The sequence below is a fragment of the Sphingomonas sp. GW821-FHT12D09 genome (assembly GCF_058807215.1).
Window position 1 is genome coordinate 166,778 of record NZ_JBXAQL010000001.1, and the last position, 100,784, is coordinate 267,561.

The following is a 100,784-nucleotide window of genomic DNA, read 5'->3' on the forward strand; positions in this document are numbered from 1 at the left end:
TGTATGCCGGCGCGGATCGGATCGGCGCCGATGTGTGCGATCAATATGCATTCCGCCAGAAGGGGACGGACTGGCAGGTCTGGATCCGCCGCGCCGACCCTGCGCTCCCCTGCAAGGCGGTGATCACCAACACCGATGATCCGGCGCAGCCACAGACCATGGCGGTCTATACCTGGACGCCACGCAGCTTCACCGACGACCAGTTCGCCTTCACGCCCCCCGCCGACGCCAAGCGTATCCAGCTCGGTCAGGCCCAGAATGCCGCCAATGGAGGTGGACAATGATCATCGTGGCACTCTTCTCGCCGCTCGCCCTGATGGCGGCCGACCTGCCGCCGTCTCCCGCGATGCAAGGACGTCGTGGCGGTGGCGGTGGTGCGAGCGCGGCCGGCAGGCAGGTGCGCAACACCTCGCACCCGAGCATCAACCAGTCGGCCGGTGGCAATCGCGGTGCGAACGTCAACCGGGGCGGCAACGCCAATGTGAACCGCAATGCGAACGTCAATCGGAACGTCAACGTCAACGTCAACAACAACGTCAACGTGAATCGGAACGTCAACGGCGGCTATTATGGCGGCGGGGGCTGCTATGGCTGCGGCTGGGACGATCATGACTTCGCCCGCGGCGCCGCGGTGGGCCTCGCCACCGGCGCAGTGGTCGGTGCGGCGGTGGCCAGCAGCAACCACAGCACGACCACCGTCGTGGTCTCGCCCGGCACCGTGGTCACCACGCTGCCTTCGGGCTGCTCCGCTACCGTGGTCGGATCGGTGACCTATCAGCGTTGCGGCTCGGTTTGGTACCAGCCACAATTCTACGGTTCCAACGTCCAATATATCGTCGTCGGCCAGCCGATGTGATGCTTCGCCCCGGCCTTGTCAGCCGGGGCGAGCCCTTCACATTCCTGCAAATGCAGCCGTCACTTCACCGGCCTTGGCGTCCTTGAAGCGGGCACAGTTGCGGATCCCTTCCACCGCGCGATCCAGCGACAGGGTGCTGCCGCCCGCGGCGCGCAGCTTGGCATCCACCGCATCGGCTGCCGCAAGCGTGCACTGCGATCCGAACATCTGCGCCGAGCGCGACGAGAAGATACCGCCGCCGCCGGTGAGCTTCGCGAACTCGTCGAAATGGGCAAGCATATAGTCGAGGGCCGCATCGCGGGTATTGGCGTTGTTCATGAAGGTTGCCGCCGCGAACAGCCGCTCGCGCGGGCTGTAACGGGGGTCGTTGAACTCGCCGAAATACCATTTTGCGACATCGGAATTGCCCGAAGCGGCAATCGCGCGGAACGCCGCCTGGCGCAGGCCCGGCGTCTTGCCCGCCAGGGCCTGTTCGGCCAGCGTTTTGGCGAAGGGCACGCCGCGGTCATCGACGGTAACGGCGAGCGCGAGCGGCGCGAAGTCGGTGTCAAGCGCCTTGGTGTCGCCCGCCAGCCAGGCATCGGCGGCCTTGGTCAGCGTGGCGCGGGTCGCGGCGTCATGGCCGTTATCCGCCACGAAGCCGACCAGCTGCTCGCGCAGCTCGACATTGTCGGCATTGTCGCCTTCATGCGCCCCGGCCTTGGGATTGAAGCCGACCTTGGCGAGCATCGGGCCATAGATATCGACGAACAGCTTGCGATACGCGGGCTGCGCCGCCGGGCCGATCAGCCCGCGCGCCTCAAGCGCGGCGAGGCGGTCGCCATTGGCGAGTTGCATCTTGGTCTTGGGGTGGCCGGCCATCGCACGCGCGAGCGCGACGACCTGCGTGGTCTTCGCCTTGCCGGCATAGAAGCTGGCCCACAGGCTGTCGTCCAGCGCCAGCGCTTCGCCGGTCGGCAGGGTGGGGGCGGCCGCGATCAGCGCATCCCAGTCGGCGGGGTCCATGTCGAAGCGGTAATAGCCCCAGCCGCCGGCATTGGGGACGAGCGTGCCGGTGCCATTGGCGATGATCGGCGCGCTCGGCTTGTCGAGCAGGGTGCAGCTCTTGACGTCGCCCTGACGGGTGCAGACGGGGACAGTCCATTGCTGTGCGGGCGTGTTGGTGCCGAAATAGGCGAAGCGCTGCTGGCTGGCGGTCGTGATGCCGTTCTGGCGGTGGAAGGTGATCACCGGCACGCCCTGCTGATCGACGAAGCTCTTCAGCGATTCGAGCACCCGCTGATCGTGCGCGGCGTCGGCGAGCGAGCCGAAGAACTGCTCGGTGCTGGCATTGCCGTATTTGTGCCGCGACATGTGCAGGCGCACGCCCGCCTTGAACTTGTCGTCGCCCATATAGGCGGCGATCATCCCGACGACCTGGCCGCCCTTGCCATAGGTGATCTGGTCGAATGCCGCATCGATATCGGCATCGTTGGTGATCCGCTGGTGGATCGGCCGCCCGGCGACGAGCGCGTCGAGGTCCATCGCCTCGAAGCCCTCTGAGATCGCGTCCACGCCGATATCGAGGTCGGGGCGCCACTCATTGCCGATCCGGTAGCCCATCCAGTTGGCGAAGCTCTCGTTCAGCCAGATATCGTCCCACCAGGCCGGGGTGACGAGATCGCCGAACCATTGGTGCGATAGCTCGTGCGCCACGACCATGCCGAAGGTCTGCTTGCTCGACGTCGCGTCATTCTCGTCGACGAACAGGATGCCGTCGCCATAGATGTCGGCGCCGGCATTCTCCATCGCGCCGGGCATGATCGGCGATCCGATCTGGTCGAGCTTGGGGAAGGGGAAGGGCTGGCCGAAATATTTCTCGAGCAGCGCCACGATCGGGCCGGAATTCTCCAGGGCGAACTGCATCTCTTCCTTGTTCGGCTGGGTGCCGACGACGCGCAGCGGCAGTGGCGTCTTGCGCTGGGGCGTGGGCGCGACCTTGCCCTGCACCGAGGCGAACGGGCCGACGACGAAGGCGACCAGATAGGTCGGCAGCGGCTTGGTGGCGATGAAACGGTGCTTGACCAGCTCGCCGACCTTGCTGGGTTTGCCGGCCTCGGGGGCGTTGGTCAGCGCGACGAAACCGGGCTTGGTGGTGAGCGATACGGTGAATGGCGTGTTGTAGCCTGGCTCGTCGAAGCCCGGAAAGGCTGCGCGGGCATCGATCGATTCGAATTGGGTCCAGCTATACCAGCTACCGGCGATGTTCAGGCGGTACGGGCCCGACGCGCCGCTGCCGAAGGGCGCGTCATAATCGAACTTCAGCGTCATCTTGCCCGGCTGCACCGTCCTGCCGAAGGCAAGCTGGGCCAGGCCATAGGGGCTCTTCTGCGTGAAGGTGACGGGCACTTCCCTGCCGCCGATCACCGCCACCGCCTTGGTGACGTTCAGGCCGCGGCCGTGCATCCACACCGCTTCCGCCGACTTGTTCAGCTGGACGTCGATCTCGGCATGGCCGCCAAAGCGCGGTTTCTCCGGAACGATCGTCAGGTCGAGGCGGTAGGCAAGGGGCTTCACCGTTTCGGGCAGCTTGCCGGTCGGCTGGGCGTCCTGGGCAAAGGCAGTGGCGGGAAGCGTGAGGGCGAGAGCAAAGGCAAGCGCGCGCATGGAAGATCCTTATCGTGTGCGCGAGGACTAGGCCCGGCCCTCGGGGCGCGCAATCCGCGAACTATGTCTGTTCGGCTACTGTATGTTTCCGGATTGTGTCGATCGAAACAACCGCTATGGTCGAAAACAGGTCGGGGGTGGGCAACGCTCATTGGCCTCCGGGCGGCGTTTGGATCCCTCTTTCCGCCGTCCGGCCCAAATACCTTAAGGGCCACCAGCCTTGCGCGCGGTGGCCCGCCATTTTGCTCCCGCCAGCTTCGAACAAACGCCATTGCGCTGCGCGGCGGCTCGGATATGGTAGCGCTATCATAACGATAAGCGACAATGGGAGAGGGATATGGGGCTGATCGCGCGCGTGGCTGTGCTCGTCCTTTTGCTGGGCGCGGCAGCGCCCCCAGGCGAGCGCTGGGTGACTGGCTGGGCCACCTCGCAGATGATCCCCGGCAACAATGCGCTCCCGAATGAGGACCTGAAGGACGCGACGCTGCGCCAGGTCGTCCGCATCCAGATCGCCGGCACCAGGATGCGCGTGCGACTCACCAATGCCTATGGCACGCAATCGCTGCGGATCGGCGCGGCGACGATTGCGCGGGCGGTTGATCCCGCTTCCGCGAAGATCGATGCCGCCAGCCTGACCGCGCTCAGCTTTGGCGGCGCGAAGAGCGTCGTGATCCCCGCGGGCGCGGATTATTGGTCGGATCCGATCACGCTGACGGTCAAGGCGGGCGCGGATCTGGCGATCACGCTCCATCTTCCCGATGCGCCGGCCCAGCAGACCAGCCATCCCGGCTCGCGTGCGACCAGCTATTATGTCCACGGCGACCATAGCGGCGATGCCGACCTGGCGGGCGCCAAGACCGCCGAGCGCTGGTACCAGATCGGCGCGATCGAAGTGGCGTCACCCAAGGCATCGGCGGTGGTGATCCTCGGCGATTCGATCACCGACGGATACGGGGTCCCCGCCAACAGCAACACGCGCTGGACCGATGCGCTCCAGCTCCGCCTGCGCGCCACCCCGGCCTTGGCCGACATGGCCGTGCTCAACGCCGGCATCGGCGGCAATCGGCTGCTCAACGACGGGCTCGGCCCCAATGCGATGGCGCGGTTCGACCGCGAAGTGCTCACCTATCCCGGCGTCACCCATTTGGTAATCTTCGAGGGCGTCAACGATCTCGGCACGCTCACCCGTGACGCTCCGGCGACGCCCGAGGCGCATGCCGCGCTGGTCGAGGGCATGATCGGCGCCTATCGCCAGATGGTCGCGCGCGCTCGCGCGCACGGGATCAAGGTGATCGGCGGGACGATCACGCCCTATGGCGGCTCGGCCTATTACCACCCCGACGCGGCGAACGAGGCCGACCGCGCCGCGGTCAACGCCTGGATCCGCGCGCCCGGCAATTTCGACGGCGTGATCGATCTCGACGCGGCGATGCGCGATCCCGCCGCTCCGACGAAGCTGCGCAAGGCGTTCGACAATGACGGCCTCCACCCCTCGGTCGCCGGCTATCAGGCGATGGCCGACGCGGTGCCGCTGTCGCTCTTCTCGCCCAAGGTGGCCGACAAGGGCAGGGTGGCGGCGGCGCCCGCCGAGCCGGCGCCGGCGATCGCCTTCACCTTCGACGACCTCACTGCCCATGCCCCGCTGCCCGCGGGCTATACCCGGGTCGGCATCGCCGAGCAGATCATCGCGGCGCTCAAGGCAGGCGGCGCGCCGGCGATTGGCTTCCTCAACGGTATCCAGCTGCAGAACGAGCCGGCCTCGGCCCCGGTGCTCGACAAGTGGCGCGCGGCGGGGCTGACGCTTGGCAACCATGGCTGGAGCCACGCCAATCTCGACCAACTCAGCGACGAACAATTCCTGAGCGAGCTCGAAAAGAACGAGCCGATCCTCAAGGTCAAGATGGGCACCGCCGACTGGCGCTGGTTCCGCTATCCGTTCCTCTCCGAGGCCGCCGCCAATCCGGAGCGCCGCGCCCGCATCCGCAAGCTGTTGGCGGGCAAGGGCTACAAGGTCGCCACGGTCACGATGGATTTCTCCGACTGGGCGTACAACAACGCCTATGCCCGCTGCGTCGCCAAGGGTGATGCCGATGCGATCCTGGCGATGGAGCATGCATGGCTGGGCACGGCGTCGGTCCAGGCCGACCGTGCCCGCGCCATGGCGCATGCGCTCTATGGGCGCGACATTCCCTATGTGCTGCTGATGCACCTCGGTGCCTTCGACGCGCACATGATGCCGCAGCTCGTAGCGCTCTACCGCGAGAAGGGGTACCGGTTCGTGTCGATCGGGGAAGCGGGCAGGGACCCGTACTACGCCCCCGAAGTGAACCCCGCGCTGCCGCCCCAGCCCCAGGGCCTCAACGGCGCGATGGCGGCCAAGGGGATGAAGGAGCCGCAAGCTCCGGCGATGCTGCCGCTCGACACGATGTGCATGTAATCCAAGCTTTTCCCCTCCGGGGAGAGGGTTGAGAGAGGGGAATGACTTCGCCTCTCGATACGTCGCCATTGAATCAGGATGCACGTCCCTCGTCCCGAAAGGGGAGAGGGAGAAGAGACTAGAACAACTCACCCTGCGGCCCCGACGGCGGCCGGAACAGGTCCGTCCGCAACCGCAACACTTCCCGGTCGAGCCCATAGCGCTTCGCCGCCATCTTGAACCGGGTCCGCAGCAGCTCCGCCCAGGGGCCTTGCCCCTTGAAGCGGGTGTGGAAATTGGGGTCGTTGTCCTTTCCCCCGCGGATCGACTGGATCGTCGCCATCACCTTGCCCGCGCGGTCGGGGAAATGCGTGTCGAGCCAGGCGCGGAACAGCGGGGCGACTTCGTGGGGCAGCCGCACCGGCAGGAAGAACGCCGACCGCGCACCCGCCAGCGCCGCCCGCTCGAGGATATGCTCGATCTCGTGATCGGTGACCTGCGGGATCACCGGCGCCAGCGAGACGAACACCGGGATCCCCGCATCCGCCAGCTGCCGCACCGCCGCCAGCCTTTTCTCCGGATGCGGCGCGCGCGGCTCCACCGTCATCGCGATCTTCGGGTCGAGCGAAGTGATCGAGACCATCACCGCCGCCAGCCCCCTGGCCGCCATCGGCGCCAGGATGTCGATGTCGCGCGTCACGCGGTTCGACTTGGTGGTGATCGTCAGCGGATGATCATGCTCTGCCAGCACTTCGATGCAGCCGCGGGTGATCCGCCACTCGGCCTCGATCGGCTGATAGGGATCGGTGTTGGTGCCAAAGGCGATCGGTCGGCAGACATAGCCGCGCTTGCTCAGTTCGCTGCGCAGCAGCGTCGGCGCATCGGGCTTGGCGAACAGCTTGCTCTCGAAATCCAGCCCCGGCGACAGGTCGAGATAGGCATGCGTCGGCCGGGCGAAACAATAGATGCAGCCATGCTCGCAGCCGCGATAGGGGTTGATCGAGCGATCGAAGGCGATGTCGGGCGACTGGTTGCGCGTGATGATCGTCCGCGCCCGCTCCACCGTCACGCTGGTGCGCAGGGGCGGGGGCGCGTCGTCCAGCGCCTCGCGCATGTCGAGCCATTCCCCGTCCGGCTCGCGCGCAGGCAGGTTGAAGCGGCTGCTCGCTTCATTCAGCGTGGCGCCGCGCACGGGACGATTCTTCGCCATTGCCAAAGCCTAGTCGTGACGCTAGAACATAGCAAGAACATTGGAGGATTTATGGCACGCATCAGCTATCTCGAACTGCCGTCCAAGGATGTGGCCGGCACGCGCGATTTCTATGGCCAGGCATTCGGCTGGGCCTTCACCGATTTCGGCCCCGACTATGCGGCGACCACCACGGGCGACACCGATCTCGGCATCAACGGCAGCACCGATCAGGCGATCGGGCAACTGCTGCCAGTGATCGAAGTGCAGGACCTCGAGGCGGCGCTCGAGGCGATCAAGGCCGCCGGCGGCGAGATCGTCGTCCCGATCTTCAGCTTCCCCGGCGGACGCCGTTTCCATTTCCGCGATCCGGCGGGGAACGGGCTCGGCGTGTTCGTCAACGAGCCCGAGTGATTGCCGCGCCGCGGCGAGGTGGTAGGGTGAGCGCAAAGGAGGCAATTCCGATGCGCCTGATCGCGATCACCGCAGCCGCGGCGCTGGGCACCTGCGCGATACCCGCCGCCGCGCAGGACCGCACGCCGTGCGGTAGGGATCTGGTCTGCGCCAACGCTCTCGATAGCATCGTCCAGGCGATGCTCGCCGCAGGCTCAAGGCGAAGCTGGCCAAGGACGAGAATGGCGATCCCATGGTGGAGGTGACGGGCGAGCCCTATCGGTTCGACGTCTATTTCTATGGCTGCGAAAAACACCGGAACTGCGATTCGCTGCGCTTCGAAGTGTCCTTTACCAAGGACGAGCAGGCGGGCACCGCGCTTGCCAACAAATGGAATGCCGGCCACCGTTTCCTCACCGCGGCGGTGAAGGACAGCGGCACTTTCGTGATGTCCTACGACATCGGCATGATCGGCGGCACGACCAGGCGCAATTTCGCCGACACGCTCGACTGGTGGAGCTCGATGCTGGGGGAGTCGGCGGATTTCTTCGCCAAGGAATTGAAGTGAGCGTTTAGTTTCCCGCCACGTCGCCATGCGGAACCTGTTTCAGCATCCAACCCGCCACAGGCGGTATCGTTTGAGGCGCATTGGCCCTGAAACAACTTCCAGGGTGAGGCAGGGAGTGCGGAAGGTTTCGCGCATATACCCGCCTAGCTCCCCTCAGCGCTCCTCCAGCCGCGGCAGCAACTCGACGAAGTTGCAGGGCTTGTGCCGCACATCCAATTGCGTCGCCAATATCCCGTCCCAGGCATCGGTGACCGCGCCGGTCGAGCCGGGCAGGGCGAAGATATAGGTCCCCCGCGCCACGCCCGCGGTCGCGCGTGACTGGATCGTCGAGGTGCCGATCGACTGGTAGCTGAGCCAGCGGAACAGCTCGCCGAAACCAGGAATCTCCTTGTCCCAGACGCGAGCCAGGGCTTCGGGGGTAATGTCGCGCCCGGTCACGCCGGTGCCGCCGGTGGTGAGCACCACTTCGACCTGCGGGTCGTCGATCCAGGCATGGAGCTGCGCCACGATCGCATCCGCTTCGTCGCGCACGATCCGGCGCTCGGCCAGCACATGGCCCGCAGCGCCCAGCCGCTCGACCAGCCGGTCGCCCGAACGGTCGTCGGCCAATGTCCGTGTATCGGATACCGTCAGCACCGCGATCCGCACCGGGCGGAACGCGATACTGTTATCGATTGGCATTGCCGTCCCGGTGGAAAGCGAGCTGGCGCATGCTGAGCTTCACCGATGTCGGGCCCTGCATGCCGGGGAATTTCGGCCACAGCCCCTGCGCCAGCGCCTCGCGGCTGGTGGATTTGCGGCCTTCCTGGTTCTCGTACATCCAGTAGTTGCGCAGCACGGTCATCACGTATCCGCGCGTCTCCCAATATGGGATGCTCTCGATATAGAGCAGCGGATCGCCGCCATCCTTGATCATCGCGTTCCAGTTGGCGACCGGGGTCGGCCCGGCATTGTAGGATGCGATCACCTTGGGCAGCAGCCCGCCGGTAAAGGGCTGGTCGCGCAGCTGCTCGAGATAGGACTGGCCGATCTCCATGTTGACCGAGGGCTTGGTCAGGTCGCTCGCCGCGTAACTTACCCCGTTCCGCCGGCCGATATCGATCGCCGCACCCGTCTTCACCTGCATCAGGCCCATCGCGCCGGCGGCGCTGCGGATCTCGGAGTTGAAGCGCGATTCCTGCAGCGTGTGGGCGAACACCAGCGCCTTGTCGACGCGCCAGCCACCCGCGGGCGTCCAATTCGGCGCGGGATACCGGGCCTCGACCAAAGGCTGCGTGCCCTGTGGGCAGTTATGCGTGAGCCAGAGCTGGGTGCTCGGCAAGTTGAGGCGGCCGGCCAGGCGAGTCAGCGCGGCATGCTCGGAGGCGGTGCCGAGCTTCGCCTGGTAGCGCAGCACTTCGTCGGCCAGATCGTCCTGGTCTATCTCGACCAGGGCGGCGGCGACGCGCACGTTCGGACGGCGCTCCAGCGCGCGCCAGTCTTCGGCGACGAACTTCTCGCCGCGCGTCGGCTTCTCGTCGATGCCCAGCGCTGCCTTGGCGAGCAGGCCGTAGAAGGTCTCGCCATATTGGGTGGCTGCACGCAGCTTCACGGCAACCTTGTCGGGGCGACCGCACGCCATCTCGGCGCGCGAGCCCCAATAGAGGCCGGCGGAGCGTAGCTCGGTATCGGCGGCGCGGGTCGCGACGCGCTCGAAAGCGGCGGTGGCGCCGGCGCAATCCTGCTCGCGCCAGGCGGCGAGCCCGGCGACCCAATCGGCTTGCGGCGCCCATTCGCCGATGCCGTCCTGCGCCTTGGCGGCGACGCGGCGGGCATTGTCGTCGTCACCGGCGACATAATAGATCCAGGCGACCTTCTGCTGCCACTCGGTCCGGGCCTCGGGGGTCAGGTCGGTCTCGAACCTGGCGACCACGCCCTCGGCTTCAATGCCCTGATCCGCCTTTACATAAGGCTGGATGGCGAGCGCGATCTCGGTCGAAGCGGTGTCGCTCTTGATCGATCGGGCGCGCTGGCGGACGGGGGCACCGTCATACCAGACCAGCCGCGTAGCTGCCGGGATGGCGGGGGTGGTGAGCGCGCCGCGGGTCTTGGCCATGCGGGCAAGCTGCTCGGCCTGGGGAAGCTCGGGCGCGTCGCTGATCAGCTGGAGGATCGGCGCCAGATCGACCTTGGGCGAATTCTTGGCGGTGTAGAGTTCGGCCCGGGCGATCGAGTGGAGCGGGCCCGGCTTCATCGAATCGAGCTGAAGCTGCGCGTCCTGCCAGCGCTCGGCGCGGATCGCGGCGAATACCTTGCGGTATCCGGCCTTCTGGTCGGAATCGAGCTGATCGGGAACGCCGTCGCCTTCGCGCAGCGCAGAGGCGCCCGCAGCGGAGGAATTGTCGGCGGCCGGCACGCTGTCAGCGGCGTGGGCGGCGGTGGCAAGGGCCGTCGACGCAAGCAGCGCGGCGGCAAGCAGGATACGCATGGTCACAGGCTCCCCCGGGTCAACAGCAACATATGCTTCCAGGCTTCGCTTTTGGCGGCAGGGCGATCCAACAGAAAGCGTGGATGCAGGCTCGCCACCGCCTGCGTTTGTCCGCCAAAATGGTTAACATCGACTAAACCATTTGCGGCACCGCCGTCATTCGTCTCAGCTAATACACGGCTCGCCGTTTGCCCCAAAATCAACAGCTTAGCTGGCTGGAGCAGCTTGAGATGATGCCGCGTGATCTCGATCAGCCGGCCCTCCTGGTCGGGCGAGATCCGTCCGGCGAGCGGACGGGCCACGGCCATCGAAAGGAAATATACCGAATCGCGCGCGACTCCGGCGGCGGTCAGCATCCGGGAAAACAGCTTTCCGGCAGCGCCATCGGCCAGGAGTTCGCTCGAATCGTCGCTTTCCGGCATGTCGGTCAGCACGACGAGCGCGGCGTCCGCCGGGCCGCTCGGGCCGATCCGCGGGGTCAACCATTCGGCTTCGGGAACGGTCTCTCCGGTGCGCCAGGCCGTGAAGGCGGCCAGCGTATCGGGCAGGGTTTCAGGCTGCGGCGACGTTACGGCAGCCTGCGCCACCTGCACGGGCGCGGGCCGCGCGAGCCAGTCGCGAGCCTCGTCCTCCTGGAGTGTCTCGACACCCGCGTCACGCCACCATTCGAGTGCGCTCGCGAGGGTACGCCCCCAATCTGCTGTGTATTCGCCTCCCACGCTCCCTAAGAGTCATGCCTTGACGGGCGGGTCAATCTGCCTTCATCGACCAAGGGACAGGACGTTGCCAGCTTGCGACGAGACAGGCGTGCGGCGTGTGCCAGACCAAGATTAGAAGGATGCGATGATGAGCGAACGGGAGTCGATGCCCTATGACGTCGTGATCGTCGGCGCGGGCCCCGCGGGCCTTTCGGCGGCGATCCGGTTGAAGCAGCTGGCCGTGCAGACGGGCAGCGAGCTTTCGGTGTGCATCCTCGAAAAAGGCTCCGAAGTCGGCGCCCATATCCTTTCGGGCGCAGTGATCGACCCCAAGGCGCTCGACGAGTTGCTGCCCACCTGGCGTGACGATGGCTGCCCGCTGGCCGCCACGCCGGTGACCGAGAATCATCACTGGGTGCTGAGCGAGAAGGGCAAGTCGGGCTTCCCGGAGTTCATCACCCCGCCGTTCCTGCACAACAAGGGCACTTATACCGGCTCGCTCGGCAATCTCTGCCGCTGGCTGGCGGGCAAGGCCGAGGAACTGGGCGTCGAGATCTTTCCGGGCTTCGCGGCGGCCGAGATTCTCTATCACGACAATGGCTCCGTGAAGGGCGTCGCCACCGGCGACATGGGCGTGGCGCGCGACGGCGAGCACAAGCCCGATTACCAGCCCGGCCTCGAGCTGCACGCGAAGTACACCTTCTTCGCCGAAGGCTGCCGCGGTCATCTGACCAAGCAGCTGATCCGCACCTTCGAGCTCGACAAGGACAGCGATCCCCAGATCTACGGCATCGGCATCAAGGAGCTGTGGGACATCGACCCCGCCAACCACGTCCCGGGCCGCGTGATCCACACCCAGGGCTGGCCGCTGACCACCGGCGCCAATGGCGGTGGCTTCCTCTATCACCAGGCGGACGGGCAGGTCGCGCTCGGCTTCGTGGTGTGGCTCAACTACAAGAATCCCTATCTCTCGCCCTTCCAGGAGATGCAGCGCTGGAAGACCCACCCGGAGATCGCGGCGATCCTGAAAGGTGCCAAGCGCGTCTCCTATGGCGCCCGCGCGATCTCGGACGGCGGCCTGCAGGCGGTGCCCAAGCTGGTGGCGCCCGGCGCGGCGCTGATCGGCGATGCGGCCGGCTTCCTCAACGTGCCGCGCATCAAGGGCACGCACACCTCGATGAAGAGCGGCATGATGGCGGCCGAGGCGGCCTTCGCCGCGGTCGGTGCTGGACGCGAGGCGGACGAGCTTGCCGCCTATCCCGAGGCCTATGAGAAGAGCTGGGTCTACAAGGAGCTGCGCGGCGTCCGCAACGTGGCGCCGCTCGTCAAGAAGTTCGGCGACACCTGGGGCACTATGCTCGCCGGCGCGGCGATGTGGATGGAGCTGCTCGGCCTGCGCTGGCCCTTCACCATGAAGCACAAGCCCGACAATGAGGGCCTGTGGCATGCGTCCGAGGCGCCCAAGATCGACTACCCCAAGCCCGATGGCGTGCTGACCTTCGATCGCCTCTCCTCGGTGTTCGTCTCGAACACCAATCACGAGGAGGACCAGCCGGTCCACCTGACGCTCAAGGACCCTGAAGTCCCCATTCACTACAATCTTCCGGTGTACGCCGAGCCGGCCCAGCGCTACTGTCCGGCGGGTGTCTATGAAGTTGTCGGCGAAGGCGACGATCTGCGCTTCCAGATCAACGCGCAGAATTGCGTCCACTGCAAGACGTGCGACATCAAGGATCCTACCCAGAACATCAACTGGGTGGTCCCCGAAGGGGGCGGCGGCCCCAATTATCCGAACATGTAGCCTGGTGCTGGCGCTGCTGGCGGCATTGCCCGCCGCGGCCCAGCCGGCGGCGGCGCAAGTCGACCTGCGCGACTATGCCCGCACGCGCGCCGCCGATACGGCGGGGCAGGCGGCGCTGGCCGCTGCCGGCTATGCCCGTGCGCTCGATGCGGTGCCCGATGACCAGGTGCTCGCGATGCGCGCCTATCGCCAGGGCCTCGCCGCGGGCGATTTGGCGCTGGCCAGCCGCGCCGCCGCGATTCTCGACCGCGCCGCGGTAGCGCCGCCCGATACCAGCCTGCTCGCCTTCGCCGTCGCGCTCCATGTCGGCGACCGGGCGGGCGAGGACAGGGCGCTGATCCGGCTCTCCCAGGCCCAGCTCGATTTCCTGGTGCCCGTGCTGCGCGCCTGGATCGCGCTCGATCGCAGGCAGGATCCGCTGCCGCTGCTCGATGCCGCCCATGGCAACGCGCTCGCCGCGCCCTTTGCCGAGCGCCACCGGGCGCTGCTGCTGATCGCCGCTGGCAAGGCGGACGAGGGCCTGTTCGCGCTCGCTGCGTCGAGTGGCACCGATCAGGCGCAGGACCCGCGCATCGATGCCGCCATCGCGCTGCTCCGCGCGGGCAAGGCGGACAAGGCGCAGGAAATCCTCTCCGGCCTGTCCGGCGCGTCCAAGGCGTGGCGCAAGCGCCAGGCCAGGACCGGCAAGCCCGATGCCGCGTTCGGTGCCGCGCATTTGTTCCTCGGCCTTGCCAGCGACCTGCGCGAGGCGGACATGGCGCCGCTCTCGATCCTGCTCACCCGCGCCGCCCTGCTGCTCGATCCGCAGGAGGAGCGCGCGCGCCTGCTCCTCGCCGAAGCCCTGTCGCGCAGCGGCGCCACCGATGCCGCGCTGACCGCACTTTCGGGAATCCGTCCCGACGGTCCCTTCTCCCGCAGCGCCGAGGCCGGGCTGATCGGCGTGCTCCGCCGCGCCGGCCGGCTTCCCGAAGCGCTTGCCCGGGCGGAGGCGCTCGTCACCGCACCGGGCGCGACGCGGCAGGAATTGCGCACCTATGGCGACCTGCTGTTCCAGGGCGGCCGCTATTCCGATGCCGCCATCGTCTTCGAGCGCGCGATCGGCCATGCCGATGGCGGCGGCTGGGAGCTCAACTATCTGCGCGGCGCCGCGCTCGACCGCGCTGGCAAATGGGACGAGGCATTGCCCGCGCTCCAGCGCGCGGTGAAGCTGGCGCCGGAGGAGCCCGAGGCGCTTGCCTGGCTCGGCAATGCCCAGGTCGAGCGCGGCGTCGACCTGCCCGGTGCCCAGGCGCTGCTCGAACGCGCCCGCACCCTCAAGCCTGACGATCCTGCGATCACCGATTCGCTCGGCCGCGCTTATTATGCCGATGGCCAGCTCGCCAGGGCGCTGCCCTTGCTCGAACAGGCGGTCCGCGCCGATCCCGGCGGCGCCCGCGCCAACGAGCATCTCGGCGATGCCTATTGGAAGCTCGGCCGCCGTATCGAGGCGCGCTATGCCTGGCGCGCGGCAGAGGTGAGCGCCGATGCCGGCGACCTCGACCGCCTCAAGGCCAAGCTGCTGGACGGGCTCGCGCAGTGATCGTCGAGACCGCGAAGGCCAAGCTCAACCTGGCGCTGCACGTCCGCGCGCGGCGGAGCGACGGCTATCACGAACTGGAGACGCTGTTCGCCTTTGTGGAAGACGGCGACATCGTCAGCATCGAGCCCGCCGATAGCGACGGCTTCACGCTTACCGGCCCCTTCGCGGCGGTACTGAGCGGGGAGGGCGACAATCTCGTCACCCGCGCTGCCCGGGCATTCCGCGACGAGTTCGGCGGCGGCGCGCATGCGATCACGCTCGACAAGCACTTGCCGGTCGCCTCGGGCATCGGCGGCGGCTCGGCCGATGCGGCGGCGACCTTGCGTGCGCTCGGGCGGCTCCACGATGTGCCGCTGGATGCCATGTTCGCCATTGCCGACGCTTTGGGCTCGGACGTCCCCGCCTGCCTCTATGGCGTCACGGCGATCGGGCGGGGCAGGGGCGAGCAGCTGGAGCCCGTGCCTGGCATGCCCGGCACGCCCGTGCTGCTTGTCAATCCCGGCGTTGCGGTGTCCACCGCCGAGGTGTTCCGCCGCTGGGACGGCGTCGATCATGGGCCGCTTCCGGCCGATCCGTGCGAAAGCCGCAACGACCTGGAGTCGCCTGCGCGCGCCATCGCGCCGGTGATCGGGGAGGTGCTGGATGCGCTTGCCGCTTCGGCGGGGGCGGGGCTCACCCGCATGTCCGGCTCCGGCGCGACGTGCTTCGCGCTGTTTGACAGCGACGCGAGTCGGGATGCCGCCGCTGCGGCGCTTTCAGATCGCGGCTGGTGGGTTTTGGCCTCGAACCTCACCTGATTTGCCGGCAGGAAGGGGAAGGGCAAGCAAGTTAACCACCCTCGAAAACCGCTTCTTCGCAGATCCGCCGTAGACCATCCCCAGCGGATCGACTGCCGGGAGCAGAACGTCCGTTGGTGGCGCGGGCGTGGGCATCTGGCCTTCGGCCCGCCCCATCCTCCAAAAAGCCACCGGACCTTGACAGCGACGCCCCATTCGGGCCGATCCGCGCCATGATCCAGCTCACCCGCAACGGCCCCGTCGCCACCATCGCCCTGGCCCGCCCGGAGGCGAGGAACGCACTCCCCACTGGCGCCTGGCAGGCGCTCGCTGCCGCCGCGCGCGAAGTGGGCGATGCCCGCGCCGTGATCCTCAAGTCGGACGTGCCTGGCATCTTCTCCGCCGGCGCCGATATCCGCGAGTTCGAGCAACTCCAGGCGGACCCGGCGCTCCGCATGCAGTTCCGCCAGGCAATGCGCGAGGGGATCGAGGCGGTCGCCGCCTTGCCCGTGCCCGTGATCGCCGCAGTCGACGGTGGCTGTTTCGGAGCCGCGGTGGCGCTGATCCTCGCCGCCGATATCCGTATTGCCGGCAACCTTTCGGAATTCGCGGTCACACCCGCGCGGCTCGGCCTGGGCTATCCGCGCGAGGACGTCGCCCGGCTGGAGGCGCAGGTCGGCAAGGGCATGGCCGCGCTCCTCCTGTTTACCGGCGACAAGCTCCGCCCAGACGAAGCCGACAAGATCGGCCTGGTCGAACTCAAGACCCGCAAGGCGATCGACACCGCCACCGCCATGGCCACAGCGATCGCCGGCAATGCGCCGGAGGCCGTGCGCCTGCTCAAGCGCACGCTGCGCGGCGAGCAGACCGACCAGGGCTTCGAGGATGCGTTCGGCGGCGCGGAGCTGGCCGAGGGGCTCAACGCCTTCCGCGAACGCCGGAACCCCGTCTGGTGAGCGCAGCGGAGATTCTCGAAGGCGGCGCGCGGGATGTCCTCCTGCTGTGCGACCACGCCTCCAACGCCGTGCCCGACGATATCGACCTCGGCATCGATGCCGAACTGCTCGACAGGCATATCGCGATCGACATCGGCGCCGCCGCCGTCACCCGCGCGCTCGCCGCGAAGCTCGATTGCCCGGCGATCCTCGCCACCGTCTCGCGGCTGGTGATCGATCTTCACCGCGAGCCCGATCATGTCGGCTTGATCCCCCACCGGAGCGACGGCCATCTGATCCCCGGCAACGAGAGCGTCGACAAGCTCGCGCGCATCGCTCGTTTCCACGCTCCCTATCACCGCGAGCTGCGCACCCGCATCCGCGCCCGGCGCCCACGGCTGATCCTGTCGATCCACAGCTTCACGCCCCGCCTGGAGCATGGCGGCACCGACCGCCCCTGGCAGGTCGGTATCCTCTACAACCGCGACACCCGCGCCGCGCACCCGAGCGTGCAGTTCTTACGCGAGCGCGGCTTCGTCACCGGCGATAACGAACCCTATTCGGGCCGGCTGCTCAACGCCACGCTCAACCGGCATGCGGAGGGGCAGGGGATACCGTCGGTGGCGATCGAGATCCGCAACGACCTGATCCGCGATGCGGCGGGGGCGGGGGAATGGGCGGGCGTGCTGGCGGATCTGGCCGGTCATCTGCGCGATAACCTCTAGTTCGCCTCCCTTTAATTCGTCATCCCCGCGAAGGCGGGGATCCAGAGTCATGAAGGACATCGCTCTGGCCACCCTGGATCCCCGCCTTCGCGGGGATGACGGCGTGAGGGCTTTTCCAGAAACACAATTTCTTTGCGCAATAGTCTTGCGCAAAACCCCTTCCAGACGACATAGGCTTGCGCATCATGACCAGCCGATTCGACAAATCCAAGCTCCCCAGCCGCTACGTTTCCGTCGGCGTCGAGAGCGCTCCGCACCGCAGCTATTACTACGCCATGGGCCTCACCGAGGAGGAGATCGCCCGGCCGTTCGTCGGCATCGCATCGGCGGGCAATGACAGCGCCCCCTGCAACACCACGCTCGACCAGCAGGCCGATTGGTGCCGCACCGGCGTCAACGAAGGTGGCGGCATGCCGCGCCGCTTCAACACGATCACCGTGACCGACGGCATCGCCATGGGCCATCAGGGCATGAAGTCCTCGCTGGTCAGCCGCGAGGTCATCGCCGATTCGGTCGAACTCAGCGTCCGCGGCCATTGCTATGACGCGCTCGTCACCTTTGCTGGCTGCGACAAGTCGCTCCCCGGCATGATGATGGCGATGCTTCGCCTCAACGTGCCCTCGATCTTCGTCTATGGCGGCTCGATCCTGCCCGGCCGCTGGCACGACCGCGACCTGACCGTGATCGACGTGTTCGAGGCGGTCGGCCGTTTCTCCGCCGGCAAGTGCCCGCTCTCCGAAGTCACCGAGATCGAGAAGGCGGCCTGTCCAGGGCACGGCGCCTGCGGCGGCCAATATACCGCCAACACCATGGCCTGCGTGGCCGAGGCGATCGGTTTGTCCTTGCCGAACAGCAATATGGCGCCGGCGCCTTACAAATCGCGTGAAGAGATCGCTGTCGCCGCGGGCCGCCAGGTGATGACGCTGATCGAGAAGCAGATCCGCCCGCGCGATATCTGCACGCGCGAAGCCTTCGAGAATGCCGCCCGCATCGTCGCTGCGACCGGCGGCTCGACCAATGGCGCGCTGCACCTTCCGGCGATGGCGCATGAGGCCGGCATCGAATTCGACCTGTTCGACGTCGCCGAGATCTTCAAGACTACGCCGTACATCGCCGATCTCAAGCCCGGCGGGCGGTACGTCGCACGCGACATGTACGATGCCGGCGGCATCTACATGCTGATGAAGACGCTCGCGGCAGAGGGTTTCCTCCACCTCGATTGCACGACGGTGACCGGCAAGACGCTGGGCGAGAATATCGACCAGGTTACCTGGAACCCCGACCAGAAGGTCATCTACGACGCCAAGACGCCAATCACCCCCACCGGCGGCGTGGTCGGGCTCAAGGGCTCGCTGGCGCCCGAGGGCGCGATCGTGAAGGTCGCGGGCATGCACCGGCTCCAGTTCACCGGCACCGCCAAGGTGTTCGAGCGCGAGGAGGATGCCTTCGCCGCGGTCGAGGCCAATGCGATCAAGGAAGGCACCGTCGTCGTCATCCGCTATGAAGGGCCCAAGGGTGGTCCGGGCATGCGCGAGATGCTGTCGACCACTGCCGCGCTCTATGGCCAGGGCCTGGGAGAGAAGGTCGCGCTGATCACCGATGGCCGCTTCTCGGGCGGTACGCGCGGCTTCTGCATCGGCCATGTCGGCCCCGAGGCGGCCGAGGGCGGCCCGATCGCCTTGGTCGAGGATGGCGACGAGATCAGCATCGATGCCGAGGCCGGTACGGTGGACCTCAACGTGCCCGAGGACGTGCTCGCCGAGCGCCGGGCCAAATGGGAGCCACGGCGGAACGATTACCAGTCCGGCGCGCTCTGGCGCTTCTCGCAAAATGTCGGCCCGGCTTATAAGGGGGCTGTCACGCACCCCGGAGCCAGCGCCGAAACCCATGTATTTGCCGATATCTGATCGCGTTCGCCTTCTCTTCGTCGAGAGGGTTTGGGAGAGGGGAAGGGCGCGACAGGCATGCATGCTTGCGGCCCTTCTTTCCCTCCCCGCCTGTGACACCCAGGTCCGCGACAAGGCCACTGAGGCCCGCAATGAACTCCATGCCGAGAAGATGGAGAAGGCAGAGGGGCATATCGAATGTGCCCCGCCCGGTGCCGAGACCTTCTCCTTCGCCTGCACGATCGACCGGGTCCAGTCGCAGGACGGGCTGTTCCTGACCCTGCGCCACCCGGACGGAGGCTTTCGCCGCCTGCTCGTCACCACCGACGGGCGTGGCGTGATCGCGGCGGACGGCGCGGAGAAGGCAGTCGTCACCATCCTGGCGCCCGATCAGATCGAAGTCGCGATCGGCGGCGCGCGCTACCGCTTGCCTGCAACCGTGCGTGGGGCCAAACCGGCGAAATGATCCCGCCCGGCGCACCGATCGTCACCGCTGCCCAGATGCGTGCCGCCGAAGAGGCGGTGTTTCGGCGCGAACCCCAGTTGGACGTCATGGAACGCGCCGGTGCCGCCGTTGCGCGCGAGGCTGCGCGCTTCGCGCACGGCGACCCCATCCTCGTCCTCGCGGGCCCCGGCAACAATGGCGGGGACGCCTATGTCGCCGCCCGCCTGTTGAAGGCAGCCGGCCATGACGTCGCGGTCGCAGCCTGTGGCGAGCCCGGCACGCCCGCCGCCCGCACGATGCTGGAGCGCTGGGGCGGCGAGGTGGATTCGCTCTATCGTGCCCGCCCGCGCCCGGTGCTGATCGACGGCCTGTTCGGCACCGGCCTCACTCGCCCGCTCGAGCGCGGCATCGCGCCGGTGTTCGCCGAGCTGGTGAGTGCCGCGCGCTTCTCCCTTGCGATCGACCTGCCCTCGGGACTCGCCACCGACAGTGGCGCCGATCTCGGCGCGCCCAGGGGGATTTCGGCGACCCTTGCGCTGGGTGCCCTCAAGCCTGCCCATGTCCTCGATGCCGGCCTGGAGCGCTGCGGCCATGTCCTGCTCGCCGATATCGGTATCCCGGTGGACAGCCCCTGGCGCACCGTCGCTCGCCCGAAGCTCGCCGCTCCCGGTGCCCGTGCCCATAAATACAGCCGCGGCCTGGTCGTGGTGGTCGAAGGCGACATGCCCGGCGCCGCGCGGCTCGCCGCCCATGCCGCGATGGCCGGCGGGGCAGGGTACACGGTCCTCGCCTGCAATGACGCCAGCACCGGCGGCCCCGACGCGTTGGTCCGCCACCGCATCGCCAATGGCGACGATCTGGCGGATTTCCTCACCGAAAACCGTATCGGGGGTGTCGTGATCGGTCCCGGCCTCGGCCGCGATCGCCGCGCCGAAGGGCTGCTCAAGGCCGCGCTCAACGCCAATCTTCCGCTGGTGATCGACGGCGACGCCTGCACCCTTCTCGGCAAGTCCGCCACCGCCTGGCTCCAGCGCCGCACCGCAGCGACGTGGCTCACCCCGCATTCGGGCGAGTTCGACCGCATGTTCGAAGGAGATGGCGACAAGGTCACGCAAACCCTTGCAGCAGCATCGGAATCCCGCGCCACCGTGATCCACAAGGGCGCCGACACCGTGATCGCGACCCCGCGCGGCGAGGTGCGCGTGCTCGCCCATGCCTCGTCCTGGCTATCCACCGCGGGCACCGGCGACGTCGTTGCCGGCACGCTGGCGGCGCAGGTGGCCAGCGGCAACAAACAAGCCGCCGAAGCCGCCGTCTGGCTCCACGCCCGCGCAGCAGCACTTGCAGGACCGGCCTTCATCGCCGATGCGCTGCCGATGCATCTTCCCCAAGCGATCTCCGAATGCCTTTGAGCGAAGTCCTCCGCGTCGCGGGGCGCGGCGAGGGCGTCACTGCCGATGGCCGCTATGTGCCCTTCGCTGCTCCCGGCGACCAGGTCGATGCGCAGGGTGCGGTCACCCGCGGCCCGCACCACCAGGAGCCGCCTTGCCGGCACTTCCCGGAATGCGGAGGCTGCCAGCTGCAGCATCTCGACGACGCTGCCTGGAGCGGTTTCATTGTGGACCGGATCGCCGGTGCGCTCGCCCAGCACAAGCTGACCGCCGAGATCCGCGCGCCGCTGCTCTCGCCCCCGCGCACCCGCCGGCGCGCCACGCTCCATGCCGAGCGCCGCGGCCGCCAGGTGCTGCTCGGCTTCACCGGCCAGGGCAGCCACACTCTGATCGACCTGCAGGAATGCCATGTCCTCGCGCCGGAGCTGTTCGCGCTCCTCGCGCCGCTCCGGGGCCTGCTCGCCGCACTGTTGCCGGGCACGCGGCGGATCAACGTCCACTTGGCTTTGGCCGACCAGGGCATCGACGTGCTGCTCGACGGCCTTGAGGCCGAGGGCCTGGCCGCTGCCGAGGCGATCACCGCATTCTCCCACCGCCACCAGCTCGCCCGCTTCTCGATGGACGAGGGGCTCGGCCCGACGCAGCGCTGGGAGCCTGATCCGGTGACCATCACGCTGGGCGGCGTCCCCGTCCCGTTCCCGCCGGGTAATTTCCTCCAGGCGACGCCCGAGGGCGAGGCGGCGCTGGTCGCCACGGTCCAGGAGATCGTCGGCAACGCCGGCACGATCGCCGACCTGTTCGCCGGCCTCGGCACCTTCACCTTCGCCTTCCCCCAGGCCAAGGTCTACGCCGCCGAAGCCGCGCGCGACCCGATCATGGCATTGAAGGATGCCGCGGCCCAGGCCAAGCGCCTGGTCTTCGCGGACCACCGCGACCTGTTCCGCCGCCCGGCGACCAGTGCCGACCTCGACAAGTTCGAAGCGGTGGTGCTCGATCCGCCCCGCGCCGGCGCCCGCGAGCAGGTCGCCGAACTGGCCAAGGCACGCGCTCCTCGCGTCGCCTATGTATCTTGCAATCCCAACACGTTCGCACGCGATGCGGAGACTTTGTGCGAAGGTGGTTATGCGCTCGACTGGATCCAGCCGGTCGGCCAGTTCCGCTGGTCGACGCATGTGGAATTGGCGGCGAAGTTCAGCAAGTAAATCTCCTCTCCCATGGGAGAGGAAGGGGCCCGCGCGCGAAGCGCGTGGGAAGGTGAGGGTGGTCATCCTCGACCCTTACCCTTACGCCGACTGCGTCGGCTCCATCCCTCTCCCAACGGGAGGGATTTAGGGATAATCCGCCCGCAGGAAGAAAAGTCCGTCCGAAGGCGCATTCAGCCCCAGCGCGGAACGATCCCGCGCTTCCAACGCCGCGCTCATGTCGTCGGGAGTCCAGCGCCCCTGGCCGACCAGCACGATGCAGCCGACCATGGAGCGCACCTGGTGATGCAGGAACGAGCGCGCCGAGGCGAACACGCTGATCCGCTCGCCCTCCGCCACCACCTCGAGCCGGTCGAGCGTCCGCAAGGGGCTGTCCGCCTGGCAATGCGCCGATCGGAAGGTGGTGAAGTCGTGCCGCCCCACCAGCCGCGCCGCGCCCTGCGCCATCAGCGCGGCATCGAGCGGCGGGATCACCCGCCAGGCGAGCCCCTTTTCCCAGGTCAGCGGCGCTCGCCTTGTTGAGATTCTATATTCATAATGGCGTGCAACACACGAGAAACGCGCGTGCCAGTCGTCTGCAACCTCGACGCAATCGAGGATCGCCACCGGATTGGGCCGCACCCGCGAATTGAGCGCCTCCATCAGCCGAAAGGCGGTGATCGGCTTCGCGATGTCGATATGCGCGCGCATGCCCAGCGCATGGACCCCGGCATCGGTGCGTCCGGCCGCCTGTACCGAGGCGCGCTCGCCGGTGACTGCGAAGGCAGCCTCCTCGATCGCCTGCTGCACGCTCGGGCCATGATCCTGCCGCTGCCATCCCATGAAGGGCCGGCCGTCAAACTCCACGGTGAGCGCGAACCGCGTCAAAGCTGGGTGCCTGCGGGGACGGCGAAGCCGCGCAGCAGTTCGGATGACGTCATGACGCCACGTCCGGCCCGCTGGACCAGATCAGGGCGGATCGCGCCGTCTCCACAGGCGATGGTTAGCTGAGCGTCGAGAACAACGCCCGGCGGACCGGCGGCGTCGACCACCTCGGCAGCATGCACCCGGAACCGCTCGCCCTGGAATTCGAGGAACGCCCCCGGCGCCGGGTTGAACGCGCGCACCTGCCGCTCGACCTCCACCGCAGACCGCGAGAAATCCAGCCGCGCCTCGGCCTTGTCGATCTTGGCGGCATAGGTCACGCCTTCCTCGGGCTGTGTCACGGCCGGGTGCCGGTCCAAGTCGGCCAGCACCGTCACCATCAGCCGTGCGCCCATCTCCGCCAATTCGACAGTCAGCTCGCCCGCGGTCTTGCCGTCCACCGGCGTCCGCTCCTCGAGCCGCACCGGCCCGGTATCGAGCCCGGCCTCCATCTGCATGATCCCGACGCCGGTCTCGGCATCACCCGCAAGGATCGCCCGCTGGATCGGCGCGGCGCCGCGCCACCTTGGCAGCAGCGAGCCATGCACGTTGAGGCACCCATGCTTCGGCGCATCGAGCAGCGCCTGGGGCAGGATCAGGCCGTACGCGGCAACCACCGCCACATCGGCGTCCAGCGCGGCGAACGCTTCGATCGCGCCGGGCTCCTTGCGGAACGAGAGCGGCGTGCGCACTTCGATTCCGAGTGCCTCGGCGCGGGTATGCACCGGCGAGGGCGTCAGCGCCTTGCCCCGCCGCCCGCCGGCCCGCGGGGGCTGGCTGTAAGCCGCCACGACGTCGTGCCCGGCCTCGACCAGCGCATCGAGCACCGGCACGGCGAATTCGGGCGTTCCCATGAAGATCACTCGCATGATGGGGTCTCTAACCGCTCAACCCCAACCCGTCATCCCCGCGAAGGCGGGGATCCAGAGTCACGAAGGACGTCGCTCTGTTACCCTGATCCCCGCCTTCGCGGGGATGACGGAGTAAGTGCCGGGGCGACGGCTTGGCGAGGGTGTTTGCTTTCCGTTCCGCCTCGCTTATCTCCACCCCATGGCATCTCCCGAGATCGAAGCGCTTACCCATGCCCTGTCGCGGCTGCCCGGCCTCGGGCCGCGTTCGGCGCGCCGCGCGGTGCTCCACCTGCTCAAGAAGCGGGAGACTGCGCTCGATCCGCTGCTCGCAGCACTCGGTGCCGTCAGCCGCAACCTCGCCACCTGCTCGACCTGCGGAAACGTCGACACCGCCGATCCCTGCCAGATCTGCGCCGATCCGCGCCGCGACGCCCGCGCGCTCTGCGTAGTCGAGGAAGTGGCGGACCTCTGGGCGCTCGATCGCGCACGGCTCTTCCCAGGCCGTTTCCACGTGCTTGGCGGCCGCCTCTCGGCGCTAGAGGGCATCCGCCCCGAGGATCTCCGCATCGACCGTCTCGTAGCGCGCATCGCCGCTGGCGGGATCGACGAGGTCGTGCTGGCGATGAACGCCACGCTCGAAGGCCAGACCACCGCCCATTACATCGCCGAGCGGATCGAGACCTATCCGGTGCGCGTCACCCAGCTCGCGCACGGCCTGCCGGTGGGCGGCGAGCTCGACTATCTCGACGAAGGTACGCTCGCCCAGGCCCTGCGCGCGCGGCGGCCGGTGGCGTGATCTTTTCTCACGCGAAGGCGCTTAGGCGCTAAGAAATAAGATTTGTTCGCGCGGAGGCGCGAAGAGGGATTGCTGTCCGGCAGTGTCGGCCGGCCCTCTCCAGCTTCGGCAGCTTGGTGAACGACCGAGATAGAAGGCCGCTGGCGCGGCGAGGCCGATCTCCGCGCCTCTGCGCGAACCACTTCTTTCTTCACGCCTTCGCGCCTTCGCGTGAACCAATCTTGCGACCCGCGCGCCGCTCGCCTAAATTGCACCAATGGCTATCCTACCCATTGTCGAAGTACCCGATCCGCGTCTGCGTCTCGTCTCCGAACCCGTCGCGGAGGTGACCGACGAGCTGCGCGACCTGATCGCCGACATGTTCGACACCATGTACGACGCTCCCGGCATCGGCCTCGCCGCGATCCAGGTCGGCGTGCCCAAGCGCGTGATCGTCATGGACCTGCAGGAGCGGGAAGACGCGGAAGGCAAGCCGATCCGCGAGCCGCGCGTCTTCATCAATCCCGAGATCCTCGATCCTGCCGAAGAGCAGTCGGTCTATACCGAAGGCTGCCTGTCGATCCCCGAGCAGTTCGCCGATGTCGAGCGCCCCGCGCGCTGCCGAGTGAAGTGGCTGGACGAGCAGGGCGCCGCGCATGACGAGAATTTCGAAGGCCTGCTCGCCACCTGCATCCAGCATGAGATGGATCACCTCGAGGGCATCGTCTTCATCGACCACCTCTCGCGCCTGAAGCGCGACATGATCCTCAAGAAGCTCAACAAGGCCCGCCGCGCCGCGGCGTGACATTTGCCGCATCCCGGCGAAAGCCGGGATCTCAGGCCTTCTCGCCTCACCCGCACGAGACCCCGGCTTTCGCCGGGGTGACGGACAGAGCTGCGGCCTCGACTCGGCGCCGTGGAATTTCGCGCTGTCCTACACGTATCGTTCGGGTTATGTTCCTCGCCGGGCCGCCTTGCCGGCGCTCCCGAACGCGCAATCTTTTGTCCTTTATGCGCGAGGTTCGTGAAGTTTGGGAGGTTTGGGGTGGACGTTGTGGCTCTGGTGATCGCAGTGGCGGCGCTGATTGTTGGCCTTGGCCTCGGCATGTTCCTGGGCGGGCGCCCGGCCGCTCAGATGCGCCGCGAGCGGGACGCGCGGGAGGCGGAATTCAAGGCCGCCGCCGCCGAGCTCGGCCGCGCCCAGATCGAGTTGGCCAGTCTCAAGGCAGAGACGACTGGCATGGAATCGCGCTTCGCCGAGCTGGCCCACCGCATCCTCGGCGAATCGCAGAAGAGCTTCCTCGATCGCGCCGATCAGCGCTTCGCCCAGGCGGGTGAGAGCAACGAAGCCAAGATGAAGGCGCTGCTCACCCCGGTGCAGGAGACGCTCCAGCGCTATCAGCAGGGGCTGAGCGAAGTCGAGAAGGAGCGGGTGGGCAGCTACCAGGCGTTGCGCGAGCAGGTCGCCCAGCTCCATGCCGGCCACACCCAGGTCCGCGACGAGACCGCCAAGCTGGTCAACGCCCTGCGCGCCAGCCCCAAGGCGCGCGGCCGCTGGGGCGAGCAGAGCCTCAAGAACGTGCTCGAACAGGCCGGCCTGTCGCAATATGCCGATTTCCAGATGGAAGTGTCGGTCAACACCGATGACGGCCGCCTGCGCCCCGACGTGGTGGTGCGCATGCCGGGCGGGCGCAAGCTGATCATCGACGCCAAATGTTCGCTCAATGCGTTCCTCGACGCGAGCGAGGCGCATGACGAGGCCACGCGGACCTCGCATCTTCAACTCCATGCTGCCGCGATTCGCCGCCATGCCGAGCAGCTCGGTTCGAAGAATTACTGGGCGCAGTTCGGCGATGCCGCCGATTATGTGATCCTCTACATCCCCGGCGAGCATTTCCTCGCCGCCGCGCTCGAGCAGGACGATCGCCTGTGGGAATGGGCGTTCGAGCGCCGCGTGCTGCTTGCCACGCCGACCAACCTGGTCGCGATCGCTCGGACCGTCGCCAGCGTCTGGAAGCAGGAAAAGATGGCCGAGCGCGCCAAGGAGGTTGCTGACCTCGGCAAGGAGCTGCACGCGCGCCTCGCCACCATGGGCGGCCATGTTGCGCGGATGGGCCGCAACCTCGAACAGGCGAACAGCGCGTACAATGCGATGGTCGGCAGCCTGGAGAGCCAGGTGATGAGCCAGGCCAAGCGCTTCGAGGCGCTGGAAGTGTCGAGCGGCACCAAGGAGATCGAACCGCTGCCGATGATCGAGACTGCCCCGCGGCCGCTCACCAAGCTGATGACCGGCCCGGCGAACGAAGCGGAGGCGGCCGAGTAACCTGGGCTATGGCAGCGCGCGGTTTTGGGGTTAAGCTGCACGCAATCGAAGAAGAGGGGAATTCGATGAAGCTGGCACTTGCACTCTTGCTCGCCGCGGCGCCCGTCGGCACCGCCTTCGCCCAGGACCAGGCCTCGCGCGACTCCAGGCTCGGCGAGATCGTCCAGCTGATTCAGGGCGGTCAGCCGCAACAGGCGATCGACAAGCTCAATCCGCTGCTCGCGGAATATCAGGGCCTTTATCCCGGCGAGAAGCAGAAGCTCTGCAAGGTCGAGGAGTATGAGACCGCCGCCTATCCGGCGCTGCCGGGCGGAAGGGATGCAGTGCTGGTCGATGGCGGCTGGTGTATCGCGCTCTGGGCCAAGGGCTTCGCGATGATCGACCTGCAGCAGCTCGACGGGGCGATCCCGTTCCTCGATCGCGCGGTGACGATGGCGCCGCTGCACCCGCATTACCTGTCCGAGCTCGGCTACGCCTATCAGGCGCAGAAGCAATATCAGCGCTCCTACGACCTCTATGCCCGCGCCGCCGATGCGGCGAAGCGCGAGAGCGGCGAGCGGCAGAAGAAGTCGCTGCGCCGCGCCTGGTTCGGCATGGCCTATGACCAGATCGAACTGGGCCGGCTCGACGAGGCCGAGGCATGGCTGCGCAAGTGCCTGGAGCTGATGCCCGACGACCAGAAGGTGAAGGACGAGCTCCAGTTCATCAGCGAGGAACGGGCGAAGAAGAAATCGAGCTAGGACGCGCGGGACGCCCTAGCTTGCATCGTTTATGGGCGGGCGCGGACGAGCGTCAGCGTGCGACCGCGGGTGCCGGTGAGCACCAGCTTGCCCTGGCGGTTGCTCGACACGGTCAGCCGCTCGCCGAGCACGCCGAGAATGGCCTGTTCCTGCTGGTTGCGGATGCGATCGGTGCAAGCCATCCGGGTGCTCGCCAGCGGCCCGGCGGTCAGCCGGCCGCGGGCGAAGCTGTAGCTGCCGGTGAAGCGGTTGCAGCTGGCATTGCCCGAGATGCGGCCATTCTCGAACGCGACGCCGGGGCTGGTGCCGCGGGCGACCGGGCGGCCGTTCAGCGACTCGACGCGCCAATTGCCGTTGATGATGCTGGTCGGTGCCTCGGCACGCGGCTCGCCGCCGCAGCCCTTGAACCTGCGGCCGTCGACGGTCACGGTCACGGTGTCCGGATAGCTCCGGTCGCTCATCCCGTCGCTGCAGGGGCGGTGGTTGGTGTTCACGTTGATCCGGCGGGTCTGCCAGATCTCGCCGGCAAAGCCGTGGATCACCCGGGGCGTCGCGACGCTAACGGTCGGGCGGCCCGGCGCTTCGAAGCGCATCGTCCGCGCATCGATGCTCAGGCTCCAAAAGGGCTCGGTGCCGGTGGCACGGTAACTGGACTGGGCCTGCGCCGCGGCGGGCAGGGCGCTCAGCGCGATCAGGCTGGCACCGGTCAGGGTCGAAAGTCGCATGGTTCACTCCTCTTGTCGGAGCGAAATGCACGGAGCCGGCTGAACGCTCCATGGCCGTAACGATTAGCTGGCGTTCAGCTTCGATGTTGGCCGAGCACTTCATAGGCCATGACCGCTGTGGCGATCGCGGCGTTCAGGCTGTCCGCCTTGCCGAGCATCGGGATCTTGACCAGCAGGTCGCACGCCTCGGCCATGAAGCCCGGCATCCCCTGCGCCTCGTTGCCGGTGAGCAGGAAGATCGGCGCCTGGTACAGCGGCGCACGGTAATCATGCTCGGTATCCAGGCTCAGCCCCACCAGCTGCCCCGGCCCCTTACGCAGCCAGACGAGGAAATCGCCCCAGCTCGACCGCGCCACCGGCACGGTGAACAGCGCGCCCATGCTGGCCCGCACCGCCTCGACCGAGAAGGGATCGACGCAATCGTCGATCAGGATCAGCCCGCCGGCACCCACCGCATCGGCGGTGCGCAGGATCGTGCCCATATTGCCAGGGTCGCGCAGCCGCTCGGCGACCAGCCAGATGCCGGACGTGCTTCGGTCGAGATCGGCCAGGGTGACGGCGAAGTCCGGATAGACACCCACCACCGCGCCGGGATTGTCCTTGCCCGACAGCTTGGAGAGGATGTCGGCGTTGGTCTCGACCGCCCAGCCGCCCGCTGCCTCGGTCGCGTCTATCAGCGAGCGGACCAAGGCATGGCCCGCCATGTCCTTGGAGAAGAACAGATATTCGGGAACGCGCCCGGCCTCATGCGCCTCGGTGAGGATGCGCAGCCCCTCGGCGAGGAACAGCCCTTCATCCCGCCGGTGCTTCTTGTCGCGCAGGTTGCGGACGCGCTTGATGAGGGGATTGGAAAAGGCAGTGATTTCGCGAGGCATGGCTATATCCCTGCGCCAGGAACGCGGCGAAGTCCACGATCGGAATGGGGTGTGCCGTGGGGTGCGGGCGCCTTATGGTCCATGGGGAAAGGGAGTCAGGCGATGCGCATTCAGGCGGCGGCATTTCTCGGCAGCATGCTGTTCTGGTCGGGGACGGCGCATGCGGCCGGGGCGCCGGACTGCTCCTATTCCAGCGCAGAACGCATCAGCGCCAAGGAATTCGCTTCCCGCATCGAGCGGAGCGAAACGAGATGCGGGCTGCCCTGGCGCGCGCTGAAGCGTGCCGTCGCCGACCCGGCCGGACGGGCGCAGATCGATGCGGCATTTGACAAGGTGCTGGCCACGCACCCCGAGCGCGCGGTCGGGGTGCGTGCCCAAAAGGCCCAGGTCGCCGCCGCGGCCGGCGACCCTGCGCCGATGCTCGCACTCGCCGACGCCAATGTCCGCGATCATCCCGAGGACAAGAGCCTGGCGAACATGTCCTGCTTCGTCCGCGGACGCTACGGATTCGATATTGAACATGCCATGCCTTCTGCAACGCAGCGGTTGATGGGAAAGGGCGGCCCGGCTACGCGTTGGTCAATCGCGGGCGAGTGGAGCTTGTGTTGGGCAAATACGAAGAGGCGGGGAGCGACTTCAACGAGGCGCTCGGCAACAAGCAGATGCGCGCCATGAATCATCCGATGCTCGTGGATGCCGTCTATGGGCGCGGGATTGCCCGGCTGCGGCTCGGCGATGCGAGCGGGAAGCAGGATATCGAGGATGCGCTTGCGGTACGCGAGAGCATTGCGCTCGATTTTGCCGACGCGGGCCTCGCTCCCTGAGCGGAGCGGCTATTCCTCGTTGAACCGCGCTTCGACCAGTTCGACCAGCGCCAGCACCGCGCCCTCCGCGCCATCGCCCTCGGCGCTGATCGCGATCGTGTCGCCCTTGGCGGCGCCGAGCATCATCAGATCGAGGATCGACGTGCCCGAGGCGGTGTTGCCGTCCTTCTCGACGGTGAGCTCGACGGGCTGGGCGGTGGCCAGCGTCACGAAGGCCATGGAAGCACGCGCGTGCAGGCCGCGCTTGTTCAGAATCGTGACGGTTCGAATCGTGCGGCTCAAGCGGCAGCCTCTCCCAGGACTTCGGATGCGACGGTGATGTACTTGCGGCCCGCATCGCGTGCGGCAGCCACCGCCTCGGTGACCTTCATCGTCTTGCGCGCGCTGCCCAGGCGGATCAGCATCGGCAGGTTGATCCCGGCGATCACCTCGACACGGCCGGTCTCCATCAGCGAGATGGCGAGGTTCGAAGGCGTGCCGCCGAACAGATCGCTCAGCACGATCACCCCGCGGCCAGAATCAACCCCCTTGATCGCCGCGGCGATGTCCGCGCGGCGACCTTCCATATCATCTTCGGGGCCGATGCAGATCGAGGCGATCTGCTCCTGTTTGCCCACCACATGCTCCATCGCGACTACGAACTCCTCTGCGAGTCGTCCGTGCGTCACGAGCACCAAACCGATCATTTCAAACTCCGCCCCCTGCCACGGTCACCGGGTCCCCCTCCAGCGAATCCTGCGGCGCGGTCTTGGTATCACGATGCGTCACCGTGGGCGAAAAACCCGCGTCGTGCAACCGCGCGGCCATCCGTTCGGCGACATGCACCGAACGGTGACGGCCGCCCGTGCATCCGAACGCTATCGTAACATACGCCTTGCCCTCGGCTTGGTAGCGCGGGAGCAGCAAAAGCAGCAGCGACTCGATCTGTTCCATCGCGGCGGGATAGGCGGGATCGGCGGCGATATAGGCGGAGACGTCCGCATCCTTGCCGGTGCCGGGGCGCAGCTCGGGCACCCAGTGCGGGTTGCGCAGGAAACGCATGTCGAACACCAGATCTGCGTCGCGCGGCAGGCCGCGGGCAAAGCCGAACGACACCACCGAGATCACCGTTTCGCCCAGGCCTTCGCCAGAAAAGGTCGTACGGATCTGCTGGGCGAGTTCGTTCGCGCTGAGACTGGTCGTGTCGATCAACCGGTTCGCCCAGCGCCGCAGCGGAGTGAGCAGCTCGCGCTCATGTGCGATCCCGTCCTGCGCCGGGCGGTCCGGCGCCATCGGGTGGCGGCGGCGCGTCTCGGAATAGCGCCGCTCGAGCTCGGCGCCCGAGCATTCGAGGAACAGCGTGCCGACGTCATGGCCGTGATCCTCGCGCAGCTTCTTGATGCGGCGGACGATGCTGTCGGGATCGAAGCCACGCGTCTGCGTGCCGATGCCGATTGCCAGCGGGCGGTCGTCATCCACCTCGGCGGGGGCGGTATCGAGCAGCCGGTTGAGCAGCAGCAGCGGCAGGTTGTCGACGGTCTCCCAGCCCAGGTCCTCGAGCGTGCGCAGCACGGTCGACTTGCCGGCGCCCGACATGCCGGTGACGAGCAATATCTGCTTGGGTCGCGCCTTGCTCATGCGGACAGCGCCTTCAGCGCGAATTCCACCTTGATCGGCGCAGCCGGCTCGCTGGGGCCGAGCGCCAGCACCGGCACGGCGATGCCGGCGATGTTCCGGAAGCGCCGATCCTCGGGCAGGCGCGGGGCGGCGTCGAGCACCACCGCGATAAGCGCTACGTCCACTTCGGCAAGGCTGGTCATTTCCACCGGACCGATGCCGCGTACCTCCACGCGCCCGCCCGCACCTGCGGGGGCAGCGGCCCGCAGCGCGGCGCCGTGCCGCGTACAGGCGGTGCGCGCATCGGAAACCAGCGTCGCGCCGCGATCGAGCAGGCGCAGCAGCAGGTCGGTGCGCTGGGCATCGTCGCGCGCTTCGATGAGCACGCCGCGCCCGTCGATCGCGACGCAGGCGCCCTGGATCGTCTCCGAAGACAATTCAGCCATCAAATACGTCCCGCCAGTGGCAGACAGACGACGAATCGTGCGCCGCTCAATCGATCCTCCCGCGCTTCGACTGAAATGCTTCCCTGATGGCCCTCTACGATCGTCCGGGCGATGGCAAGTCCAAGCCCGGAATGCTGGCCGAAAGCCTCTTCGTGCGGACGCACCGAATGGAAGCGGCGGAAGATGTTCTCGCGCGCTTCCTCGGGCACGCCGGGCCCTTCATCCTCCACGCGGATGGTCAGGAATTCCTCGTCGCTCGATGCCGAGATCGCGATCAGTCCCTTGGCGGGCGAGAAGGAGATCGCATTTTCGATCAGATTCTCGAACACCCGTTCCAGGCGCGCACCTTCGCCGAGCACGGTGAGCTCGACACCCCGCCCGCGATCGAAGGCGATGCGGATGCCGCCGGGCAGGCCGCGCGCCTCGCGCTGGTCGAGCAGCGCCTGGATCATCGCGCCGATATCCACCGGCTCGAAGGTGGCGCGGCTCAACTGCGCGTCGAGCCGCGAAGCCTCGGAGATATCGGTGATCAGCCGATCGAGCCGCAGCACATCGTCGCGCACGATCTCGAGCAGCTGGTCGCGGTGCTCCTTCTTCTTCACCGAAGCCATGCCGTCCACTGCGGAGCGCAGCGAGGCGAGGGGATTCTTCAGCTCGTGAGTCACGTCCGCCGCGAACGCCTCGGTCGCGTCGATCCGCGCGCGCAGCGCCTGGGTCATGTCGGAAAGCGCGCGGGCGAGCAGGCCGATCTCGTCGCTGCGGTCGGGCAGGCGGGGCACCACCACTTCGCGGGCACGGCCCAGCCGCACCCGGATCGCGGCGCGGGCGAGCAGGCGCAGCGGCCGCACGATCGTCCGCGCCAGGAACAGCGAGAGCAGGATCGAGAATACCGAGACGAACAGCAGCACCATGCCAAGCCGGAATCGCTCGGCGCGCACGGTCTGGGTGATGTCACGGGCGTTCACCGTGGTCATCACCACGCCCAGCTCGGTGATCGGAGCGGCAGCGGTGATCACCGGTGTGCGATCGGGCGCGCGCCACACCGTCGCCGGGGTGCCGTGCGCGGAGAGGGCAGTGCGTACATCGGGCCAGTCGAGTCCCTGGTCGATGGCACGTTCGCGGTAGAGCGGCGCGCGGTCGGCACCGGCGACCGTGTCGATCACCGCGTCGAGGAAGCGTGCCGCCTCCAGACCCCAGGGATCCTTGTCCGGATCGCGCAGCAGCACGTTGCGCAGGCCCAGCGCCTTGCTGTCGGAGAGCAATGTACCCTTCTCGTCGAACAGGCGGATGCGCGTGCCGGTGTCGCGGGCCAGGCTGAGCACCAGCAGGTCGCGGCGCTTCTCATCCTTGGCGGAGGCGAGCGCCTGGGCGATCAGCCGCACTTCGCGGCCGGCTTGCTCCACGCGGCTGTCGACGATCCGGCTGCGATACGAGTCGAGGTACGAGAAGCCGCCGCCCAGCAACGCGAGCGCGAAGATGTTCACCGCGAGGATTCGCGGCGTCAGGCTGACGCGATTGGACCATTTGAGCGCGAGGTCGCGCTCGTCCCTATTCGTCCGAGAACCGGTAACCCGCGCCATAGAGCGTCTCGATAGCATCGAATTCCGGATCGACCTGCCGGAATTTGCGGCGGACGCGCTTGATGTGGCTGTCGATGGTTCGGTCATCGACATAGATGTCATCCTGATAGGCGGCATCCATCAGCTGGTTGCGGGTCTTCACGATGCCCGGCCGCTGCGCAAGCGTCTCCAGGATCAGGAACTCGGTGACGGTGAGCGTCACGTTGGTGCCGCTCCAGGTCACGCGGTGGCGCGCCGGGTCCATGACCAGGCGGCCGCGCTCCAGCGCTTCTGCCGGTGGCTGCTCGCCGCCCTCGGCCGTGGGCTGTGTCGCCTCGGTGCGGCGTAGGATCGCGCGGATGCGGGCGATCAGCAGCCGCTGGCTGAACGGCTTGGCGATATAATCGTCCGCGCCCATCGCCAGGCCCAGCGCTTCGTCCAGCTCGTCGTCCTTGCTGGTGAGGAAGATCACCGGGATCGAGCTTTTCTCGCGAAGCCGCCGCAGCAGCTCCAGCCCGTCCATCTTCGGCATCTTGATATCGAGCACCGCCAGGTCCGGCGGATTGTCGATCAGCGCCTTCAATGCGCTCTCGCCATCCGAGTAGACGCGGGTCAGGAAACCCTCGGTCTGGAGGGCGATGGAGACGGAAGTCAGGATGTTGCGGTCGTCGTCGACCAGCGCGATCGTTGCTGTCATGCGGATGCGGTGCTCAGATCCATTGATTCAGCGGCGTAAACGAAAGTTCTTTACGGCTCAATCGGCTGACAACGTTTACTCGGGTTGACCCTGCTTTCGGCGCAGGCTTATGCTCGCGCAATAATATTGCACCGTGCGAAAACAGCCCGGGCATACGGACACCCACCAGGGTGCATGGAGACGGAGGCCAATTTGACCGAGCGCACGCCGCGCCACGGTCTCGATGCCATGGGCATCGGGACCGGCGCCGAACTTTTCTGGAATCTCGAAACCGCCCAGCTCGTGGAGCACGCCGTGCGCCGCGGCGAGGGCAAGCTCGCCAAGGACGGCCCGCTGGTCGTCACCACCGGCAAGCACACCGGGCGCAGCGCCAAGGACAAGTTCATCGTCCGCGACGCCACCACCGAGGACAGCGTCTGGTGGGGCAATGTCAACAAGGGCATGACGTCGGGGCACTTTGCCGCGCTCAAGGCCGATTTCCTCACCGAACTGGCCGATCGCGACACCTTGTTCGTGCAGGACCTCTATGGCGGCTCGCAGCCCGAGCACCGCGTCAATGTCCGTGTGATCAACGCGCTGGCCTGGCACAATCTCTTCATCCGCACGCTGCTGGTCCGCCCCGGCGCGGAGGAGCTTGCCGGCTTCGAGCCCGAATACACGATCATCGACCTGCCGAGCTTCCGCGCCGATCCCGAGCGCCATGGCTGCCGCAGCGAGACAGTGATCGCGGTCAACTTCACCGAGAAGCTGATCCTGATCGGCGGCACCGCCTATGCCGGCGAGATGAAGAAGAGCGTCTTCGGGCTGCTCAACTATCTGCTGCCGAAGGATGGCATCATGCCGATGCACTGCTCGGCAAATATCGGTCCCAAGGGCGATACCGCGGTGTTCTTCGGTCTCAGCGGCACCGGCAAGACCACGCTCTCGGCCGATGCCAGCCGCACGTTGATCGGCGACGACGAGCATGGCTGGTCGGACACGGCGGTCTTCAATTTCGAGGGCGGCTGCTATGCCAAGATGATCAACCTCTCGGCCGAAGCCGAGCCGGAGATCTTCGCGACCACCAAGCGCTTCGGCACGGTGCTCGAGAACGTCGTGATGGACGAAGGCTCGCGCGAGCTCGACTTCGCCGACAACAGCCTCGCGGAGAACAGCCGCGGCGCCTATCCGATCGACTTCATCCCGAACACGTCCAAGCGCAATCTCGGTCCCGTCCCCCGCAACATCATCTTCCTGACGGCGGACGCGTTCGGCGTGATGCCGCCGATCGCCAAACTGAGCGCGGACCAGGCGATGTACCATTTCCTCTCGGGCTACACCGCCAAGGTGGCGGGCACCGAGATCGGCGTGACCGAGCCTGAGGCGACCTTCTCCACCTGCTTCGGCGCGGCCTTCATGCCGCGCCATCCGGCCGTGTACGGCAATCTGCTCAAGGAGCGGATCGCCGCGGGGCAGGTCGATTGCTGGCTTGTCAATACCGGCTGGAGTGGCGGCCGCGCCACCGATCCGGGCATCAAGCGCATGCCGATCAAAGTCACCCGCGCACTGCTCAACGCCGCGCTCGACGGCAGCCTAGCCCAGGCCGAGTTCCGCAAGGACCCCAATTTCGGCTTCATGGTCCCCATCGCGGTGAACGGCGTGGACAGCGCGATCCTCGATCCGCGCGCGACATGGTCGAACAAGGCGGATTACGACGCCACGGCCGGCCGGCTGGTCGACCAGTTCGTCGAGAACTTCGCCCAGTTCGCGGACCATGTGGATGCCGGCGTGCGCGAGGCAGCGCCAAAAGTAACCGCCTGACTGGCCCGGTCATCGATCGGGCGATAGGAGCCCGATCGATGACCGAATTTTCCATTCGCTTCTTCACCGCCGACGCCGAGATCGTCCATCTCGGCGAAGGCCTGCTGTCTTGTTCGCTCGCCAAGGAGGAATGGACCCACGAGGCCCATCTCGCGGGCTGCCTCTATCTGCTCGCCGAGCGGCCGGACGTCGATGTCGATGCCGAGATCGCCGGCCTGATCTCGCGCTTCAACGAAAGCGTGGGCGGCGTGAATGACGACAAGGGCGGCTATCACGACACGATCACGCGCGCCTATGTGGCGGGCGTCCGCCTGTTCCTGGCACAGACCGAGGAGACCGGCCTGGTTGCTCGGGTCAACGCATTGCTCCAGTCCCCTGCGGGCCAGCGCGATTGGCCGCTGCGTTTCTACAGCCGCGAACTGCTCTTCTCGGTTCCGGCGCGCCGCGGTTTCGTCGTACCGGACCTGGCGCCGCTGCCGATGGGGTAGGCGCCAACCTCGACGAGCGATATCGCCTGTGGAGAGTTGGACCCTGAAACAAGTTCAGGGTGACGGGGCGTAGAGGCGCAGGAGACGCTCGCCGGCAAGCACGAGCCCGGCGCCAGCCGCATAGGCGATGAAGTCCCACCACTCGAACCCGCTGCCGAGCACAGTGCGGACGATCACGTTCGAGCGCAGCCCCAGCAGGTCGAGAATATTGGCGGCCTGCCCGAACTCGATCAGCGCCGCGATCCCGAACGCCATCGCCGCCGCGCTCCAGACTCGAAGGGGCAGCACCGCGCGCAGCCCGCAATAGACCAGCACCACCGCCAATGTGTCGCCGAGATAAGGCCGCACGAAGCGATCGCGCACGAACAGCGCGATCAGCACCTCCACCGCGAACAGCAGCACGGCGGCGAGCGCATAGCCGGGCCGCCAGGTCATTCGGAGAAGATGCTGCCCGCCGCGACATCGTGGTGCTCCACGTGAAGCGGTCGCTCGATCAGATAGCGGTCGTCCTCGGGATAATAGCGGGCGATGCTGATGTCCGCGCCGGCGAAGCCATGGATGTCGTCCAGCGACTTCCACCAGCTCAGCGTCGTGACCTCGGTGGTGCCGTCCCCCAGGTCGCGGAACAGCATCTGGAAGCCGAGATTGCCCGGCGTGGCGGCATAGTCGGTGCCGCCCGTCGCGGCGATATAGTCGCGATAGGCGTCGCGCTCCGCCGTGCGGATCACCCCGCGCCAGCGCCGCAGGATCATGCGCTTCGCTCCGCGATATGCCGGTCGATCACATGCCCGAGCACGGTCATCGGCACATTGCCGCCCAGCACCACGGCATCATTGAACGCGCGGAAGTCGTAGCGCGCGCCCAAAGCCGCCTGCGCCTTCTCGCGCAGCCGCACGATCGCGCTCTGGCCGACCTTGTAGCCGCAGGCCTGGCCCGGCCAGGAGCAATAGCGGTCCACTTCGCCCGAGACTTCCTCCACCGAGGAGCCGTTGTTGGTGACGAACCAGTCGATCGCCTGCGGGCGCGTCCAGCGTTTCGCGTGCAGCCCGGTATCGACCACCAGCCGGCAGGCGCGGAAGCCCATCGACTGGAGATAGCCGAGCTTCTCTGCGGGATTCTCGGCATAGACGCCCAGCTCGTCGGCCAGCTGCTCGGCATAGAGCGCCCAGCCTTCCGAATAGGCGTTGAATGCCAGGATCGAGCGGATCATCGGCATCTTGTTGGCATATTCGCCCTGCCAGACATGCCCCGGAATGCCCTCGTGATAGGCGAGGTCGGGCAAGGAGAAGCGCGTGTGCAGCGCGGTGGTGCGCAGGTTGAGCCAGATCTTGCCCGGCACCGTGCCGTCGATCGATCCCGCCCCGCCATAGGCGCCCGGCGCGCCGGGCTCCTCCTCCAGCGGCAGGCGCTTCACCTCCAGATTGCCCTTCACCAGCGTCCGGAACGCCTGCGGCATGCGCCCGCGGATGTCGGCGACGCGGTCCTGCATGAACTTGATGATCTCGGCGCGGCCCGCATCGCTCTCGGGGAAGGCGAAGCGCGGGTCCTTCGCCAACGCCTCCATCCGCGCGCCGACCGAGCCCTGGCTGTAGCCTTCCTTCTTGAGGATCGCGTCCATCTCGGACTGAATCTTGGCCAGTTGGTCGAGCCCCATCTGGTGGACTTCGTCGGGCGACATCGTCGTGGTGGTGCCCGCGCTCAGCGCCCAGGCATAATAGGCCTCGCCGTCCTTGAACTTCCACACGCCGGCGTCGCTCGTCGCCTTGGCGCGATGCTTCTCCAGCTCGGCGATCTGGCGGTCGAGCGCCGGGGTCAGCTTGTCCTTGGCAAGCAGCCAGGCGCGTTCGCCGAAATCGCCGCCGATGCCCGCGGTACGATTGGCGACCGAGGTCACCACGCCCCAGCCGGCCGGGTTGCCGCTGCGCGCCAGCTTGATCTGCTTCAGGCACTTGTCGAGCAGGAAGTCTGGCGCGATCACGCCCTTTGACGCCGCGATCTTGAGCCGCGCGGTCTCGCCGTCCAGCTGCTCGGCATAGCTTTCCAGCCGATCGAGATAGGCCTCGCCGTCCGCCGCGTTGGCGATCTGGTGGTCGCTGTCGAGCATCCGCGGCGTATCGAGGAACGCCCCGACATTCTGCACCACCACATAGGGCGAGTTGCGCCAGCTGCCCGTCGCGACATCGCCATAGCCGAAGGCAAAGCCCTGCAGTGCATTGGAGAAGCTCGCCTGGATCACGTCGATATGGGTACGCATCGCCGGGCTCAGCGCGCCCAGATCGAGCTTGGCGATGTCCGCCAGCGCCTTTCTCAGGTTCGCCGAGATCTTCGCCTGGCCCGTCACCGATCGGTCCATCAGCTGATGCTTCAGGTCGGCCCGCTTGCCCTTGTCGACACCCAGGGTGGTCGCCGTCTCGGGATAGTCGCGCAGCATCTGCTCGGCGACCCGGTCGATCAGCGCCTGGGCGGGCGCGTCATTGTCGGCGAGCAGCGCACGGGCGGTGGCGGGCGTGCCGGCAAGCGCGAGCGTCGAGCCCGCGCCGAGCAGCAACTGACGGCGAGTGGTGTACAATTTCAAACTCCAATTCGCGAACATAAAAAACTAGGCGGGCTCGACGTCGAGCGAGCCGCCATGCGCGCCGGTGATGCGGACTTGCGCACCGGCCGGCGCATCCGCTCCGCTCGCGATCCACTCGCCATCGCCCACCTTCACCCGGCCCTGGCCCGATGCGATCGGCTCGACCACCGTCACCACCTGGCCGATCAGACGGGCGACCCGGTCGTTGAGCAAGGGATCGGCGCTCGGCACCGGGTTCCTGCGATACCAGCGCCGCCCGACGGCCACTGCCGCCGCCGAAGCCGCGGCGAACAGGAACACCTGGAACACCATGTCGAAGTTCGGCACGAGCAGCGTCACGACGCCCGCCACCGCCGCGCCGGCGGCGACGAAGACCAGGAAGATGCCCGGCGCCAGCAGCTCGGCGATTGCCAGCAGCGCCGCCAGGATCAGCCAGGCAAGCCCCGGCACGGCGAGGAATTCCTGCAGGTTCATGTCAGCCCTCCTTCGGCTCGAACGGACGCGGCCGCGGCGGGGCAGGGGGCGCCGGCGGGCGCGGGCTTCCGCCATTGCCATTGCCCAGCGCTTCCTTGGCGAGCTCGCCGATGCCGCCCAGCGTGCCGATCAGCTGCGTCGCCTCGACCGGGAACAGGATCGTCTTCGCATTGGGCGAGGTGGCGAACTTGCCCACCGCCTCGACATATTTCTGCGCGATGAAATAGTTGAGCGACTGGGCGCTGCCTGACTCGATAGCGTCGGACACGAGCTGCGTCGCCTTGGCCTCCGCCTCCGCCGAGCGCTCGCGCGCCTCGGCGTCGCGGAAGGCGGCTTCGCGCCGGCCCTCGGCCTCGAGGATCTTGGACTGCTTCTCGCCCTCGGCGCGCAGGATCGCACCGGCGCGGCTGCCTTCGGCCTCGAGGATGTTGGCGCGCTTCTCGCGCTCGGCCTTCATCTGCCGGCCCATCGCATTGACGATGTCGGCGGGCGGGCGGATGTCCTTGATCTCGACGCGCGTGATCTTCACGCCCCAGGGCGTCGTCGCGTGATCGACCACGGAGAGCAGGCGCGCATTGATCTCGTCGCGCTTGGACAGCGTCTCGTCGAGGTCCATCGAACCCATCACGGTACGCAAATTGGTCGTCGTCAGCTGGAGAAGTGCCACATAGAGGTCACTGACCTCATAGGCCGCCTTGGCCGCGTCCAGGACCTGGAAGAACACCACGCCATCGGTGGAGATCATCGCATTGTCCTTGGTGATGATCTCCTGGCCGGGGATGTCGATCACCTGCTCCATCATGTTCACTCGCCGACCGACCCGGTAGAAGAAGGCGGGGAAGAAGTTGAAGCCCGGCGTCGCCACGCTGGTGAAGCGGCCGAAATGCTCGATCGTGTACTGGTAGCCCTGGCGGACGATGGTCACGCTGGAGAAGAGGTAGAGCACGACCACCGCGGCCACTGTGCCCAGGAAAACATTGAGTACGAGCATCCGACTCCCCCTAAAAGACTCTGGCCCTTCACGATTTGCTTCTTGCTAGCATAGAGAGGGGGCATGACCACAGCCCGTCTCGCACCCCGCACCGCGCTATTCCTGCCGGCCTCGAACCCGCGCGCGATCGAAAAGGCGCGGGGGCTCGCCGCGGACCTGGTGATCCTCGACCTGGAAGATGCCGTGAAGGACGCGGACAAGGCCACCGCCCGCATCGCCGCCGTGGCGGCGGTGGCGGAGGGCTTCGGCCCGCGCCTGGCCGCGATCCGGCTCAACGGGATCGAGTCGGGCGAGCATCTTGAGGATGTGGCCGCTATCGCCGCTTCGCTGGCCGACTTCGCTGTGCTGCCCAAGGCGGAGTCCGCCGCCGACGTCGCGCAGGTGGCCGAAGCGCTCGGCAAGCCGCTGCTCGCGATGATCGAGACTCCGCTCGGCGTGCTCGCCGCTGCCGATATCGCTGCGGTCCCAGGCGTCTCCGGCCTCATCGCCGGCACCAACGACCTCGCCGCCTCGCTCCGTCTGCCGCCGTCCAGCGGGCGCGCCCAGATGAGCGTCGCACTCCAGACCATCGTCCTCGCTGCTCGGGCGAGTGAAGTCTGGGCACTCGACGGCGTGTTCAACAAGCTCGACGATCCGGAGGGCTTGGCCGCCGAATGCCGCGAGGGCAGGGCGCTCGGCTTCGACGGCAAGTCGCTGATCCATCCGGGCCAGATCGAGATCGCCGCGCGCGCATTCGGCCCGAGCGAAGCCGAAATCGCCGAAGCCCACGCGCTGGTCGCGGCAGCGACTGGGGGTGCCGAGCGCTACCAGGGCCGGATGATCGAGGCGATGCATGTCGATCAGGCCCGCGCGCTGCTCGACCGCGCCTAAGATCAAACCACTACGGCACATTACCTAGGTCCGGAAAACCGCGTAGCCGGGTTTTCACCTAATATGGGAATATGCGCGGACTACCCATCCTGCATCGTGAGCTGCTCGCAGCACTCGATGAGATCGAACGCGTCATCGCGTTGCCCGATCTCGACATGCTTCGGCTGTCGCGGGTGCGGCTGCGCATCTCCAAGCTGACCGGCGAGCGGCGCCACAAGGTCGACATGCTCTGCCAGGCGCGCCACGCCACCGGCGCCGTCGCCGATCAGCTTGCGGCGCTGCGCCAGCGCAATATCGAGGCGCGCATCGACTATACGGTGCACATCGGCGCCTGGAACCCGCAGCGGATCGCCGAGGACTGGCCGGGCTATTGCCGTGCCTCGGGTGGCGCTGGCCCGCCGCATCCGCGAACAGATCGCGATCGAGCAGGCGCTGCTTTGTACGGGCCCCATGGACACCGACCCCCTAGCGCTTTCGGACCCTCGCGGTTACATGGGCCGCCAACTTCCGAATCAGGACATTGGCGCATCCCATGGACATCCCCCTCGGCCTCACCTTCGATGACGTTCTCCTCTATCCGGGAGAATCCGAAGTCCTGCCGAGCATGGCGGACACCCGCACGCGGGTAACCCGCGGCCTTTCGCTCAACATCCCGATCCTCTCCTCGGCGATGGACACCGTCACCGAAGCGGACATGGCGATCGTCATGGCCCAGCTCGGCGGCATCGGCGTCCTCCACCGCAATCTCGACATCGAGGAGCAGGTCGAGGCGGTCCGGCTGGTCAAGCGCTTCGAAAGCGGCATGGTCGTCAACCCGATCACCATGGCGCCCACCGGCACCCTGGCCGAAGCCCGTGCGCTGATGGCCCGCCACAAGATCAGCGGCGTCCCCGTGGTCGAGGCGAACGGCAAGCTAGCCGGCATCCTCACCAACCGCGACGTCCGCTTCGCCGAGCGTCCCGACCAGCTCGTCTCCGAGCTGATGACGCATGAGAACCTTGTCACCGTCCGCGCCGGCGTCAGCTCGGAAGAGGCGCGCCGCCTGCTCCACCAGCGCCGCATCGAGAAGCTGCTCGTGGTGGACGACGCCTATCGCTGCGTCGGCCTGATCACGGTGAAGGATATCGAGAAGGCAGTGAACTATCCGAACGCGACCAAGGACGCGACCGGCCGCCTCTGTGTCGCCGCCGCCACCACGGTCGGCGACAAGGGCTTCGCGCGTACCGAGGCGCTGGTCGATGCCGAAGTCGACCTGATCGTGATCGACACCGCGCACGGCCATAATGTCGAAGTCAGCCGCGCCGTCGAGCGGGTGAAGAAGCTCTCCAACCGCGTTCAGGTGATTGCCGGCAACATCGCTACCGCCGAAGCCGCCAAGGCGCTGATCGGCGCGGGCGCGGACGGCATCAAGGTCGGCATCGGCCCGGGCTCGATCTGCACCACCCGCGTCGTCGCCGGCGTCGGCGTGCCGCAGCTTACCGCCGTGATGGAAGCCGCCAACGAAGCCGCCAAGCATGACGTACCGGTGGTCGCCGATGGCGGCATCCGCACCTCGGGCGACGTCGCCAAGGCGATCGCCGCCGGTGCCTCCACTGCGATGATCGGCTCGCTGCTCGCCGGCACCGAGGAAGCGCCGGGCGAGACCTTCCTCTACCAGGGCCGCGCCTACAAGTCGTATCGCGGCATGGGCTCGGTCGGCGCCATGGCACGCGGCTCGGCCGATCGCTATTTCCAGCAGGACGTGAAGGACCAGCTGAAGCTGGTGCCGGAAGGCATCGAGGGCCAGGTCGCCTTCAAGGGGCCGGCAAAGGACGTGATCCACCAGCTGGTCGGTGGTGTGAAGGCATCGATGGGCTATGTCGGCGCCGCGACGATCGAAGAGTTCCAGAAGAAGGCTCGCTTCGTCCGCATCACCAACGCCGGCCTGCGCGAGAGCCATGTCCACGACGTGACGATCACCCGCGAGGCGCCGAACTACCCGACTCGCTGAGGCGGCGCCGACGCGCGATAAGGGTGCGGGAGATAGCGGAGGGGGAATGTCGGCTTGGCGTTTCGGAGCCATCGTCATCCTGCTGACTGCGGCTACCCCGCAATCGAGCGATCACGACTGGTCGCGGAACACCGGATATGGCGCCGATTTCGCGGTGTCGCAGGCGATCTGCCGGAGCGTGCTCCATGCGGAGATCCCGGCGGCCGACCTCCCCACGCCGGCCGAGCGCCGCGCGCTCGAAGGCTGCAGCAGCGAAGCGCTCTATTACGGCATCGGCATGCCTGCCGACCCGGTGAAAGCACGCAAATGCGCCGTCACCGAGCGCGGCCGGCACGACCAGCCGTTCGCCTTCTTCAGTGGCGCGGCGATGCTGATGACGGTCTATGCCAATGGCAGCGGTGCCACGCGCAACTATGACGTTGCGATCCATATGGCCTGCCAGGTCGAGGACGCCGCCTTCGCGATCGACAGCCGCGTCAAGCGCCTGGATGCGTATCGCCGCGCGGGCTGGAAGGGTCACGATTTCGGGGGCTGTGCCGACAATAGCAGCGGCATCGGCGGCGGCGTCTGCGCCGATCATTTCGCGCGCCTCGATGGCCAGCGCCGCGACCGCCGCATCGCTCGCCTCGGACAGCGCTGGACGGGCCCACAGCGCGCGCTGTTCGCCAGCGCCTATAAGCGCTTCGTCACCTATGCCGGGACGGCGCACGAGATGGATTGCTTCCGGGGCACTGCGATGGCGCAATGCCAGATCGACGGCCAGAACAGCGATGCCGAGCGCTTCCTTAAGCATATCGAGGCGCTCGCTGAAGGACGCACGCCAGTCCGTGAGGCGCGAGGCGAGGGTGAGGGCACTTCGCCGGCGACGATCGGCGATGCTGCCTGGCGGGAAACCCTGCGCGACGTGGACCCCGGTCACCGCGACGATTACGAGCGGAACCGCAATCAGGCGATTGCCGAGCGCACCGCGTTCGAACGCGACTTGGTCGCCTTCGCGCGTGCGGTCTTCCCGAAGCGCACTCCGCACGAGATCCGCCAGCTCTTCTCGGATCTCTGAGCGCCGGCAGCGGAGCATGGCAGGCCGCCATGCTCCGCCCCGGGCCGCCTCAGCTCTTGATGAACGCCAGCAAGTCGCGGTTGATGATCTCGGCATGCGTGGTCGGCATCCCGTGCGGCAGGCCCGGGTACGAGATCAGCTTGCCGTGCTTGAGCAGCTTGACCGAGCGCGCGCCGGTGGTGGGGAAGGGGCAGATCTGGTCGTCCTCGCCGTGCATCACCAGCACCGGTACGTCGATCGCTGCCAGGTCGTCGTAGAACTCGGTCTCCGACAGCACCCGCACGCATTCCCAATGCGCGATCGCCGCGCCCATCATGCCCTGGCGCCACCAATTGTCACGGATCCCCTGCGAGACGTTCGCGCCCTCGCGGTTGAAGCCGTAGAAGGGGATGGTGATGTCCTGGTAGAATTGGGCGCGGTGGAAGGCCGTGCCGTCGCGGATGCCGTCGACCACGGCCTTGGGCACGCCGTCGGGGTTGCGTGCGGACTGCATGAAGGTCGGCGGGATCGCGCTGATCAGCACCGCCTTGGCCACGCGGCCCTTGCCGTACTTGGCGACATAGCGCGTCACTTCGCCGCCGCCGGTCGAATGGCCGATATGGACCGCGTCCTTCAGGTCGAGCTTGGCGACCACCGCCGCGGCGTCGGCGGCATAGGTGTCCATGTCATGGCCCTTGTCGGTCTGGGTCGAGCGGCCATGCCCGCGGCGGTCATGCGCGATCACGCGGTAGCCCTGGGCCAGGAAGAACGTCATCTGGCTGTCCCAATCGTCGGCGCTTAGCGGCCAGCCATGATGGAAGAACAGCGGCTTTCCGCTGCCCCAGTCCTTGTAGAAGATCTCGGTGCCGTCCTGCGTGGTCACGGTAGCCATGGTCCATCCTTTCCGAGAAAGGCGAAACCGTCTTCCCTGCACCTGCATGGGGCCATCTCGCCGATCCCCGCAGGTCTACGCCTGCTGGACCTTGGGCCCGCACCCCAAGCCAGTCCACCGGCCTAGCCATTATGGGGTGACCCGGCTGACGCTTTGGAGGCCCGGTCCGCTTGCGCAGTGCAGCATGGCTGGTCTATCCCCACCCCGTGGAGCGGCCCAGCCGCTTCGCATTGATCGCGCCGGTGCCCGAAAGGGCTTCAAAGGGAATGCGGTGCGGGCGGAGCGATCCGTCCAACTCCGCGGCTGTCCCTGCAACTGTAAGCGGTGAGTATGCTGCGCTTCGCTCCCCATCCGAGGGAGCGGCCACTGGAGTTCACTCCGGGAAGGCCGTGCAGCCTGCATCGACCCGCGAGCCAGGAGACCTGCCGGCGTCTGGTCGCTCTTGTCCTGGTCCAGGGAATGGCCCGGGCACGGTCCTTCCGTCTGAGCGACGAACCCTAGCGGCGAGGGGCCGCAACGGTGCGCCGGACGGGGGACAAGCGCCCTCCCATTCGCGTGCGCCGCCGTTCGCTGATGCGCGCGGCAGGCCCCGTCGCCTTCGTTGCTCGGCGCCGAAGGAATGAAGACGCATGTTGCGCATGGAACGCAGCCTCGCATGGGCGGCTGCACTTGCCGCCGCCACGGTAGCGGGCAGCCTGGTTGCCGCCTGCCTGATGCCCTTTGTCGCGCTCGCCGCGATGGCGGCATCCACGCTTCCCCGTCGCGAGGGGCTGGCGACCGTGTTCGTCGCCTGGGCCGCGAACCAGGCGATCGGCTTCACGCTGCTCGATTATCCCCTCGATGCCTCGACCCTGGGCTGGGGCGCCGCGATCGGCCTGGCCGCGCTGGCTGCCTTCGCCGTGATCCGCGTGGCGACCGGCCGCACCGGCGCGTTGCTGCCGCTGCTCGGCGCGGCGGTGCTCGGCTTCGTCGCTTATGAGCTGACCCTCTATCTCTACGGCCTGGCAGGCGGCGGCACCGGCGCCTTCACCCAGGCGATCGTCCTGCTGCTCGCCAGGAACGAGGCGCTGTGGTTCGCCGGCCTGCTCGTGATCCGCGAAGCCGTCCTCCGCTTCGCCCCCGGCTGGGCGCCCGCGCCGCGCGCCGCCGCATGAGCGTGTCTCCCCGGATCGTCTCCCTCCTCCCGAGCGCGACCGAAGTCGCAGTATCCCTGGGCCTCGGCCCGGCGCTGGTCGGCCGCTCGCACGAATGCGACTTCCCGCCCTTCGTCCGCGATCTGCCGGTCTGCACTGCCACCAAGCTCGAAAAGGGCCTGACCTCGATCGAGATCGACCGGCGCGTGCAGGAGATCGTCCGCCAGGGCCTGTCGGTCTACGAAGTCCATGCCGAGCTTCTGCGCAGCCTCAAGCCCGACCTGATCCTCACCCAGACGCAGTGCGCGGTCTGCGCCGTCACGCCGGCGGACCTCGAGGAATCGCTCTGCGCCTGGCAGGGCATGGCGCCGACCCTGCTCTCGCTCGCCCCCGACAATCTGAGCGACGTATGGGGCGACATCCGCGCCGTCGGTGCCGCGACCGACCGCGAATTCGCCGCGGAGAAGGTGCTGCTCGGACTCGATCGCCGGATGGAAGCCATCCGCACCCGCTCGGCCCGGCGCGGCGCCACTCCACGCGTCGCCGCGATCGAGTGGTTCGACCCGCTGATGGCTGCGGGCAACTGGGTCCCCGAGCTCATCCAGATCGCCGGCGGCGCGCCGCTCTACGTCACTCCTGGCCAGCACTCCCCCTGGCTCGACTGGGACGTGTTCGTGGAAAGCGACCCCGACGTGATCGTGCTGATGCCCTGCGGCTACCAGATCCCGCAGAGCCGCGCCGACATCGACGCCGTCGTCGGCGATCCGCGCTGGGCCGGCATCGGCGCGGTCCGCCGCGGACAGGTCTATGTTGCCGACGGCCATCATTTCTTCAACCGGCCGGGCCCGCGCCTGGTCGAATCCGCGGAGATACTTGCCGAGATATTCGATGCCTGGGCGGGCACGCCGGCGCTGGGCGGGATGGGCTGGGAGCGCTTCTAGCCGCCGGCAATGGCCCTGACTGGCACGATCGCCCCCGGCCGATGTGATTGCGCCGCTTCGGTAAATCGCTACCACGGCGGACAGTGTCCAGTTCTGATCGCCTCGGCCCGTTGCCGGCCCATGCCCTTCGTCGACCGCTTCCCAGCGCAGCGCCCGAGACGTCTGCCCATCCGTCGGCGCACGGCGCGGCCGCATCCGACGGCTTCGCCCCCGTGCATTTATGGAGCGCGCTCGCCTTGAGCCTGGCGGTGTGCGTCGCGCTGCTGTGGAAGGCCGGGCTCCATGTCGACCTGCTGCGCCCCGCCAACGCCCCCTATTTCGTCGCGCTCGCGCTGCTGTTCGCACTCAAGCCGCTGCTGGCGCGCACCCGGTTCCGCTGGGCCAGGCCGGGCGCCGAGTTCGCCCAATATGTCGGCTTCTTCATGGCGATCTCGCTGACCGGCGCAGTCAGCACCTATCCGCTGGCGGCACTGTCGCATGGCTGGGCGGATTCCTGGCTCCAGCAGATCGACGAGGCGCTGCACTTCGACTGGCTCGCCTGGTACGAAGCCGCCGCCAACCACCGCAGCCTGCAACTGCTCGGCATTGCGGCCTATCAGAGCATCTATGTGATCCCGGCGGCGCTGCTCGGCGCCTTCGCCCTGCGCGGCCAGCGCCGCGAGGCGCACCGCTTCATCGCCGCCTTCTGGCTCGCCGCCATCTTCACGCTGACGGCCTATATCTTCATGCCCGCCGTCGGCCCGCTGAGCTATCTGTGGAAGGGGCCGATCCCCTATATGCCGAGCAGCGCGATCTGGCAGGAAACCCTCATCCCGGTGCTGCGCACCCACCAGTTCACCCAGGTCAACCTCAACGAGTTGCGCGGCCTGGTATCGGCGCCGAGCTTCCACACCGCCTCGGGCGTGCTCTACATCGCGACCGCCTGGCGCAGCGGAAACCTGCGCTGGCCGATGATCGCCCTGAGCATCGCGATGCTGCTGTCGGTGCCCGTCGAGGGCACGCACTATCTGTCGGACATGCTGATCGGGGCGGTGATGGCGGGGATGGGGCTGGTTGGCGCTGCGTGGCTGGTGGGGCGGTTTGCGCATCACGCGCCCGCGCGTGACATCGCCTGGCAATAGGCGATCGCCTTAGTCTCGGGCCCGGCGCTCCGCATATTCCGCGCGCGCAATGTCCATTCTGGCAGAATTGGCGAGCACCCATTCGGCCAAGGTCTGCACGGGCTGCAGGAATTCGCGGCCGAGGTCGGTAAGCGCATATTCGACTTGCGGTGGCGTAACCGGCGTGACGGTGCGCGAGACGAAGCCGTTTTCCTCGAGTTCGCGCAGTGTCGATGCCAGCACTTTCTGGCTGATTTCGCCCACTTCGCGGCGCAGGGCATTGAAGCGCAGCGGGCCTCGGCCCAACACGCGCACCACCAGCATCGTCCATTTGTCGCTGATCCGCGCCAGTAGCCGGCTGATATGTTCGCAGCGGGCGGTATCCGTATGGTTATCTGGTGTCGACAAGGTGCCTCCTTGTTGGGTGGTGACACCTCCTAGTAATCAGGTTTCCTCAAGAAACCAACATACATGAGGTTACCATGACCGCTAAGCCCCGCATCGCCATCATCGTGGGCTCGACCCGGCCCACGCGCTACGCCGACGCGCCGACGCAATGGATGCTGAAGCAGGCGCAGGCACGCGACGACCTGGACGTGGAAGTGGTCGATCTGCGTGATCACCCGCTGCCGTTCTTCGACGAGATGGCTTCCAATCTCTGGATGCCGAGCCAGAGTCCGGAGGCGATCCGCTGGCAGGAGACGATCGGCCGGTTCGACGGCTATATCTTCGTCGTAGCCGAATATAATCACTCGATCACCGGCGCACTCAAGAATGCGCTTGACCAGGCCTATAAGGAATGGGGCCGCAAGCCTTTCACCGCCATAGGCTATGGCGGCACTGGCGCGGTGCGTGCCGTCGAGCATCTGCGCATGATCGCCATCGAACTGCAGATGGTTTCCACGCACGCCGCAGTGCATATCGGCGGCGGCGATTTCATGGCGGTGCACCCCGCGTTCGGCAACAAGCCGATCGAGGAGATCGAGGCCAGCCTGCTTCCTTCGGCAAAGACCGCGCTCGACGAACTGGTCTGGTGGGCCGGGGCGACTATGGCTGCAAAGGCAGCCGGGGCCTGACGCGCCTGCGGGCGAGCTGGTGGCGACACCAGCTCGTCTGCCATCAGCTAGTCCCCGTAGCCAATCCGCACCTTCGCCGCCGCCTCGGCCGCAATCCGCCGCGCTTCATCGGTATCGCCCGCCAAGGCCAGCGCCACGCCCATCCGCCGATAGGGCCGCGAATTGGGCTTGCCGAAGATCCGCACGTCCACCTCGCCCCCCGGCGTCGCCAGCGCCTCTGCCATCCCTTCGTAGGACAAAGTCTCCGAAGCCCGGTCCGCCAAAATCACTGCCGAAGCCGACGCCCCGCGCAGCGCCACCTTCGGGATCGGCAGCCCCATCACGGCGCGGGCATGCAAGTCGAACTCGCTCAGATTCTGCGAGATCAGCGTGACCATGCCGGTGTCATGGGGGCGGGGGGAGAGCTCGGAGAAGATCACGTCCTCGCCCTTCACGAAGAACTCCACCCCGAAGATGCCATAGCCGCCCAGATCGTCGACCACCTTGCGCGCCATGTCTTGCGCATCTGCAATGGCGGAGGCTGACATGGCGGCGGGCTGCCAGCTTTCCTGATAGTCGCCGCGTTCCTGGCGGTGGCCGATCGGCGGGCAGAAGATCACGCCGTCGCGGGTGCGGATCGTCAGCAGCGTGATCTCATAGTCGAAGGCGACGAACTCCTCGACGATCACGCGCTTGCGGTCGCCGCGCATGTTCGCCACCGCATAGTCCCAGGCCGCCTCCAGCGCGCCCGCGTCGCGCACCGTGCTCTGGCCCTTGCCCGACGAGGACATCACCGGCTTGATCACGCAAGGGAGCCCGGTGTGCTCGGCGCCGGCCAGCACTTCCTCCAGGCTCTCGGCGTAGCGATAGCGCGAGGTGCGCAGGCCCAGCTCGACTGCGGCGACTTCGCGGATGCCGTCGCGGTTCATCGTCATCTGGGTGGCGCGGGCGGAGGGCACGATGGTGAAGCCCTCGGCCTCCAGCTCGGCCAGCACTTCGGTGCGGATCGCCTCGACTTCGGGAACGACGTAATCGGGCCGGTGCTTCTCCACCGCGGCGCGCAGCAGCGCGCCGTCGAGCATCGAGAACACTTCATGCGCATCCGCCACCTGCATCGCCGGCGCGCCTGCATAGGCGTCGCACGCGATCACATAGGCGCCCAGCCGCTTGGCGGAGATCGCGAACTCGCGGCCGAGTTCGCCCGAGCCGAGAAGCAGGATCTTCGCCGTGAACGCCATGTGCTTGCCTTCGATGATGGAACGGCGCAGCACTGAAGCGCTACGCGGATTTTGTCCATTGTCCTGAGCCGTCATGCTGAACTTGTTTCAGCATCCAACGCGCCCCAAGCGACACCCTTCGTGGAGAGTTGGACTCTGAAACAAGTTCAGGGTGACGATGCACTCTAGGCACCGGCATGCAAGTTTCCGCTACCAATGTAGGAAATGTTCTGCTTTCGGTCTTGGGATGCCGAGCCTGACTTCCCCGACCCTTGCCGCCTTGCGCACCCGCGTAGCGCGTCAACGGAGTCAACATAATGCTCAACCGACCGGTTTAACATCATGAACCCCTCGGCCCGCCTCCAGGCCGCCATCGACCTGCTCGAGCGGATCACCACCGCTGCCCGCGACCAGGGTGGATCGGCCGATACGATCATCGCCCGCTGGTTCGCCGAGCGCCGCTATGCCGGCTCCAAGGACCGCCGCGCGATCCGCGAGCTGGTCTATGACGCGGTCCGCATGCTCGGCGAGCGGCCCGAGAGCGGCCGTGCGGCGATGCTGGCGCTGGTGGCGAAGCGCCCCGAACTCGCCGATCTGTTCGACGGCTCGCCTTATGGCCCCGCGCCGATCGCCCCCGGTGAGCCCGTCGCCGAAGCAGGCGTGCTGCCGGCCTGGCTGGCGGAGGCCTTCACCGCATCGGACCTCGATGCCGACGAGCAGGCCGCGCTACTCGAGCGCGCGCCGCTCGATATCCGCGTCAACACGCTCAAGGCCGATCCCGCGGCAATCCAGGCCCAGATCTCCGGCTCGGTGCCGCTGCCCTGCCTCGCCGCCGGCCTGCGCGTGCCCTCGGACACGCCGGTGGAGCAGCTGGTCGCCTACAAGGACGGCGCGCTCGAGGTGCAGGACGCCGGCAGCCAGTTCGTCAGCCTGGCGGCGGGCGTCGAGCGCGGTCAGCACGTCATCGATCTCTGCGCCGGCGGCGGCGGCAAGACCCTCGCCCTCGCCGCGGCGATGGCGAACCACGGCAGTATCCTGGCCTGCGATATCGACCGCCCCCGGCTCTCCCGCCTGATGCCGCGCGCCGAGCGGGCAGGGGTGAATATCGTCGAGACAAGGCTGCTCAACCCGAACCAGGAAGTGTCGATGCTGGCCGACCAGACCGGCCGCGCCGACGTCGTGCTGATCGACGCGCCCTGTTCGGGCACTGGCACCTGGCGCCGCAATCCAGAGGCGCGCTGGCGGCTCAATCCGCAGCGGCTCGATCGCTATGTCGCGACGCAGGCGGCGCTGCTCGATATTGCTGCCGACCTTGTCCGCCCGGGCGGCGCGCTCGTTCATGTCGTCTGCTCGCTGCTCGATGCCGAAGGGGCAGGGCAGGCAGCGGCTTTCCTCGACCGGCATCCAGGCTGGACCGCCGAGCCGCTGTCGCTCGGCGCCGGCGCGCCGCGTGGGTCCGGCCTTCGCTTCACCCCGCTAAGGGACTCGACCGACGGCTTTTTTGTCGCGAGGATGCGCCGGCCATGATAGCGCGGGGCAAGATTTCGGAGAATGTGATGCGTTTCACTGCGATTGGGGCGGCCGGTGCGTTGATGCTGCTCTCGGTTTCCACGTCGCTGATGGCACAGCGGGCAGACAATCAGATCGATCCCCGCTCGGTTGAGCTGGTCAAGCAGGGCCGCGCCGCGCTTGCGGGCGGCAATGTCCAGGGTGCCGGCGATCTGCTGGAAAGCGCGCTCGCCGTCGATCCGCGCAACCGCGACGCCTTCATCACCCTGGCCGAGATCGCCCGCAGCACAGGTCTGCCCGGCAAGGCGATCCGCCTCTACCGCGAAGCACTGAGCCTCGAACCCAACGACACCGCGGCGCTGCGCGGCCAGGGCGAGGCGATGGTCGCCAAGGGCGCGATGGAGCGGGCGAAGGAGAACCTCGCCAAGATCCAGAAGCTCTGCGCCAAGGGCTGCAGCGACGCGACCCAGCTCACTGCCGTGATCGCCAAGGGCCCGCCGGTGACGACGGCGCAGGCCGACCCGATGCCCAGCGCTACGCCTACACCGGCGGTCAAGCCGAACTGATCGGGCTTGCAATGTAGGATTTCGTCTGGCTGGGTCTTTACGCGGATCGGTGTTCCGCCGCTCTTTCTCAGGCTCAGCCAAGCGTCCGGGCGAGCGAAACGAATTCTTCCACGCGCACCGTCTCGGCACGACGGCTGGAATCGATGCCGAGGTTCTCCATAGCCGCAAGCGCGCCGGGCACGCCCTTCAGGCTCTGGCGCAGCATCTTGCGGCGCTGGCCGAAAGCAGCGGCGGTGAGGTTCTCCAGCGTCTTCAGCTTCACGCCCTGCGGGGCCTCTGCTGGCACGATATGGACGACCGCCGACATCACCTTGGGCGGCGGGGTGAAGGCCGAGCGATGGACGTTCATGGCGATCTTGGGCGTGGAGCGCCACTGGGCGAGGACCGCCAGCCGGCCATAATGTTCGGAACCGGCAGGCGCGACGATCCGCTCGGCGACTTCCTTCTGGAACATCAGGGTGAGGCTGGCCCACCATGGCTCCCACTCGGCCGACAGCCAGCCGACCAGCAGCGCGGTGCCGACATTATAGGGCAGGTTGGCGACGACGTGCGGCTTGCCCTCGAACAGCGAAGGCGCATCGACCTCCAGCGCATCGCCTTCGATGACACGGAGCTTGTCGGGAAAGAAGGTGCCGAGCTCCTCCAGCGCCGGGATGCAGCGCCGGTCGCGCTCCACCGCGGTCACGCTGGCACCACCTTCGAGCAGCGCGCGGGTCAGGCCGCCGGGGCCCGGGCCGACTTCGAACACTTCGGCGCCGTCCAGCTTGCCCGGCACCTTGGCGATGCGGGCGAGCAGCTGGTGGTCGAACAGGAAATTCTGCCCCAATGCCTTGCTGGCGCTGAGACCGTATTTGCTGATGACTTCCCGGAGAGGCGGAAGGCTGGTCACGCCGCGGCGTCTGCCCTGCGCTGTGCCGCGCTCGCCGCCATCTTGATCGCGGCGATCATCGCGCCGGGATTGGCCTCGTCCTTGCCGGCGATGCCGAAGGCGGTGCCGTGGTCGGGCGAGGTGCGGACGATGGGCAGGCCGAGGGTGATGTTCACGCCCTCGTCGAAATGGAGCGTCTTGATCGGGATCAGGGCCTGATCGTGGGTAGGGCACAGCGCTGCGTCATAGCCGGCGCGGGCGCGGGGGTGGAACATCGCATCGGCGGCGAAGGGCCCGATCGCGTCGATCCCTTCCTCGCGGAGGCTGGCGATGGCGGGCTGGAGTATGTCGATCTCCTCCCGCCCGATCTCGCCACTCTCGCCGGCATGTGGATTGAGGCCCGCAAAGGCGAGGCGCGGGCGCTCGATCCCGAAGTTGCGCAGCAAGCCGCGGGCAGTCACCCGCGCCTTGGCGAGCACCAGTTCGAGGGTGAGCAGCTCGGACACGCGGGCAAGCGGCTCGTGCACCGTGATCGGCACAACGCGCAACGTCGGGCCCGCGAGCATCATCACGGCGTTCTCGGGCGCGATGCCGCAACGTTCGGCGACGAACTCGGTCTGGCCGGGATACGTGAAGCCGATCTTGTAGAGCTGGACCTTGGAGACCGGTCCGGTGACCACGCCGCCGGCCGCGCCGGCATTGGCCAGGCCCACTGCCAGCTCGAGCGACTGAAGCGCCGCCTTGGCGCTTTCCTCATCGGGGCTGCCCGGCGTGACTTCGCAGGTATCTCCCACGGCGAGCACCGGCAGGGCGGAGCCGAAGACGGCTGCCGCCTGGTCGGGATTGGTGATGCGGGCGACGGGGCCGTTCCACACCTTCTCCACCGCGGCGGGGCAGCCAATGGCGAAGAAGGGCGCGAGCGCGTGCAACTCGCGCGCCTTCCAGGCCTTGGCGGTGATTTCTGGGCCGACTCCGGCCGAATCGCCCATCGATATGGCGAGCGGCCGGATCATTGCCTCAGCGATATTCGATCAGCGCGTCGCGCCGGATGTCACGGAGCATGCGCTGCGCACGCAGATTGACGCGCTGGTCCTCGATCTCGCTCTTGACCTGGTCCACCGAGGGCAGGCCCTGTACGGGCGGATCGTCGCGGCCGCAGACGACGAGCACACGCACGCCGTCTTCGACGGTGCCGAAGGGCTGGGTCACCTGACCTACCTGGAGCGGCAGGATGATGTTCTGGAGGGCCGGCGGCAGATCGCCGATCACGATACCGTCCTTCTCGACCACTTCGGCATTCTGCGCGGCGGCCACGTTGGCCGCATCGCCGCAGCCCTTGATCGCCTGGGTCGCGGCAGCGAACTGGCCGGCGCGCGCCGTGGCCTGCGCCTCGGTGGTACCCTTGGCGAAGGTAATGGTGATCTGGCGCAGCGACAACTTGGCACCGCGCGGATCGGCCATGCCGACCTTGCGCTTGTCCGCCAGGTACACGATCGAGAAGCCCGTCGAGAGCGGGATCGGGCCGGCGACCTGGCCGGGCGACATCTCTTCCACTGCCTTTGCCATCTCGTCGGGCAGGATGCCTGGGGCGATACGGACCCAGCCGAGGTCGCCGCCCTGGCCCTTGGTCGAGCTTTCCGAATAGGTCTTGGCGAGATAGTCGAACGGCGCGCCTTCCTTCATCTGCTGAAGGATGCGCTGCATGCCCGTATAGACTTCCTGCTTACGGTCGTCCGTGGCGTTCATGTAGATTTCGTAGACGTGATATTCTTCGCTGCCCTGCGCGGCCTTGAGGCGCGCGATCACTGCGTTCGCCTCTTCCTCGCTGACGTTGATGTCGACCTTGCGGCGCAGCACGCGGTTCCAGGCAATTTCGCCCTCGATCTGCTTGCGCATCGAGCGCTCCGAGGCGCCGGCCTGGCGCAGGAACGTGCGCAGCTGCTCGGGCGTCTTCTGCAGGCGCCGCGCGACGGAACCGAAGCTCTGGTCGATTTCCTTGGCGTCGACGGTGATCTCGTTGGCCTTGGCCTCCTGGATCTGTAGCGTCTCGTCGATCAGCTGGCGCAGGATCATGAAGCGGTACTGGTCACGCTCCTCCGGCTTCAACGTGAGCTTGTTGAGCGCGATGATCAGGTTCAGCCGCTGCTCCACGTCGGTGCCGGTCAGCACCGTGTCGTTCACGATCGCCGTGGGCTTGCGGACATTGGGATCGGCCTTGCCGAAGATCTTGAGATCAGGGGGAAGGTTGAGCTGCGCCGCAAGCGCCGCAGCGGCATCGTCCTGGGACTGCGGCTTCGGCTGCTCGGAAACCGTTTGCGCCATCGCGCCCGACGCGAGGCTGGAGATCGCGAGCGCAAGAACGGACAAGCGGCCTGCGCGGATCGCCTTGGTAACACCAATGTTCACGTGATTCCGTACCCTCAAATCTGCCGGAGAGTGGCGCTTAATGGCCAATTGTGCCTGAACTTAGGCTTACCGGCGGTTCCCCTCACCGCAAAGCCTAGCGCCCGAGGTTCTTGAACGCCAGCGTCAACAGATAGGAATTGCCCTTCGCCGCGTCGCCCGTGGTCGCATAGTCGCGCTTCCAGGTCAGGCCGAGGCGGAGGCAGTCATCCTCATAAGTGATGCCGAGGCGGTGGCGCACCGGCTCGAACCCGTCGGCGAGCGACAGCGGATCCTCGTTGCGATCGGTGAGATCGACCAGCGTCGAGCCCGAAACCGACCAGAAGCGGGCGATCTGGACGCGGGCGCCTACCCGGGCCTCTTCGCGATCCTGCAGGTCCTCCAGCGCCGGGCCGATATTGCGGTTGAGGCGCAGATAGCCGAGCGTGAAATAGGTCGAGCGCGAGCCGATTGTCGCATCGACTTCGTTGCGGCGGAAGGCGAGGCCGTCCTTGTCGAGCCGGTAGCGGTGCGAGAAGCTGATGAAGTCGCGGAAACGCACCACGGTGCGGCCGACGATGTCGGAGACCCGGTCGGTGAGGCCCGTCCCGTCCGGGAACAGGGTGGGGCGCGACGAAATGCGATAGCTCTGGCCGACATTCGCCTCGATGCTGAAGCCGGGCAGATAGAGCGCGTAGTCGAGGCCCCAGGTGAAGCGGGTGGAATCGTCGAACCGGTCATAGCCCGGAAAGCGGTTGAGCGCGAAGAGGTTCGAATCCTCGAGGTCCACCGCGCGAGCGTCCTCATTGGGCACTTCGAGGTTCGCGATCTTGGGCGAGGCGACCACCTGGAAGCGCGGGGTGATGCGCTGGGTGCCGCCGAACAACGAGCCGACCAGCGGCCATTTCACGTCCACCGCACCGGCGGCGATGCCGCGGGTGTGAAAGCCATCCTCACCGCGATAGCTGACAACCGTCGTGAGCAACGTATCCGATGCGTTGTAGAGATCACCGCGGGCATAGGCGGTGAGCGTGATCTCCTGGCCCCAGTTGGTCAGCCGGCGCAGATCCCAGCGGGCGCTGGCGAAAGCGCGCTGCGAATCCTGCCCGTCGGACCGGCCGATCGCCAGCGAGTTAAGCTGGAACTCGAGCCGCCCGCCGACGATGCCATCGTCCATCCGTCGGCGATAATCGATCTCGGGCAGGGCATAGGGCTGCAGACCTTGGCGCTCGCCCACCCGCAGCGTCTGCACGACCCAGGCGTTTATCGAGAAATAGCTATCCGGATCAATGCGTTCCACGCGCAAGTTGTTACGCAGCCTGTCGTCGCGCGAGATATCGTAGCGGCGCAGGAAGGTGCGATCGGTGGTCAGCCGGAACGAGGCGCTGGCGCTCCAGTTGGGATCGAGCTGGAAATTGCCGACCGCATCGAGATAGCCGCGGAAATCGTTCTTCGAGGTGGCCGGGGTAACCGGCACGCTGAGGTCGTCGGCACGGCGGCTATAGGTGCCGTAGCCGGCGACGCGGAAGGCGCCGAGCGAATTGAGCTCGCGATACTCGGCCTGCATCATCGGCAGCACGTTGGTGTAGATGCGCGGTGTGACGGTCAGGTCGCGATTGGGCGCGAAATTGTAATAATAGGGCAGCGCGAACTGGAAGCCATTGGTGCGGTTATAGCGCAGATCGGGCGACAGGAAGCCGCTGGCGCTGTCGCCGCCGATCGGATGCGAGAAGACCGGCAGCGGGATCGTCGCGAAGCCGAACACCGAGACGCGGGCGCCCGAATAGCGCAGGCGCTTCTTGCCGGGGTCATAGATCACCCGGTTCGCGGTGACCTTAAATGACGGCTCCTTCGGGCAACCGTCCGAATCGGTGACCGAGCAGGGCGTGTAGGCGGCGTTCTCGACCGTGAAGCTTCCATCCTCATGCCGCTCACCGCGCTGTGCGGCGATGCGCCCGCCGGCATCGAGCACGACCAGCATGTTCTCGACGACGCCGTCCTTCAGGCTGTCGGTCAGCTGGACCTTGTCGCCATAGGCGCTGTCGCCCTGCGGATTAACGATGACGACATTGCCCTCGGCCACGACCTGGCCGGTATTGCGGTTCCACACCACCTTGTCGGCGCGCAGCCGCTCGCTGCGGCGATAGAGGCGGACGTCGCCGGTGGCGGTGATCACCTGCTGCTGATCGTCATATTCGAGCAGATCGGAAGTGAACTGGATCTGGTCGTCGCCCTCGGGCAGCGCGGTGGGCGAAAGGGGTGGCGGCTCGATCGCGGGCGTCTGCAGGTCCGGGCCGGCCGTTGGAGTCGGCGCAGGGGCAGGTGCCGTCTGGAGCCCAGGCTGGGGCGACGTCTGTAGTGTCTCGGTCGCCTGCTGGGCGCGCGCCTCGGTCGCCAGGCACAGGCCAAGCGCGGCCGACAGCAGCAAGGCCTTGCGCGTCACTTCGATTCCCACCTTTGTCTCAACTCCCGTGCACGCGGCGTTTCCCGCCCTATCCCAGCGGTTGCGCCACCGCAACGTCACGTGCGTTGGCCCGAACGCACGGAAGCGCTAACAGGAGCCATGCAGGTCGATTTCTACCATCTGACGCAACTTCCCCTGGAACGCGCGCTACCCCGGATCGCCGAACGCGTGGTCGAGACCGGCGGACGGCTGCTGATCGTCGCTGGCGAGGCGAGCCAGCGGGCCAAGCTCGACCAGTTGCTATGGACTTATAGTGCGGAAAGCTTCCTGCCGCACGGCCAGGCGGGCGGGCCCGATGACGACCGCCAGCCGGTGCTGATCGCCGGTGACCCCGTGGCGGCCAATGGCGCCAGGAACATCGCGCTGGCCGATGGCATGTGGCGCGAGGAGGCGCTGGGCTTTGACCGGGCCTTCCACTTCTTCGACGAGGACCGCATCGCCGAGGCGCGAGTCGCCTGGAAGGCGCTGGCCGACCGTGAGGGCGTGGAGCGCAACTACTGGAAGCAGAACGAGCAGGGGCGCTGGGAGAAAGCTGCCTGAAGCGGACACTTGCGAATGCGGAAGTTCGCGACGTTCGGCCGCACCGACGCTTGCCAACGCTCGCTTTCGATACGCTTCGCTCTCCCTGAGAGTGTTGCATCAGCGGACGGTTTGGACGCGGAAGCTTGCGCAGGGCCGCCACGCAGTCCGCATGTTCATCGCACAATCTTCACGGTTCAAAGAGCCCGGAGGAGAACAATGGCAGAACATCGGCCTGTAGGAAAGCAGGCGGCGCTTGCATCGCGCGCATCTCCGGACTAGGGAGCCGCGACTTTCCAAACCCTCAAAAGCAGGAGCCGCACGGCCATGGCCGCGACCCGGACCTTTTCGATCATCAAGCCCGATGCCACCCGCCGCAACATCACCGGCGCCGTCACCAAGATGCTGGAGGAGGCCGGCCTGCGCGTCGTCGCTTCGAAGCGCATCCAGATGAGCCGCGAGCAGGCCGAGGGCTTCTACGGCGTCCACCGCGAGCGCCCCTTCTTCAACGACCTGGTCGAGTTCATGATCTCGGGCCCCGTCGTCGTGCAGGTGCTCGAGGGCGAGAACGCCGTGCAGGCGAACCGCGACATCATGGGCGCCACCAACCCGGCCAACGCCGATGCCGGCACGATCCGCAAGGAGCTGGCCGAGTCGATCGAGGCGAACACCGTGCACGGGTCGGATTCCGAAGAGAACGCAGCGATCGAGATCGCCTTCTTCTTCAAGCCGGAAGAGATCGTCGGCTAAACGCCACGATCTGCACCGATCTGGATGCAAAAGGCCGGGGCATTGCCCCGGCCTTTTTCGTGTGTGCGAATGTCGACGACCGGACAGGTCGGTTCAGAGAAAGCCATATTGGGCGTACCAGGTCGCCGTGAGCCCGTTTGCCTCGGCGATGTTGTACGCATCCAGGCGCGTGGGCTGGCGCCGATTGTTTATCGTCCAGCGGTCGATCAGCATGTTGAGGCGCTGCGCATCCGTCGGCGCGGGGAGCATCACGATCTGGCCTCCCTGGCCCATCGGGATCTGGCCCATGTTGCGCGCCATCAGGTTGAACGAGTCGTCCGCCTGCCGCAGCTCTATCGGATTGGCACCGCTGCGATCCATGTGCGCATAATCCATCAGGTTGATGGCCATGGCATCATCCGGGTTGTGCGCCTCGAGCGCCTGGCCGGTCCATTCGCGATACTCGCCGGAATTGAGACCGGAAAAACCGCGCGAGTTCGATGAGCCCGTGCCGATATGGTCGCGGTGCGACTGGTGATGTTCCTGATAGGCGGGCGCGGTCTGCTCGATCTCGCGCATCACCTTGCCTTCGCCGCGCGTGCCGTCGATGTCGCCGCGCAGCACGGCAAAGCCAAAGGGATGCTCGGCCTGGTGCGTGTCGCCCGATACCGGCTTGCTGTACTTCTGGCTCAGACGCTTCTGGTCGCGCCTCTTCCCGCCATATTGATGGGTGGAATACTTGCTGCGCTTGCCGTTGAAGCACTTGCTGCCGAAATGGCAGGTAGGATCGAGGCAGGTCGGGCATACCGCGCCATGGCCGCCGCCCGGCGGACCCGGTGCCCCCATCATCCGCTGAATCGTGGCCCGGCTCGGCGGCCCGACACGCTTGAGCTGGAGCGTGCGGACCGGTGGGCCTACGCGCTTGGGCTGGAGCGCCCCCGCCTGCGCGACGGGCGGGCGCCAGGCAAGCGCGCGGCGGGCCATCGCGTCGGCTTCGGCTTCCAGCGCATTGTTCTGCACCACCGCGACGCCGCCGCCAAAGGGATTGTGAACGCGCCCCTGGCGCTGCTGCACGACATGCGCCAGCTCGTGGCCGATCAGCTCGCGGCCGGCGGGGGTATCGGGTTGATACTGGCCTGGCGCGAAATACAGGTCGTTGCCGGTGGTGAAGGCGATCGCGCCGATGCTCTGGGCCTGCTGGCCGACATGGATCCGCACCGCCGAGAAATCGGTCCGCATGGCACTTTCCATCTGCGCGCGCAGCGCGTCCGGCAGCACCTTGCCCGGCCCATTGGTGCGCAGCACCGCGTCGGTGACCGCGAAGGACTCGCCCTGTCCGCCGTGCCGCATCGCGACGGCGCCCGGGCGCTGCTGGGTGACGCCGCTGGTTGGCGAAGGCGGGCCGATGCGCGTTGGCGGGCCGACCGACGCGACAGGCTTGCTGGCGGCTGAAGACGTGGCATGGCGCTGGATCGCGGGGCCCATGAAGGCCGGGCGCATACGCCCCTGGATAACGCGACCGGCCATGTTGATCCGTCTGCCTCGATCCATCGAGCCCCGCATCGCGAGACCTGCTGGATCTGCAATAGCACGCGTCGGCGATCCTGTAACCCGGCTTCGCGCCAGGGCGTGAGCGATGGCCTTCACGAGATGATCGACATGAAACTGCGCAAGGTCGCGCGGTTGGCGGCGTTCCGACGTCGCCGTCCTGGAACGGTCCAGGGAAGTAGCGCCAGTTACTTGGTCATGCTGAGCTCGTTTAAGCATCCAAGGAACCGCACGGGATATCGTCTGTGGAGGGTTGGACCCTGAAACAGTTTCAGGGTGACGATGGAGACTGAGCGTGCGCTAGGTTCGCGGCAGCACGATCGTCGCGACCAGGCCGCCGCCTTCACGGTTGACCAGGGTGATCTCTCCGCTCGCGTCGCGGACGATAGCGCGGGCGAGCGCAAGGCCCAGTCCGGCGCCGCCGGTTTCGCGGTTGCGCGATTCTTCGAGGCGGGTGAACGGATCGAACACCTTTTCGAGCTTCTCCGCGGGAATGCCGGGCCCGCGATCGCAGACTTCGATGCGGACGCTGCGGTCATCGGAGCGCAGGCGGACCTCGGTGGCGCCACCATATTTGATCGCGTTCTCGATCAGGTTGCGGACCGCGCGGCGCATCAGCGTGGGGCGCAGGTGCATGCGCAGACGCGGCGCCTCCTCGAACGTGACGTCCTGGTCGAGGTCGCGGAAATCCTCGACCACGGCGTCGATCAATGCGGACAAGTCCACATCGGTGGCCGGTTCGCTCGGACGGCCCAGCCGCGCCAGGCTGAGGATGTCGTCCAGCGTGCGGTTCATCTCGTCGATCGTGTCGGCCATGCGGGCACGGTCTTCGTCGTCTTCGACCGATTCGATGCGGACCCGGAGCGCAGCGAGCGGCGTGCGCAGGTCGTGGCCGATCGCGCCTAGCATGCGGTCCTTTTCGTCGAGCATCGCGGTGACGCGCGTGCTGAGCGAATTATAGGCGGCGATCACCGCGCGGACATCGCTGGGCCCGCTCTCCTCGACCGGATCGGCGCCGTCGTTCGGATGGAAGGCGCGCGTCGCCTCGGCGAGCTTGCGCAGAGGGCGGGCGATGCGGTGCCCGGCCCAGAGCACGGGCACGAGCACGACGATATAGAGGATCAATGTCTGGGCGAGCAGCTGCCAGATCAGGTTACGTTCGCTGCGCGGCCAGGCCGAGCTGAGCGACAGCCAGCCCTTGCCGGGCAATTCGACCGCGACCATCAGCTCGGCGCCCATGCGGCGAAGGCGATCGGCGCGGGCCGGGTCCATGCGCTTGAGCAGCGGGCGGTTGGCGTCGATCGGACGGACCACCGCGATGACCTGGCCGACCGGCACGCCGCCATCGACGAGACCCTGGCGCAGATCGCGCTCGACATCGGGGCGGCGCTCGAGCTCGGCGGGGATGGGGTTGGCAGGAACAAGATCGACGCGGCCGCCACGCGACGGGCGGCGCGGCTCGCGGCCACCGGGGCCGGCGGGGGGCTCGGGGCGCGGGTTCACCGGGGTGCCGAACCGCTCGGCGGCGTCGATCAGCCGCGTGACGGTGGGGACGATCACCTGGGCGAAGCGCGCGCCCTGGCGCTCGCGCACGAGCAGGCCGAAGTTGATCGCCTGGGCGACGAACAGGGCGACCGCGACGAGGAGGGCGATCTGGCCGGGTAGGGAGCGGGGGAAGAGGCGAGTCATGCGGCCGTCATCCCTTCAATCGTCATCCCGGCGAAAGCCGGGACCCAGAGCCAAGGGCGGCGTCGCTTGTGACCCTGGGCCCCGGCTTTCGCCGGGGTGACGGATTTGGCTGGCTTCAAAGCCGCGTTACTTCCGCCGCCAGCGTGTACCCGCCGCCCCACACGGTCTTGATGATCGCCGGGTTCTTCGCGTCGATCTCGATCTTCTTGCGCAGCCGGCTGACCTGGTTGTCGATCGCGCGGTCGAAGGCGGCGGCTTCGCGGCCTTGCGTCAGGTCGAGCAGCTGGTCGCGGGTGAGCACGGCGCGCGGGCGCGTGACCAGGGCGTGGAGGAGATTATATTCGCCCGTCGAGAGCGGGACCGAGACGCCTTCGCGGTCGACAAGGGCGCGCTCGCCGGTCTTGAGCACCCAGCCGGCAAAGGCGAAGCTGCCCGCGTCGGGCGCATGCTGGCGGGTGCCGCCGGCCTGGAGGCGGCGCAGCACCACCTTGATGCGGGCGGCGAGCTCGCGCGGGGAGAAGGGCTTAACGACATAATCGTCGGCACCCATCTCCAGGCCCACGATCCGGTCGGTCTCCTCGCCGCGGGCAGTGAGGAGGATCACCGGCGTGTCGCTGGTCTCGCGGATGTGGCGGCAGAGCGACAGGCCGTCCTCGCCGGGCATCATGATGTCGAGCACCACCAGATCGATCGAATAGGCGGCCATGCGGGCGCGGGCGCCCTCGGCATCGCCGGCCTGGGTAATCCGGAAGCCCTGCTTGGTGAGATATTGGGCGAGTGGCTCGCGGATCGAGCGTTCGTCCTCGACGAGCAGGAGGTGCGGCGTTTCCGACATGTCGGGTTCGTAGGTCATGGGGGCGCCGCAATACAAGAGGGGTGCCCGGGCGGGCGAGGGGGCAAGTGCCCGCCCGGGCGAGATCCGGGCCTGGCTCAGTTGTTGCTCGAGCCGCCCTGGCGATCGCGCATGCGGGACATCATCGCATCGATCTCGGCCTTGTCGATCTTGCCGTCGTGATTGGCGTCGAGCCGGTCGAACCGGGTCTGGGCCTGCGCCTGCATGTCGGCGAGGCTCACGTCGCCGGTCATGCCGCGCATGCCCATGCCGCCGCCGCGGCCGGCAGCTTCGCGCTCGGCGTCGCTGACCTTGCCGTCCTTGTTGGTGTCGAGGCGGGCGAAGCGCGCGGCGACGTCGGTGTTGAACTCGTCCTTGGTGATCACGCCGTCATGATTGGCGTCGAGGCGCTCGAACATGGCGCCGCCGCCGGGGGCGGGCGGTGGCGGGGGAGCGTCCTGCGCGAAGGCCGGGGCGGCGAGCAAGGTCGCGCCGAAGGCGGCGGCGAGGAGGAACTTCTTCATGAGGGTGCAACTCCTGTGCTTCAGGAGCCCAAGCCCCTGACAGGCTCTGCTTCTCGCCGGCGGCTGTCGCAGGGGTTTGTCAGACCTCCGGGAAGTTGTCGCAAATTGTCTCAGCCTCGGATTTCAGCCGAAGATCGCGACGCCCTGCATCGCCTCGGCGACGGGTTCGCCCGCAGCGTTCCAGATCGCCATGCGCTGGCTGGAATAGCCGTCGCGCGCGGAGGCGGAGCTGGCGTGGAGCAGCCACCATCCGTCGGTGGTGGCGGGGACGGAATCCCGGAAGTTGATCTGCCAGTTCAGGGAGCTGAGCGGGCTGCGCCTCTCTTCCAGCAGCTTGAACGCGGCGGGTGGCAGGGCATCGCCGATCGCCATCAGCTCGACGAACGGGTGAAGGCCGTCGCGGGCGCGCAGGCGCGCCCAGCGCAGCCACTCGGCGGGGCCGGTGCCGGGATTGTGGTCGCAAAAGTTGAAGTTGCCGGTGAAGAAGTCGTCGGGGCCGGTGTAGAGCTTTGCGTCGGGCGAGGGCGGCGGGATCGGACCGCGCTCGGCGGTGTCGTGCGCGATGGTCGAGGCGAGCGGCGCCATGAAGACGAAGGTGGCGCGCAGGCCGAGGCCGGCTTCGGAGACGACGTCTGCCTGGATAAAGGCGGCGTTGCGGCCGCGGCGCAGCTTGGTGGCCGTGACGTTGACGTCGCCGGCGAGCGGGCCGATGAACGCGACCTGCGCAGAGCGGAGCGGGGGCAGGTCGGTCTCCACCTCCAGCGCCGCCTGGAGCGCGAGCGCGGCGGATAGGCCCCCGTAAGCAGTTCGCCCCTGCATCCAGTCGCCGGGAATGGCGGTGGTGAAGCCGGTGCCGGTGCGCGCGGCACCCGCGATGATCTCGGCGAGCGGCGTCACGCGGCGAGATGCCGGTCGCGCAGCTCGCGCTTGAGGACCTTGCCGATTGCGCTGCGGGGGAGTTCGTCGACGTGGATCAGGTCCGAGAGGCGCTGGGTCTTGCCGACGCGGGCATTGAACCAGGCAAGAGCCTCGGCGGGCTCGGCGGGGCCGGTGTAGAAGCCGAGCGGGGTCTCGCCCCATTGCTCGGAAGGAATGCCGATCACCGCGCCATCGGTGACGCCGGGATGCTCGAGCAGGATCGCCTCGAGGTCCGAGGGGTAGATGTTGAACCCGCCCGAGATGATCAGGTCCTTCTTGCGGTCCATCAGAATCAGGAAGCCGTCTTCGTCGAAGCGGCCGATATCGCCGTGGCGGATGAAGCGGTTGCCCTCGGCATCGTGCCAGGTGGCGTCGCGGGTGGCTTCGGCGCGGCCGTGATAGCCGGTCATCATTGCGCCCGAGCGGCCGACGACTTCGCCCATCTCGCCCTGGGAGACTTCCACGCCCGCCTCGTCGATCAGGCGGATGTCCTGGCCCGGCAGCGGCACGCCGACGGTGTGGAGCTTGGTCGGATTGGCGTTGCAGACCAGCACGGTAGTGCCGCCGCCTTCTGTCATGCCGTAATATTCCACCAGGAGCCCAGGCCAACGGGCGAGGATGTCGGCCTTCAATGCGGCGGAGAAAGGCGCGCTGGTGCAGGTCTTGAGCTGGAAGCTGGACAGGTCGAAGCTGTCGAAGTCGGGCAGCGCCATGATCCGCTGGTACTGGACGGGGACGAGCATGGCGTGGGTGGCGCGGTGCTTCGCTGCCTGGCTGACGAAGCTGTGCGCGTCGAACTTGGCGAGCAGGACCACGGTGCCGCCCCAGGCGATCGTCGGGATGAAGCTGACGAGGGTGGTGTTCGAATAGAGCGGCGTGGCGACCATCGTCACCGCGCTGCCGAAGCCGCCGGGCGCGCGGGCGATGTGGAGCCAGCGCATCGACTGGGGCTGGACGATGCCCTTGGGCGTGCCGGTGGTGCCCGAGCTGTAGATGATGTTGAAGGGATCGTCGGGGGTGACTTCGATCCGAGCGGGCTTGCTGCCCTCGGGGGAGAGGAAGCTGGGATCGTCCAGCATGACACGCTTCGCCGTGATGGCGATGTCGCCGAGCGCCTTGGCACCCATCGCGTCGAGGAACAGGACCTTGGCGCCGCAATCGGCGATCATCGCGGCGAGCTGCGCCGGGGTGGCCGAGGGCTGGAGCGGGGTGGGTACGCAGCCCGCCCGAAGCGCGCCGAGGAACGCGCAACCATATTCGATCGAGCTGGCGGCGAGGATCGCGACCGCGTCGTTCTTGACCAGCCCCTCGCGCTGGAGCGCGGCGGCGATGCGGCCGAGCATCGCGTCGAGCTCGGCATAGGAGATGCTGCGATCCTCGCAGATCATCGCCGGCTTGTCGGGCCGTTCGATGCCGTGCGCGCGGATCAGGTCGGAAAGCGACGCGAAGTCGCTGGCGAGCAGCGCCGCCGAGTTCAATTCTTGCCCCATCGGTGCCGAGGCTAGAAGAGCGCAGCTGCGAACGCCATACGCAATTTTCGAAAAATGGCTTAACCGGTCATTCGGGCTTCGGCCTGACGGCACTGGGGACGCGTAGCGCGATGATCAGCGCCGCGCCCGCCATCAGCGTGCCGGCGACGAGGAAGGCGCCGCCGTCGAACCCGTGCCGGGCGCCGCGCGCCAGCGCCTGGCTGGCGATCAGCGGGCCGAGGATCGAGGCGACATTGTTCATGCTCGACACCCCGCCCTGGAGCGCGCCCTGGTGCGACGGACCAACCATTGCCGACAAGGTGCCGTTGAGCGCTGGATAGGCGAAGGCCCCGAAGGCGCCGATCAGGAAGAAGGCATAGACCTGCCACCCATGCTGGATGAAGGCATAGGAGAACAAGGTGAACGAGGCGCAGGCAAGCGCGATCAGCGCGGCGTTGCGCTCGCCGACGCGCTTGATCACCCTGCCCGTGAGCAGTGCCTGGACCAGCACGGTGAGCAGCCCGACATAAGCGAGCGACCAGCCGATCGCCGTCGCGTCCCAGCCGAAGCGGATCGCGGCCCAGAAGGACCAGGTCGATGGATAGACGGTGCCGGCGAGTTGCCAGAAGAACCAGGCGAGCAGCAGCGGCCCGGCATTGCCGGTGTTGAACAGCGGGCGGAACGCGCCGATGATGTGCGCGTCGGCCAGGCGGAAGGGGCGGCGGTTCTCCCTGGCGAGCGTCTCGGGCAGGAAGAAGAACATTACCACGGCGTTCAATGCGGCGCAGATCGCGGCGATGATGAAGGGCGCACGCAGGCCGAGACCTGCGCTGATGCCGCCGAGCGCAGGGCCCATGATGAAGCCGACGCCGAACGCCGCGCCGACCAGCCCGAACACCGCGCTGCGCTTCTCCGGCGGCGTGACGTCGGCGATCACCGCGCTGGCGGGGCCGAAGGTGGCGCCCGCGATGCCGGCGATGACGCGGCCGACGAACAGCCAGAGCAAGCTGGGCGCGGCGGCCATCAGCGCATAGTCGATGGCGAAGGCGATCATCGAGAAGATGAGGACGGGACGGCGGCCATAGCGGTCGCCCAGATTGCCGAGCACCGGCCCCGCGAAGAAGCCGGCTATCGCGAAGGCCGCGAGCATCCAGCCCGCGATCCGCGTCGCCTCGTCGAGCCCGACATGGCCGAGCTGGGTGACCAGCCCGGGCAGCACCGGCATGACGATGCCGAAGCCGATCACGTCGATCAGCACGGCGATCAGCACGATCGGCACCGCGCGATGTTCGAACTTCATTGGTATCCCCTCTTGGGGGCGTTCTAGCAGAGGCGACGGTTTCCGCACGTCCATTTTCATGACAGTTATGGTTGTTGCGTGTGGTTGTTGCGGCGTGGGCTTGACGCCCGTCGCGCCGTACCGCAAATTCGAAACCGATAAGAACATTCGGAGAGAGTGATGGCCACGGCCCCCGATATCGACGCGCCGGCGAATCCCCTGGATACGTTTCGCGCTGAGGCCCGCGAATGGATTGCCTCCAATTTCCCGCCCGAACTGAAGGGCAAGGACAATGCGATGTCCGCGGTCGAGGGACCGCACACCAATTCGCCCGCCGAGGACGCCTGGCAGGGCGCGATCGGCGAGAAGGGCTGGGGCGTGCCGACCTGGCCGAAGGAATATGGCGGCGGCGGGCTGAGCCGGGCCGAGGCGCGGGTGCTCCAGGAAGAGATGCAGCGCGCCGGCGCCTGGAACCCGATCGGCGGGATGGGCGTGATGATGTTCGGCCCGACCCTGCTGGAATATGGCACCGAGGAACAGAAGCGCGAGCATATCCCGGCGATCGCCAAGGGGACGGTGCGCTGGTGCCAGGGCTATTCGGAGCCGGGCGCGGGATCGGATCTCGCGTCGCTCCAGACCTTCGCCGCGGATGCGGGCGACCATTATATCGTCAACGGCCAGAAGACCTGGACCAGCGGCGGGCAATGGGCGGACAAATGCTTCATGCTGGTCCGCACGGACAAGTCGAAGAAGCATGAGGGCATCACCTTCCTGCTCTGCGACATGGACACGCCGGGCGTCGAGGTGAAGCCGATCCAGCTGATCTCGGGCTCGTCGCCCTTTTGCGAGACGTTCTTCACCGATGTGAAGGTGCCCAAGTCGAACCGCGTCGGCGCGGAGGGCGAGGGCTGGACGATCGGCAAGCGGCTGCTCCAGCACGAGCGCTCGAGCCTGTCGGGCGGCGGATCGACGGCGGGGCGGATGTTCGCCGGGGCCTCGCTTGGGCAGATCGCCAAGAAGTTCGTCGGCGTGGATGGCGAGGGACGGATCGCCGATGCCGACCTGCGCACCAGGATCGCGCGGCACGAGATGGATTTGCGCGCCTTCATGCTGACGCTGCGTCGGGCCTCGCTCGAGGCCAAGTCGAACCAGGGGCCGAGCGCCGCGACGTCGATCATGAAGAATGTCGGCGCGCGGATCATGCAGGAGCGCTCCGAGCTGCTGATCGAGATTCGTGGCTTTGCCGGGATGGGCTGGGACGGCGAAGGCTTTGGCGAGGACGCGCTGCGCGACGTGCGCACCTGGCTCTTCGGCAAGGCGGTGTCGATCTATGGCGGGTCCACCGAGATTCAGAACAACGTGATCGCGAAGCGCATCCTGGGGATGCTGGATCATCAGTGACGATGTCATCCCCGCGAAGGCGGGGATCCAGAGTCACGCGCGACACCCGAAATAACCCTGGATCCCCGCCTTCGCGGGGATGACGAAGAAGAGACGCAAATGGCTGTACTCACCGAAGAACAGACGATGCTGCGCGACATGGCGCGCGAGTGGGCGGACAACGAGGCGCCCGTCACGGCGTTTCGCAAGATGCGGGGTGCCGCGCCGGCCGCGGGCTATGATGCTTCCACCTGGCGGGCACAGGCCGAGATGGGTTGGACCGGGATCCTGGTGCCCGAGGCACAGGGCGGGGCGGGGATGGGCTATGTCTCGCTCGGCCTAGTGCTCGAGCAACTGGGACGCAACTTGGTTGCCACGCCGCTTGCCAGCATTGCCGCGGCGACCAGCGCGATCCTGATGGGCGGCTCCGAGGAGCAGAAGGCGCAGTGGCTGCCGAAGATCGCAGCGGGCGAAGTGATCGCCACGCTGGCGATCGACGAGGGGCCGCGCTTCGATCCTTCGAAGATCGAAGCCAAGGTCGAGGGCGGCAAGCTGAGCGGTGCCAAGGCATTCGTGCCCGAGGGCGACAGTGCGGAGCTGTTCGTGGTCGCGGCGGCCGACGGGCTCTACCTCGTCGCGGGCGATATCGGCGTGACGCGTGCGCCGCGGCTCCTGATCGATAGCCGCAGCCACGCCGAGGTGACGTTCGAGGGCGCGCCGGCGGAAGCGCTGGGCGGTGGCGTCGAGCTGATCGGCCATGTCGCCGATCGCGCGGCAGCGGCCTGGGCGGCGGAGATGCTCGGCATGGCCGAGAGCGCCTTTGCCCAGACCAACGACTATCTGAAGACGCGCGTCCAGTTCGGCCAGGTGCTGGCGAGCTTCCAGGCGCTGCAGCACCGGATGGCCAAGATGTTCACCGAGCTGGAGCTGACGCGTTCGGTGGTGGAGGCCGCGCTCGAGGCGATCGACAGCGGACGGACCAACGTGGCGCAGGAAGTGAGCCTGGCCAAGGCGAGCGCGAACGAGACGCTGCACCTGGTGAGCCGCGAGATGATCCAGCTGCACGGCGGCATCGGCATGACCGACGAGCACGATGCCGGCTTCTATCTGAAGCGTGCGCGCGTGCTGGAAGCGCAATGGGGCAATGCGGCGTGGCACCGCGAGCGGTTCGCGCGCTTGAACGGGTATTGAGGTCGATCTCCACCCCGTCATCCCCGCGCAGGCGGGGATCTAGGGTAATGGAAACGACGTCCCTCGCTACTCTGGATCCCCGCCCGCGCGGGGATGACGAATAGTAAATGTGCTGAAGAAAAGCTGCTTGCCGTAGGGGAAACCTGGCAGACACATTATGACATTTGCGCAACACTGCTGGGTTAGTCCCCTTTTGCAACTCTTGTTCTGCTTGACGTCTCTGGGGGACGTGTCAGTATTCGAGGATAGGGTATGGAGCCGCTAAAGTGCTTCGGCCCGTGGTGGGAGAGAGATGATGATGCGGTTTCGCCTTTTGACGGCCGTTGCGGTTCCCGCGCTTACCATGGCACTCGCGACGCCAGCTTTTGCACAGGATACGCAGGCGGCGCCGGCCGATGCCACGGCGCAAGACGATAGCGCGCGCGATCCCAACGAGATCGTCGTGACCGCGCAGGGGCGCGCCCAGGTGCTCGCCGATGTTCCGCTCGCCGTCTCGGCCGTGAGCGCCGAGCAGCTCGAGCGCACCGGCGCCACCGACATCCGCCAGCTCAACCAGGTGGCTCCTTCGCTGCTCGTCTCCTCGACCGGCAGCGATTCGAACACTTCGGCCCGTATCCGCGGCGTCGGTACGGTGGGCGACAATCCGGGCCTCGAAAGTTCGGTCGCGACCTTCATCGACGGCGTCTATCGCTCGCGTACCGGCCTCGGTCTCAACGACCTGGGCGAGATCGAGCGCATCGAAGTGCTGCGCGGCCCCCAGGGCACGCTGGGCGGGCGCAATGCTTCGGCCGGCATGCTGAGCGTCACCACCAAGGCGCCGAGCTTCACCTTTGGCGGCATGGCCGAGGCGACCTATGGCAATTATGATTTCTGGCGCCTGCAAGGTGCAGTGACGGGACCGATCTCGGAGCAGATCGCCTTCCGCCTCGACGGGCTCTATTCCAAGCGCGACGGCTATTACAACGATGTGAACACCGGCCGCGACATCAACAATCGCGACCGCTACCTCGTGCGCGGGCAGCTGCTGTTCCAGCCGAGCTCGGACGTCTCGGTCCGGCTGATCGGCGACTATAGCTATCGCAAGGAAGATTGCTGCGCCGCCGTCTATGCGACCGCCGATGTGTCGCCGTCCAATGCCGGGCTGATCGCGCCGGGCACGCCGGTGGCGACGGTGCTGACCGGGATCACGGGCACGACCTTCGCACAGTATTTCCCGGCCTATAACAACGCCTATTCGCGCCGGATCGCGACGAGCGCCAACCGCTCCTACACCGGTGTCACCAAGGACTGGGGCGTCTCCGGCGAGGTGAACTGGGATTTGGGCGGCGTCGAAATGACCTCGATCACCGCCTATCGCGACTATCACAACACCCAGGCTGCCGACGCCGATTATGGGCTCGCGGACATCCTTTATTTCGGGCCGCAGAGCGGCCGCGAGTTCAAGACCTTCACGCAGGAGCTGCGTTTCCACGGCACGGTGCTCGACGACAAGCTCGACTGGCTGATCGGCGGCTTCTACGCGCATGAGGACCTGGAGACGAAGAGCCAGCTCAACTTCGGCAATGACTATGGCCGTTTCGCCGCTTGTCGCATCGTCTATGGCTCGTTCAACGCCTTCTACAATCCCGCCAATACCGGCTGCCTGAGCGCGACCGGCGTGGCAGTGCTGGGCAACCCGGCGGGGCCGCTGGGCGCGGCCGGCGCGGCGATGGTCGGGGGGCTGCAGCGGCTCGACACGGTGCGCAACCTTGGCGACAACACGGCGAACTTCAACCAGACCAGCTCGAACTTCGCCTTCTTCACGCACAACATCTTCCACGTGACGAGCAACATCGACCTGACGGTGGGCCTGCGCTACACCAACGAGACCAAGAAGCTCGATGCGAACTTCAACAATACCAACACCGTGTGCCCTGCCCAGCAGGCAGCCTTGCTGCCCTTCATGGGCGTGTCCGCGCTCGCGCCGCTGGCCGGCGGCATCATCACGCTGACCTGCCAGGGCAACACCACCTCCGGCCTCAACGCGCTGACGCTGAACGACACGCGCAAGGAGAACAAGTTCACCGGCACGGCCATCCTGTCGTGGAAGCCGACCGACGACATGCTGCTCTATGCGAGCTATTCGCGCGGCTACAAGGCGGGTGGCTTCAACCTGGATCGCTCGGCCTTCAAGAACCCGCTGGCGACCCAGCCGCTGCCGATCTTCCCGGTCAGCGCCGCGAATGCCGGCTATTATGCCGATGTCCTCCAGTTCGATGAGGAAACGGTCAATGCCTATGAGCTGGGCATGAAATATTCGAGCCGGGGCTTCAACCTGAACATCGCCGGCTTCCGCCAGGAGTTCAGCAACTTCCAGCTCAACACGTTCAACGGCACGGTGTACCTCGTCCAGAACATCAATGGCTGCAAGACGAGCCTGGGCGGCGGCGATCGCGACCTGAGCGCGACCACCGGCACCTGCGCGGCGGACAACATCAAGCCGGGCGTGACCTCGACCGGTTTCGAAGTCGAGATGGGCATCTCGCCGGTCCGCGCGGTGAACTTCAACTTTGGCGCGACCTACGCCAAGACCAAATATGCCAGTCAGTTGGTGGGCTCGAAGACCGGCGTGCCGCTCGATCCGGCGCTGCGCCTGCTGCCCGGCGACAATCTGTCGAACGCGCCGGAATGGGTGGTGACGAGCTCGGCGGCCTGGACCCCGTCGCTGGGCGGCAACCTGCGAGGCCTGCTCTATGTCGACGCCCGCCTGGCCGACGACTACAACACCGGCTCGGATCTGTTCCCGCAGAAGGAGCAGGACAGCTTCGTGGTCGTGAACGGCCGTATCGGTATCGGCAGCCAGGACCAGCTCTGGAACCTCGAATTCTGGGTCCAGAACGCGACCAAGGCCAACTACATGCAGGTCGGCTTCAGCTCGCCGTTCCAGGCGGTGAGCACCACGCCGACGGCGCAGTATCCGGGCGGATCGCAGATCTTCTCGGCCTATCTCGCCGAGCCGCGGACGTACGGCATCACGCTGCGCTCGCGCTTCTAAACCCCCTGGGGATGGGGTGTGGAACGGGCTCGCGGAGAAATCCGCGGGCCCGTTTCCGTTCGGGTTGCCGGCCGCCTTGAAAGCCGACATCCTCGCGGCGACACAGGCGTGGAGGGTTGCATGATCCGATTGCTGCGGGGCTTGCCGATACTGGGGTTGATGTTCCTCGCCACGCCCGCCTTCGCGCAGGCGACGGCGCGAACCTGCGGGACGGAGGAAAGCGTCGGGCCGGCCTGCCTGCTCGCGCATCAGGAATTGCCGCCGCTACCGGCCGGGCCGGTTTATTGGCATCTCGATACCTTTCCGAGCCGGGACGCGGCGAGCAAGGCGGCGGGGGCGAACGGTACCGTCGTCGAGGCGTTCGACAAGGTGTGGCTGTTCACGATCGCGGGAGAGGGCTGGCGACCGGCGGGTGGCACGCACGTTGCGAATATCGGGCCCTTGCCGGTGGAGGCTGCGCCGATGCTCTCGGCCGAATATCTGCGCTCGGTGTTCACGCCGGGAATGACCGCGCCGCTGCATGTCCATTCGGGGCCGGAGGCATTCTTCGCGGTGAGCGGCGATACCTGCCTGGAGACGCCCGACGGCGCGCAGGCCGGGCGCGGTCCGGGCAACAGCCTGGTCATCCGCGGCGGGCCGCCGATGCTGCTGATGGCGATCGGCAGCGCGCCGCGAAAGGGCTTCGCGCTGATCCTGCACGACATGCACAAGCCGCCCACGACTTTGACGCAAGCGTGGCAGCCCAGGGGGCTGTGCGCGGCCGAGGCGGCGAAGCGCTGAGTTTCAGGGTGCGTTCAGGCGTGAGGCGCGAGGCAGAGGCGTCGAATTGGAGATGCCCGATGCGTTCGTTCCTGCCAGTCCTTTGTTTCCTCGCGCTCGCCACGCCGCTGCCCGCCTTTGCGCAAGGCGCGCCGGCGCCGCAATGCGCGGTCCGCATCCAGTTCGGAAGCTATGCGATGGGGATCGACCGGCCCGCCTTCGACAAGGTGCAGGCGCTGCTCAAGCGCGACGCCCGGGTGCGCGGAGTGGAGCTGCAGCGCTGGGGGCGCGAAGGCGAGACCACCCTGTGCGCGACGCTGCGCCGGTCGCGCGACACCCGGGCGGTGTTCACCCGGGTGAAGGCGGCGCTGCCCGCAAAGCCGCGCGGGCCGATCGCGGTGGAAGCGCCGGGCGGGTTGCACTTTGAAGCGCCGCGGACCCGGTAGAGGCTATTCCGCGGCCATCGCCTCGCGCTTTGCCCCGGTTTCGGCCGAGGGCCTGGCGCCGGGCTTGATCTCGATCGTCACCTTCTCGATTCGCCCGGTGAACTTGAACGGCATCTTGTAAGTGAAGTCGATTGGCGAGCCGGTGTCGAGGCCGACATCGAGCCCTTCGCCCAAGGAGAACTGGATCGGCACCGAGCGCTCGATCCGGCCGTCTGCGAGCACTTCGCCATCGCTGGAGACGGTGATCTTCGCGCCCTTGCCCATGCCGCCGCCGTCATAGGCGAAGTCGACGACCAGAATGTGCCGGCCCGCGCCGAGGGCCTTGGAAGACGTGAAGGTGGGGCGGTCGACCGAGAGATAATTATAGACGAAGACCGGCTTGCCTTCGCGCAGATAGAGGCCGTAGCCGCCCTCCAGCCCGCCATGGGTGACGATCATGCCCTCGGCGCCTTCACCGGGCAGTTCGATTTCGGCGGTGATCGTCCAGCTCTTGTTGAGCATCGGCAGGCAGGCGGCATCGGGCAGCGCGGTCTGGCCTTCATAATAGACGGCCTTGGTGCGGTGACCGACCATGCTGGGGCGGCCCATCGCCTCGGCGTTCAGCCGGATCGTCGCACGCCAGTCGAGCGGCAGGACATTGTATTTCGACGCCTCGACCCACCACAGGTCCTGCAGCTCGCGCAGCTTGTCGGGATGCTCGGCGGCGAGGTCGTGCGCCTGGGAGAAATCGTTGTCGAGCTTGTAGAGCTCCCACACCTGTTGGTCCGGATCCCAGTCCTCGGGACGGACCGGTTCCCAGGGCACGAAGCTAGGTGCCGAGGCCATCCAGCCATCATGATAGAGGCCGCGATTGACGCCCAGCTCGAAATACTGGGTCTTGCGCTTGCTCGCCACCTTGCTGTCCTCGAAGGTCGCGGCGAAGCTGACGCCCTCGATCGGCTTCTGCTCGATGCCGTTCAATTCGCTCGGCGCCGTGACGCCGCAGACCTCATAGAGCGTCGGCACGATGTCGATGGTGTGGATGAACTGGCTGCGTAGTCCGCCGCCGTCCTTGATCCGATCGGGCCATGAGATGATCATCGGGTTGCGCGTGCCGCCGAAATGGCTGGCGACCTGCTTGGTCCACTGGAAGGGCGTGTTCATCGCGTGCGCCCAGGCCGAGGGGAAATGGTTGAAGTGCTTGGGCCCGCCAAGCTCGTCGATCGCCTTGAGGTTGTCCTCCCATTTCTCGGGGAAGCCGTTGAAGAACATGTTCTCGCACAGCGACCCCTCGATGCCGCCCTCGGCGCTCGAGCCATTGTCGCCGGCGATGTAGATGATGATCGTGTTGTCGGCGTCGGGGAGTGCCTTCACGGCGTCGATCACCCGGCCCATCGCCGCGTCGACCTGCGCGCCATAGCCGGCGAACACTTCCATCATCCGCGCATAGAGCCGCTTCTGGTCGGCGTTCAGGCTCTCCCAGGCGGGTAGGCCACGCGAGCGGGTGGTCAACTCAGTATCCTGGGGCACCACGCCGCGCTGCTTCTGCCGTTCCACCGTCTGCTCGCGATAGGCATCCCAGCCACTGTCGAACGTGCCCTTGAACTTGTCGGCCCAGGCATTGGGGGCGTGATGCGGCGCATGGGTGGCGCCGGGAGCGATGTAGAGGAAATAGGGCTTGTCGGGCGCGATGCTCTTCACCTTGCGCACCCAGGTGATCGCGCGGTCGGCCAGGTCCTCGGTCAGGTGATAATCGGGATCGTCGGAGGCGGGGACGAGGGTGTGATCCTCGAACAGCAGCGGGTTCCAATGGTTCATGTCGCCGCCGTTGAACCCGTAGAAATAGTCGAAGCCCAGGCCATTCGCCCAGCGATCGAAGGGCCCGGTCGCGCTGGTTTCCCAGGTGGGCGTGTTGTGGTTCTTGCCGATCCAGGCGGTCATGTAGCCGTTCTGGCGCAGCACCTCGCCGATCGTGCCGCAGCTGCGCGGCAGGATGCAGGTATAGCCGTCATAGCCCGTGGCGCATTCGGTGATGCCCGCGAAGGACGTCGAATGGTGGTTGCGCCCGGTGATCAGCGCGGCGCGCGTCGGGCTGCACAGCGCGGTGGTGTGGAAGTAATTGTAGCGCAGCCCCTCCTTGGCGAGCCGGTCCATCGTCGGCGAAGGTACGCCGCCGCCGAAAGTCTCGAACTGGCCGAAGCCCGCATCGTCGAGCAGGATCAGCAAGATGTTCGGCGCGCCCTTGGGCGGCTGGACCGGCTGCGGGAAGGTCGCCGGATCGGAGTCCTGATAGGTTCGCCCCACTTCGCCAGCGAAACGGAAATCGGGACGCGGCAGCACGTCGGGCGTGGTGGGGGTGGGGGCGCTCGGCATGGTTCGTCTCCTGAATGGGGAGCGCGGAGGGTAACGCGGACGCCGGCGGGGCTTTATCGGGGGGAACCCGGAGCGGGGACGGGGAACCTACCGGGGATCGCGCCGGGGGATTTCTGCGGGTTAGCCCCGATGCCCGGGCGCCCGCGCTGTTTCTATACCGGCCGGGCTGAACCCGGGAGAAAAGCGATGAACGATCAACGGCCCATCCTGAAGCCGCGCGAGACAGGCAAGGCGCCGAAAGATGTGCCGCTGGAAAGCCGCATCGGCACGCTCGAATTCACGCACCGCTTCGAGGATGGCTACCCGACCGCGGAGACGGTGGACAAGCTGTTCGACGAGCGCGATTTCCAACGTGCCTGCCAGGCATATCTCTGGGCACTGCCGCTGGTCGGCTTCGAGCAGTTCATGCACGAGGCCAAGCAGGTGCTGGGTGCGGCGAACGGCCAGCTGGTCGCCTATCTCAGTTATACTGACAAGCTCGGCATCCTGACCCCCAATGCGACCACGCCCTATTATATCGCCTTTGCCGACCTGACCGAGGACGGGCCGCTGGTGATCGAGCTGCCGCCGAGCGGCATCCGCGGCGGGCTGGTGAGCATCTGGCAGCAGGCGATGGAAGGCGCGGAGCCGGGCGGGCACTATCTGGTGCTCGGGCCGGGACAGGCGGCGCCGGGCGACCTGGAGGGGCATGAGGTGCTGCGCTCGGCGAGCCTGGCGTTCATGCTCGGCGTGCGGATCACGGTGACCGATCCGGCCGAGGCGCAGGCGGTGCTGTCGCAACTGCGCGTCTATCCGTGGAGCAAGCGCAGCGATCCGCCGCCGAGCGAAGTGATGCAGGCCGCCGACCGTGCCTGGAGCGGCACCCAGCCGCGCGGGCTCGATTACTGGAAGCAGCTCCACGCGTTGGTCTCCCGCGAGACGCTGGGCGAGCGCGATCATTTCTTCGTCGAGATGCTGAAGCCGCTGGGTATCGTGAAGGGCGAGGCGTTCGCGCCCGATGGGCGCCAGACGAAGCTGCTGGAGGAAGGCGCGCTGGTCGGCGAGGCGATGGCCAAGGCGAATACCGCCAATCGCCGCTTCGAGGGCGTGAAATATCGCGAGGGCGCCGGCTGGGATCACGCGCTCGACCTCGATGCCGATGATCCGGACGAATATTGGGCCCGGCTCGATGAGCGGGCCTCCTGGTTTTACGAGGCCTATTCGGCGGCGGCGGACATGTCGCCCAAGCGGACTGGCGGGGCATCGTCGGCCTATCTGGGCGCGTATCGCGATGCCGAGGGGGATTGGCTGGACGGCGGCACCAACTACCGGCTGCACGTGCCGGCCAATCCGCCGGCGGACCTGTTCTGGTCGGTCACGCTCTACGAGCTCGACACCCGCTCGCTGGTCCGCAACGCCCAGCAGATCGCCGACCGCTCCTCGCGAATGGAGCTGAAGGCGAACGCCGACGGATCGATCGACATCCATACCGGGCCGCACGCACCGGCGGGGTTCGAGGCGAACTGGATCCCGACCGAGCCGGGCAGGGGATGGTTCAGCTATTTCCGGCTGTACAATCCGACCCAGGCCTATTTCGATGCGAGCTGGCCGTTGGGGGATTTCGAGAAGCTCGGCTAGGCTCCGAGCACCCGATCATCAAATAGCCCGAACGCGATCGTCGAGGCGTAGAAGGCCACGGCGCGGTCGCGGGGCATGGTGCTGGCCCATTTGCGCATGTCGAAGGCGGCGTTCTGGAGGGCCATCAGCGTCTGCGAGGCGACCAGCGGGTCTATGGCGCGGATCGAGCCCTGGGCGATACCATCGGACAGCATGCCGGCGAAGCGGCGGGCGATGCGGTTCGAGCGGTCGATCATCGTCGAGCGGACCTGCGGCGGCAGGCCGGAGAGCGCAGTGGTGCGCAACAGCGGGCCGCGCTCGCTGAACTGATAGTCGAGCAGCGTGGCGATCGTGCTTTCGAGCTGTTCCCACTGGCTGCCGGCGCGGTTCTCGGCCAGGCGCTGGGCATCGGCGATGATGTCGAAACTGCGTTTGTAGCAAGCGATGACCAGCTCGTCCTTGGCGTCGAGATGGTGGTAGAAGCTGCCCTTGGTGACATTGAGCTCGCTGGCGATCTTCTGGACCGAGGCGCCGCGATAGCCGAGTTCGTTGATCAGGCGGGTGGCAGCGAGCAGGAAGGCCTCTCGACCGGGTTCGGGCTCGTCATGTTCGAGGTCGAGCAGTTCGGGCGTCCAGGCCTGACCCGGGGCGGCGATGCCGGTGCGGAACACGTCCATGAGGCGCGCTTCGACACGCGGATATTCGTCCACCTCGTAGCGCGGCAACCATGCGGTGAGCCAGAAGGTGTTCTCGAGCAGGACGTGCGCGCGAGCACCGTGGAGATCGGTTTCGGCGCGGCTCGTGGCGGGACCCCAGAGCGCGCGGGTCTTGCGGAAGATGTCGCGCCAGCGATCGAGCAGCTCGCGCTTGATCGGGTCTTCCATGGCGCGCAGATCGGAGAGGATCGCGAAATCGCGCTCGGCACCGCGGCGGATGTTCGCGAGCCGCTCCATGTTGATGTTGAGATAGCGGGCGACGCGGGCTTCGGACGTCGACTCCCGTGCGGCATCCTCGAGCATCGCGTCGAGCCGGTCGAGCGTATGTTCGAAGGCCGCGGCGGCGAGGTCTTCCTTGCGCTTGAAGTAATAGGTGACGGATGTGGTGTTGAGGCCGACGCGGCGGGCCACGTCGGCGAAGGTCATCCCCTTGGCGCTCTGCTCGTTGATCGCGTCCGCAGCCGCAGCGAGGATTGCATCCCGCTTGGCCTGGAAGCGTTTCGTCGCGCTTGCGATTTCTAATTTCCCCGGTGCATTCATTGCAATCAGTCTAGCCGATTTGGGGCTAACCAAAAGCGTTTTTTGAATCCGCGTTGTACCGATTTTCCCGCGGGTCCGACTTTACCGAATATCCGGTATGCTCTAGTCCGGTTCGCGAAACAGTGATCGGAGAGGATGCGCCATGGATTTCACGCTGAGCGAGCGCGAGACCTATTTCCGCGACCGGGTGAAGGCGTTCATCGACACGCGCATCCGCCCGCGCGACGGCGAGTATCGCGCGCAGCAGCGTGAGGGCGATCGCTGGAAGATACTGCCGGTGATCGAGGAAGTGAAGGCGGAGGCCAAGGCGGCCGGGCTTTGGAATTTCTTCATGCCGCCGCACTCGGGCCAGACCCATGTCGATGACAGCTTCGAGTTCCAGGGCACGCAGCTGACCAACCTCGAATATGCGCTGTGCGCGGAAGAGATGGGGCGGATCGGCTGGGCGTCGGAATGCTTCAATTGCTCCGCGCCGGACACGGGCAATATGGAAGTGTTCCACCGCTATGGTACGCGGGCGCAGAAGGATCGGTGGCTGGGGCCGCTGATGGAGGGTGAGATCCGCTCGGCCTTCCTAATGACCGAGCCGGCGGTGGCGAGCTCGGATGCGACCAATATCCAGACGCAGATGGTGCGCGACGGCGATCATTATGTGATCAATGGACGGAAATGGTGGAGCTCGGGCGTGGGCGACCCGCGCTGCGCAGTGTCGATCGTGATGGGCAAGACGAGTCCGGACGCCGCCAAACATGCCCAGCAGAGCATGATCCTGGTGCCGATGGACGCGCCCGGCGTGAAGATCGAGCGGATGCTTTCGGTTTTCGGGTATGATCATGCGCCGCATGGCCATGGCGAAGTGGTACTGGAGAATGTCCGGGTACCCGTCGATCACGTGCTGTTGGGCGAAGGGCGCGGGTTCGAGATCGCGCAGGGGCGGCTCGGGCCGGGGCGCATCCACCATTGCATGCGGACGATCGGCGTCGCCGAAGAGGCGATCGAGGCGATGTCCAAGCGGCTCGTCAGCCGTGTCGCCTTCGGCAAGCGGCTGTCGGATCACTCGGTGTGGGAGCAGCGGATCGCCCGCGCGCGCATCGATATCGAGATGACGCGGCTGCTCTGCCTCAAGGCGGCGGACATGATGGACAAGGCGGGCAACAAGGCGGCCCAGCTCGAGATCGCGATGATCAAGGTGCAGGCGCCGCAAATGGCGCTGCAGATCATCGACGACGCGATCCAGGCGCATGGCGGCGCGGGCGTTTCGGGCGACTTCCATCTGGCGCATGACTGGGCGGGCATCCGCACGCTGCGGCTCGCGGACGGTCCGGACGAGGTCCATGCCCGGGCGATCGCGCGGAACGAGTTCGGCAAGTATGCGGACTTCAAGGCGGATCGGATGTCGAGCGGGGACGTGGGGGTTTCGCGTTAGGTTCGTCATCCCGGCGAAAGCCGCGACCCAGAGCGAAAAAGACGACATCGCTTATGACCCTGGGCCCCGGCTTTCGCCGGGGTGACGGAAAGGGAGAAGAATGAAAGCAGCCGTTCTCTACGAAGCGGGCAAGCCGCTCGAGATCACCGAGGTTCGCGTCTCCAAGCCGGGCCCGCGCGAGGTGCTGATCCGCACCAAGGCGGTGGGCGTGTGCCGATCCGACCTGCACTTCGTCGACGGCGCCTTCCCGCACCCGGTGCCGACGGTGCCGGGGCATGAGGCGGCGGGCGTGATCGAGGCGGTGGGCAGCGATGTCGCGCACCTGAAGGTCGGCGACCATGTCATCACGTTCTTCACGGTGTTCTGCGGCAGCTGCGAGATGTGCGTGACGGGGCGGCCGTCGCTCTGCATCGATCCGTCGACCCGGCGCGCGGCAGATGCGGAGCCGCGGCTTTCGCTGGACGACGGCACCGCGCTGGCACCGTTCCTCAACCTCTCCGCCTTTGCCGAGCAGATGCTGGTGCATGAGAATGCCTGTGTAGCGATCTCGAAGGAGATGCCGCTGGATCGCGCCGCCTTGCTCGGCTGCGCGGTGATCACCGGCGCCGGCGCGATCTTCAACGACAGCCGGGTGCGGCCCGGCGAGAGCGTCGCGGTGATCGGCGCTGGCGGGATAGGCCTTGCGGCGATCAATGCGGCCAAGATCGCCGGGGCCGGGACGATCCTGGCGATCGATCCGGTGCCCGAGAAGCGCGAGCTGGCGCTCAAGCTGGGTGCGACGCATGCGCTCGACGCGATGGCCGAGGGATTGGCCAAGCAGGTGCTCAAGCTCACCGATGGCGGGGTGCACTACGCGATCGAGGCGGTCGGGCGGCCGAACACCGCCGAGCTGGCCTGGACGATCCTGCGCCGCGGGGGCACGGCGACGATCCTGGGGATGATCGCGCCGGGCGGCAATGTCAGCCTGCCCGGGCCGACCTTCCTGACCGGCAAGAAGATCCAGGGCTCGCTGCTGGGTTCGACGCGCTTCCCGATCGACATGCCGCGGCTGGTGCAGATGTATCTCGACGGGCTGCTCGACCTCGATACGATGGTCGCGGAGCGGATCAGGCTGGAGGACGTCAACGAAGCGCTCGACAAGCTGCGCAAGGGCGACAGCGTGCGTTCGGTGATCGAGTTCGCATGAGCGACCTGGATGAAGCCAAGCTCGAGACCTGGCTGGGAACCCATGTCGCGGGCTATGCGGGGCCGGCGAGCGTCACCAAGTTCCCCGGCGGGCAAAGCAATCCGACCTATCGGATCGATGCCGGATCGGGCGCCTATGTGCTCAGGCGCAAGCCGTTCGGGCCGATCCTGCCCTCGGCGCACGCGGTGGAGCGCGAATACAAGCTGATCGCTGCACTGCATCCGACGGGATTCCCGGTCGCGCGGCCCTATGGCTTATGCGAGGATCCGGAGGTGCTCGGATCGCCCTTCTATATCATGGAGATGGTCGAGGGGCGGACGCTGTGGGACGGATCACTGCCCGACATGGCGCCTGCGGATCGGACCGCGCATTACCACGGGATCATCGACACGCTCGCGGCACTGCATGCAGTGGATTACGAGGCGGTTGGGCTGGGCTCGTACGGCAAGCCGGGCAATTATTTCGCGCGGCAGGTCGAACGCTGGTCGAAGCAGTACCGGATGAGCCAGACCGACGCGCTGCCCGAGGTCGAGCGGCTGATCGAGTTCCTGCCGCGCACTGTGCCCGAGCAGACGCGGACGAGCATCGTCCATGGCGACTTCCGCATCGACAACGTGATCTTTGACGCGGACGGTCCGCGCATCCTGGCAGTGCTCGACTGGGAGCTGTCGACGCTCGGCGATCCGCTGGCGGACTTCTCCTATTTCCTGATGAGCTGGGTGACCGAGCCAGAGGGGCGTTCGGGCGTGAAGGGGCTTACGGGTCCGGAGACGGGCATCCCAACGATCGAGCAGGTGGTGGCGCGCTATTGCGCAGCCACGGGGCGCGAGGGGGTGCCCGACCTCAACTGGTATTTCGCGTACAACCTCTTCCGGCTGGCCGGGATCGTGCAGGGCATCAAGAAGCGCATGATCGACGGCAATGCGTCGAGCGCCCAGGCGGCGAAGACGGTGGAGCGCCTGCCCGGGCTGGTTGCGGCGGCGTGGCATTTTGCGCAGGAGGCGGGGGCATGAAGCCACAACCGTCATCCCGGCGAGAGCCGGGACCCAGAGCCAAGAGCGGCACGGCAGAGAATCCTGGCCCCTGGCTTTCGCCGGGTGACGATCAAGGGAAGGCATAGGTGAGCGGATTGTTCGACCTGACCGGCAAGGTGGCGATCGTCACGGGGTCGTCGCGCGGGATCGGCAAGGCTTCGGCCGCGGCGCTGGCGGCACAAGGCGCCAAGGTGGTGATCTCCAGCCGCAAGCAGGATGCCTGCGACGAAGTGGGTGCGGAGCTCAACGCGCGACATGGCGAGGGTACCGCGCTGGCGGTGGCGGCGAGCATCTCGGACAAGGATGCGCTGCGACATCTGGTCGAGGAGACGCGGCGCGTGTTCGGACGAGTCGACGTGCTGGTCTGCAACGCGGCGTCCAATCCCTATTACGGACCGCTCGAGGGGATCGCGGACGACCAGTTCCGCAAGATCCTCGACAACAATATCCTCTCCAATCACTGGCTGATCCAGATGGTGGCGCCGGAGATGCGGCAGCGGCGCGAGGGATCGATCGTGATCATCTCCTCGATCGGCGGCCTGCGCGGATCGCCGGTGATCGGAGCGTATAATGTATCCAAGGCGGCGGATTTGCAGCTGGCCCGCAACTATGCGGTCGAGTTCGGACCGGACAATGTGCGGGTGAACTGCATCGCGCCGGGCCTGGTGAAGACCGACTTCGCCAAGGCGCTGTGGGAGGATCCCGAGCGGATCGCGGCGACCAACGCGACCACGCCTTTGCGCCGGATCGGCGAGCCGGAGGAGATTGCCGGCGCCGTCGTATATCTGGCGAGCCGGGCCAGCGCGTTCATGACTGGCCAGGCGATGGTAATCGACGGGGGAGTAACGATCTGATGCGGTTCGAAGGCAAGGTCGCGATCGTCACGGGTGCGGGTTCCGGGATCGGGCGGGCGACCGCGCAGGCGTTTGCCGGAGCCGGCGCGATGGTGGTTGCAGCGGACCTCAGCACTTCGGTCGACGAGACCGTGGCGGGGCGCGATAACATGCTCGCCGTTCACATGGACGCAGGTGACGAGGCGGACGTCGAGCGGCTGGTCGCCACCGCGGTCGAACATTTCGGCGGTCTCGACATCTTCCATGCCAATGCCGGCATCTCGGGCGGCGCGACGGGCATTTTCGATACGCCGGTGGAGCTGTGGACCGAGGTGCTGCGCGTGAACCTGATCGGACCGGCGCTCGCGATCAAGCATGCGGGTCCGCGGATCGTCGAGCGCGGTGGCGGTGCCATCATTTGTACCGCGAGCGTCGCCGGGCTGCGCTCGGGCGCTGGCGGGCCGGCTTATTCGGCGAGCAAGGCGGGGGTGATCAACCTGGTCCAGAGCGCCGCGCAGCAGTTCGCCGGATCGGGCGTGCGCGTGAATGCCATCTGCCCGGGGCTGATCGAGACGGGGATGACGCAGCGCGCGTTCGACTATGCCCGCGAGAACGGCAAGGAAGACAAGCTCGGGCGGCTCAATCCGCTGCGCCGTGCGGGTGCGCCGGAGGAGATTGCGCGGGTGGCGCTGTTCCTTGCCTCGGACGAGGCGAGTTACGTCAATGGCCAGGCCTGGGTGGTGGACGGCGGGCTCTCGTCCAGCCATCCGGTGACGCGGCAGGAATTCGGCAAGCCCGCCTTCTGATTGACTCGGGCCCAGCCGCTTCGCACTCTCCCCGCCAACAGAGGGAGAGCGCGCATGAAATGGCTATTGGCGACAGTCTCGCTGATTTCGGCACCGGCGTTCGCGCAGCTGGCGATCCCGGTCGCCGCCGCGCAGGAGATCGTGGTGACCGGCTCGCGGCGCCAGGCGGACGATTATTCGGACACGATGCCGATCATCACCCTGCGCCGGACCGCCGATTTCGCGGTGCAGGAAGTCAAGGTCGCCGGCGACACGCGCGAGGCGAGCAAGCGCCGCGACGAGATCTATGCGATGATCCGCGGCGCGATCGACCTGGCGGCCAAATATGATGTCGAGCTGGCGACGGGTGAATATATCGTCGAGCCGCTGACGCTCGCCAACTACAGGAACCTGCCGCTGTCGAACGATGGGCGGCCCGACACCGACAAGACGGCGTTCCTGGTGAAGACCCGGCTTGCGCCCGGCGTCGACGCAAAGACCGCGCTCGACCGGATCACGCGCTTCCTCAAAGCGGTGCCCAGCGTCGGCCGGGCGGAGATGAGCGAGAAGGACGACCTCACGCTGTCGGTGGTCAATCCCGACCAGTATCGCCCGCAGATCATCGGGCTGATCGCCGCCGATGCCGAGGCGACGGCCGCCAAGTTCGGCGCCGGCTATGGCGTGGAGGTGCGCGGGCTCGACCGGCCCGTCGAATGGGCCCGGGCGAGCCTGACCGAGGTGTTCCTGTACCTGCCCAGCGCCTATGTGGTGCGGCCGAAGAACTAGAGCTCGACCGCGCCCTTGAACACCGGAACGCAGCGTCCGGCGACGCTGGCGCGAATGCCTTCGCTGGCGCGCCAGGCGCGGACGGTGAGATTGCTCGGGCGGCCCATCTCGACGCCCTGGCGAGACTCGAAGCGCGCGGTCTCTTCCTCGCCGAACGACAGCAGCAGTGCCCCGAGGGTGGCGTTTGCGCTACCGGTGGCGGGGTCTTCCCAGGTGCCGGTGAGCGGCGAGAACATGCGGGCGCGGATGCGCGCCTCCTCGCGCGCATAAAGGAAAATCGACAGGCGGGTGGCGATATCGCGCTCCTGGCCGGCGAGGCGCTGATAGGCGGCGATGTCGGGCCGGGCAAAGCCAAGCGCTTCCTCGGTCACTTCGACGAAGACGAAATCGACCCCTGTGCTGGCGCGGGTAGGTGGGTGCGTGGTGGTGACGATGTCCGCTGGGTCGAGGCTGAGGCACGCGGCGATGTCGGGCACCGGCAGCGTGCCGAGCAGTTGAAGCGGCTGCGGCGCGTCGATCTCCGCGCCGCGGATGTGGCCCTGCGCATCACGCTCGATACGAATCTCGACCAGCCCCGCTATCTCCTCGAAGCGCAACGTGTCGCCGGCATCCGGACGCAGGCAGGCCAGGACATAGCCGGTGCCGACATTGGGATGGCCGGCGAACGGCATCTCGGCGGTGCGGTTGAAGATGCGGACGCGCGCGGTGTTTGCCGGATCGGCAGGCGGCAGGACGAAGGTCGTCTCGCTATAGTTCATCTCCGCAGCGAGTGCCTGCATCTCGGCGTCGCTCATCCCTTGCGCATCGGAGAACACGGCAAGCGGGTTGCCACCGAAGCGCGTCTCGGTGAACACGTCGAGAGTGACATAGGCGAAGCGACGCGGGGGAGTTTCCATGCGCCGCTCTTAGCTATTCCTCACGCAGCCTTACCAGCCCTTCCTGGGCGACGCTGGCGACGAGACGGCCGTCCTGGGCGTAGATGCGGCCGCGGTTGAAGCCACGCGAATGGCCGGCCCAGGGGCTGTCGGTGGTGTAGAGCAGCCATTCGTCGAAGCGGAACGGCTCGTGCAGCCAGACGGCGTGGTCGAGGCTGGCGGTCTGAACGCCGCCGTTCATCCAGCTGACGCCGTGCGGGAGCGTGCAGGTGCCGAGCAGGGTCATGTCGGTGGCGTAGGTGAGCATCGCGCGGTGGAGCGCGGGATCGTCGGGCAGGGGCGCGACGACGCGGAACCAGCTGCTCTGGACGGGCTCCGACTTGACCGGCTTGAACCAGTTGCGCGGGTTTACCGGGCGGATCTCGATCGGTCGGGCGCGCAGGAAGAAGCGGCGGAATTTCTCCGGCACTTCGTCGCGGATCGCCTCGCGCAGGTCGCGCTCGGACTGTAGCTCGTCGGGGCCGGGCACGTCGGGCATGTCGAACTGGTGGTGGAGTCCCTCCGCCGGCGCCTGGAAGCTCGCGGTCATGTTGAGGATCGGCTTGCCGCCCTGCATCGCGATGACCCGGCGATTGGCGAAGCTGCGCCCGTCGAAATCGCGGACGACGCGGTAGATGATCGGGTGGTTCTCGTCGCCCGGCCGCATGAAATAGGCGTGGAGCGAGTGCGCCGCCTTGTCGTCCTCGATCGAGCGCTGCGCCGCCTGGAGCGCCTGGGCGATCACCTGCCCGCCGAACACGCGGCCGACCCCGCCCGGCTGGCGGGGGCCGCGATAGAGGTCGGTATCGATGCGCTCGACGTCGAGCAGCGTTGCGAGCTGACCGACAAGGTCGGCGGGGTCGGTGGCGCGTTCTTCAGTCATGCGCGCGCTCCCCTCCGTCATCCCGGCGAAAGCTGGGACCCAGGGTCACAGGCGACACGGCAGAGTAACCCTGGGCCCCGGCTTTCGCCGGAGTGACGGACAGGAGGCTGGCGCCGTTCGTCATCAATACCCAGCCGCCTCGGCCAGCGCATTGGCGTGGAAGTTGGTGTCGCCGAACATCTCGGCGAGGACGCGGGCGCGCTTCATGAAGAAGCCGATGTCGTACTCGTCGGTCATGCCGATGCCGCCATGCATCTGGACACCTTCCTGCACCGCGAGGGTGGTGGCAAGGCCGGTCATCGCCTTGGCGACCGCGACGGCTTCCGCCGCGACGCTTAGGTGTTCTGGGCCGGCATCGAGCAGCTGCTGCGCCTTGAGGACGGCGGCGCGGGCGACTTCCAGCTCGCTGTAGAGGTGCGCGGCGCGGTGCTGGAGCGCCTGGAAGCTGCCGATCGCGACGCCGAACTGCTTGCGTTCGCGCAGATAGGAGACGGTCATGTCCATCGCGCCGCCGCCGACGCCGACCATCTCGGCCGAAGCGCCGGTGCGGCCCGCGGCGAGCAGGCGGGCGAGGGGGCCATCGCCCTGATCGACTTCGCCGATCACCGCATCGGCATCGACTTCGACGCCGTCGAGCTGGAGGCGCGCGGCGATGGAAGAGTCAGCGAGGCGTTCGGGCGTGGCGGTGAGGCCGGACGCGTCGCCGGGGACGGCGAAGAGCGTGGTGCCATTGTCGGTCCTGGCGGCGACGAGCAGCAGGTCGGCGACATGGCCGTGCGTGACGAACCGCTTGGCGCCGGTGAGGCGGAAGCCGTTGCCGGCGCGCTCGGCCCGCATCTCGATCTTGCCGTTGTGTTTCGCGCTCTCGTCGATCGCAAGCGCGGCGACGGTCTCGCCGGTGAGAATGCCGGGATACCAGAGCTGGGCGGCAGCGGTGCCCTTCAGCGCCTCCACCGCGGCGACGGCGGTGGCGAGGAAGGGGGAGGGCGAGAGGTTGCGGCCGATCTCCTCGAGCACCACGCCCGCTTCGACATGGCCGAGGCCGAGGCCGCCGTCGGCCTCGGGGATCAAGATGCCGGTGAAGCCCATCTCGGCGAACTGCTTCCACAGCGGGCGCGAGAAGCCGGTGGCGTCGTTCGCGTCACGCAGTGCGCGCATATGGGCGACCGGGGCTTCCGAGGCGACGAAGTCCTTCGCGGTGTCGCGGAGCATGGTCTGGTCGTCGTTGAGGTAGAGGGGCATCTTGCTTCTCTTTCGTCATCCCCGCGAAAGGCGGGAATCCAGGGTAACCGAGCGAGCCGTTCGTGGCTCTGGATCCCCGCCTTCGCGGGGATGACGGCTACGAAGGCAAATCCAAGATCCGCTTGGCGATGATGTTCAGCTGGATCTCGCTGGTGCCGCCCTCGATCGAGTTCGCCTTGGTGCGCAGCCAGGCGCGGGGCGCGGCGCCGTGGGCGCTGTCCTCGCTTTCCCATTCGAGCGCGTCGCTGCCGCCGGCGGTCATCTGGAGCTCGTGGCGGGTCTTGTTCAGCTCGGTGCCGTAGTACTTCATCATCGAGGGCTGGGCGGGGTGCGCCTGGCCGGCCTTGAGTTCGTCGATGAACTTCTCGGACATCGCAGCGAAGGCCCGGGAGCGGACCTGGAACAGCGCGATCTGGGCGCGCAGGATCGGATCGACGCCCTTGCGCGCGGCCTCGACCAGCGGGTCCTTGCCGCCACCGCCCAGGCCGAAGCCCGAGATCATCTCGCGCTCATGGCCGAGCAGATATTTGGCGACGTCCCAGCCCTTGTTGAGCGTGCCGAGCAGGTTCGCCTTGGGCACCTCGACATTGTCGAAGAAGGTCTCGCAAAAGGGCGAGTTGCCGCTGATCAACAGGATCGGCTTGGTCGAGACGCCGGGCGAGGCCATGTCGAACAGCAGGAAGCTGATGCCGGCCTGCTTGACGGTCTTGTCGGTGCGGACGAGGCAGAAGATCCAGTCGGCCTTGTCGGCGTAGCTGGTCCACACCTTCTGCCCGTTGACCAGGAAATGGTCGCCCTTGTCCTCGGCGCTGGTCTGCAGCCCGGCGAGGTCGGAGCCGGCATTGGGCTCGCTATAGCCCTGGCACCAGCGGATCTCGCCCCGGGCGATCTTGGGCAGATGGTCGAGCTTCTGCTCCTCGGTGCCGTACTTCAGCAGCGCCGGGCCGAGCATCGAGATGCCGAAGCTGTTGAGCGGATTGCGCGCGTTGATGCGCTTCAGCTCCTCGCGGAGGATCTTGGTCTCGGCCGGCGAGAGCCCGCCGCCGCCATAGGCGCTGGGCCAATCGGGCACGGTCCAGCCGCGCGACGCCATGCGATCGAGCCAGAGCTTCTGGTCCGGATGCGCATATTCCGGGTTGCGGCCGCCCCAAGTGGTTTCCTTTTCCGACTTGGGCGCGGTGCGCATTTCCGGCGGGCAATTTGCCTCCAGCCAGGCGCGGGTTTCGGCGCGGAAGGTATCCAGATCCTCTGCCATCTTATTTTTTCCTTCTAACCCTCTCCCCTCCGGGGAGAGGGTTGGGAGAGGGGCAGGAGGGGAGAGTGCGTCGCACTTCCCCTCTCCCCGACCCTCTCCCCGGAGGGGAGAGGGAATAGGTTGCCTACTTGTTGAACTTCTCGCCCTTTTCCGCCTTTTCGCGGAGCAGGGGCGCGACTTCGAAGCCGAACTTCTCCAGGCCCTCAACGATCTTCTTGAGACCCTCGGTATCGGCCCAGAACATCGGGCCGCCGCGGTACGGAGGCCAGCCATAGCCGTACACCCACACCACATCGATGTCCGAGGCGCGCTGGGCCATCTTCTCGGCGAGGATCAGCGCGCCTTCATTGACCATGGTGTAGAGCGTGCGGACGACGATCTCCTCTTCGGTGATCTCGTGCGCAGGGACGTTCAGCTTCTCGCGCCACTCGGCGATCAGCTCGGCGACGCGCGGGCTGTTCGAGGGGGTGCGCTTCTCATCATAATCGTAGAAGCCGGCGCTCTTCTTCTGGCCCCAGCGGCCCTCGGCAGCGAGCGCGTCGCGGATGTTCTCGATCCGGTTCGGGTCGCGGTGCCAGCCGATGTCGACGCCGGCAAGATCGGCCATCTGGAACGGGCCCATCGGCATGCCGAACGCGACATGGACCTTGTCGATCTGCTCGGGCGTGGCGCCTTCGAGCAGCATCTTGTTGGCCTCGACCTGGCGCGGCATCAGCATGCGGTTGCCGATGAAGCCATAGGTGACGCCGGCGATGACGGCAACTTTCTTGATCTTCTTCGAGATCGCCATCGCCGTGGCGAGCACGTCGTCGGCGGTCTTGGCGCCGCGGACGATCTCGAGCAGCTTCATGATGTTGGCCGGCGAGAAGAAGTGCAGGCCCAGCACGTCCTGCGGGCGGCTCGTGACGGCGGCGATCTCGTCGATGTTGAGGTACGACGTGTTGGACGCCAGGATCGCGCCCGGCTTGGCGATCTTGTCGAGCTTGCCGAAGATGTCCTTCTTCACGTCCATGTTCTCATAGACGGCCTCGATGATAAGGTCGCACTCGGCGAGATCGTCGAAATTGAGGGTCGGCTTGAGCAGGCCCATCGCGCCTTCGACCTGTTCGGCGGTCATGCGACCCTTGGCGGCGGTCGCCTCGTAATTCTTGCGGATCACGCCGGTGCCGCGGTCGAGCGCGTCCTGCGCCATCTCGACGATGGTCACCGGCACGCCGGCCGAAAGGAAGTTCATCGAGATGCCGCCGCCCATCGTGCCGGCGCCGATCACGCCGACGCGCTTGATGTCGCGCAGCGCGATGTCGTCGGCGATGCCGTCGATCTTGGCGGCCTTGCGCTCGGCGAAGAAGATGTGGCGCAGCGCCGCGGACTGCGTGCCCATGATCAGCTTCATGAAGCCCATGCGCTCGGCCTGGACGCCTTCGGCATAGGGCTTGCCGGCGGTCTGTTCGATCAGGTCGACGATCGTGTTGGGGGCGTCCATGCCGCGGAAGCGCTTGGCGTTGGCCTTGCGGAAAGCCTCGAACACGGCGGGATCGACGGTGACCGGCCGCTCGCTCGAGCGCGAGACCGGCTTGCCGATCACTTCGTTCGCGAAGGCGACGGCGTCGGCGAGGAGGTTGCCCTCGGTCGCGAGTCGATCGACCAGGCCGGCTGCCTTGGCCTGCTCGGCGGAAATGGGATCACCCTTGGTCGCCATTTTGAGCGCGACTTCGACGCCCGCGACGCGTGGCATGCGCTGGGTGCCGCCGGCGCCGGGCAGGATGCCGAGCTTGACTTCGGGCAGGCCGAACTTCGCCGAAGGCACCGCGATGCGGTAATGTGAGGCGAGGGCGACTTCGCAGCCGCCGCCGAGCGCGGTGCCGTGGACCGCGGCGATCACCGGCTTGTCGAGCGCCTCGATCTGGTCGACCAGCACGGGAAGCGAAGGCTCCTGCATCGGCTTGCCGAACTCGGTGATGTCCGCGCCGGCGAAGAAGGTCTTGCCCGCGCAGGTGATGACGACCGCCTTGATGCTGTCGTCGTTCTTCGCTTCCTCGATGCCGGCCTGCAGGCCCTGGCGGACTGCGGCGCCGAGCGCGTTCACCGGCGGATTGTCCGAAGTGAGGATCAGGACGTCGCCCTGGCGGGTGGTGGTGATTACGGACATTTTCTTCTCCGAGCTTCTTATTTCGTCATTCCGGCGAAAGCCGGGAACCAGAGTTGCAATACGATGCCCCTGTGACCCTGGGTCCCGGCTTTCGCCGGGATGACGGGGAAGGGGCGGGATTCAGTCATCAGTTTCAGTCATTCAGGGCCGAATAGATCAGCGTCTTCAGCTCACGCCGGATCGGGTAGAGCATGGACGGCGAGAATTGCGTCATGAAGACCATCGAGATCTGCTCGACGGGATCGATGAAGAACGAGGTCGAGAACATCCCGCCCCAATAATATTCGCCCACCGAGCCGGGGATCATTGCCTTGGCCGGGTCCATGGTGATCGCGAAGCCCAGGCCGAAGCCGGTGCCGGCGTTGGTGGTCTCGCTGAACAGCGACTTGGACATGGTGTTGAGGTCCGAACCGCCCGGCAGGTGATTGACCGTCATCAGCTCGATCGTCTTGCGGCTGACCAGGCGGGTGCCGCCCAGCTCGCCCTTGTTCAGGAAGAAGTTGTTGAAGCGGTTGTAGTCGAGCGTGGTGGAGACGAGACCGCCGCCGCCGGAGACGAGGCGGGGTTCCTTCGACCAAAGGCTGTCGGCGCCGCGATCGTACATCACGCGGCCCTTGCCCGGCGCCAGCGCCCAGCAATCGGCGAGGCGATCGGTCTTGTCGGCGGGGACCACGAAGCCGGTGTCGTCCATGCCGAGCGGGGCGAAGATGCGCTGCTCGAAGAAATCGCCGAGCTTCATGCCCGAGACGCGCTCGACCACTGCGCCGAGGACGTCGGTGGAGACCGAGTAGTTCCATTCGGTGCCGGGCGAGAATTCCAGCGGGATCTCGCCGAGCGCGGCGATGAAACCGTTTAGATCGAGATTGCCGTGCCAGTCCTCGATCTTGCCGGCCCGATAGGCGGCATCGATGTTGGTGCGGTTCTGGAAGCTGTAGGTGAAGCCCGAGGTGTGGCGCAGCAGATCGATCATCCGCAGCGGCTCTTCGGTGGGCGTGGTCTGATAGGGCACGCCACCGCCGCCGGCCTTGAACACGCCGAGGTTCTTGAGCTCGGGCAGGACGTGGTGGACGGGCGTGTCGAGGCCGACCAACCCCTCTTCGAGCAACATCATGAAGGCGAGGCTGGTGACCGGCTTCGTCATCGAGGCGATGCGGAAGATCGTGCCCTCGTCGATCGGCGCGCCGCCGTCGCGGGCTGCACCCTGGCTCGAGAAATGCACGATCTCGCCGTTTCGCGCGATGAGCAGCTGAGCGTGCGGGAGCTTGCCCGAGTCGAGATAGCGGGCCTTCAGATACGGATCGATCCTGGCCAGGCGGGCCGCGTCGAAACCCTGCGTTTCGGGCTTGGCAAGTTTCATGCGGCTGGCATACCTCTCATTCGAAACCGGTGACTCGCGTCTTCGTGCGGACGTGCTTCCCCTATTGCCTTGAGCGCGCGATGAATCAACACTAACGTTGTTTACGGTACGGCATCCGATGCCAAACCCAACATTCTAGAAACATAACGCACATAAGCCGGAGAGAATCGCCTTGGCCCCCGAACCGATCGTGCCGCTCGACCCCAATTGGCCCGCAATGTCGCTGGCGCAAGTGAAGGGCGCGCTGACCGCGCCAGGCGGGCGCTTCGAGATGGACGAACTGGAGATCCGCGGCGTGCCGACGCGGGTGTGGAAGAACGCGCCGCCGACGCTCGGCGTGCTCCAGCAGCTGGCCCGGCTCTATGGCGACCGCGTCTTCACCATCTATGAGGACGAGCGCGTCACCTATGAGGCCAATTACCGGGCGGTGTGCCATCTCGCCCAGCGGCTCAGCGAGATGGGGGTGGCGAAGGGCGACCGCGTCGCGCTGGCGATGCGCAACCTGCCCGAATGGCCGACTATCTTCTTCGCCGCGGTGAGCCTGGGCGCGATCATCGTGCCGCTCAATGCCTGGTGGACCGGCGGCGAGCTCGAGTACGGCATGAAGGACTCCGGCGCGAAGGTGCTGTTCGTCGATGCCGAGCGGCATGCGCGGCTGAAGGACTGCTACGACCAGCTGCCCGATCTGGAGCGCGTGGTGGTGAGCCGCAGCAGCGAGGAACTGGGCGGCAAGGTCAGCCGGCTCGAAGTGCTGATCGGCACGCGGCACGACTGGGCGAGCCTGCCCGACATTCCCTTCCCGCAAGTGGCGGTGGGTCCCGAGGACGATGCGACGATCTTCTATACCAGCGGCACCACCGGCAATCCCAAGGGGGCGATCGGCACGCACCGCAACATCTGCACCAACATATTGTCGAGCGGCTACAGCGCGGCGCGGGCAATGCTGCGCCGGGGCGAGATGCCGCCGGCGGTGATCCCGCACAAGGTGGGGCTGCTCGTCATCCCGCTGTTCCACGTCACGGCGTGCAGCGCGGCGCTGATGGGGGGCATCGCGACTGGGCAGACGGTAGTGTTCATGCGCCGCTGGGACGCCGAAAAGGCGATGGCGGTGATCCAGGACGAGAAGGTGACCTTCACCGGCGGCGTGCCGACGATCGCCTGGCAGCTGCTCGAGCATCCGGCGCGCGACCAATATGACCTCTCCAGCCTGGAGGCGATCTCCTATGGCGGCGCGCCTTCCGCACCCGAGCTGGTCAAGCGCATCTATGAGGAATTCGGCGCGCTGCCCGGCAATGGCTGGGGGATGACCGAGACGATGGCGACGGTGACCCAGCATAGCGGCGAGGATTACCTCACGCGCCCGACCAGCGCGGGCCAGCCGGTGGCGGTGGCGGATCTCAAGATCATGACGGTCGAGGGCGACCGCGAACTTCCCGTTGGCGAAGTCGGCGAGCTGTGGGCCAGCGGGCCGATGATCGTTAAGGGCTATTGGAACAAGCCGGAGGCGACGGCGGAGACCTTTGTCGATGGCTGGGTGCGCACCGGCGACCTCGCGAAGCTCGATGAAGAGGGATTCCTCTACATCGTCGATCGGGCCAAGGACATCATCATCCGCGGTGGCGAGAACATCTATTCGAGCGAAGTCGAGGACGTGCTCTACGCCTTCCCCGGCGTGACCGACGCCGCGCTGATCGGCGTGCCGCACCGGACGCTGGGGGAGGAACCGGTGGCGGTGGTCCATATGGCGCGCGGCACCAGCGCGACCGAGGCGGAGTTGCAGGACTTCGTCCGCGCGCGGCTCGCCGGGTTCAAGGTGCCGGTGCAGGTCCGCTTCGTGGGCGACACGCTGCCGAGGAATGCCAATGGCAAGATCCTGAAGAAGGACCTGCGCGCGCTGTTCGTCGGAGAGGCGGCCGCCTGAGTCACAATTGCGCTGGCCGACGGGGTGCGGTGCGCTAGGATCGGCATCTGAGGGAGACTTCGGATGTATTCCAATCGCCGCGCATTCCTTGGGGCCGCTGTCGCCGCTTTGTCCGTGCCGCAAATGGCCCGGGCGGCACGGTGGCAGTCCGCGCCGTCCTTCCCGCCGGTCGATGCCCGCAGCGTATGGCTGGTCGGCGATTCCGCGCCGCCCGATCCCGCCGCGATGTCTGCCCGACTGGCGGAGCTGGCCGGCAAGGGGACGGTTCGCGACGGCTATCTGAACGGCGGTGCGGTCGAAGCGCTGGAGGAGGCGTTTGCGGCTTATCTCGGCAAGGAAGCCTGCGCCTTCTTCCCGACGGGCACGCTCGCCAACAATGTCGCGTTGCGCGTGCTGTGCGCCGATGCGCCGCATGCGCTCTGCCAATATGACAGCCATCTCTACCGCGACGAGAGCAACATGGCGCAGCGTATGGCGGGCATCAACCTGGTGCCGCTGGCGGCGGGTCGGGTCACGCCGGCGCAGGAGGAGCTGATCGCGGCGTTCGATGCGGCGGAGAAGGGCCCCTATGCGCTGAAGGTCGGCGCGATCTCGCTGGAGAGCCCGGTGCGGCGGCTCGAGGGCGGGTTGATCCCGCAGGCGCGCATCGGCGAGATCGCCGCATTGGCTGCCGCGCATGGCACACGGATGCATCTCGATGCCGCGCGGCTGTTGCTCGCGCCGCCCTCGCTCGACCGCAAGGCCTATGTCGCGCCGTTCGAGACGGTCTATGTTTCGCTCTACAAATATCTCGGCGCGCCGTTCGGCGCGGTGCTGGCCGGGCCGGCGGCGACGATCGCCAAGGCGCGCGAGTGGCGGCACCTTTATGGCGGGCTGATCTATCAGTGCTGGGCGCCTGCATTGTTCGCACTCGACGGGTTGCAGCGCTTCCCCGAGAGCATCGCCAAGGCGCATGGCGCCGCGGAGACGCTGTTCGCCACGCTGGAACGCAGCGGCAGGGTGAAGCGCCGGGCCAATCCGGACGCTTCGAACATCTACCGGCTGGAGATGCCGCAGGCGCTGGCCGAGGCCGCGTTCGAGCGCGGGCGGATCGCGGGGGTGCGGATCGGGCGGTGGGAGAAGGGAGCCGTCCCGTTTTTCGTCAACGAGACGCTCCTGCGCCGGCCCGTGGAGGAATATGTGAAGCTGTTCCTGGGTTAGCCTGGGGTGACGACGGAGAGGACGGCTTGCCGCCAGCCGGCGAGCCGCGCCTTGCGCTGATCTTCCTCCAGCTTCGGCTCGAAGGTGCGCCCCGCGCCGCGCATCGCCGCGGCGTCTTCCAGCCCCTTGAACATGCCGCAGCCGATGCCCGCCAGCATCGCGGCGCCCAGCGCGGTCGTCTCGGCGAAGTCCGGGCGGTCGACCGGGATCGCCAGGATGTCGGCCAGGTCCTGGGCGATCCAGTCGTTGGTGACCATGCCGCCGTCCACCCGCAGGCGCGACCAGTCCGCGCCGTCGGCGGCGAAGGCGGTCTTCAGGTCGTGGCTCTGGTGCGCCATCGCCTCCAGCGCGGCGCGGACGATATGGGCGCGGGTGGCGGAAAAGCTGATACCCGAAATCGCGGCGCGCGCGTCGGGCTCCCACCAGGGCGCGCCCAGGCCGGACAAGGCGGGGACGAGGTAGACGCCGCCATTGTCCTTCACCGAGCGGGCCAGGGCTTCGGTCTCCTGCGCATTTCCGATCAGCTGGACCGCGTCGCGCAGCCACTGGACCAGGCTGCCGGCGACGAACACCGAGCCTTCGATGGCATAGGTGCGCCGGCCGTTCAGCTGCCAGAGCACCGTAGCGAGCAGGCGGTTCCTGGAGGAGGGCGGGGCGGTGCCGGCGTTGGTGAGGACGAAGGCGCCGGTGCCGAAGGTCGCCTTGGTGTCGCCGCGTGTCAGGCAGGCCTGGCCGATCGTCGCGGCCTGCTGATCGCCAGCCAATCCGCAGATCGGGATATCGCCGCCGAAAAGCTTGGTGGTGCCGAATTGGCCGGCGCAGTCGACGATCTCGGGGAGCGCATCGCGGGGCGCGGAGAACGTTTCGAGCAGCCCGTCGCTCCAGCCGCCCGAGCCCAGGCCCATCAGGAGCGTGCGCGAGGCGTTGGTCGCGTCGGTGATATGGAGGCCGCCGGTGAGCTTCCACACCAGCCAGCTCTCGATCGTGCCGATCGCCAGCCGGTCGCCGACGCCCTTGAGCTGCGGCCAATGCTGCATGGCCCACGCGATCTTGGTGCCCGAGAAATAGGGGTCGAGCAGCAGGCCGGTACGCGCCTGGACGCCCGGCTCCTCGCCCGCATCGCGCCAGGCGCGGCACATGGCAGCGCTGCGGCGGTCCTGCCAGACGATGGCGGGAGCGAGCGGTTCGCCGGTGGTCTTGTCCCAGAAGACGATCGTCTCGCGCTGGTTGGTGATGCCGATCGCGGCGATATGCTCAGGCCCGCCGGCCTCGCGCACCATCGCCATCGCGCACTCCAGCGTGCGCTTCCAGATTTCGTTGGCGTCATGCTCGACCAGGCCGGGACCCGGATAATGCTGGGTGAGTTCGGCGCTGTGGCTGCCCAAGCACTTGCCCGTAGGTGCGAACAGCATCGCGCGGGTGGATGTCGTGCCCTCGTCGAGGACCAGGATGTTTTCGCCCATGGCGGGAGGCTAGCGGGTCTCCGATAATGCGCAACGCCCGCGTGGCTGCGGTGGCGCGCGAATGACGCTATGCATGGCGCATGACCGCAACGCCCGCGAACACGCTCAAGCGCTTCACCACCCTGGCCGCAGCGATCGACATGCTCGTCCATGAGCGGCTCGCGCTGCTGAGCCCTTCGACATGGAAGGATACCAACGACGTCGCCTTCCTTGAGGAATATGCGCGACAGCGGCACCTTCGGCATGGGCGCGCGGCACGGCTGTTCGCGGCCTGTTTCACGCAATCGCCGGAGACCTATCATCACTGGCAGGTTTTCGCGGCGAACAACGAAGGGGTCTGCATCGAAATCGACAAGCGGGCGCTGCTGACGGGGCTGCTCGGCGACGACCGATATTATTGGCGCGACATGGCCTATGTTTCGCTCGACAAGCTGCGCAAGATGCGGTCGCTGGCGCTGGAGGACCTGCCGTTCCTCAAGCGATACGGGTTTCGTGACGAGCGCGAGTTCCGCCTGATCTACGAAGGCGACGATCCCGACACCATTGTACATCACGTGCCGATCGAGCGGGCCTGGGTTACGCGGATCATGCTCAACCCTTGGCTTCCCAACGAGTTGGCCGCGGGAGTGAAGCTCGCATTGCGCGCCTTGCCCGGCTGCGCAGACCTGAAGGTTGGACGGACGACCCTGATCGACAATGCGCGATGGAAGGCGGCGCTCGGGGATGTCGATGACTACGAACCGATGCTCGGCCCGCCGCCTAAATCCATATGACGTTGCCCCGGCGATTCGCGCGGCCTAGGGTGGCATCAGCGAGGGAAGGGCAGACGTGATCGACAAGAGCGGTACTATCGGCGGCGAACTCGAGGGGGAGAAACTGCCCGTCGCTGTCGCCGGGGCGCCGTCGCCCGGACCCACGGCGCAGGAGAACATCGGCGATATCCAGAAGCGCGACCGGCTGATGGCGGCGATGACGCTGATCGCCGGCATCGGGCTGCTGCTCGCACTGCCCTTCGCGCTGCAAGCCGGGGCGGTGTTCTTCCTGCCGCTGACCACCGCGCTGGTGATCGCGATCGCGCTGGTGCCGCTGCTCGAATGGCTTGAGCGTCGCCGCATGCCCGCGCCGATCGCCGCGTTCATCTGCGTGCTGCTGTTCCTTGTCGCGGCGAATGTCGCGCTGGCATCGATCGTCGTGCCGGCCTGGCAGTGGATCCGCGATCTTCCGGCCAAGATTCCGCAGATCCAGGAGAATCTGAAGCCGTTGATCGAGTTCTACGCGAATCTCGACAGCTTCGTGAACAAGACGGTGATGAACTTCGCCTCGGCGCCGATGAAGCAGCCCGAAGTGATGGCTGCGACGCCGCCGCGCTCGCTGATCGACCTTTTCGCCACCTCGGCGCCGTCGGCGCTGGTCGAGATGTTCTTCGCCATTCTCGTCATCTATTTCTTCCTCTCGGGCTGGACGCGGCTGCGACGCAACGCGATCACCAGCCGGGCGAGCTTCGGCGGCGCGATGGCGACCGCGCGGGTGATCCAGGACGTGGTGGACGATACCTCGGCCTATCTGGGCACGATCACGCTGATCAACCTGACCCTGGGGCTGATCGTCGCGGGCGTGCTCTGGGCTATCGGCATGCCGACGCCGCTGATGTGGGGCGGCATCGTCACCTTGCTCAACTACATTCCCTATTTCGGGCCGGTGTTCGCCGCGCTGCTGCTCGCCATGGGCGGGCTGATGACCTTCTCCGACCTGGGCTGGGCGTTCGTGCCGCCGATCGTGCTGATCGCCTGCCACCTGGTCGAAGCGAATGTCGTGACGCCGCTGATCGTCGGGCACCGGCTGACGATCAGCCCGATCATGATCCTGATCTCGCTGAGCTTCTGGGGCTGGGTGTGGGGCACCACCGGCGCGCTGCTCGCGGTGCCGCTGCTGATCATCATCCAGACCGTTGTGAACGCCGCCGGCAAGCCCGACATCGCGGGTTTTCTGTTCGAACACGGCACCTTGGTGAGCGATCCTGTGGATAATCGGCCGCTGCGGCGAAAAAGTCGCGACCAATCCGGTTGACACCCCCGAAACCCGCGTCTAGTGCCCGCCTCCTCGCTTCGAGAGAGCGGGTGTAGCTCAGTTGGTTAGAGCGCCGGCCTGTCACGCCGGAGGTCGCGGGTTCGAGCCCCGTCACTCGCGCCAA

At 67.0% G+C, this 100,784-nt stretch carries 94 protein-coding genes, 1 tRNA gene and 1 riboswitch (1 of these 96 cut by a window edge); of the genes, 51 read left to right on the plus strand and 44 right to left on the minus strand.

Translation table 11 applies throughout. The features are described 5' to 3' along the window. Both AC1RPL_RS00775 and AC1RPL_RS00780 read left to right on the plus strand, forming a co-directional pair. Window positions 1-284, plus strand: the 3' end of a protein-coding gene (locus AC1RPL_RS00775) for a DUF2092 domain-containing protein (RefSeq protein WP_493067351.1). 511 nt of this gene lie to the left of the window's left edge; 284 of the gene's 795 nt are visible here — the last part of the coding sequence; its start codon lies beyond the left edge, outside the window; the stop codon is at window positions 282-284. Continuing rightward, window positions 281-856: a hypothetical protein gene (locus AC1RPL_RS00780; RefSeq protein WP_493067352.1), complete on the plus strand. Its 576-nt coding sequence runs from the start codon at window positions 281-283 to the stop codon at window positions 854-856. The genes AC1RPL_RS00775 and AC1RPL_RS00780 overlap by 4 nt, the downstream gene beginning before the upstream one ends. Window positions 857-892: 36 nt before the next feature. Here the strand turns inward: AC1RPL_RS00780 and AC1RPL_RS00785 are convergent, their stop codons facing one another. Next, window positions 893-3,502 (minus strand): M1 family metallopeptidase, encoded by a 2,610-nt coding sequence (locus tag AC1RPL_RS00785; RefSeq protein ID WP_493067353.1) that lies wholly within the window; start codon window positions 3,500-3,502, stop codon window positions 893-895. Window positions 3,503-3,839: 337 nt separating this feature from the next. Here AC1RPL_RS00785 and AC1RPL_RS00790 point away from each other — a divergent pair, with 337 nt between their 5' ends. Continuing rightward, window positions 3,840-5,939: a GDSL-type esterase/lipase family protein gene (locus tag AC1RPL_RS00790; RefSeq protein WP_493067354.1), complete on the plus strand. Its 2,100-nt coding sequence runs from the start codon at window positions 3,840-3,842 to the stop codon at window positions 5,937-5,939. Between the two features lie 118 nt (window positions 5,940-6,057). Here AC1RPL_RS00790 and AC1RPL_RS00795 read toward each other — a convergent pair whose 3' ends face one another. Then, a complete protein-coding gene (locus AC1RPL_RS00795; RefSeq protein ID WP_493067355.1) occupies window positions 6,058-7,128 on the minus strand; it encodes a PA0069 family radical SAM protein in 1,071 nt (356 codons plus the stop codon). 51 nt (window positions 7,129-7,179) lie between these two features. Between AC1RPL_RS00795 and AC1RPL_RS00800 the strand changes: the two genes are divergently transcribed. The 3 genes from AC1RPL_RS00800 to AC1RPL_RS00810 are packed head-to-tail and all read left to right on the plus strand — an operon-like array spanning window position 7,180 to window position 8,068. Beyond that, the gene (locus AC1RPL_RS00800; protein WP_493067356.1) at window positions 7,180-7,521 is read left to right on the plus strand and encodes a VOC family protein; all 342 of its coding nucleotides are present in this window, start codon (window positions 7,180-7,182) and stop codon (window positions 7,519-7,521) included. Between the two features lie 50 nt (window positions 7,522-7,571). Beyond that, complete coding sequence (locus AC1RPL_RS00805; RefSeq protein WP_493067357.1) at window positions 7,572-7,766, plus strand: hypothetical protein; 195 nt, start codon at window positions 7,572-7,574, stop codon at window positions 7,764-7,766. Beyond that, window positions 7,754-8,068 (plus strand): YbjN domain-containing protein, encoded by a 315-nt coding sequence (locus AC1RPL_RS00810; protein ID WP_493067358.1) that lies wholly within the window; start codon window positions 7,754-7,756, stop codon window positions 8,066-8,068. The genes AC1RPL_RS00805 and AC1RPL_RS00810 overlap by 13 nt, the downstream gene beginning before the upstream one ends. A gap of 153 nt (window positions 8,069-8,221) precedes the next feature. Here AC1RPL_RS00810 and moaB read toward each other — a convergent pair whose 3' ends face one another. The 3 genes from moaB to AC1RPL_RS00825 are packed head-to-tail and all read right to left on the minus strand — an operon-like array spanning window position 8,222 to window position 11,254. After that, window positions 8,222-8,749 (minus strand): molybdenum cofactor biosynthesis protein B, encoded by a 528-nt coding sequence (moaB, locus tag AC1RPL_RS00815; protein WP_493067359.1) that lies wholly within the window; start codon window positions 8,747-8,749, stop codon window positions 8,222-8,224. Continuing rightward, a complete protein-coding gene (locus tag AC1RPL_RS00820) occupies window positions 8,736-10,535 on the minus strand; it encodes a lytic transglycosylase domain-containing protein (protein ID WP_493067360.1) in 1,800 nt (599 codons plus the stop codon). The genes moaB and AC1RPL_RS00820 overlap by 14 nt, the downstream gene beginning before the upstream one ends. Before the next feature lie 2 nt (window positions 10,536-10,537). Continuing rightward, window positions 10,538-11,254 carry a uracil-DNA glycosylase family protein gene (locus AC1RPL_RS00825; protein WP_493067361.1) on the minus strand — a complete coding sequence of 239 codons (717 nt, stop codon included), beginning with the start codon at window positions 11,252-11,254 and terminating at the stop codon, window positions 10,538-10,540. A gap of 127 nt (window positions 11,255-11,381) precedes the next feature. Here AC1RPL_RS00825 and AC1RPL_RS00830 point away from each other — a divergent pair, with 127 nt between their 5' ends. The 9 genes from AC1RPL_RS00830 (at window position 11,382) to AC1RPL_RS00870 (ending at window position 21,973) form a co-directional block, all read left to right on the plus strand. Further along, on the plus strand, window positions 11,382-13,034 hold the full coding sequence (locus AC1RPL_RS00830; protein WP_493067362.1) for an electron transfer flavoprotein-ubiquinone oxidoreductase: 1,653 nt from the start codon (window positions 11,382-11,384) through the stop codon (window positions 13,032-13,034). 4 nt (window positions 13,035-13,038) lie between these two features. Then, complete coding sequence (locus AC1RPL_RS00835) at window positions 13,039-14,613, plus strand: tetratricopeptide repeat protein (RefSeq protein WP_493067363.1); 1,575 nt, start codon at window positions 13,039-13,041, stop codon at window positions 14,611-14,613. Beyond that, window positions 14,610-15,410 carry a 4-(cytidine 5'-diphospho)-2-C-methyl-D-erythritol kinase gene (locus AC1RPL_RS00840; protein WP_493067364.1) on the plus strand — a complete coding sequence of 267 codons (801 nt, stop codon included), beginning with the start codon at window positions 14,610-14,612 and terminating at the stop codon, window positions 15,408-15,410. The genes AC1RPL_RS00835 and AC1RPL_RS00840 overlap by 4 nt, the downstream gene beginning before the upstream one ends. Window positions 15,411-15,622: 212 nt before the next feature. Next, window positions 15,623-16,345 (plus strand): enoyl-CoA hydratase/isomerase family protein, encoded by a 723-nt coding sequence (locus tag AC1RPL_RS00845; protein WP_493067365.1) that lies wholly within the window; start codon window positions 15,623-15,625, stop codon window positions 16,343-16,345. Then, window positions 16,342-17,049 carry an N-formylglutamate amidohydrolase gene (locus tag AC1RPL_RS00850; RefSeq protein ID WP_493067366.1) on the plus strand — a complete coding sequence of 236 codons (708 nt, stop codon included), beginning with the start codon at window positions 16,342-16,344 and terminating at the stop codon, window positions 17,047-17,049. Before AC1RPL_RS00845 ends, AC1RPL_RS00850 begins: the two co-directional genes overlap by 4 nt. Before the next feature lie 185 nt (window positions 17,050-17,234). Continuing rightward, window positions 17,235-18,956 (plus strand): dihydroxy-acid dehydratase, encoded by a 1,722-nt coding sequence (gene ilvD / locus AC1RPL_RS00855; protein WP_493067367.1) that lies wholly within the window; start codon window positions 17,235-17,237, stop codon window positions 18,954-18,956. 61 nt (window positions 18,957-19,017) lie between these two features. After that, window positions 19,018-19,401, plus strand: a complete 384-nt coding sequence (locus AC1RPL_RS00860; protein WP_493067368.1) for a hypothetical protein — start codon at window positions 19,018-19,020, stop codon at window positions 19,399-19,401. Continuing rightward, entirely contained in the window at window positions 19,398-20,792 is a 1,395-nt protein-coding gene (locus AC1RPL_RS00865) for an NAD(P)H-hydrate dehydratase (protein WP_493067369.1), read from the plus strand. The genes AC1RPL_RS00860 and AC1RPL_RS00865 overlap by 4 nt, the downstream gene beginning before the upstream one ends. Further along, the gene (locus AC1RPL_RS00870) at window positions 20,783-21,973 is read left to right on the plus strand and encodes a class I SAM-dependent RNA methyltransferase (RefSeq protein ID WP_493067370.1); all 1,191 of its coding nucleotides are present in this window, start codon (window positions 20,783-20,785) and stop codon (window positions 21,971-21,973) included. Before AC1RPL_RS00865 ends, AC1RPL_RS00870 begins: the two co-directional genes overlap by 10 nt. A 126-nt stretch (window positions 21,974-22,099) precedes the next feature. Here the strand turns inward: AC1RPL_RS00870 and truA are convergent, their stop codons facing one another. Together truA and fmt are read right to left on the minus strand one after the other, a co-directional pair. After that, window positions 22,100-22,840, minus strand: coding sequence for a tRNA pseudouridine(38-40) synthase TruA (gene truA / locus AC1RPL_RS00875; RefSeq protein ID WP_493067371.1), 741 nt, complete (start codon window positions 22,838-22,840; stop codon window positions 22,100-22,102). After that, window positions 22,837-23,745 carry a methionyl-tRNA formyltransferase gene (fmt, locus tag AC1RPL_RS00880; protein ID WP_493067372.1) on the minus strand — a complete coding sequence of 303 codons (909 nt, stop codon included), beginning with the start codon at window positions 23,743-23,745 and terminating at the stop codon, window positions 22,837-22,839. The genes truA and fmt overlap by 4 nt, the downstream gene beginning before the upstream one ends. A 181-nt stretch (window positions 23,746-23,926) precedes the next feature. Here fmt and recR point away from each other — a divergent pair, with 181 nt between their 5' ends. The 4 genes from recR to AC1RPL_RS00900 all read left to right on the plus strand — a co-directional run bounded on the left by recR (window position 23,927) and on the right by AC1RPL_RS00900 (window position 27,565). Further along, window positions 23,927-24,523: a recombination mediator RecR gene (gene recR / locus AC1RPL_RS00885; RefSeq protein ID WP_493067373.1), complete on the plus strand. Its 597-nt coding sequence runs from the start codon at window positions 23,927-23,929 to the stop codon at window positions 24,521-24,523. A 256-nt stretch (window positions 24,524-24,779) separates the two neighbouring features. Then, window positions 24,780-25,307, plus strand: coding sequence for a peptide deformylase (def, locus tag AC1RPL_RS00890; RefSeq protein ID WP_493067374.1), 528 nt, complete (start codon window positions 24,780-24,782; stop codon window positions 25,305-25,307). 240 nt (window positions 25,308-25,547) lie between these two features. Beyond that, window positions 25,548-26,825 carry a DNA recombination protein RmuC gene (locus AC1RPL_RS00895; protein ID WP_493067375.1) on the plus strand — a complete coding sequence of 426 codons (1,278 nt, stop codon included), beginning with the start codon at window positions 25,548-25,550 and terminating at the stop codon, window positions 26,823-26,825. A gap of 65 nt (window positions 26,826-26,890) precedes the next feature. After that, a complete protein-coding gene (locus AC1RPL_RS00900) occupies window positions 26,891-27,565 on the plus strand; it encodes a tetratricopeptide repeat protein (RefSeq protein ID WP_493067376.1) in 675 nt (224 codons plus the stop codon). A gap of 29 nt (window positions 27,566-27,594) precedes the next feature. Here the strand turns inward: AC1RPL_RS00900 and AC1RPL_RS00905 are convergent, their stop codons facing one another. Together AC1RPL_RS00905 and AC1RPL_RS00910 are read right to left on the minus strand one after the other, a co-directional pair. Continuing rightward, complete coding sequence (locus AC1RPL_RS00905; RefSeq protein WP_493067377.1) at window positions 27,595-28,290, minus strand: META domain-containing protein; 696 nt, start codon at window positions 28,288-28,290, stop codon at window positions 27,595-27,597. A gap of 74 nt (window positions 28,291-28,364) precedes the next feature. Continuing rightward, a complete protein-coding gene (locus AC1RPL_RS00910; RefSeq protein WP_493067378.1) occupies window positions 28,365-29,165 on the minus strand; it encodes a TrmH family RNA methyltransferase in 801 nt (266 codons plus the stop codon). A gap of 102 nt (window positions 29,166-29,267) precedes the next feature. Between AC1RPL_RS00910 and AC1RPL_RS00915 the strand changes: the two genes are divergently transcribed. Together AC1RPL_RS00915 and AC1RPL_RS00920 are read left to right on the plus strand one after the other, a co-directional pair. Further along, window positions 29,268-29,840, plus strand: a complete 573-nt coding sequence (locus AC1RPL_RS00915) for a hypothetical protein (protein ID WP_493067379.1) — start codon at window positions 29,268-29,270, stop codon at window positions 29,838-29,840. Next, complete coding sequence (locus AC1RPL_RS00920; protein ID WP_493067380.1) at window positions 29,837-29,989, plus strand: hypothetical protein; 153 nt, start codon at window positions 29,837-29,839, stop codon at window positions 29,987-29,989. Before AC1RPL_RS00915 ends, AC1RPL_RS00920 begins: the two co-directional genes overlap by 4 nt. A 9-nt stretch (window positions 29,990-29,998) precedes the next feature. Here the strand turns inward: AC1RPL_RS00920 and AC1RPL_RS00925 are convergent, their stop codons facing one another. Genes AC1RPL_RS00925 through AC1RPL_RS00950 form a run of 6 tightly spaced genes read right to left on the minus strand, consistent with a single transcriptional unit; the run spans window position 29,999 to window position 34,287 of the window. Continuing rightward, window positions 29,999-30,271 (minus strand): HPr family phosphocarrier protein, encoded by a 273-nt coding sequence (locus tag AC1RPL_RS00925; protein ID WP_493067381.1) that lies wholly within the window; start codon window positions 30,269-30,271, stop codon window positions 29,999-30,001. Next, window positions 30,268-30,675: a PTS sugar transporter subunit IIA gene (locus AC1RPL_RS00930; RefSeq protein WP_493067382.1), complete on the minus strand. Its 408-nt coding sequence runs from the start codon at window positions 30,673-30,675 to the stop codon at window positions 30,268-30,270. Before AC1RPL_RS00930 ends, AC1RPL_RS00925 begins: the two co-directional genes overlap by 4 nt. 1 nt (window position 30,676) lies before the next feature. Then, window positions 30,677-31,606 (minus strand): RNase adapter RapZ, encoded by a 930-nt coding sequence (gene rapZ / locus AC1RPL_RS00935; protein WP_493067383.1) that lies wholly within the window; start codon window positions 31,604-31,606, stop codon window positions 30,677-30,679. Next, window positions 31,603-32,031, minus strand: a complete 429-nt coding sequence (locus AC1RPL_RS00940; protein WP_493067384.1) for an aldolase — start codon at window positions 32,029-32,031, stop codon at window positions 31,603-31,605. Before AC1RPL_RS00940 ends, rapZ begins: the two co-directional genes overlap by 4 nt. Continuing rightward, window positions 32,031-33,611, minus strand: coding sequence for a sensor histidine kinase (locus tag AC1RPL_RS00945; RefSeq protein WP_493067385.1), 1,581 nt, complete (start codon window positions 33,609-33,611; stop codon window positions 32,031-32,033). Before AC1RPL_RS00945 ends, AC1RPL_RS00940 begins: the two co-directional genes overlap by 1 nt. After that, window positions 33,580-34,287 (minus strand): response regulator, encoded by a 708-nt coding sequence (locus AC1RPL_RS00950; RefSeq protein WP_493067386.1) that lies wholly within the window; start codon window positions 34,285-34,287, stop codon window positions 33,580-33,582. Before AC1RPL_RS00950 ends, AC1RPL_RS00945 begins: the two co-directional genes overlap by 32 nt. 192 nt (window positions 34,288-34,479) lie before the next feature. Here AC1RPL_RS00950 and AC1RPL_RS00955 point away from each other — a divergent pair, with 192 nt between their 5' ends. Both AC1RPL_RS00955 and AC1RPL_RS00960 read left to right on the plus strand, forming a co-directional pair. Next, window positions 34,480-36,087, plus strand: coding sequence for a phosphoenolpyruvate carboxykinase (locus AC1RPL_RS00955; protein WP_493067387.1), 1,608 nt, complete (start codon window positions 34,480-34,482; stop codon window positions 36,085-36,087). A 38-nt stretch (window positions 36,088-36,125) separates the two neighbouring features. Then, on the plus strand, window positions 36,126-36,575 hold the full coding sequence (locus AC1RPL_RS00960; protein ID WP_493067388.1) for a hypothetical protein: 450 nt from the start codon (window positions 36,126-36,128) through the stop codon (window positions 36,573-36,575). A 54-nt stretch (window positions 36,576-36,629) separates the two neighbouring features. Here AC1RPL_RS00960 and AC1RPL_RS00965 read toward each other — a convergent pair whose 3' ends face one another. Genes AC1RPL_RS00965 through AC1RPL_RS00985 form a run of 5 tightly spaced genes read right to left on the minus strand, consistent with a single transcriptional unit; the run spans window position 36,630 to window position 40,615 of the window. Next, on the minus strand, window positions 36,630-37,010 hold the full coding sequence (locus AC1RPL_RS00965; RefSeq protein WP_493067389.1) for a ribosomal maturation YjgA family protein: 381 nt from the start codon (window positions 37,008-37,010) through the stop codon (window positions 36,630-36,632). Next, window positions 37,007-37,327, minus strand: a complete 321-nt coding sequence (locus AC1RPL_RS00970) for a hypothetical protein (protein WP_493067390.1) — start codon at window positions 37,325-37,327, stop codon at window positions 37,007-37,009. The genes AC1RPL_RS00965 and AC1RPL_RS00970 overlap by 4 nt, the downstream gene beginning before the upstream one ends. Beyond that, on the minus strand, window positions 37,324-39,144 hold the full coding sequence (locus AC1RPL_RS00975) for a DUF885 domain-containing protein (RefSeq protein ID WP_493067391.1): 1,821 nt from the start codon (window positions 39,142-39,144) through the stop codon (window positions 37,324-37,326). The genes AC1RPL_RS00970 and AC1RPL_RS00975 overlap by 4 nt, the downstream gene beginning before the upstream one ends. A 30-nt stretch (window positions 39,145-39,174) precedes the next feature. After that, window positions 39,175-39,624 carry an NfeD family protein gene (locus AC1RPL_RS00980; RefSeq protein WP_493067392.1) on the minus strand — a complete coding sequence of 150 codons (450 nt, stop codon included), beginning with the start codon at window positions 39,622-39,624 and terminating at the stop codon, window positions 39,175-39,177. A 1-nt stretch (window position 39,625) separates the two neighbouring features. Beyond that, window positions 39,626-40,615, minus strand: coding sequence for an SPFH domain-containing protein (locus AC1RPL_RS00985; RefSeq protein ID WP_493067393.1), 990 nt, complete (start codon window positions 40,613-40,615; stop codon window positions 39,626-39,628). A gap of 63 nt (window positions 40,616-40,678) precedes the next feature. Between AC1RPL_RS00985 and AC1RPL_RS00990 the strand changes: the two genes are divergently transcribed. Beyond that, complete coding sequence (locus AC1RPL_RS00990; protein WP_493067394.1) at window positions 40,679-41,485, plus strand: HpcH/HpaI aldolase/citrate lyase family protein; 807 nt, start codon at window positions 40,679-40,681, stop codon at window positions 41,483-41,485. 80 nt (window positions 41,486-41,565) lie between these two features. Here the strand turns inward: AC1RPL_RS00990 and AC1RPL_RS00995 are convergent, their stop codons facing one another. Next, entirely contained in the window at window positions 41,566-41,808 is a 243-nt protein-coding gene (locus tag AC1RPL_RS00995) for a hypothetical protein (RefSeq protein WP_493067395.1), read from the minus strand. A 209-nt stretch (window positions 41,809-42,017) separates the two neighbouring features. On the opposite strand from AC1RPL_RS00995, the gene guaB reads away from it, so the two are divergent. Both guaB and AC1RPL_RS01005 read left to right on the plus strand, forming a co-directional pair. Next, window positions 42,018-43,475, plus strand: coding sequence for an IMP dehydrogenase (gene guaB, locus AC1RPL_RS01000; protein WP_493067396.1), 1,458 nt, complete (start codon window positions 42,018-42,020; stop codon window positions 43,473-43,475). A gap of 46 nt (window positions 43,476-43,521) precedes the next feature. After that, window positions 43,522-44,532 (plus strand): hypothetical protein, encoded by a 1,011-nt coding sequence (locus tag AC1RPL_RS01005; RefSeq protein WP_493067397.1) that lies wholly within the window; start codon window positions 43,522-43,524, stop codon window positions 44,530-44,532. 49 nt (window positions 44,533-44,581) lie between these two features. On the opposite strand, the gene AC1RPL_RS01010 is transcribed toward AC1RPL_RS01005, so the two are convergent. After that, window positions 44,582-45,403, minus strand: coding sequence for an alpha/beta fold hydrolase (locus tag AC1RPL_RS01010; protein ID WP_493067398.1), 822 nt, complete (start codon window positions 45,401-45,403; stop codon window positions 44,582-44,584). 223 nt (window positions 45,404-45,626) lie between these two features. Beyond that, a riboswitch (cobalamin riboswitch) is annotated at window positions 45,627-45,847 on the plus strand. Window positions 45,848-46,041: 194 nt separating this feature from the next. Here AC1RPL_RS01010 and AC1RPL_RS01015 point away from each other — a divergent pair. The 3 genes from AC1RPL_RS01015 to AC1RPL_RS01025 all read left to right on the plus strand — a co-directional run bounded on the left by AC1RPL_RS01015 (window position 46,042) and on the right by AC1RPL_RS01025 (window position 48,598). Further along, window positions 46,042-46,557, plus strand: coding sequence for a hypothetical protein (locus AC1RPL_RS01015; protein ID WP_493067399.1), 516 nt, complete (start codon window positions 46,042-46,044; stop codon window positions 46,555-46,557). Further along, the gene (locus AC1RPL_RS01020) at window positions 46,554-47,477 is read left to right on the plus strand and encodes a cobalamin-binding protein (RefSeq protein WP_493067400.1); all 924 of its coding nucleotides are present in this window, start codon (window positions 46,554-46,556) and stop codon (window positions 47,475-47,477) included. The genes AC1RPL_RS01015 and AC1RPL_RS01020 overlap by 4 nt, the downstream gene beginning before the upstream one ends. A gap of 83 nt (window positions 47,478-47,560) precedes the next feature. Then, on the plus strand, window positions 47,561-48,598 hold the full coding sequence (locus AC1RPL_RS01025) for a phosphatase PAP2 family protein (RefSeq protein ID WP_493067401.1): 1,038 nt from the start codon (window positions 47,561-47,563) through the stop codon (window positions 48,596-48,598). A gap of 9 nt (window positions 48,599-48,607) precedes the next feature. Here AC1RPL_RS01025 and AC1RPL_RS01030 read toward each other — a convergent pair whose 3' ends face one another. Then, complete coding sequence (locus AC1RPL_RS01030) at window positions 48,608-48,985, minus strand: winged helix-turn-helix transcriptional regulator (RefSeq protein WP_493067402.1); 378 nt, start codon at window positions 48,983-48,985, stop codon at window positions 48,608-48,610. Window positions 48,986-49,059: 74 nt separating this feature from the next. Here AC1RPL_RS01030 and AC1RPL_RS01035 point away from each other — a divergent pair, with 74 nt between their 5' ends. Continuing rightward, a complete protein-coding gene (locus AC1RPL_RS01035; RefSeq protein WP_493067403.1) occupies window positions 49,060-49,653 on the plus strand; it encodes an NADPH-dependent FMN reductase in 594 nt (197 codons plus the stop codon). A gap of 47 nt (window positions 49,654-49,700) precedes the next feature. Here the strand turns inward: AC1RPL_RS01035 and purT are convergent, their stop codons facing one another. Further along, window positions 49,701-50,870, minus strand: coding sequence for a formate-dependent phosphoribosylglycinamide formyltransferase (gene purT / locus AC1RPL_RS01040; RefSeq protein WP_493069057.1), 1,170 nt, complete (start codon window positions 50,868-50,870; stop codon window positions 49,701-49,703). A 321-nt stretch (window positions 50,871-51,191) separates the two neighbouring features. Between purT and AC1RPL_RS01045 the strand changes: the two genes are divergently transcribed. Next, the gene (locus tag AC1RPL_RS01045) at window positions 51,192-52,376 is read left to right on the plus strand and encodes an RsmB/NOP family class I SAM-dependent RNA methyltransferase (protein WP_493067404.1); all 1,185 of its coding nucleotides are present in this window, start codon (window positions 51,192-51,194) and stop codon (window positions 52,374-52,376) included. Window positions 52,377-52,405: 29 nt separating this feature from the next. Further along, a complete protein-coding gene (locus AC1RPL_RS01050; protein WP_493067405.1) occupies window positions 52,406-52,924 on the plus strand; it encodes a tetratricopeptide repeat protein in 519 nt (172 codons plus the stop codon). Window positions 52,925-52,997: 73 nt separating this feature from the next. Here AC1RPL_RS01050 and rsmA read toward each other — a convergent pair whose 3' ends face one another. The 4 genes from rsmA to AC1RPL_RS01070 form a co-directional block, all read right to left on the minus strand. Beyond that, entirely contained in the window at window positions 52,998-53,813 is an 816-nt protein-coding gene (gene rsmA / locus AC1RPL_RS01055) for a 16S rRNA (adenine(1518)-N(6)/adenine(1519)-N(6))-dimethyltransferase RsmA (RefSeq protein WP_493067406.1), read from the minus strand. After that, window positions 53,810-54,805 (minus strand): 4-hydroxythreonine-4-phosphate dehydrogenase PdxA, encoded by a 996-nt coding sequence (pdxA, locus tag AC1RPL_RS01060; RefSeq protein ID WP_493067407.1) that lies wholly within the window; start codon window positions 54,803-54,805, stop codon window positions 53,810-53,812. Before pdxA ends, rsmA begins: the two co-directional genes overlap by 4 nt. A gap of 4 nt (window positions 54,806-54,809) precedes the next feature. After that, a complete protein-coding gene (locus AC1RPL_RS01065) occupies window positions 54,810-56,198 on the minus strand; it encodes a peptidylprolyl isomerase (RefSeq protein WP_493067408.1) in 1,389 nt (462 codons plus the stop codon). A 94-nt stretch (window positions 56,199-56,292) separates the two neighbouring features. After that, on the minus strand, window positions 56,293-58,617 hold the full coding sequence (locus tag AC1RPL_RS01070; RefSeq protein WP_493067409.1) for an LPS-assembly protein LptD: 2,325 nt from the start codon (window positions 58,615-58,617) through the stop codon (window positions 56,293-56,295). Between the two features lie 120 nt (window positions 58,618-58,737). Between AC1RPL_RS01070 and AC1RPL_RS01075 the strand changes: the two genes are divergently transcribed. Both AC1RPL_RS01075 and ndk read left to right on the plus strand, forming a co-directional pair. Next, window positions 58,738-59,178, plus strand: a complete 441-nt coding sequence (locus AC1RPL_RS01075; protein WP_493067410.1) for a DNA polymerase III subunit chi — start codon at window positions 58,738-58,740, stop codon at window positions 59,176-59,178. A 306-nt stretch (window positions 59,179-59,484) separates the two neighbouring features. Further along, window positions 59,485-59,907, plus strand: coding sequence for a nucleoside-diphosphate kinase (gene ndk / locus AC1RPL_RS01080; RefSeq protein ID WP_493067411.1), 423 nt, complete (start codon window positions 59,485-59,487; stop codon window positions 59,905-59,907). A gap of 93 nt (window positions 59,908-60,000) precedes the next feature. Here ndk and AC1RPL_RS01085 read toward each other — a convergent pair whose 3' ends face one another. From AC1RPL_RS01085 to AC1RPL_RS01115, 7 genes are all read right to left on the minus strand, one after another. Continuing rightward, window positions 60,001-61,413, minus strand: coding sequence for an eCIS core domain-containing protein (locus tag AC1RPL_RS01085; protein WP_493067412.1), 1,413 nt, complete (start codon window positions 61,411-61,413; stop codon window positions 60,001-60,003). A 321-nt stretch (window positions 61,414-61,734) separates the two neighbouring features. Continuing rightward, the gene (locus AC1RPL_RS01090; RefSeq protein WP_493067413.1) at window positions 61,735-63,123 is read right to left on the minus strand and encodes a sensor histidine kinase; all 1,389 of its coding nucleotides are present in this window, start codon (window positions 63,121-63,123) and stop codon (window positions 61,735-61,737) included. Window positions 63,124-63,238: 115 nt separating this feature from the next. Next, entirely contained in the window at window positions 63,239-63,958 is a 720-nt protein-coding gene (locus AC1RPL_RS01095; RefSeq protein WP_493069058.1) for a response regulator, read from the minus strand. A gap of 95 nt (window positions 63,959-64,053) precedes the next feature. Further along, window positions 64,054-64,479 (minus strand): EF-hand domain-containing protein, encoded by a 426-nt coding sequence (locus AC1RPL_RS01100; RefSeq protein WP_493067414.1) that lies wholly within the window; start codon window positions 64,477-64,479, stop codon window positions 64,054-64,056. Window positions 64,480-64,602: 123 nt separating this feature from the next. After that, a complete protein-coding gene (locus tag AC1RPL_RS01105) occupies window positions 64,603-65,376 on the minus strand; it encodes a thioesterase family protein (protein WP_493067415.1) in 774 nt (257 codons plus the stop codon). Continuing rightward, window positions 65,373-66,887: a class I adenylate-forming enzyme family protein gene (locus tag AC1RPL_RS01110; RefSeq protein ID WP_493067416.1), complete on the minus strand. Its 1,515-nt coding sequence runs from the start codon at window positions 66,885-66,887 to the stop codon at window positions 65,373-65,375. Before AC1RPL_RS01110 ends, AC1RPL_RS01105 begins: the two co-directional genes overlap by 4 nt. Window positions 66,888-66,954: 67 nt before the next feature. After that, window positions 66,955-68,166 carry an MFS transporter gene (locus AC1RPL_RS01115; protein WP_493067417.1) on the minus strand — a complete coding sequence of 404 codons (1,212 nt, stop codon included), beginning with the start codon at window positions 68,164-68,166 and terminating at the stop codon, window positions 66,955-66,957. A gap of 159 nt (window positions 68,167-68,325) precedes the next feature. Here AC1RPL_RS01115 and AC1RPL_RS01120 point away from each other — a divergent pair, with 159 nt between their 5' ends. From AC1RPL_RS01120 to AC1RPL_RS01140, 5 genes are all read left to right on the plus strand, one after another. Further along, complete coding sequence (locus AC1RPL_RS01120) at window positions 68,326-69,546, plus strand: acyl-CoA dehydrogenase family protein (RefSeq protein ID WP_493067418.1); 1,221 nt, start codon at window positions 68,326-68,328, stop codon at window positions 69,544-69,546. 99 nt (window positions 69,547-69,645) lie between these two features. Next, window positions 69,646-70,716: an acyl-CoA dehydrogenase family protein gene (locus AC1RPL_RS01125; protein ID WP_493067419.1), complete on the plus strand. Its 1,071-nt coding sequence runs from the start codon at window positions 69,646-69,648 to the stop codon at window positions 70,714-70,716. 343 nt (window positions 70,717-71,059) lie between these two features. After that, a complete protein-coding gene (locus AC1RPL_RS01130) occupies window positions 71,060-73,750 on the plus strand; it encodes a TonB-dependent receptor (protein ID WP_493067420.1) in 2,691 nt (896 codons plus the stop codon). Between the two features lie 120 nt (window positions 73,751-73,870). Beyond that, complete coding sequence (locus AC1RPL_RS01135; RefSeq protein ID WP_493067421.1) at window positions 73,871-74,530, plus strand: hypothetical protein; 660 nt, start codon at window positions 73,871-73,873, stop codon at window positions 74,528-74,530. Between the two features lie 59 nt (window positions 74,531-74,589). Beyond that, window positions 74,590-74,955, plus strand: coding sequence for a hypothetical protein (locus tag AC1RPL_RS01140; protein ID WP_493067422.1), 366 nt, complete (start codon window positions 74,590-74,592; stop codon window positions 74,953-74,955). Between the two features lie 3 nt (window positions 74,956-74,958). Here AC1RPL_RS01140 and AC1RPL_RS01145 read toward each other — a convergent pair whose 3' ends face one another. After that, a complete protein-coding gene (locus AC1RPL_RS01145; RefSeq protein ID WP_493067423.1) occupies window positions 74,959-77,307 on the minus strand; it encodes an arylsulfatase in 2,349 nt (782 codons plus the stop codon). Between the two features lie 186 nt (window positions 77,308-77,493). On the opposite strand from AC1RPL_RS01145, the gene AC1RPL_RS01150 reads away from it, so the two are divergent. After that, window positions 77,494-78,924 carry a DUF1254 domain-containing protein gene (locus tag AC1RPL_RS01150; RefSeq protein WP_493067424.1) on the plus strand — a complete coding sequence of 477 codons (1,431 nt, stop codon included), beginning with the start codon at window positions 77,494-77,496 and terminating at the stop codon, window positions 78,922-78,924. Here AC1RPL_RS01150 and AC1RPL_RS01155 read toward each other — a convergent pair. Beyond that, the gene (locus tag AC1RPL_RS01155) at window positions 78,921-80,159 is read right to left on the minus strand and encodes a TetR/AcrR family transcriptional regulator (protein WP_493067425.1); all 1,239 of its coding nucleotides are present in this window, start codon (window positions 80,157-80,159) and stop codon (window positions 78,921-78,923) included. The genes AC1RPL_RS01150 and AC1RPL_RS01155 overlap by 4 nt on opposite strands. A 142-nt stretch (window positions 80,160-80,301) precedes the next feature. Between AC1RPL_RS01155 and AC1RPL_RS01160 the strand changes: the two genes are divergently transcribed. From AC1RPL_RS01160 to AC1RPL_RS01185, 6 genes are all read left to right on the plus strand, one after another. Next, on the plus strand, window positions 80,302-81,585 hold the full coding sequence (locus AC1RPL_RS01160) for an acyl-CoA dehydrogenase family protein (RefSeq protein ID WP_493067426.1): 1,284 nt from the start codon (window positions 80,302-80,304) through the stop codon (window positions 81,583-81,585). 100 nt (window positions 81,586-81,685) lie between these two features. Then, window positions 81,686-82,771 carry a Zn-dependent alcohol dehydrogenase gene (locus AC1RPL_RS01165; protein ID WP_493067427.1) on the plus strand — a complete coding sequence of 362 codons (1,086 nt, stop codon included), beginning with the start codon at window positions 81,686-81,688 and terminating at the stop codon, window positions 82,769-82,771. Beyond that, window positions 82,768-83,784: a phosphotransferase family protein gene (locus tag AC1RPL_RS01170; protein WP_493067428.1), complete on the plus strand. Its 1,017-nt coding sequence runs from the start codon at window positions 82,768-82,770 to the stop codon at window positions 83,782-83,784. The genes AC1RPL_RS01165 and AC1RPL_RS01170 overlap by 4 nt, the downstream gene beginning before the upstream one ends. A gap of 107 nt (window positions 83,785-83,891) precedes the next feature. Beyond that, window positions 83,892-84,659: an SDR family oxidoreductase gene (locus tag AC1RPL_RS01175; RefSeq protein ID WP_493067429.1), complete on the plus strand. Its 768-nt coding sequence runs from the start codon at window positions 83,892-83,894 to the stop codon at window positions 84,657-84,659. After that, a complete protein-coding gene (locus AC1RPL_RS01180; protein ID WP_493067430.1) occupies window positions 84,659-85,444 on the plus strand; it encodes an SDR family NAD(P)-dependent oxidoreductase in 786 nt (261 codons plus the stop codon). The genes AC1RPL_RS01175 and AC1RPL_RS01180 overlap by 1 nt, the downstream gene beginning before the upstream one ends. Window positions 85,445-85,498: 54 nt before the next feature. Continuing rightward, window positions 85,499-86,209 (plus strand): TonB-dependent receptor, encoded by a 711-nt coding sequence (locus AC1RPL_RS01185; RefSeq protein WP_493067431.1) that lies wholly within the window; start codon window positions 85,499-85,501, stop codon window positions 86,207-86,209. Here AC1RPL_RS01185 and AC1RPL_RS01190 read toward each other — a convergent pair. The 6 genes from AC1RPL_RS01190 to AC1RPL_RS01215 all read right to left on the minus strand — a co-directional run bounded on the left by AC1RPL_RS01190 (window position 86,206) and on the right by AC1RPL_RS01215 (window position 94,009). Then, window positions 86,206-87,105 (minus strand): PhzF family phenazine biosynthesis protein, encoded by a 900-nt coding sequence (locus AC1RPL_RS01190; protein WP_493067432.1) that lies wholly within the window; start codon window positions 87,103-87,105, stop codon window positions 86,206-86,208. The two genes, AC1RPL_RS01185 and AC1RPL_RS01190, sit on opposite strands and share 4 nt — an antisense overlap. Before the next feature lie 13 nt (window positions 87,106-87,118). Then, on the minus strand, window positions 87,119-88,006 hold the full coding sequence (locus tag AC1RPL_RS01195) for an acyl-CoA thioesterase (RefSeq protein ID WP_493067433.1): 888 nt from the start codon (window positions 88,004-88,006) through the stop codon (window positions 87,119-87,121). Between the two features lie 123 nt (window positions 88,007-88,129). After that, on the minus strand, window positions 88,130-89,248 hold the full coding sequence (locus AC1RPL_RS01200; RefSeq protein ID WP_493067434.1) for an acyl-CoA dehydrogenase family protein: 1,119 nt from the start codon (window positions 89,246-89,248) through the stop codon (window positions 88,130-88,132). Window positions 89,249-89,345: 97 nt separating this feature from the next. After that, window positions 89,346-90,503, minus strand: a complete 1,158-nt coding sequence (locus AC1RPL_RS01205) for an acyl-CoA dehydrogenase family protein (RefSeq protein ID WP_493067435.1) — start codon at window positions 90,501-90,503, stop codon at window positions 89,346-89,348. Window positions 90,504-90,627: 124 nt separating this feature from the next. Continuing rightward, window positions 90,628-92,652: a 3-hydroxyacyl-CoA dehydrogenase NAD-binding domain-containing protein gene (locus tag AC1RPL_RS01210; RefSeq protein ID WP_493067436.1), complete on the minus strand. Its 2,025-nt coding sequence runs from the start codon at window positions 92,650-92,652 to the stop codon at window positions 90,628-90,630. Between the two features lie 133 nt (window positions 92,653-92,785). Beyond that, entirely contained in the window at window positions 92,786-94,009 is a 1,224-nt protein-coding gene (locus tag AC1RPL_RS01215; protein WP_493067437.1) for a serine hydrolase domain-containing protein, read from the minus strand. 217 nt (window positions 94,010-94,226) lie between these two features. Between AC1RPL_RS01215 and AC1RPL_RS01220 the strand changes: the two genes are divergently transcribed. Beyond that, window positions 94,227-95,930, plus strand: coding sequence for a class I adenylate-forming enzyme family protein (locus tag AC1RPL_RS01220; protein WP_493069060.1), 1,704 nt, complete (start codon window positions 94,227-94,229; stop codon window positions 95,928-95,930). A gap of 63 nt (window positions 95,931-95,993) precedes the next feature. Beyond that, entirely contained in the window at window positions 95,994-97,130 is a 1,137-nt protein-coding gene (locus tag AC1RPL_RS01225; RefSeq protein WP_493067438.1) for a threonine aldolase family protein, read from the plus strand. On the opposite strand, the gene AC1RPL_RS01230 is transcribed toward AC1RPL_RS01225, so the two are convergent. After that, window positions 97,127-98,593, minus strand: coding sequence for a glycerol kinase (locus tag AC1RPL_RS01230; RefSeq protein ID WP_493067439.1), 1,467 nt, complete (start codon window positions 98,591-98,593; stop codon window positions 97,127-97,129). The two genes, AC1RPL_RS01225 and AC1RPL_RS01230, sit on opposite strands and share 4 nt — an antisense overlap. Before the next feature lie 80 nt (window positions 98,594-98,673). Here AC1RPL_RS01230 and AC1RPL_RS01235 point away from each other — a divergent pair, with 80 nt between their 5' ends. The 3 genes from AC1RPL_RS01235 to AC1RPL_RS01245 all read left to right on the plus strand — a co-directional run bounded on the left by AC1RPL_RS01235 (window position 98,674) and on the right by AC1RPL_RS01245 (window position 100,783). Continuing rightward, window positions 98,674-99,366, plus strand: coding sequence for a hypothetical protein (locus AC1RPL_RS01235; protein ID WP_493067440.1), 693 nt, complete (start codon window positions 98,674-98,676; stop codon window positions 99,364-99,366). Between the two features lie 187 nt (window positions 99,367-99,553). After that, entirely contained in the window at window positions 99,554-100,660 is a 1,107-nt protein-coding gene (locus AC1RPL_RS01240) for an AI-2E family transporter (RefSeq protein WP_493069061.1), read from the plus strand. Window positions 100,661-100,706: 46 nt separating this feature from the next. Next, a tRNA-Asp gene (locus tag AC1RPL_RS01245) sits at window positions 100,707-100,783 on the plus strand. Window position 100,784 lies beyond the last annotated feature (1 nt).

Excerpts from the sequence above, each read along its gene's own strand:
- AC1RPL_RS00780 (WP_493067352.1), top strand. The coding sequence starts at position 281 with ATGATCATCGTGGCACTCTTCTCGCCGCTCGCCCTGATGGCGGCCGAC.
- AC1RPL_RS00785 (WP_493067353.1), bottom strand. The coding sequence starts at position 3,502 with ATGCGCGCGCTTGCCTTTGCTCTCGCCCTCACGCTTCCCGCCACTGCC.
- AC1RPL_RS00790 (WP_493067354.1), top strand. The coding sequence starts at position 3,840 with ATGGGGCTGATCGCGCGCGTGGCTGTGCTCGTCCTTTTGCTGGGCGCG.
- AC1RPL_RS00795 (WP_493067355.1), bottom strand. The coding sequence starts at position 7,128 with ATGGCGAAGAATCGTCCCGTGCGCGGCGCCACGCTGAATGAAGCGAGC.
- AC1RPL_RS00800 (WP_493067356.1), top strand. The coding sequence starts at position 7,180 with ATGGCACGCATCAGCTATCTCGAACTGCCGTCCAAGGATGTGGCCGGC.
- AC1RPL_RS00805 (WP_493067357.1), top strand. The coding sequence starts at position 7,572 with ATGCGCCTGATCGCGATCACCGCAGCCGCGGCGCTGGGCACCTGCGCG.
- AC1RPL_RS00810 (WP_493067358.1), top strand. The coding sequence starts at position 7,754 with ATGGTGGAGGTGACGGGCGAGCCCTATCGGTTCGACGTCTATTTCTAT.
- moaB (WP_493067359.1), bottom strand. The coding sequence starts at position 8,749 with ATGCCAATCGATAACAGTATCGCGTTCCGCCCGGTGCGGATCGCGGTG.
- AC1RPL_RS00820 (WP_493067360.1), bottom strand. The coding sequence starts at position 10,535 with ATGCGTATCCTGCTTGCCGCCGCGCTGCTTGCGTCGACGGCCCTTGCC.
- AC1RPL_RS00830 (WP_493067362.1), top strand. The coding sequence starts at position 11,382 with ATGAGCGAACGGGAGTCGATGCCCTATGACGTCGTGATCGTCGGCGCG.
- AC1RPL_RS00845 (WP_493067365.1), top strand. The coding sequence starts at position 15,623 with ATGATCCAGCTCACCCGCAACGGCCCCGTCGCCACCATCGCCCTGGCC.
- ilvD (WP_493067367.1), top strand. The coding sequence starts at position 17,235 with ATGACCAGCCGATTCGACAAATCCAAGCTCCCCAGCCGCTACGTTTCC.
- AC1RPL_RS00860 (WP_493067368.1), top strand. The coding sequence starts at position 19,018 with ATGCTTGCGGCCCTTCTTTCCCTCCCCGCCTGTGACACCCAGGTCCGC.
- AC1RPL_RS00865 (WP_493067369.1), top strand. The coding sequence starts at position 19,398 with ATGATCCCGCCCGGCGCACCGATCGTCACCGCTGCCCAGATGCGTGCC.
- AC1RPL_RS00870 (WP_493067370.1), top strand. The coding sequence starts at position 20,783 with ATGCCTTTGAGCGAAGTCCTCCGCGTCGCGGGGCGCGGCGAGGGCGTC.
- fmt (WP_493067372.1), bottom strand. The coding sequence starts at position 23,745 with ATGCGAGTGATCTTCATGGGAACGCCCGAATTCGCCGTGCCGGTGCTC.
- recR (WP_493067373.1), top strand. The coding sequence starts at position 23,927 with ATGGCATCTCCCGAGATCGAAGCGCTTACCCATGCCCTGTCGCGGCTG.
- def (WP_493067374.1), top strand. The coding sequence starts at position 24,780 with ATGGCTATCCTACCCATTGTCGAAGTACCCGATCCGCGTCTGCGTCTC.
- AC1RPL_RS00900 (WP_493067376.1), top strand. The coding sequence starts at position 26,891 with ATGAAGCTGGCACTTGCACTCTTGCTCGCCGCGGCGCCCGTCGGCACC.
- AC1RPL_RS00905 (WP_493067377.1), bottom strand. The coding sequence starts at position 28,290 with ATGCGACTTTCGACCCTGACCGGTGCCAGCCTGATCGCGCTGAGCGCC.
- AC1RPL_RS00910 (WP_493067378.1), bottom strand. The coding sequence starts at position 29,165 with ATGCCTCGCGAAATCACTGCCTTTTCCAATCCCCTCATCAAGCGCGTC.
- AC1RPL_RS00915 (WP_493067379.1), top strand. The coding sequence starts at position 29,268 with ATGCGCATTCAGGCGGCGGCATTTCTCGGCAGCATGCTGTTCTGGTCG.
- AC1RPL_RS00920 (WP_493067380.1), top strand. The coding sequence starts at position 29,837 with ATGAATCATCCGATGCTCGTGGATGCCGTCTATGGGCGCGGGATTGCC.
- AC1RPL_RS00930 (WP_493067382.1), bottom strand. The coding sequence starts at position 30,675 with ATGATCGGTTTGGTGCTCGTGACGCACGGACGACTCGCAGAGGAGTTC.
- rapZ (WP_493067383.1), bottom strand. The coding sequence starts at position 31,606 with ATGAGCAAGGCGCGACCCAAGCAGATATTGCTCGTCACCGGCATGTCG.
- AC1RPL_RS00940 (WP_493067384.1), bottom strand. The coding sequence starts at position 32,031 with ATGGCTGAATTGTCTTCGGAGACGATCCAGGGCGCCTGCGTCGCGATC.
- AC1RPL_RS00945 (WP_493067385.1), bottom strand. The coding sequence starts at position 33,611 with ATGGCGCGGGTTACCGGTTCTCGGACGAATAGGGACGAGCGCGACCTC.
- AC1RPL_RS00950 (WP_493067386.1), bottom strand. The coding sequence starts at position 34,287 with ATGACAGCAACGATCGCGCTGGTCGACGACGACCGCAACATCCTGACT.
- AC1RPL_RS00960 (WP_493067388.1), top strand. The coding sequence starts at position 36,126 with ATGACCGAATTTTCCATTCGCTTCTTCACCGCCGACGCCGAGATCGTC.
- AC1RPL_RS00965 (WP_493067389.1), bottom strand. The coding sequence starts at position 37,010 with ATGACCTGGCGGCCCGGCTATGCGCTCGCCGCCGTGCTGCTGTTCGCG.
- AC1RPL_RS00970 (WP_493067390.1), bottom strand. The coding sequence starts at position 37,327 with ATGATCCTGCGGCGCTGGCGCGGGGTGATCCGCACGGCGGAGCGCGAC.
- AC1RPL_RS00980 (WP_493067392.1), bottom strand. The coding sequence starts at position 39,624 with ATGAACCTGCAGGAATTCCTCGCCGTGCCGGGGCTTGCCTGGCTGATC.
- AC1RPL_RS00985 (WP_493067393.1), bottom strand. The coding sequence starts at position 40,615 with ATGCTCGTACTCAATGTTTTCCTGGGCACAGTGGCCGCGGTGGTCGTG.
- AC1RPL_RS00990 (WP_493067394.1), top strand. The coding sequence starts at position 40,679 with ATGACCACAGCCCGTCTCGCACCCCGCACCGCGCTATTCCTGCCGGCC.
- guaB (WP_493067396.1), top strand. The coding sequence starts at position 42,018 with ATGGACATCCCCCTCGGCCTCACCTTCGATGACGTTCTCCTCTATCCG.
- AC1RPL_RS01005 (WP_493067397.1), top strand. The coding sequence starts at position 43,522 with ATGTCGGCTTGGCGTTTCGGAGCCATCGTCATCCTGCTGACTGCGGCT.
- AC1RPL_RS01010 (WP_493067398.1), bottom strand. The coding sequence starts at position 45,403 with ATGGCTACCGTGACCACGCAGGACGGCACCGAGATCTTCTACAAGGAC.
- AC1RPL_RS01015 (WP_493067399.1), top strand. The coding sequence starts at position 46,042 with ATGGAACGCAGCCTCGCATGGGCGGCTGCACTTGCCGCCGCCACGGTA.
- AC1RPL_RS01020 (WP_493067400.1), top strand. The coding sequence starts at position 46,554 with ATGAGCGTGTCTCCCCGGATCGTCTCCCTCCTCCCGAGCGCGACCGAA.
- AC1RPL_RS01035 (WP_493067403.1), top strand. The coding sequence starts at position 49,060 with ATGACCGCTAAGCCCCGCATCGCCATCATCGTGGGCTCGACCCGGCCC.
- purT (WP_493069057.1), bottom strand. The coding sequence starts at position 50,870 with ATGGCGTTCACGGCGAAGATCCTGCTTCTCGGCTCGGGCGAACTCGGC.
- AC1RPL_RS01045 (WP_493067404.1), top strand. The coding sequence starts at position 51,192 with ATGAACCCCTCGGCCCGCCTCCAGGCCGCCATCGACCTGCTCGAGCGG.
- AC1RPL_RS01050 (WP_493067405.1), top strand. The coding sequence starts at position 52,406 with ATGCGTTTCACTGCGATTGGGGCGGCCGGTGCGTTGATGCTGCTCTCG.
- pdxA (WP_493067407.1), bottom strand. The coding sequence starts at position 54,805 with ATGATCCGGCCGCTCGCCATATCGATGGGCGATTCGGCCGGAGTCGGC.
- AC1RPL_RS01075 (WP_493067410.1), top strand. The coding sequence starts at position 58,738 with ATGCAGGTCGATTTCTACCATCTGACGCAACTTCCCCTGGAACGCGCG.
- ndk (WP_493067411.1), top strand. The coding sequence starts at position 59,485 with ATGGCCGCGACCCGGACCTTTTCGATCATCAAGCCCGATGCCACCCGC.
- AC1RPL_RS01085 (WP_493067412.1), bottom strand. The coding sequence starts at position 61,413 with ATGGCCGGTCGCGTTATCCAGGGGCGTATGCGCCCGGCCTTCATGGGC.
- AC1RPL_RS01090 (WP_493067413.1), bottom strand. The coding sequence starts at position 63,123 with ATGACTCGCCTCTTCCCCCGCTCCCTACCCGGCCAGATCGCCCTCCTC.
- AC1RPL_RS01095 (WP_493069058.1), bottom strand. The coding sequence starts at position 63,958 with ATGTCGGAAACGCCGCACCTCCTGCTCGTCGAGGACGAACGCTCGATC.
- AC1RPL_RS01100 (WP_493067414.1), bottom strand. The coding sequence starts at position 64,479 with ATGAAGAAGTTCCTCCTCGCCGCCGCCTTCGGCGCGACCTTGCTCGCC.
- AC1RPL_RS01110 (WP_493067416.1), bottom strand. The coding sequence starts at position 66,887 with ATGGGGCAAGAATTGAACTCGGCGGCGCTGCTCGCCAGCGACTTCGCG.
- AC1RPL_RS01115 (WP_493067417.1), bottom strand. The coding sequence starts at position 68,166 with ATGAAGTTCGAACATCGCGCGGTGCCGATCGTGCTGATCGCCGTGCTG.
- AC1RPL_RS01120 (WP_493067418.1), top strand. The coding sequence starts at position 68,326 with ATGGCCACGGCCCCCGATATCGACGCGCCGGCGAATCCCCTGGATACG.
- AC1RPL_RS01125 (WP_493067419.1), top strand. The coding sequence starts at position 69,646 with ATGGCTGTACTCACCGAAGAACAGACGATGCTGCGCGACATGGCGCGC.
- AC1RPL_RS01130 (WP_493067420.1), top strand. The coding sequence starts at position 71,060 with ATGGCACTCGCGACGCCAGCTTTTGCACAGGATACGCAGGCGGCGCCG.
- AC1RPL_RS01135 (WP_493067421.1), top strand. The coding sequence starts at position 73,871 with ATGATCCGATTGCTGCGGGGCTTGCCGATACTGGGGTTGATGTTCCTC.
- AC1RPL_RS01140 (WP_493067422.1), top strand. The coding sequence starts at position 74,590 with ATGCGTTCGTTCCTGCCAGTCCTTTGTTTCCTCGCGCTCGCCACGCCG.
- AC1RPL_RS01145 (WP_493067423.1), bottom strand. The coding sequence starts at position 77,307 with ATGCCGAGCGCCCCCACCCCCACCACGCCCGACGTGCTGCCGCGTCCC.
- AC1RPL_RS01150 (WP_493067424.1), top strand. The coding sequence starts at position 77,494 with ATGAACGATCAACGGCCCATCCTGAAGCCGCGCGAGACAGGCAAGGCG.
- AC1RPL_RS01155 (WP_493067425.1), bottom strand. The coding sequence starts at position 80,159 with ATGAATGCACCGGGGAAATTAGAAATCGCAAGCGCGACGAAACGCTTC.
- AC1RPL_RS01160 (WP_493067426.1), top strand. The coding sequence starts at position 80,302 with ATGGATTTCACGCTGAGCGAGCGCGAGACCTATTTCCGCGACCGGGTG.
- AC1RPL_RS01165 (WP_493067427.1), top strand. The coding sequence starts at position 81,686 with ATGAAAGCAGCCGTTCTCTACGAAGCGGGCAAGCCGCTCGAGATCACC.
- AC1RPL_RS01170 (WP_493067428.1), top strand. The coding sequence starts at position 82,768 with ATGAGCGACCTGGATGAAGCCAAGCTCGAGACCTGGCTGGGAACCCAT.
- AC1RPL_RS01180 (WP_493067430.1), top strand. The coding sequence starts at position 84,659 with ATGCGGTTCGAAGGCAAGGTCGCGATCGTCACGGGTGCGGGTTCCGGG.
- AC1RPL_RS01185 (WP_493067431.1), top strand. The coding sequence starts at position 85,499 with ATGAAATGGCTATTGGCGACAGTCTCGCTGATTTCGGCACCGGCGTTC.
- AC1RPL_RS01190 (WP_493067432.1), bottom strand. The coding sequence starts at position 87,105 with ATGGAAACTCCCCCGCGTCGCTTCGCCTATGTCACTCTCGACGTGTTC.
- AC1RPL_RS01195 (WP_493067433.1), bottom strand. The coding sequence starts at position 88,006 with ATGACTGAAGAACGCGCCACCGACCCCGCCGACCTTGTCGGTCAGCTC.
- AC1RPL_RS01200 (WP_493067434.1), bottom strand. The coding sequence starts at position 89,248 with ATGCCCCTCTACCTCAACGACGACCAGACCATGCTCCGCGACACCGCG.
- AC1RPL_RS01205 (WP_493067435.1), bottom strand. The coding sequence starts at position 90,503 with ATGGCAGAGGATCTGGATACCTTCCGCGCCGAAACCCGCGCCTGGCTG.
- AC1RPL_RS01210 (WP_493067436.1), bottom strand. The coding sequence starts at position 92,652 with ATGTCCGTAATCACCACCACCCGCCAGGGCGACGTCCTGATCCTCACT.
- AC1RPL_RS01215 (WP_493067437.1), bottom strand. The coding sequence starts at position 94,009 with ATGAAACTTGCCAAGCCCGAAACGCAGGGTTTCGACGCGGCCCGCCTG.
- AC1RPL_RS01220 (WP_493069060.1), top strand. The coding sequence starts at position 94,227 with ATGTCGCTGGCGCAAGTGAAGGGCGCGCTGACCGCGCCAGGCGGGCGC.
- AC1RPL_RS01225 (WP_493067438.1), top strand. The coding sequence starts at position 95,994 with ATGTATTCCAATCGCCGCGCATTCCTTGGGGCCGCTGTCGCCGCTTTG.
- AC1RPL_RS01230 (WP_493067439.1), bottom strand. The coding sequence starts at position 98,593 with ATGGGCGAAAACATCCTGGTCCTCGACGAGGGCACGACATCCACCCGC.
- AC1RPL_RS01235 (WP_493067440.1), top strand. The coding sequence starts at position 98,674 with ATGACCGCAACGCCCGCGAACACGCTCAAGCGCTTCACCACCCTGGCC.
- AC1RPL_RS01240 (WP_493069061.1), top strand. The coding sequence starts at position 99,554 with ATGGCGGCGATGACGCTGATCGCCGGCATCGGGCTGCTGCTCGCACTG.